At 34.7% G+C, this 115,343-nt stretch carries 98 protein-coding genes and 1 pseudogene (1 of these 99 running past the window's edge); 39 read left to right on the top strand and 60 right to left on the bottom strand.

All coding sequences use genetic code 11. The annotated features are described in order from the left end of the window. From ABEG63_RS10210 to ABEG63_RS10195, 4 genes are all read right to left on the bottom strand, one after another. On the bottom strand, nucleotides 1-260 hold the 5' portion of the coding sequence (locus tag ABEG63_RS10210; RefSeq protein WP_346584503.1) for an HNH endonuclease. 427 nt of this gene lie to the left of the window's left edge; only the first 260 of its 687 coding nucleotides appear in the window; it begins with the start codon at nucleotides 258-260; its stop codon lies beyond the left edge, outside the window. 119 nt (nucleotides 261-379) lie between these two features. Beyond that, nucleotides 380-3,559, bottom strand: coding sequence for a carbamoyl-phosphate synthase large subunit (carB, locus tag ABEG63_RS10205; protein ID WP_346584501.1), 3,180 nt, complete (start codon nucleotides 3,557-3,559; stop codon nucleotides 380-382). A gap of 276 nt (nucleotides 3,560-3,835) precedes the next feature. Next, entirely contained in the window at nucleotides 3,836-4,909 is a 1,074-nt protein-coding gene (locus ABEG63_RS10200) for a carbamoyl phosphate synthase small subunit (protein ID WP_346584499.1), read from the bottom strand. A gap of 164 nt (nucleotides 4,910-5,073) precedes the next feature. Then, nucleotides 5,074-5,964: an aspartate carbamoyltransferase catalytic subunit gene (locus ABEG63_RS10195; RefSeq protein ID WP_267405334.1), complete on the bottom strand. Its 891-nt coding sequence runs from the start codon at nucleotides 5,962-5,964 to the stop codon at nucleotides 5,074-5,076. 243 nt (nucleotides 5,965-6,207) lie between these two features. Here ABEG63_RS10195 and ABEG63_RS10190 point away from each other — a divergent pair, with 243 nt between their 5' ends. Then, nucleotides 6,208-6,669 (top strand): Lrp/AsnC family transcriptional regulator, encoded by a 462-nt coding sequence (locus ABEG63_RS10190; protein WP_267405335.1) that lies wholly within the window; start codon nucleotides 6,208-6,210, stop codon nucleotides 6,667-6,669. A 169-nt stretch (nucleotides 6,670-6,838) separates the two neighbouring features. On the opposite strand, the gene argH is transcribed toward ABEG63_RS10190, so the two are convergent. The 8 genes from argH to ABEG63_RS10150 form a co-directional block, all read right to left on the bottom strand. After that, the gene (gene argH / locus ABEG63_RS10185; protein WP_346584497.1) at nucleotides 6,839-8,143 is read right to left on the bottom strand and encodes an argininosuccinate lyase; all 1,305 of its coding nucleotides are present in this window, start codon (nucleotides 8,141-8,143) and stop codon (nucleotides 6,839-6,841) included. Nucleotides 8,144-8,788: 645 nt separating this feature from the next. Continuing rightward, nucleotides 8,789-9,871 carry a M20 family metallo-hydrolase gene (locus ABEG63_RS10180; protein WP_346584495.1) on the bottom strand — a complete coding sequence of 361 codons (1,083 nt, stop codon included), beginning with the start codon at nucleotides 9,869-9,871 and terminating at the stop codon, nucleotides 8,789-8,791. Further along, nucleotides 9,846-10,640 carry an acetylglutamate kinase gene (gene argB / locus ABEG63_RS10175; protein ID WP_346584493.1) on the bottom strand — a complete coding sequence of 265 codons (795 nt, stop codon included), beginning with the start codon at nucleotides 10,638-10,640 and terminating at the stop codon, nucleotides 9,846-9,848. The genes ABEG63_RS10180 and argB overlap by 26 nt, the downstream gene beginning before the upstream one ends. A gap of 69 nt (nucleotides 10,641-10,709) precedes the next feature. After that, nucleotides 10,710-11,669, bottom strand: a complete 960-nt coding sequence (locus ABEG63_RS10170) for an acetylornithine carbamoyltransferase (RefSeq protein ID WP_346584491.1) — start codon at nucleotides 11,667-11,669, stop codon at nucleotides 10,710-10,712. A gap of 12 nt (nucleotides 11,670-11,681) precedes the next feature. After that, nucleotides 11,682-12,821, bottom strand: coding sequence for an aspartate aminotransferase family protein (locus ABEG63_RS10165; RefSeq protein WP_346584490.1), 1,140 nt, complete (start codon nucleotides 12,819-12,821; stop codon nucleotides 11,682-11,684). Nucleotides 12,822-13,091: 270 nt separating this feature from the next. Then, nucleotides 13,092-14,081 (bottom strand): N-acetyl-gamma-glutamyl-phosphate reductase, encoded by a 990-nt coding sequence (gene argC, locus ABEG63_RS10160; protein ID WP_346584488.1) that lies wholly within the window; start codon nucleotides 14,079-14,081, stop codon nucleotides 13,092-13,094. Between the two features lie 45 nt (nucleotides 14,082-14,126). Continuing rightward, nucleotides 14,127-15,320 carry an argininosuccinate synthase gene (argG, locus tag ABEG63_RS10155; protein ID WP_346584486.1) on the bottom strand — a complete coding sequence of 398 codons (1,194 nt, stop codon included), beginning with the start codon at nucleotides 15,318-15,320 and terminating at the stop codon, nucleotides 14,127-14,129. Further along, nucleotides 15,292-15,891 (bottom strand): GNAT family N-acetyltransferase, encoded by a 600-nt coding sequence (locus ABEG63_RS10150; RefSeq protein ID WP_346584484.1) that lies wholly within the window; start codon nucleotides 15,889-15,891, stop codon nucleotides 15,292-15,294. The genes argG and ABEG63_RS10150 overlap by 29 nt, the downstream gene beginning before the upstream one ends. Nucleotides 15,892-16,051: 160 nt before the next feature. On the opposite strand from ABEG63_RS10150, the gene ABEG63_RS10145 reads away from it, so the two are divergent. From ABEG63_RS10145 to nhaA, 13 genes are all read left to right on the top strand, one after another. Next, on the top strand, nucleotides 16,052-16,468 hold the full coding sequence (locus tag ABEG63_RS10145; RefSeq protein ID WP_346584483.1) for a hypothetical protein: 417 nt from the start codon (nucleotides 16,052-16,054) through the stop codon (nucleotides 16,466-16,468). Between the two features lie 179 nt (nucleotides 16,469-16,647). Further along, on the top strand, nucleotides 16,648-18,027 hold the full coding sequence (locus tag ABEG63_RS10140) for a porin (RefSeq protein ID WP_346584481.1): 1,380 nt from the start codon (nucleotides 16,648-16,650) through the stop codon (nucleotides 18,025-18,027). Between the two features lie 223 nt (nucleotides 18,028-18,250). Then, nucleotides 18,251-19,831 (top strand): MFS transporter, encoded by a 1,581-nt coding sequence (locus tag ABEG63_RS10135; protein ID WP_346584479.1) that lies wholly within the window; start codon nucleotides 18,251-18,253, stop codon nucleotides 19,829-19,831. A gap of 43 nt (nucleotides 19,832-19,874) precedes the next feature. Beyond that, on the top strand, nucleotides 19,875-20,102 hold the full coding sequence (locus ABEG63_RS10130) for a DUF6814 family protein (RefSeq protein ID WP_100375138.1): 228 nt from the start codon (nucleotides 19,875-19,877) through the stop codon (nucleotides 20,100-20,102). 74 nt (nucleotides 20,103-20,176) lie between these two features. Then, on the top strand, nucleotides 20,177-20,371 hold the full coding sequence (locus ABEG63_RS10125) for a hypothetical protein (RefSeq protein ID WP_346584476.1): 195 nt from the start codon (nucleotides 20,177-20,179) through the stop codon (nucleotides 20,369-20,371). Next, a complete protein-coding gene (locus tag ABEG63_RS10120) occupies nucleotides 20,364-23,081 on the top strand; it encodes an ATP-binding protein (RefSeq protein WP_346584766.1) in 2,718 nt (905 codons plus the stop codon). The genes ABEG63_RS10125 and ABEG63_RS10120 overlap by 8 nt, the downstream gene beginning before the upstream one ends. 73 nt (nucleotides 23,082-23,154) lie before the next feature. Then, nucleotides 23,155-23,592 carry an IS200/IS605 family transposase gene (gene tnpA / locus ABEG63_RS10115; RefSeq protein ID WP_346584474.1) on the top strand — a complete coding sequence of 146 codons (438 nt, stop codon included), beginning with the start codon at nucleotides 23,155-23,157 and terminating at the stop codon, nucleotides 23,590-23,592. Nucleotides 23,593-23,750: 158 nt separating this feature from the next. After that, nucleotides 23,751-24,113, top strand: a complete 363-nt coding sequence (locus ABEG63_RS10110; protein WP_346584472.1) for a response regulator — start codon at nucleotides 23,751-23,753, stop codon at nucleotides 24,111-24,113. A gap of 127 nt (nucleotides 24,114-24,240) precedes the next feature. Further along, nucleotides 24,241-26,127 (top strand): AMP-binding protein, encoded by a 1,887-nt coding sequence (locus ABEG63_RS10105; protein WP_346584470.1) that lies wholly within the window; start codon nucleotides 24,241-24,243, stop codon nucleotides 26,125-26,127. A 59-nt stretch (nucleotides 26,128-26,186) separates the two neighbouring features. Further along, a complete protein-coding gene (gene acs, locus ABEG63_RS10100) occupies nucleotides 26,187-28,097 on the top strand; it encodes an acetate--CoA ligase (protein ID WP_346584468.1) in 1,911 nt (636 codons plus the stop codon). Between the two features lie 217 nt (nucleotides 28,098-28,314). Next, nucleotides 28,315-28,680, top strand: coding sequence for a hypothetical protein (locus ABEG63_RS10095; protein ID WP_346584467.1), 366 nt, complete (start codon nucleotides 28,315-28,317; stop codon nucleotides 28,678-28,680). A gap of 112 nt (nucleotides 28,681-28,792) precedes the next feature. Then, entirely contained in the window at nucleotides 28,793-31,003 is a 2,211-nt protein-coding gene (locus tag ABEG63_RS10090) for a RelA/SpoT family protein (RefSeq protein ID WP_267405355.1), read from the top strand. 8 nt (nucleotides 31,004-31,011) lie between these two features. Then, on the top strand, nucleotides 31,012-32,187 hold the full coding sequence (gene nhaA / locus ABEG63_RS10085) for a Na+/H+ antiporter NhaA (RefSeq protein WP_346584465.1): 1,176 nt from the start codon (nucleotides 31,012-31,014) through the stop codon (nucleotides 32,185-32,187). Here the strand turns inward: nhaA and ABEG63_RS10080 are convergent. From ABEG63_RS10080 to ABEG63_RS10070, 3 genes are read right to left on the bottom strand one after another with little or no spacing between them, the layout of a single operon-like run. Continuing rightward, a complete protein-coding gene (locus tag ABEG63_RS10080) occupies nucleotides 32,184-32,558 on the bottom strand; it encodes a hypothetical protein (RefSeq protein ID WP_267405357.1) in 375 nt (124 codons plus the stop codon). The genes nhaA and ABEG63_RS10080 overlap by 4 nt on opposite strands. A gap of 23 nt (nucleotides 32,559-32,581) precedes the next feature. Beyond that, nucleotides 32,582-33,544 (bottom strand): YihY/virulence factor BrkB family protein, encoded by a 963-nt coding sequence (locus ABEG63_RS10075; RefSeq protein ID WP_346584463.1) that lies wholly within the window; start codon nucleotides 33,542-33,544, stop codon nucleotides 32,582-32,584. A 10-nt stretch (nucleotides 33,545-33,554) separates the two neighbouring features. After that, nucleotides 33,555-34,592 carry a DUF4421 family protein gene (locus tag ABEG63_RS10070; protein ID WP_346584461.1) on the bottom strand — a complete coding sequence of 346 codons (1,038 nt, stop codon included), beginning with the start codon at nucleotides 34,590-34,592 and terminating at the stop codon, nucleotides 33,555-33,557. Between the two features lie 125 nt (nucleotides 34,593-34,717). Between ABEG63_RS10070 and ABEG63_RS10065 the strand changes: the two genes are divergently transcribed. Further along, nucleotides 34,718-35,191: a 23S rRNA (pseudouridine(1915)-N(3))-methyltransferase RlmH gene (locus tag ABEG63_RS10065; protein WP_312389058.1), complete on the top strand. Its 474-nt coding sequence runs from the start codon at nucleotides 34,718-34,720 to the stop codon at nucleotides 35,189-35,191. A gap of 7 nt (nucleotides 35,192-35,198) precedes the next feature. Here the strand turns inward: ABEG63_RS10065 and ABEG63_RS10060 are convergent, their stop codons facing one another. The 4 genes from ABEG63_RS10060 to ABEG63_RS10045 are packed head-to-tail and all read right to left on the bottom strand — an operon-like array spanning nucleotide 35,199 to nucleotide 37,429. Beyond that, on the bottom strand, nucleotides 35,199-35,654 hold the full coding sequence (locus ABEG63_RS10060; protein WP_312389056.1) for a tRNA (cytidine(34)-2'-O)-methyltransferase: 456 nt from the start codon (nucleotides 35,652-35,654) through the stop codon (nucleotides 35,199-35,201). 50 nt (nucleotides 35,655-35,704) lie between these two features. Then, entirely contained in the window at nucleotides 35,705-36,526 is an 822-nt protein-coding gene (locus ABEG63_RS10055; protein ID WP_346584458.1) for a tetratricopeptide repeat protein, read from the bottom strand. Continuing rightward, on the bottom strand, nucleotides 36,523-37,089 hold the full coding sequence (locus tag ABEG63_RS10050) for a phosphatase PAP2 family protein (RefSeq protein ID WP_346584457.1): 567 nt from the start codon (nucleotides 37,087-37,089) through the stop codon (nucleotides 36,523-36,525). The genes ABEG63_RS10055 and ABEG63_RS10050 overlap by 4 nt, the downstream gene beginning before the upstream one ends. Nucleotide 37,090: 1 nt before the next feature. Further along, complete coding sequence (locus tag ABEG63_RS10045; protein WP_267405364.1) at nucleotides 37,091-37,429, bottom strand: twin-arginine translocase TatA/TatE family subunit; 339 nt, start codon at nucleotides 37,427-37,429, stop codon at nucleotides 37,091-37,093. Nucleotides 37,430-37,839: 410 nt separating this feature from the next. Between ABEG63_RS10045 and ABEG63_RS10040 the strand changes: the two genes are divergently transcribed. Continuing rightward, complete coding sequence (locus ABEG63_RS10040; RefSeq protein ID WP_346584455.1) at nucleotides 37,840-38,793, top strand: hypothetical protein; 954 nt, start codon at nucleotides 37,840-37,842, stop codon at nucleotides 38,791-38,793. Nucleotides 38,794-39,011: 218 nt separating this feature from the next. On the opposite strand, the pseudogene ABEG63_RS10035 reads toward ABEG63_RS10040, so the two are convergent. Together ABEG63_RS10035 and secD are read right to left on the bottom strand one after the other, a co-directional pair. Next, nucleotides 39,012-40,247 (bottom strand): annotated as a pseudogene (locus tag ABEG63_RS10035) (TCR/Tet family MFS transporter); the annotation flags it as partial. A 412-nt stretch (nucleotides 40,248-40,659) separates the two neighbouring features. Continuing rightward, nucleotides 40,660-43,569, bottom strand: coding sequence for a protein translocase subunit SecD (gene secD, locus ABEG63_RS10030; protein WP_346584453.1), 2,910 nt, complete (start codon nucleotides 43,567-43,569; stop codon nucleotides 40,660-40,662). Nucleotides 43,570-43,785: 216 nt separating this feature from the next. On the opposite strand from secD, the gene ABEG63_RS10025 reads away from it, so the two are divergent. Beyond that, complete coding sequence (locus ABEG63_RS10025; protein ID WP_346584451.1) at nucleotides 43,786-45,153, top strand: PQQ-dependent sugar dehydrogenase; 1,368 nt, start codon at nucleotides 43,786-43,788, stop codon at nucleotides 45,151-45,153. A gap of 597 nt (nucleotides 45,154-45,750) precedes the next feature. On the opposite strand, the gene hemN is transcribed toward ABEG63_RS10025, so the two are convergent. The 4 genes from hemN to ABEG63_RS10005 all read right to left on the bottom strand — a co-directional run bounded on the left by hemN (nucleotide 45,751) and on the right by ABEG63_RS10005 (nucleotide 50,886). Further along, nucleotides 45,751-47,109: an oxygen-independent coproporphyrinogen III oxidase gene (gene hemN, locus ABEG63_RS10020; RefSeq protein WP_346584450.1), complete on the bottom strand. Its 1,359-nt coding sequence runs from the start codon at nucleotides 47,107-47,109 to the stop codon at nucleotides 45,751-45,753. A gap of 108 nt (nucleotides 47,110-47,217) precedes the next feature. Further along, nucleotides 47,218-48,114: a sialate O-acetylesterase gene (locus ABEG63_RS10015; protein ID WP_346584448.1), complete on the bottom strand. Its 897-nt coding sequence runs from the start codon at nucleotides 48,112-48,114 to the stop codon at nucleotides 47,218-47,220. Between the two features lie 205 nt (nucleotides 48,115-48,319). Beyond that, nucleotides 48,320-49,327 carry a glycosyl hydrolase gene (locus ABEG63_RS10010; protein WP_346584446.1) on the bottom strand — a complete coding sequence of 336 codons (1,008 nt, stop codon included), beginning with the start codon at nucleotides 49,325-49,327 and terminating at the stop codon, nucleotides 48,320-48,322. Nucleotides 49,328-49,368: 41 nt separating this feature from the next. Continuing rightward, nucleotides 49,369-50,886, bottom strand: a complete 1,518-nt coding sequence (locus ABEG63_RS10005; protein ID WP_346584445.1) for an amino acid permease — start codon at nucleotides 50,884-50,886, stop codon at nucleotides 49,369-49,371. 165 nt (nucleotides 50,887-51,051) lie between these two features. On the opposite strand from ABEG63_RS10005, the gene pnuC reads away from it, so the two are divergent. The 5 genes from pnuC to ABEG63_RS09980 all read left to right on the top strand — a co-directional run bounded on the left by pnuC (nucleotide 51,052) and on the right by ABEG63_RS09980 (nucleotide 57,060). Next, nucleotides 51,052-51,723, top strand: a complete 672-nt coding sequence (gene pnuC, locus ABEG63_RS10000; protein WP_346584444.1) for a nicotinamide riboside transporter PnuC — start codon at nucleotides 51,052-51,054, stop codon at nucleotides 51,721-51,723. Between the two features lie 4 nt (nucleotides 51,724-51,727). Further along, on the top strand, nucleotides 51,728-52,399 hold the full coding sequence (locus tag ABEG63_RS09995; protein WP_346584442.1) for a hypothetical protein: 672 nt from the start codon (nucleotides 51,728-51,730) through the stop codon (nucleotides 52,397-52,399). A gap of 106 nt (nucleotides 52,400-52,505) precedes the next feature. Continuing rightward, nucleotides 52,506-53,273 (top strand): diaminopimelate epimerase, encoded by a 768-nt coding sequence (gene dapF / locus ABEG63_RS09990; protein ID WP_346584440.1) that lies wholly within the window; start codon nucleotides 52,506-52,508, stop codon nucleotides 53,271-53,273. Between the two features lie 28 nt (nucleotides 53,274-53,301). Further along, a complete protein-coding gene (mltG, locus tag ABEG63_RS09985; protein ID WP_346584438.1) occupies nucleotides 53,302-54,327 on the top strand; it encodes an endolytic transglycosylase MltG in 1,026 nt (341 codons plus the stop codon). Nucleotides 54,328-54,495: 168 nt separating this feature from the next. Next, nucleotides 54,496-57,060, top strand: a complete 2,565-nt coding sequence (locus ABEG63_RS09980) for a TonB-dependent receptor (protein ID WP_346584437.1) — start codon at nucleotides 54,496-54,498, stop codon at nucleotides 57,058-57,060. Between the two features lie 59 nt (nucleotides 57,061-57,119). Here ABEG63_RS09980 and ABEG63_RS09975 read toward each other — a convergent pair whose 3' ends face one another. The 5 genes from ABEG63_RS09975 to ABEG63_RS09955 form a co-directional block, all read right to left on the bottom strand. Next, the gene (locus tag ABEG63_RS09975) at nucleotides 57,120-57,572 is read right to left on the bottom strand and encodes an adenylyltransferase/cytidyltransferase family protein (protein ID WP_346584435.1); all 453 of its coding nucleotides are present in this window, start codon (nucleotides 57,570-57,572) and stop codon (nucleotides 57,120-57,122) included. 10 nt (nucleotides 57,573-57,582) lie between these two features. Next, the gene (locus ABEG63_RS09970) at nucleotides 57,583-58,353 is read right to left on the bottom strand and encodes a methyltransferase domain-containing protein (protein WP_346584433.1); all 771 of its coding nucleotides are present in this window, start codon (nucleotides 58,351-58,353) and stop codon (nucleotides 57,583-57,585) included. 9 nt (nucleotides 58,354-58,362) lie between these two features. Beyond that, entirely contained in the window at nucleotides 58,363-59,385 is a 1,023-nt protein-coding gene (gene galE / locus ABEG63_RS09965; RefSeq protein WP_267405379.1) for a UDP-glucose 4-epimerase GalE, read from the bottom strand. 23 nt (nucleotides 59,386-59,408) lie between these two features. Then, nucleotides 59,409-59,996 (bottom strand): hypothetical protein, encoded by a 588-nt coding sequence (locus ABEG63_RS09960; protein WP_346584431.1) that lies wholly within the window; start codon nucleotides 59,994-59,996, stop codon nucleotides 59,409-59,411. Between the two features lie 74 nt (nucleotides 59,997-60,070). Beyond that, nucleotides 60,071-61,195 carry a DegT/DnrJ/EryC1/StrS family aminotransferase gene (locus ABEG63_RS09955; RefSeq protein ID WP_267405381.1) on the bottom strand — a complete coding sequence of 375 codons (1,125 nt, stop codon included), beginning with the start codon at nucleotides 61,193-61,195 and terminating at the stop codon, nucleotides 60,071-60,073. 86 nt (nucleotides 61,196-61,281) lie between these two features. Here ABEG63_RS09955 and ABEG63_RS09950 point away from each other — a divergent pair, with 86 nt between their 5' ends. After that, complete coding sequence (locus ABEG63_RS09950; RefSeq protein WP_346584429.1) at nucleotides 61,282-62,886, top strand: S8 family peptidase; 1,605 nt, start codon at nucleotides 61,282-61,284, stop codon at nucleotides 62,884-62,886. Nucleotides 62,887-62,934: 48 nt separating this feature from the next. Here the strand turns inward: ABEG63_RS09950 and ABEG63_RS09945 are convergent, their stop codons facing one another. Then, nucleotides 62,935-63,684, bottom strand: a complete 750-nt coding sequence (locus ABEG63_RS09945) for a hypothetical protein (RefSeq protein ID WP_346584427.1) — start codon at nucleotides 63,682-63,684, stop codon at nucleotides 62,935-62,937. A 9-nt stretch (nucleotides 63,685-63,693) separates the two neighbouring features. Next, entirely contained in the window at nucleotides 63,694-66,228 is a 2,535-nt protein-coding gene (locus ABEG63_RS09940; protein ID WP_346584426.1) for a phosphoenolpyruvate carboxylase, read from the bottom strand. A 183-nt stretch (nucleotides 66,229-66,411) separates the two neighbouring features. On the opposite strand from ABEG63_RS09940, the gene ABEG63_RS09935 reads away from it, so the two are divergent. The 11 genes from ABEG63_RS09935 (at nucleotide 66,412) to ABEG63_RS09885 (ending at nucleotide 74,940) form a co-directional block, all read left to right on the top strand. Continuing rightward, on the top strand, nucleotides 66,412-67,728 hold the full coding sequence (locus ABEG63_RS09935) for a hypothetical protein (protein WP_346584424.1): 1,317 nt from the start codon (nucleotides 66,412-66,414) through the stop codon (nucleotides 67,726-67,728). 4 nt (nucleotides 67,729-67,732) lie between these two features. Then, the gene (locus ABEG63_RS09930; protein ID WP_346584423.1) at nucleotides 67,733-68,137 is read left to right on the top strand and encodes a hypothetical protein; all 405 of its coding nucleotides are present in this window, start codon (nucleotides 67,733-67,735) and stop codon (nucleotides 68,135-68,137) included. Nucleotides 68,138-68,171: 34 nt separating this feature from the next. Beyond that, nucleotides 68,172-68,783, top strand: coding sequence for a hypothetical protein (locus tag ABEG63_RS09925; protein ID WP_346584421.1), 612 nt, complete (start codon nucleotides 68,172-68,174; stop codon nucleotides 68,781-68,783). A 114-nt stretch (nucleotides 68,784-68,897) separates the two neighbouring features. Continuing rightward, complete coding sequence (locus ABEG63_RS09920; protein ID WP_346584419.1) at nucleotides 68,898-69,437, top strand: helix-turn-helix domain-containing protein; 540 nt, start codon at nucleotides 68,898-68,900, stop codon at nucleotides 69,435-69,437. 87 nt (nucleotides 69,438-69,524) lie between these two features. Next, nucleotides 69,525-70,454, top strand: coding sequence for a hypothetical protein (locus ABEG63_RS09915; protein ID WP_346584417.1), 930 nt, complete (start codon nucleotides 69,525-69,527; stop codon nucleotides 70,452-70,454). Nucleotides 70,455-70,554: 100 nt separating this feature from the next. Further along, on the top strand, nucleotides 70,555-70,803 hold the full coding sequence (locus ABEG63_RS09910) for a hypothetical protein (RefSeq protein WP_326983020.1): 249 nt from the start codon (nucleotides 70,555-70,557) through the stop codon (nucleotides 70,801-70,803). A gap of 22 nt (nucleotides 70,804-70,825) precedes the next feature. Further along, on the top strand, nucleotides 70,826-71,626 hold the full coding sequence (locus ABEG63_RS09905; RefSeq protein ID WP_346584414.1) for a DUF3667 domain-containing protein: 801 nt from the start codon (nucleotides 70,826-70,828) through the stop codon (nucleotides 71,624-71,626). A 175-nt stretch (nucleotides 71,627-71,801) separates the two neighbouring features. Next, on the top strand, nucleotides 71,802-72,965 hold the full coding sequence (locus ABEG63_RS09900; RefSeq protein WP_346584412.1) for an iron-containing alcohol dehydrogenase: 1,164 nt from the start codon (nucleotides 71,802-71,804) through the stop codon (nucleotides 72,963-72,965). 205 nt (nucleotides 72,966-73,170) lie between these two features. Beyond that, on the top strand, nucleotides 73,171-73,644 hold the full coding sequence (locus tag ABEG63_RS09895; protein ID WP_346584410.1) for a lipocalin family protein: 474 nt from the start codon (nucleotides 73,171-73,173) through the stop codon (nucleotides 73,642-73,644). Between the two features lie 70 nt (nucleotides 73,645-73,714). Next, complete coding sequence (locus tag ABEG63_RS09890; protein ID WP_267405393.1) at nucleotides 73,715-74,371, top strand: GDSL-type esterase/lipase family protein; 657 nt, start codon at nucleotides 73,715-73,717, stop codon at nucleotides 74,369-74,371. 137 nt (nucleotides 74,372-74,508) lie between these two features. Next, nucleotides 74,509-74,940, top strand: a complete 432-nt coding sequence (locus ABEG63_RS09885) for a lipocalin family protein (RefSeq protein WP_346584408.1) — start codon at nucleotides 74,509-74,511, stop codon at nucleotides 74,938-74,940. Between the two features lie 47 nt (nucleotides 74,941-74,987). Here the strand turns inward: ABEG63_RS09885 and ABEG63_RS09880 are convergent, their stop codons facing one another. The 3 genes from ABEG63_RS09880 to ABEG63_RS09870 all read right to left on the bottom strand — a co-directional run bounded on the left by ABEG63_RS09880 (nucleotide 74,988) and on the right by ABEG63_RS09870 (nucleotide 78,736). Further along, the gene (locus ABEG63_RS09880) at nucleotides 74,988-76,340 is read right to left on the bottom strand and encodes a DEAD/DEAH box helicase (protein ID WP_346584406.1); all 1,353 of its coding nucleotides are present in this window, start codon (nucleotides 76,338-76,340) and stop codon (nucleotides 74,988-74,990) included. 217 nt (nucleotides 76,341-76,557) lie between these two features. After that, nucleotides 76,558-77,067 (bottom strand): VCBS repeat-containing protein, encoded by a 510-nt coding sequence (locus tag ABEG63_RS09875; protein ID WP_346584404.1) that lies wholly within the window; start codon nucleotides 77,065-77,067, stop codon nucleotides 76,558-76,560. Nucleotides 77,068-77,083: 16 nt separating this feature from the next. Beyond that, a complete protein-coding gene (locus tag ABEG63_RS09870) occupies nucleotides 77,084-78,736 on the bottom strand; it encodes an AarF/UbiB family protein (protein WP_346584402.1) in 1,653 nt (550 codons plus the stop codon). Between the two features lie 280 nt (nucleotides 78,737-79,016). Here ABEG63_RS09870 and ABEG63_RS09865 point away from each other — a divergent pair, with 280 nt between their 5' ends. Next, nucleotides 79,017-79,373, top strand: coding sequence for a hypothetical protein (locus ABEG63_RS09865; protein ID WP_346584401.1), 357 nt, complete (start codon nucleotides 79,017-79,019; stop codon nucleotides 79,371-79,373). A 512-nt stretch (nucleotides 79,374-79,885) separates the two neighbouring features. Here the strand turns inward: ABEG63_RS09865 and ABEG63_RS09860 are convergent. Further along, on the bottom strand, nucleotides 79,886-81,388 hold the full coding sequence (locus ABEG63_RS09860) for a bifunctional GNAT family N-acetyltransferase/carbon-nitrogen hydrolase family protein (protein WP_346584400.1): 1,503 nt from the start codon (nucleotides 81,386-81,388) through the stop codon (nucleotides 79,886-79,888). A gap of 48 nt (nucleotides 81,389-81,436) precedes the next feature. On the opposite strand from ABEG63_RS09860, the gene ABEG63_RS09855 reads away from it, so the two are divergent. Then, on the top strand, nucleotides 81,437-81,739 hold the full coding sequence (locus ABEG63_RS09855) for a hypothetical protein (RefSeq protein ID WP_267405401.1): 303 nt from the start codon (nucleotides 81,437-81,439) through the stop codon (nucleotides 81,737-81,739). A 19-nt stretch (nucleotides 81,740-81,758) separates the two neighbouring features. Next, nucleotides 81,759-82,235, top strand: a complete 477-nt coding sequence (locus ABEG63_RS09850; protein WP_267405402.1) for a hypothetical protein — start codon at nucleotides 81,759-81,761, stop codon at nucleotides 82,233-82,235. A 289-nt stretch (nucleotides 82,236-82,524) separates the two neighbouring features. Here the strand turns inward: ABEG63_RS09850 and guaA are convergent, their stop codons facing one another. From guaA to ABEG63_RS09735, 23 genes are all read right to left on the bottom strand, one after another. Next, on the bottom strand, nucleotides 82,525-84,054 hold the full coding sequence (gene guaA, locus ABEG63_RS09845; RefSeq protein WP_346584398.1) for a glutamine-hydrolyzing GMP synthase: 1,530 nt from the start codon (nucleotides 84,052-84,054) through the stop codon (nucleotides 82,525-82,527). A gap of 187 nt (nucleotides 84,055-84,241) precedes the next feature. Then, nucleotides 84,242-84,382 carry a hypothetical protein gene (locus tag ABEG63_RS09840; RefSeq protein ID WP_346584397.1) on the bottom strand — a complete coding sequence of 47 codons (141 nt, stop codon included), beginning with the start codon at nucleotides 84,380-84,382 and terminating at the stop codon, nucleotides 84,242-84,244. A 9-nt stretch (nucleotides 84,383-84,391) separates the two neighbouring features. Next, nucleotides 84,392-85,630 (bottom strand): phosphoribosylamine--glycine ligase, encoded by a 1,239-nt coding sequence (purD, locus tag ABEG63_RS09835; protein WP_346584395.1) that lies wholly within the window; start codon nucleotides 85,628-85,630, stop codon nucleotides 84,392-84,394. 91 nt (nucleotides 85,631-85,721) lie between these two features. Further along, the gene (gene purH, locus ABEG63_RS09830; protein ID WP_267405405.1) at nucleotides 85,722-87,239 is read right to left on the bottom strand and encodes a bifunctional phosphoribosylaminoimidazolecarboxamide formyltransferase/IMP cyclohydrolase; all 1,518 of its coding nucleotides are present in this window, start codon (nucleotides 87,237-87,239) and stop codon (nucleotides 85,722-85,724) included. 555 nt (nucleotides 87,240-87,794) lie between these two features. After that, nucleotides 87,795-88,361 (bottom strand): phosphoribosylglycinamide formyltransferase, encoded by a 567-nt coding sequence (gene purN, locus ABEG63_RS09825; protein ID WP_346584393.1) that lies wholly within the window; start codon nucleotides 88,359-88,361, stop codon nucleotides 87,795-87,797. A 152-nt stretch (nucleotides 88,362-88,513) separates the two neighbouring features. After that, on the bottom strand, nucleotides 88,514-89,506 hold the full coding sequence (gene purM, locus ABEG63_RS09820; protein ID WP_346584391.1) for a phosphoribosylformylglycinamidine cyclo-ligase: 993 nt from the start codon (nucleotides 89,504-89,506) through the stop codon (nucleotides 88,514-88,516). A 268-nt stretch (nucleotides 89,507-89,774) separates the two neighbouring features. Continuing rightward, nucleotides 89,775-90,326 (bottom strand): NAD(P)H-dependent oxidoreductase, encoded by a 552-nt coding sequence (locus tag ABEG63_RS09815; RefSeq protein ID WP_346584389.1) that lies wholly within the window; start codon nucleotides 90,324-90,326, stop codon nucleotides 89,775-89,777. A gap of 185 nt (nucleotides 90,327-90,511) precedes the next feature. Next, entirely contained in the window at nucleotides 90,512-91,240 is a 729-nt protein-coding gene (locus tag ABEG63_RS09810) for a pirin family protein (RefSeq protein ID WP_346584387.1), read from the bottom strand. 222 nt (nucleotides 91,241-91,462) lie between these two features. Beyond that, nucleotides 91,463-91,963, bottom strand: coding sequence for a YfbM family protein (locus ABEG63_RS09805; RefSeq protein WP_346584386.1), 501 nt, complete (start codon nucleotides 91,961-91,963; stop codon nucleotides 91,463-91,465). A 94-nt stretch (nucleotides 91,964-92,057) separates the two neighbouring features. Further along, complete coding sequence (locus ABEG63_RS09800; protein WP_346584384.1) at nucleotides 92,058-93,440, bottom strand: MFS transporter; 1,383 nt, start codon at nucleotides 93,438-93,440, stop codon at nucleotides 92,058-92,060. A gap of 4 nt (nucleotides 93,441-93,444) precedes the next feature. Beyond that, on the bottom strand, nucleotides 93,445-93,960 hold the full coding sequence (locus ABEG63_RS09795; RefSeq protein WP_346584382.1) for a nuclear transport factor 2 family protein: 516 nt from the start codon (nucleotides 93,958-93,960) through the stop codon (nucleotides 93,445-93,447). 286 nt (nucleotides 93,961-94,246) lie between these two features. Next, nucleotides 94,247-96,103: a glycoside hydrolase family 13 protein gene (locus ABEG63_RS09790; RefSeq protein ID WP_346584380.1), complete on the bottom strand. Its 1,857-nt coding sequence runs from the start codon at nucleotides 96,101-96,103 to the stop codon at nucleotides 94,247-94,249. A 255-nt stretch (nucleotides 96,104-96,358) separates the two neighbouring features. Next, nucleotides 96,359-97,408, bottom strand: coding sequence for a M14 family metallopeptidase (locus ABEG63_RS09785; protein WP_346584378.1), 1,050 nt, complete (start codon nucleotides 97,406-97,408; stop codon nucleotides 96,359-96,361). A 34-nt stretch (nucleotides 97,409-97,442) separates the two neighbouring features. Beyond that, a complete protein-coding gene (locus tag ABEG63_RS09780; RefSeq protein ID WP_346584376.1) occupies nucleotides 97,443-98,432 on the bottom strand; it encodes a bile acid:sodium symporter family protein in 990 nt (329 codons plus the stop codon). Between the two features lie 91 nt (nucleotides 98,433-98,523). Continuing rightward, on the bottom strand, nucleotides 98,524-99,678 hold the full coding sequence (locus ABEG63_RS09775; protein WP_346584374.1) for a hypothetical protein: 1,155 nt from the start codon (nucleotides 99,676-99,678) through the stop codon (nucleotides 98,524-98,526). Between the two features lie 14 nt (nucleotides 99,679-99,692). After that, entirely contained in the window at nucleotides 99,693-100,568 is an 876-nt protein-coding gene (locus ABEG63_RS09770; RefSeq protein ID WP_346584372.1) for a hypothetical protein, read from the bottom strand. A 3-nt stretch (nucleotides 100,569-100,571) separates the two neighbouring features. Then, nucleotides 100,572-101,402 carry a hypothetical protein gene (locus ABEG63_RS09765; RefSeq protein ID WP_346584371.1) on the bottom strand — a complete coding sequence of 277 codons (831 nt, stop codon included), beginning with the start codon at nucleotides 101,400-101,402 and terminating at the stop codon, nucleotides 100,572-100,574. Continuing rightward, nucleotides 101,399-102,640: a radical SAM protein gene (locus ABEG63_RS09760; RefSeq protein WP_346584764.1), complete on the bottom strand. Its 1,242-nt coding sequence runs from the start codon at nucleotides 102,638-102,640 to the stop codon at nucleotides 101,399-101,401. Before ABEG63_RS09760 ends, ABEG63_RS09765 begins: the two co-directional genes overlap by 4 nt. A 71-nt stretch (nucleotides 102,641-102,711) precedes the next feature. Further along, on the bottom strand, nucleotides 102,712-102,948 hold the full coding sequence (locus ABEG63_RS09755) for a hypothetical protein (protein ID WP_267405419.1): 237 nt from the start codon (nucleotides 102,946-102,948) through the stop codon (nucleotides 102,712-102,714). 87 nt (nucleotides 102,949-103,035) lie between these two features. After that, nucleotides 103,036-105,195 (bottom strand): glycoside hydrolase family 97 protein, encoded by a 2,160-nt coding sequence (locus ABEG63_RS09750; RefSeq protein WP_267405420.1) that lies wholly within the window; start codon nucleotides 105,193-105,195, stop codon nucleotides 103,036-103,038. Nucleotides 105,196-105,297: 102 nt separating this feature from the next. After that, nucleotides 105,298-106,377 carry a SusE domain-containing protein gene (locus tag ABEG63_RS09745; protein ID WP_346584368.1) on the bottom strand — a complete coding sequence of 360 codons (1,080 nt, stop codon included), beginning with the start codon at nucleotides 106,375-106,377 and terminating at the stop codon, nucleotides 105,298-105,300. Nucleotides 106,378-106,396: 19 nt separating this feature from the next. After that, nucleotides 106,397-107,989, bottom strand: coding sequence for a RagB/SusD family nutrient uptake outer membrane protein (locus ABEG63_RS09740; RefSeq protein ID WP_346584366.1), 1,593 nt, complete (start codon nucleotides 107,987-107,989; stop codon nucleotides 106,397-106,399). Nucleotides 107,990-108,003: 14 nt separating this feature from the next. Further along, a complete protein-coding gene (locus ABEG63_RS09735) occupies nucleotides 108,004-110,847 on the bottom strand; it encodes a SusC/RagA family TonB-linked outer membrane protein (protein ID WP_346584364.1) in 2,844 nt (947 codons plus the stop codon). Nucleotides 110,848-111,180: 333 nt separating this feature from the next. On the opposite strand from ABEG63_RS09735, the gene metG reads away from it, so the two are divergent. Together metG and ABEG63_RS09725 are read left to right on the top strand one after the other, a co-directional pair. Beyond that, nucleotides 111,181-113,217 (top strand): methionine--tRNA ligase, encoded by a 2,037-nt coding sequence (gene metG / locus ABEG63_RS09730; RefSeq protein ID WP_346584362.1) that lies wholly within the window; start codon nucleotides 111,181-111,183, stop codon nucleotides 113,215-113,217. Nucleotides 113,218-113,276: 59 nt separating this feature from the next. Beyond that, complete coding sequence (locus ABEG63_RS09725; protein WP_346584361.1) at nucleotides 113,277-113,933, top strand: hypothetical protein; 657 nt, start codon at nucleotides 113,277-113,279, stop codon at nucleotides 113,931-113,933. 193 nt (nucleotides 113,934-114,126) lie between these two features. Here ABEG63_RS09725 and ABEG63_RS09720 read toward each other — a convergent pair whose 3' ends face one another. Further along, nucleotides 114,127-114,831 carry a class I SAM-dependent methyltransferase gene (locus ABEG63_RS09720; protein ID WP_346584359.1) on the bottom strand — a complete coding sequence of 235 codons (705 nt, stop codon included), beginning with the start codon at nucleotides 114,829-114,831 and terminating at the stop codon, nucleotides 114,127-114,129. Nucleotides 114,832-115,343: the final 512 nt, after the last annotated feature.

The raw sequence follows: 115,343 nt of genomic DNA, 5'->3' as shown, positions 1-115,343 counted from the left end.
ATATCTTGCAGTATGTTATATTCTGATGCTAAAAATCTTTTGTAAGTAGCTAAAGCCGTTTTTAAGCTACTTTTATCTTTATATACAAGTTTCTTAATTTTTAAAATATTAAAAAGATTATCAGCATTTATTGTATCTGAATTAATGTCTATGCCATTCTTTAATAAAAAACTTAACCTACTTCTATAACTTGAACTTGAGCCTTTACCCAATCCGATATCTGTTAAATAATATCTTAATTCTGATTCGTTTATAATCATGGTCTTTTATAATTTTTTTCAAATACTAATTTATAGAATTCTTTAAGTCCACAAAACTCTTTTAAACAAAAAACCTCGCAAGAAAACTTACGAGGTTTAAAAATATCTTAATCCGAAAACTACATCGTTTCCATTTTGAAACTCATGCTTTCAAGAACTTTCAATATTGCTTCAACCGTATCCATTGATGTTAAACAAGGAACACCGTTTTCCACGCTCATTCTTCTGATCTGGAAACCGTCTCTTTCGGCTTGTTTCCCTTTGGTAGTCGTGTTTACAACGTACTGAACTTTGCCTTTCTGGATCAAATCGATAAGATTTACATTATCTTCATCTATTTTATATCCGATTTTGCAAGGAATTCCTTTTTCTTCGAAGAATTTTGCCGTTCCTTCCGTTGCCCAGATTCTGAAACCAACTTCATGGAATCTTGCCGCCAAATCTGCCGCTTCCTGCTTGTGCTTATCTGCCACTGTAAACAAGATCGAACCGTGAGTCGGAAGTTTCATTCCTGCAGCAACCAAACCTTTGTAAAGTGCCTTTTCTAAGGTTGTATCTTTCCCCATTACTTCTCCGGTAGACTTCATCTCTGGGCCTAAAGAGATATCAACTTTCGTTAATTTCGAGAAAGAGAACACAGGAACTTTTACAAAAACACCTTCTTTGTTCGGAACCAATCCGCTTTCGTAACCTAAATCTTTCAGTTTCTGACCTAAAATAGCTTTTGTAGCTAGGTTTGCCATCGGAACATCTGTAATTTTAGATAAGAATGGAACCGTTCTCGATGAACGTGGGTTTACCTCGATCACATACACATTTCCATCAAAAAGAACGTACTGGATGTTCATTAATCCAATTACTTTTAGTCCTTTTGCTAATCTTTTAGTATAATCTACCAAAGTATCAACCTCACTTTGTGAAATATTTTGTGGCGGATACACGGCAATCGAGTCTCCGGAGTGAACTCCCGCTCTTTCGATGTGCTCCATAATTCCAGGAATTACCACTGTTTCACCGTCGCAAATGGCATCTACTTCGATTTCTTTTCCAACCATGTATCGGTCGACCAAAACAGGGTGTTCCGGGCTTGCGTCTACCGCAAACTCCATATAATGAGCCAATTCTGCTTCGGTATACACAATTTCCATCGCTCTACCTCCCAAAACGTAGCTCGGACGAACCAACACCGGATAACCGATTTCGTTGGCAATTTTTATCGCTTCTTCTTTCGATGTTGATGTTTTTCCTAAAGGTTGTGGAATTCCCATTTCCTGAAGAGCTTTTTCGAACTTATCTCTGTTTTCAGCTCTGTCTAAATCTTCCAGAGAAGTTCCTAAAATCTGAACTCCATGAGAAGCCAGTTTATCTGCTAAGTTAATCGCCGTTTGTCCACCAAACTGAACCACAACTCCTTTTGGTTTTTCAAGATCGATGATGTTCATTACATCTTCTTCCGTTAAAGGCTCGAAGTATAATTTATCTGAAATCGAGAAGTCTGTAGAAACCGTTTCAGGGTTATTGTTGATGATGATCGCTTCGTAACCCATCTCTTTGATTGCCCAAACTGAGTGAACTGTCGCGTAATCAAACTCAACACCTTGTCCGATTCTGATTGGTCCAGAGCCTAGAACAATGATTTTTTCTTTGTTTGAAACTACAGATTCGTTTTCCTCTTCATACGTTCCATAGAAATATGGAGTTTCAGATTCGAATTCAGCAGCGCAGGTATCTACCATTTTGTAAACCGGCATTACTCCGTTTTCTTTTCTGAAATTGAAAACTTCACGCTCTTTTACATCCCAAAGAACAGCGATATTTATATCTGCGAAACCTAATTTTTTAGCTTCTAATACAATTTCTTTGTTGAATTTATTTTCAGCGATAACTTTTTCGAAATCAATTAATTTTTTGATTTTCCAGATGAAGAATTTATCGATTTTACTCCATTCTACGATTTGTTCCCAGTCATAACCTCTTCTTAAGGCATCACCGATGATGAACAATCTCTCGTCATCACAAACTCTGATTCTTCTTTCGATTTCTTCAGCCGTTAAAGCTGCTGCTTGCTTAGTTTTTAAACCAATATGTCTAATTCCGGTTTCCAAAGAACGGATGGCTTTCTGTAAAGATTCTTCGAAATTTCTTCCGATGGCCATTACTTCACCCGTTGCTTTCATTTGGGTTGATAATCTTCTGTCCGCCGTTTCGAATTTATCGAACGGGAATCTTGGGAATTTAGTTACCACATAATCCAAAGCTGGTTCGAAACATGCGTAAGTCTTTCCTGTAACCGGATTCATGATTTCATCTAAAGTTAATCCTACAGCGATTTTAGCAGCGATTTTAGCAATCGGATAACCTGTTGCTTTTGATGCTAACGCTGATGAACGGGAAACTCTCGGGTTTACTTCGATGATATAATAATCAAATGAATGCGGGTCTAACGCCAACTGTACGTTACATCCCCCTTCAATTCCTAATGCTCTGATGATTTTTAGTGAAGCATTTCTCAACAACTGATATTCTCTGTCTGAGAGCGTCTGAGAAGGCGCCACAACGATTGAATCTCCTGTGTGAACCCCAACCGGATCGATATTTTCCATGTTACAAACCACAATCGCGTTGTCGTTTGCATCACGCATTACTTCGTATTCAATTTCTTTGAAACCTGCGATTGATTTTTCAATCAAACACTGCGTTACCGGACTGTGTTTTAATCCTAATTCAGCAATTTCTTTTAATTCAACCTCGTTGGAAGCGATACCTCCTCCTGTTCCACCCATTGTAAAGGCTGGACGAACAATGACAGGATAACCGATATTGTCCGCGAAATTCAAAGCTCCTTCTACCGTGTTTACGATGTCAGATTCCGGAACTGGTTCGTTTAATTCTCTCATCAGTTCACGGAACAAATCTCTATCTTCCGCTCTGTTGATGGCTGATAGTTTAGTTCCCAACACTTCAACTTTGCATTCTTCAAGAATCCCTGATTTTTCTAACTCTACCGCCATGTTCAGACCAGTTTGTCCACCCAAAGTAGGTAAAAGCGCGTCTGGACGCTCTTTTCTGATGATATGACTTACAAACTGAAGTGAAATCGGCTCGATGTAAACTTTATCTGCGATTTCAACATCCGTCATAATCGTTGCAGGGTTTGAGTTAATCAAAATTACCTTGTAGCCTTCTTCCTTCAAAGACAGACAAGCCTGCGTTCCTGCGTAATCAAATTCCGCCGCTTGACCGATGATGATTGGACCTGAACCGATTACTAAAATTGTTTTTATGTCGTTTCTTTTCATTTTAAATTTATCCTTTTTGTTAATGTTGAACCCTTTCGGGTTCTGATGATGGTTATTTCACCGTTTTCCATAGGTTGCACCTACGGCTATTCATATTGAATCCTTCGGATTCTTTTAATTTCAGCGGCGAATTGCACGCAGCCCGACTTGAGCGGAAATCCTTTTTTGCCATCCTGATTTTTCTATTTTAGCTGAAAAGTTCTGCAAAAAGATTGGCAGCCCTTCGACTTCGCTCAGGATAAACTACAGGCGGATTAAGCTGCCCAAATTTATATTCTACTTTTTAAAATCTTCCATTAACTGGATAAACTCATCAAATAAATAGTTCGCATCTTCTGGACCTGGACTTGCCTCTGGGTGATACTGAACGGAGAAACAAGGGTGAATTTTGTGTTTCAGACCTTCGTTTGTTCTGTCGTTCAATGCGATATGTGTTTCAATTAAGTCTGTATTTTTCAAACTTTCCTGATCCACTGCATAACCGTGGTTTTGAGAAGTGATCGCTACCGTATTTTTCTCTAAATCCAAAACCGGGTGATTTCCTCCTCTATGTCCGAATTTTAATTTGAAAGTTTTTGCTCCACAAGCCAAGCCGATCAATTGGTGTCCTAAGCAGATTCCAAAAATTGGAACTTTTCCTAGAATCCCGTTAATCATTTCAAGAGCCTGTTGGTTATCTTCAGGATCCCCAGGACCGTTTGACAACATTACTCCGTCTGGATTCATCAGTAAAATTTCTTCTGCTGTTACATCTTGAGAAACTACCGTAATGTCGCAATTCCTTTGAGATAACTCTCTGATAATTCCTAATTTAGAACCAAAATCTACCAACACCACTTTCAAGCCTCTTCCTGGGTTTGCGTAAGATGTTTTTGTAGAAACCTGCTCCACCTGATTGGTTGGGAAATTTGTTGATTTTAATTCTGAAACGACTGTGCTTTCGTCTGCATCAGCGTTTACGATTTTTCCTTTCACCACTCCGTAGTTACGAAGAATTCTTGTCAGCCTTCTGGTGTCGATGCCTGAAATTCCTGAAAGTTTTTTCTTTTTAAATAATTCATCTAAAGTAATCTGAGTACGGAAATTCGACGGCAAATCACAAAGCTCTTTTACGATAAGCCCTTTGATAGCCGGCTCTATACTCTCATAATCATCTCTATTAATCCCATAGTTTCCGATTAATGGATAGGTCATACACACAATCTGACCGCAATAAGACGGGTCAGAGATCAGTTCCTGATACCCTGTCATTCCGGTATTGAAAACTACTTCTCCTGCAGTTTCCAATTCTGCTCCGAAACCTTCTCCATGAAACACTTCACCGGACTCCAGTATTAACTTTTTCTTCATTTTAAACTTTTATCTCTTATTATTTATTTATTATCTTAATTAATAGATCGCTCCTACGGAGCTCTTTCTATCTTTATTCTTTACCACGGGTTTCACCCGTATCTATTAACAGGTCGCCCTTTCAGGGCTCGCCAACTTTTTACTTTTATCTTTTTACTTGGCTCTTACTTAAAAGTAAACCCTTGTTGCTCCAAAGCTTCTTTTAAAATGGCCATTCTTGCGAAAACGCCGTTCTGCATTTGTTTGAAAACTCTTGAACGTTCGCATTCTACCAAATCTGTATCAATTTCTACTCCTCTGTTGATTGGAGCCGGATGCATGATGATGGCTTCCTTTTTCATCGCTTTTTCTCTTTCTTTCGTCAAACCATATTTTCTGTGGTAATCTGAAGCTGAGAAACTCATTTGTGAATCGTGCCTTTCATGTTGGATTCTTAATAACATTAAAACATCAACCTCAGCAATTAATTCATCCACATTTAAATACGTTCCGTTGATTAAAGCACCTTCGTCAAACCACTGTTCTGGCCCTGAAAAATATACTTTAGCTCCTAATCTTCTTAATGCCTCAGCATTTGAATTGGCAACGCGGCTATGTTTTACATCTCCAACGATTCCTATTTTCAAGCCTTCAAATTTTCCAAATTCCTGATAAATTGTCATTAAATCCAGCATACATTGAGATGGGTGGTTTCCCGTTCCGTCACCTCCATTGATGACAGGAATTTTTATGTTTTTTAATTCTTCAAAATATCTGTCTTTTTTATCTCTGATCACGACAAGATTTACCCCGACACTTTCAATGGTTTTTACCGTATCATATAAACTTTCGCCTTTATTTACCGAACTGTGAGAGGCATCAAAGGGAACCACCTGTAAGCCTAATTTTCTTTCGGCAATATCAAAACTTGTTTTCGTTCTCGTACTGTCTTCAAAGAAAAGATTTGAACAAAAAACTTCGCCTTCTATTTTAGCTGTTTTTCCGTTCGCAAAAGCCAGCGCTTCTGTTACTATACTGTTGATTCTCTCGGTGCTTAGTTCTGTAATTGTAAACATAATATCTTAAATTTTTTACAAAAAAAAAGCGAAGAAAATATCTTCGCTTAATATAAATAAATATCGTAAAGGGCGTCTGCGCCCGGTAATTCTAATGATATAAATACTGTGTTATTCATTAGGTGCAAAGATACAAAAATTTTACAAACCGACAAAATCTAATTTAGATTTAGATTAAAAAATCTTAATCTCTCGTTATTTTCATTTATATATATTATTTTTGTTACAACTCAACCTTATTATATGGATTTAAAAGACAGAATGATTCTCAGCATAATTCAGGAAGACTCTACTTTATCAGTGAAAGAAATCTCCGAAAAGATTGGTCTTACCTTTACTCCAACCTATGAAAGAATCAAACAACTGGAGAAAAACGGAATTATAGAGAAATATGTGGGTCTTTTGAATCGTGAAAAACTGGGCTTGAATATCGTGGTGTATTGTAATGTTCGTCTGAAAGAGCAATCTCAGAAAGTTTTGGAAACATTCGAAAAAAACATTGGCAAACACGATGAAGTTCAGGAAATCATTAGCCTGTCCGGCGAATATGATTATATGCTGAAAATTATTGCAAAAGACATTAATTCTTACAATGAATTTGCCGTCAACATCATTTCAAATATTCCAAACATCGGACAATACCACAGCTCAATCGTACTTCACGAGGTTAAAAAATCTACTAAGTTTAAAATTGATTTGGATTAAAATTTTATTTAAACCTAATCTTTTTCTTAATAAATTAAAGATGCTTCGACTTCGCTCAGCATGACATCTCTAATACTAACGTTTTTTATTAGCGATTCATTTGTAGCGTTGTCATGCTGAGCTTGTCGAAGCATCTCATCATCAATCTTAAACATTCTTTTGTTTAAAATCAACCCAATAATTTATTTTTCAGTTTATTAAACTGATATTCTATTTTATCCAGACAAAGATTTCCTATACTTCCCTGATGGGTGTGATTAAGATTTCCGATTTCAAAATCAAACTCATTATTTTCAATCTCCTGTCCTACTTTTACATACGCATCGCGAAATGAACTCCCGTTTTTCACTTCTTCATTTATTTTCTCAACGCTGAAAAGATATTTATACTTTTCGTCTTCAAGAATTCCGTCTTTTACCTGAATGTTTGGTAAGGTATAGTTTAAAATTTCCAGACATTTCTTTAATGAATCGATTGCCGGGAAAAGAATTTCCTTCGTCAACTGCATATCTCTATGATAACCTGAAGGAAGATTATTTGTCAACAAAATAAACTCATTCGGCAACGACTGAATTCTGTTGCAACGTGCACGAACCAACTCGAAAATATCCGGATTCTTCTTGTGAGGCATAATGCTGCTTCCCGTTGTAAACTCTTTAGGAAAGCTTATAAAATCAAAATTCTGACTTAAATAAAGGCAAACATCGTAAGAAAACTTGCCTAAAGTTCCCGCCAAAGTTGCCATTGCCATCGACAACATTTTTTCAGATTTTCCACGCGTCATTTGAGCGTAAACTGAATTATAGTTCATCGACTGAAAGCCTAAATTATACGTCGTACTCTCACGATCAATCGGGAAAGACGAGCCATAACCCGCCGCCGAACCTAATGGATTTTTATTGATGATATTTTTTACCGAAAAAAGCATTTCAACATCATCCAACAACGCTTCTGCATACGCTCCGAACCATAATCCAAACGATGAAGGCATCGCAATCTGCAAATGCGTATATCCCGGAAGCAACACGTTTTTATGTTGGTCTGCCAATTTGATTAATATTTGAAAGAATTCGTCCGTTAAAGCAGTAATTTCACGAATTTCATCAACTAAATACAATTTAATATCTAATAAAACCTGGTCGTTTCTTGAACGCGCCGTGTGAATTTTCTTTCCGGTATCACCTAGTTTTTCAATTAAAATAGATTCGACCTGAGAGTGAATATCTTCTGCGTTTTTATCTATTTCAAAAGTTCCGTTTTCGATATCTTCTAAAATTTCTGCCAAAACAGACAACATCTGCTTCGATTCTTCGTTGGAAATAATTCCAACTTCTGCCAACATTTTACAGTGCGCCATAGAACCTTTAACATCGTATTTTGCCAAACGCTCATCAAAGTCAAGATCCTTCCCGACTGTAAATTTATTAACTAATATATTGGTGGCAAGGTCATCCTTCTGCCATATCTTTTTCATATTTTTTTCTTTAAAAATTTAATCTGTTTTGAAAACTCAGCAGGACGCCCTTATTATTTTGTACAAGCAATAAACATTTCCACATGGTAAAGCCTTTCATTTTTAATTTTAATTTTTGCATAAATCTTTATTAAAAATATTCAAACTTCATCGCCTGCTGAGTAAGGTCAAAACATATTTGAGTTAGAAGATGGGAGCCTGATGCTGGAAGTTGACTACCAACCGCTTTATCTTCATTCTTTATTTTATTCATCTTCTCATTCCGACGAACGAGAAATCCATTTAATATTATCAAAAAAGATTCTTCAATCCACTTGAATGAAAAAACTTTTTTTTATTATATTTTTCTTTTGTCTTGAAATTGAAGATTCGACGTAGTCAAACAAAAGAAACAAAAATTGCCTCCGTAAAGTCGGCGAATGTTATTTCAAGATTTGGAAACTTCCGCTAAAAAATATTTTTATTCTCTAAAAATCCCAAAACTCGTGCGAATTGAAGATTGGTTCTTTGATCCACTATTTGTGTCGCACTCAAACAATGGGATTTTCTTAACGTTCATAAAATTATTTTTCTTACACTATATTTTCTTAGGTCGATATTTTTTACGCTTCATAAACTTCCATCATCCATCTTCCCGCTTCCAGCCTATAAAACCTTCTCTAAAATCTTGATATAAATCTCAATTCCTTCTGCAATTTCTTCAATGAAAATAAATTCATCCGCCGTATGAGAGCGCCTACTGTCGCCAGGCCCAAGCTTTACAGAAGTACAAGGAATAATCGCCTGATCGGATGAAGTTGGTGAACCGTAAGTTGTCCTTCCGATTTCTAGACCGGCTTGAACAAACGGGTGATCCATTTCAATTTTTGAAGAATTTAATCTGAAGGATCTTGCCGTTAAAGTTGATTTCATCTGTGATTGGATGATTTCAAATGCTTCTTTATTAGAATATTCATCTGTAACCCTCACATCTAAAGTAAAAGCACAAGATTCCGGAACGACGTTATGCTGAACTCCAGCGTGAATCCCTGATAACGTTACCTTTACCTCACCCAAATAATCCGAAACTTTTGGAAATTTGAAGCTCAGAATTTGTTGCAAATCTTCCATACATTTCACAATCGAGTTATCGTTATTCGGATGAGCGGCGTGAGAAGGAGTACCTTTCATTTCCCCATCAATAACCAAAAGTCCTTTTTCCGCAATCGCCAGATTCATCTGCGTTGGCTCTCCTACAATGGCGAGCTCCACATTCGGAAGCTGCGGAAATAAAGCTTCGATCCCATCAAACCCTGAAATCTCCTCCTCAGCCGTCAAAGCAATAACTAAATTATATTTTAAATCTTCTTTATCAAAAAAATGCAAAAAAACCTGCGCCATCGAAACCAAAGAGGCGCCTGCATCGTTACTTCCCAATCCAAATAATTTTCCGTCTTTTTCGATTGGCAAAAACGGATCTAAAGTGTATGCTTTATTCGGTTTTACGGTATCATGATGCGTATTCAGCAAAATTGACGGCTTGAAAACATCAAAATTTTTATTCACCGCCCAGATGTTATTTTTAAAACGTTTTGTCGGAATCTGATGCTTTTTGAAAAAATTTTCAATCTCAACAGACGTATTAAATTCATCTTTGCTGAATGACGGAATCTCAATCAGTTTTTTCAACAATTCTACTGCATTATTCAGTAATTCTTCTTTACTATAAACAGATTTCAGTTCCTGCATGTTGATGTTCTATATGGTTTTTTAGTTCGGTTTCTTTAATTAAGAATACCTTATTTACATTATTTTTCACTGCTCCCAAAGCATTTTCTAACTTTGGAAGAATTCCTTTGTGAAGTTTCCCTTCCTCTTTTAAGGTTGAAAATTCTTCTTCAGAAATATTTTTTATAACGGATTCAGGATTGTTTACATCTTCCAAAACGCCTTCTTTATCGAAACAATACAACAATTCAACATCATATTTTACCGATAATGACTGAGCAATAACCGAAGCAATCGTGTCTGCGTTTGTATTAAAAAGATGTCCTTTTTTATCATGAGTAATTGCTGAAAATACAGGAACCAATTCCAGTTTAAGCAATTTTGAAATTAATTTTTTATTGATACTTTTCTCCGTAATATCGCCAACAAATCCGAAATCTATTTCGTCGTTTTCTCTTTTTTTTGCTTTAATCAGATTCGCATCTGCTCCTGAAAATCCAATGGCTTTGCATTTTTTATGCTGAAGTTTTGCGACAATATTTTTATTGATCCTTCCCGCATACACCATCGCCACAATATCCAAAGTATCTTTATCTGTGATTCTTCGCCCGTTCACCAACTTCTGCTCAATGCCTAATTTATCTGCTAAAGTCGTTGCTAATTTTCCGCCTCCATGAACAAGGATTTTCTTTTCTTGAATTTCAGAAAACTGTTGAAGAAATTGTTCTAATAATTCCTCATCATCAATTAAAGCACCTCCTATTTTTATGATGTATAATTTTTCTTTCATTTTTTATACATTTTTAGATAGGATTACATCCTATCCTGATTTAAATCGTCCTTTCAGGACTCCAATAATTTATTTAGAATTTAACTCATGCAAGATTTCAGAGAAAACTGCCTGAGCCGAGAAAATTCGGTTTTTTGCCTGCTGATAAATGATAGAATTTTCACCATCCATCACCTCATCGCTCAATTCTACATTTCGACGAACCGGAAGACAGTGCATTACTTTTGCCTGGTTGGTATTTTCCAGTTTTTCGTTCGTCAACATCCAACTTTCTTTTACTTCTGGCATTGCCGCATAGTCATCAAAAGACGACCAGTTTTTAACATAGATAAAATCTGCATCTTTTAATGCTTCGTACTGGTTGTGAATCACTTTCACATCTTTGGTGAAGTTTTTATCCAAATCATAACCTTCAGGATTGGCGATTACCAACTCAACATCCATTTCCTGCATCCATTCTGCGAAAGAGTTTCCTACGGCATGAGCAATCGGTTTGATATGAGGCGCCCAAGTTAAAACGACTTTCGGTTTACACTCTTCTTTCCAGTTTTCAGTGATAGTAATGCAATCTGCCAAACTTTGTAAAGGGTGACGAGTAGCGGATTCCAATGAAATAACCGGAACTTTTGCGTGTTGCTCGAACTGACTTAAAATACTTTCGTTCACATCATCTTCCTTGATTTTCATTCCTGCAAAACAACGAACTGCAATGATGTCACAATATTGATTTAATACTTCAATCGCATCTTTAATATGCTCAACGGTGTCGCCGTTCATCACCGCACCATCAGCAAATTCTAAATTCCATGCTTCCTGAGCAGCATTTAATGTTAAAACATTTAAACCTAAATTCTGCGCCGCAATCTGACTGCTTAAACGGGTTCTCAAACTTGAATTTAAAAAGACAAGTCCGATGGTTTTTCCTTTTCCTTTCTCGGTTTCCGAAAGAGGATTTTCTTTAATTTGTAAAGCTTTTTTTATAATATCCTGTAAGTTTTCAACATCACTTACAGAGGTGAATTTTTTCATTTTGAATTGATTTTAAAGATTTTCTAAAACAGTTTTTAAAGCACTGATGAACAAATCAGTTTCTTCTTTTTTAATGTTAAGCGCCGGAAGGATCCTCAACACAGCCTTATCATTAGAATTTCCCGTGAAAATATGATGATTGTACAACAGGCTGTTCCTCACTTCTGAGCAATCCCTGTCGAGTTCAATCCCAATCATCAACCCTTTCCTTCGGATCGTTTTAATATGTGGAAAATCTTTAATTTCGTTTTCAATATAAGCGCCCATTTCCTGAGCATTTTCGATGAGATTCTCATCTTTCATTACGTCCAGAACGGCAATCGCCGCAACACAAGCCAAGTGATTTCCTCCGAAAGTTGTTCCCAGCAAACCGTTGCTTGCCTGAAATTTTGGATGAATTAAAACGCCACCAATCGGGAAACCATTACCCATTCCTTTTGCCGTTGTGATAATATCGGCTTCAATTCCGAATTCCTGATGTGCAAAGAAATAGCCGCTTCTTCCGTATCCTGACTGAACTTCATCCAAAATCAAAACAGCATCATGTTTTTCGCATAATTCTTTGATTTTAGTTAAAAATTCAATCGTTGGAATCATAATTCCGCCAACGCCCTGAATCCCTTCAATAATAACGGATGATATTTCACTTCCTTGTTTTTCGAAAACCTCTTCAAGTTGTTCGATATTATTCCATTCAGATTTTATAAATCTTTCATCATAATTTACCGGAGCAACAATTTTGGGATTATCCGTCACCGAAACCGCTGCCGAAGTTCTTCCGTGGAATGAACGTGAAAAATACAGCACTTTGCTTTTTCCGTTATGAAAAGATGCCAGTTTTAAAGCATTTTCATTCGCTTCAGCTCCTGAATTACACAGAAATAAATTATAATCTTCCAAACCTGAAAGTTTTCCTAATTTTTCAGCCAATTCAGTCTGTAATTCGTTCTGAACTGAGTTTGAATAGAAAGATATTTTATCTAACTGGTTTTTTAATTGTGCTTGATAATGCGGATGGTTGTGCCCGATAGAAATCACAGCGTGACCTCCGTAAAAATCAAGATATTTTTCTCCTTTATCGTCCCAAAGAAATGATCCTTGAGCTTTTATTGGATTTATGTTGAATAATGGATATACGTTGAATAAATTCATTTTTTTGTTTTTTTATTAATTTCTTTTGCCTTGAAGCAAAAGAAACAAAAGTTCAAGACTGGAAACTTCCGCTAAAAAATATTTTTGTTCTCTAAAAATTCTAAAACTTGCGCGAAATTTACATTTGTTCTTCGGTTCGACATTTGTGTCGCGCTTCGAACAGTAGAATTTTCTTAACGTTCACAAAACTATTTTTCTTAACGCTACATTTTCCTGAGTCGGTTTTAATTGAGCTTTAAAAATTCACAATTGATATATTGACAATTGACATTAAAAAGCAACAGGCTTCAAGTTCAATCCTGAATTTTCTTCCCAACCCATTGCAATATTCATATTTTGAACTGCTTGCCCAGAAGCTCCTTTCAACAAATTGTCAATCGCTGAGTGAATGACTGCAACATTTCCACTCTTTTCTATATGAATCACACAGCGATTCGTGTTGACAACCTGCTTCATATCAATTGCTTTGTCGCTTACCTTTACAAAAGACTTATTTGCATAAAAATCCTTAAACAATTGCTCAATATCTGAAAGTTCTAAATCTGTTTTCACCGTGGAACTTGTAAAAATTCCTCTCGCAAAATCTCCTCTCCATGGAACAAAATTCAGACTTATTTCATTATTATTAAAAGAAATTAACTGCTGTAAAATCTCATCAACATGTTGATGTGTCAAAGTTTTATAAGCTGAAATATTATCATTCCTCCAGGTAAAATGTGTCGTCGCCTGTAAAGACTGTCCAGCACCTGTTGATCCCGTAATTCCCGTTGTATATACTTCATTCAACAAACCTTTTTGAGCCAAAGGAAGCAAAGCCAGCTGAATCGCCGTTGCAAAACATCCCGGATTGGCAATGCTTTTCGCTCCGGAAAGTTGTTTTTTGTTGATTTCAGGTAGTCCGTAGATAAAATTTCTGTTTCCGAAATTACCGTCTAAGCGAAAATCATTTCCTAAATCGATAACTAATGTTTCATCTTTTACAACATTTTGAGCAAGCCAATTCTGACTTTCTTTGTGAGGAAGACATAAAAATAAAATATCTACTTCTTCAGGCTGATCGGTTAAAACCATCTCACAAACTGTCGCTAAATCCGGGTACAAATCTGAAATTTTTGCACCCGAATTCGAACGACTATATAAAAAACTCAAAGACACATGAGGATGATAAGCCAGCAGACGAACCAGTTCGCTTCCCGTGTAACCGTTGGCTCCGATGATTCCTGCTGTTTTGTTAATTTCAATCATTTTTATTTTTACCATAGGTTTTACCTACGGCTATTATTGTTGAACCCTTCGGGTTCTGGGTTAAAATCCAGAATTAATCTGATGGTATATATTTAAAGAATTGCTTACAATTTTTGTGTAACCTTTCACATCTTCACCCGTCCAAGCTCTGTTTGCTTCTCCATAACTTCCGAATTTATCGGACATTAAATCATGTTGAGACTCAATTCCATTCAAAATAAATCGATAAGGATGAAGGGTTACAAAAACTTTTCCACTGACTGTTTTTTGAGAATCAACCAAAAAAGACTCGATATTTCTCATGACAGGATCCAAGAAAAGTGCTTCGTGAAGCCAGTTTCCGTACCAGTCTGATAATTGAGACTTCATCATCTGCTGATATTTGGAAAGTGTATGTTTTTCCAACAAATGATGCGCTTTGATAATTACTGAAGCCGCTGCCGCCTCGAAACCCACTCTTCCTTTGATTCCAACAATTGTATCTCCAACGTGAATATCACGACCAATTCCGTAAGCCGAAGCCAACTCTTCAATTTTTTGAATGGCATATACCGAATGTTCAAAATTTTCACCATTTACCGCTACAACTTCACCATTTTTAAACTCAATTTCCAATTCTGCAGGCTGAGTTTCTTTAATTTGAGAAGGAAAAGCTTCTTCGGGAAGGTAATTTCTTGATGTCAAAGTTTCTTTTCCACCAACTGAAGTTCCCCAAAGTCCTTTATTTACAGAATATTGTGCTTTATGGAATTCCATTTCGTAACCGTGAATTTTCAAAAACTCGATTTCTTCTTCACGAGATAAAGCCATATCACGAATCGGCGTAATGATTTCTACATTCGGACACATTACTTGGAAGATCAAATCAAAGCGAACCTGATCGTTTCCAGCTCCTGTACTTCCGTGAGCAATGGCATCAGCTCCAACTTCAATCGCAAATTTTGCAATTTCCTGCGCCTGAATCGTACGTTCTGCGCTCACAGACAAAGGATAAGTGTTGTTTTTCAACACATTACCAAAAATCAAATATTTCACGCAAGAATTATAATAATCTTCCTGAGCATCTACGCACCTGTACTCTTTTACCCCAAGATTTAAGGCTTTTTTCTCCAGTTCTTTTTCCTCTTCTTTTGAAAAACCTCCGGTATTTACAGTAACTGCATACACATCATACCCTAGTGTTTCACTAAGATATTTAGCACAGTAAGAGGTATCTAAACCTCCGCTAAACGCTAAGATGACTTTCTTGTTCATTGCTATATTTAATTTCCTGCTGCGTATGGGCAGCTCCATTTTTTGTTATATTCTCAGGAACGAAAAGCATGGCCGTACAAAGGCAGTTTTTTCGTTCTTTTTTCATTAAAATATCATAATTCACACAGCTTTTACAGCCATTCCAGAATTCATCATCCTGAGTTAGTTCAGAATAAATCACTGGTTTGTAGCCCAAATCGCTGTTGATTTTCATCACGGCAAGCCCCGTTGTTAATCCAAAAACTTTCGCATTCGGATATTTATCTCTAGATAATTGGAAAACTTTATTCTTGATTAAAGTCGCAGCACCCCTTTCCCTAAATTTCGGTGAAACAATCAATCCGGAGTTAGCCACAAACTGACCATGCGACCAAGTTTCTATATAGCAGAAACCTACCCACTCCCCATTTTCAGTAGCTACCACAGCATTGCCATCTGAAATCTTCTTACTTAAATATTCTATGGAACGCTTTGCAATACCCGTCCCTCTTCGCTGTGCAGAATCGTACATTTCCTGCTGTATTTCACTCACATACATCAGATGTATGGATGAGGAAATTTCTATTTCCATTTATTTATCTAAATTTTTTGGCAAATTTAAAACATAATAACTTTAAAAACCAAATAAAAAAGATAATATTTTTGTTTAAAATAAATATACAGGTAAAATTATCTTTAAACTAAATTAACATTTTGCTAAATTATTATATATTTGCTAAAAAGATATAGGTATGGAAAATCAATGTCCCAAATGCAATGGCAGCAAAGTTGTAAAAAGCGGAATCATTAATGAAAAACAACGTTTCCTGTGCAAAGACTGCAACTATTATTTCACTGTAAAAAAACTGGGAAAGCAAATCGATGATTACTACGTAACAAAGGCTTTACAGCTATATCTTGAAGGTTTAAGCTTCCGTGAAATAGAAAGAATTATTGGCGTTTCCCACGTTACGATTAGTTCATGGATTAAGAAATACAATATTACAAGACCACCCCATTCAGAATTCCATCCGGTGTATAAAATTTTAAAACAAAATGAACTCGTTGAATACATGAGCAAAGAAGAGAATCTTAAAAATTCAGGTTTAATTATTACGCAATTTGCCGATAAATATATGCTAATCAAATGGGAAAGATTTAAAAAGTAATATTACAAAATAATTGTAAATAAATGAATTATGAATTTTAACCACAACCACAATACGACAAACCTTAAACTAAAAGAAGATTATATATATTGTTACCACTAATATATATTAAATTTTAATAACTAAATTATTAATTACAATTTGGCTTTCATAAAAAAAACGCCAAAAATTGATAATTTATGAAGAAATTACTCACTTTTATTGGATTGGCTTTAATCAGCAATTCTTTATATGCTCAAGGTTCTCCTGATTATGGTAGCGGATTAAAAATTAATCTCAACCAAGAAGGCGATAAATATGTCAGATTTATTTTATGGGATCAGTTTTGGTTAAGAAACACCCAAATGAACCCCGGAAGTATGGTTGGCGGAGAAGCTACTGATAATTCCTGGAGCCTAGGAAACCGCAGATTACGCTTATTAGCCTACGCCCAAATCACCAAAAGATATATGATTTTGGGGCATTTTGGAATTAATAATCAAACCTTTATCAACGGCGGCGCACCTGGAACCACCGGAACAGGAGGAAACGGAAACGGCAAAAAACCTCAGCTTTTTTTCCATGATGCCTGGAATGAATATGCCGTAATCATGCCCGGAGAAGCGGGTAAATTCAGTTTAACTTTAGGAGGTGGATTACACTACTACATGGGACTTTCCCGTATGACGATGGCTTCTACCTTAAATTTCCTGACAGTTGACTCCCCTATTTTCTCCTGGCCTTTAATTGACAATTCAGATCAGTTTGCAAGACAATTAGGAATGTTTGCGAAAGGGAAATATGGAAAGCTTGAATATCGTTTTAGCTTAAACAAACCCTTTGCAACTGATTTAACGCCAGCAAACGTGACCGATCCATCGAAAGCCGTGGCAGTTGACAACAACGGAAATCCGAATTTTTCCAAAGCTGGTTATGTTGAATATCAATTTTTGGATGAAGAATCTAATCTACTGCCTTTCAAAGTGGGTTCTTATTTGGGAACAAAAAAGGTTTTCAATGTAGGTGCAGGTTTTTACCATCAAAAAGACGGCACACGAACTTCTGTGAATTCAAACATTGAAAAACACGACATTACCCTCGTTGCCGTCGATGCTTTTGCAGATATTCCTTTAGGAAATGCTAAAAATAAAATGGCGTTTTCGGCCTATGCAAGCTATTACAACTATCAATTTGGTCCCAATTACATCAGAAATTTAGGAATCATGAATATCGCTTCTGCGGATCCAAATTTTATTGGCGATAAAGCGATTGCAGGACCGGGAAATCTACAACCCACGATTGGAACAGGTAATATTATCTACGCACAGGCTGGTTTGCTTTTGCCAAGTCAGGCAGAAAAGCCGAAAATCAGAATCCAGCCTTTTGCAGCTTATACACATAAGAGTTTTGAGGCTTTTGATAAATCGTCATCACAGTTTGATGTCGGCGCCAACTGGTTTATTGACGGTCATCACGCGAAAATTACAACGCAATATTCTACAAGACCAACTTACACAAGTCCGACGGAAAGCCCAAAATCTAAAGGAGAATTTATTGTACAATTCCATATTTACTTATAAAACCGATAGATTTTAAACATTAAGATCATTTAAGTGGTTAAGATTAATTAAGGAAACACCAACGATGTTTTTTAAGCCTAATACTTATCATTTGATATAGTCAAATTTCTTAATTCTCTTTTTTTTAAGCAAAAATCACTTAACTTCTTAATGTTCAAAATAATTAAAAATAAATTATCAAAAAAACTCAATATCAATTTAAACTAACATTAAATCCAACAATATGAGCGAAAATCATCACGATGCCTACGAAAATATGACCGACAAGCAGAAAAACCGCACGATTTGGAGCGTTATCACTGCCTCATCACTCGGCACATTGATAGAATGGTACGACTTCTATATTTTCGGAAGTTTAGCCATCGTTTTAGCAACGAAATTTTTCCCAGCAGATAACCCAACTGCAGCATTTTTATCTACACTTGCTACTTTTGCCGCAGGCTTTGTTGTAAGACCTTTCGGAGCGTTGTTCTTCGGAAGATTAGGTGATATTATCGGAAGAAAATACACTTTCTTGGTGACTTTATTAATCATGGGATTCTCAACATTCCTTATCGGCTGTATTCCAAGCTATGAAACCATTGGATTTATGGCGCCTGTTTTAGTCTTAATTTTAAGATTATTACAAGGACTGGCTTTGGGAGGTGAATACGGAGGTGCCGCGACTTACGTTGCCGAATATGCACAACCGCACCGACGAGGTTACTGGACTTCATGGATTCAAACAACAGCAACGGCAGGGCTTTTCATTTCATTAATTGTGATTTTAATTACAAAAAACACCCTTTCTGCAGAAGAATTTGACGGTTGGGGATGGAGAGTTCCATTTTGGATTTCTATTTTAATGGTCGGTGTTTCTTATGTGATCAGAAAAAACATGAAAGAATCTCCTCTTTTCGCAAAGGCTAAAAGCGAAGGAAAAACATCAAAAAATCCTTTAAAAGAAAGTTTCGGAAATAAATTCAATTTCAAATTTGTCTTACTGGCGTTATTCGGAGCCGCGATGGGACAAGGAGTAATCTGGTATACAGGACAGTTCTATGCCATGAGCTTCCTTCAAAAGGTAATGAATGTAGAATCTGCACAGGTGGATTCATTAATGGCAACGGCTTTACTTTTAGGAACACCATTCTTCGTGTTTTTCGGATGGCTATCTGATAAAATCGGACGAAAAGCCATCATGATGACCGGAATGCTGGTTGCTATTTTAGCTTACAGACCTATTTATGACGCAATGTTTAAAAGTGTGAATATTGAAACAAAAACACTAGTCGCCAACGGAATTACAGAAAAAAGAACTGCCAAAATCCATAAAGATATTGCAACCGACAGCTTGGTGACTTTTCATAAAGAAACCCTTTTCACAGACGGAACTTTAATTAAAAAAGACAGCGTTGTGCATTGGTCGCCAAACGGAGCCGTTATAAAAGACGGAAAAGCAGAAGAAGCAAAAGTTTCACAAACCGTGAAATTAGCAGACAATACAAAATGGTATTTGGTATTTTTAGTATTCATTCAGGTGATTTTTGTGACGATGGTTTATGGCCCGATTGCAGCATTTTTAGTAGAAATGTTCCCTGTGAGAATCCGTTACACCTCAATGTCTCTGCCTTATCACATTGGAAACGGGGTATTTGGGGGATTGCTTCCCGCAGTTGCAACGTATTTGGTAACGACAGGAAAAGAAGCAGGTCATGCAACTTGGTATTTAGAAGGACTTTGGTACCCGATAGGAGTGGCCGCCGTATGTTTATTGATCGGATTATTTTATCTTAAAAATAAGAACAATAATATTCACGATTAAGCACTGAATCACTCAAATTTTTATTAATTTTAAATCAACTAAAATGAACGGACTAAAAAAAATATTAGGCATACTCTGGATAGCCATCGCGCTGGTGGTGGGATATTTCGGAATTACGGTTTTGGGAATTCCAAAAATCACATCAGGAAAACAAGAAGACTTGGTTTTCGGAATCATTATTCTATTTGTTTTAATGCCAATCATCTCAGGTGGAATGGCTATTTTCGGCTACTATTCGCTGACAGGAGAATATTCTGACGATAAAGTTTAATTTATAACCGATGAATGATAATTGATGAATGATCTCGCATCTGTTCATCAATTATCTTTTATCAATTATCATTTATGAAAAAGAGACACGAACAAAAGCTAATCATTCTAAGCCTTGGACTTCTGATCGCATTCAGTATTCCTCTATCATTGTTATTCAACAGTGACAGGGAAGTTTTTGGTTATCCGATGATGCTGATTTACATTTTCGCTGTCTGGATGGTTTCCATCATTATTTCTTTTGTAATCGTAAAAAAATATGATGAGTAGTTTCGCGTTATTTACCGTGGTTTTGTTTTATCTGGCGCTTTTGTTCTTAGTCGCTCATTTGGCGGAGAAGAAAAAAAGCAAGATTTGGATCAACAACCCTTATATCTACGCGCTTTCTCTGGCGGTGTACTGCACTGCATGGACGTATTACGGAAGCATAGGAGTTGCAGCAACAAGCGGACTCAATTATCTTCCGATTTACATTGGTCCCATCATGGTAATTCCTGCATGGATTTACATTAATACCCGAATTGTACGAATCTCAAGAGTGAATAAAATCAGTAGTTTGGCAGATTTTATTTCGTTGAGATACGGTAACAGCAGAAGTTTCAGCGCGATTATTACGATCGTTTGTCTTTTAGCAATTGTCCCTTACATCGGTTTACAAATCAAGGCTATTTCTGAAACTTTTCATTTGGTAACAGAAACTCCGATGTCAAATGATATTTTGACGGATAACGCAACTTTCGTTGTAGTTTTAATTGCTTTATTTTCATCTTATTATGGAACAAAATACGTTGATGCTTCGGAAAAACGTTTGGGAATTATTTCTGCGATCGCTTTAGAAAGCTTTCTTAAGCTTTTCTTTATCATCATTTTAGGATTATTTGTTATCTATTTTGTTTTTGATGGGTTTTCCGATATTTATCAAAAAGCCAGTCAATTTGATGACTTTAAAGAAAAAAACACTTTCAACGGCGTTGAAGGTGCGATGAACTGGATGGTTTTGTGCATGATTTCCGGAACGGCAATCTGTATACTTCCGAGACAGTTTCACACGGCTATCGTCGAAAACAGACAGGAAAAACATATTAAAACAGCGATCTGGTTCTTCCCACTTTACTTATTGATTTTCACAGTATTTATCTTTCCAATTGCGTGGGGTGGAAGACTGATCTTTGATGGACAAAAAGTAAATCCGGAGTTCTACTCTATTTTGATTCCGCAACATTTTGGTAATACCTTAATTACCGTTTTGGTATTTCTCGGAGGATTAAGTTCTTGCATTTCTATGATTATCATTTCGGCAATTACTTTATCCATCATGCTTTCTAATAATTTAATTATTCCTTATGGTTTATTAGGAAAATTAAAATCTGAGAATGAAGCACAAAATACAAAACTCATTACCAACATTAGAAAGTTCAGCATTTTTGCTCTGATAATCATGGCCTTTGCGTTTTACAAGTATTTTATTTTAAAAACTTCGCTGGATTCGGTTGGTTTGATTTCATTTGTTGTGATTGCACAATTAGCACCTGCTTTTTTCGGCGCTATTTTTTGGAGAAGAGGAAGTTACAAAGGCGCCGTGATCGGATTGTTGGCAGGCTTGATAATCTGTTATTTTGGACTCATCATTCCTCAGTATTATTTCTCTTACAACCAAGAATTAAAAGGTATTTTGAGAGAAATGTACGACGCTTTTGATTTCTTTAAAATATCTTTTTTAGGTAGAATTCCGCAGATTTTCTTTTGGTCAATTTTAGTGAATACTGGTTTGTTTGCCATTCTTTCCGTGAGCAGCAAGGGTAATTATCGCGAAAGAAATTTTGCTGAATTGTATGTTGATATCGATAAATATATCCAAAACCACGAAAACGCTTTCATTTGGCGCGGAACTGCCTATGTTTCAGATATTAAAAATATTCTGGAACGATTTTTAGGCAAAAATAAAACCGAACAGGCATTAAGAATTTTCAATTTGAAATATAATATTGATTCTCAAACGGAAACTGCAGATTCAAGATTTATTAAATTCTCGGAAAACCTTTTAGCAGGAAGAATTGGGACTGCTTCTGCGAAAATTTTAATCGAAGGCGTAACCAAAGAAGATAAAATATCTTTAAAGGAAGTTTTAAACATTTTAGAAGAATCTAAAGAAAATATTACACTTAATAAAAAACTGACTGAACAATCGGAAGAACTTCAAAAATTATCCGATGATTTACGAAAAGCCAATGAAAGTTTAATCATTAAAGACCATCAGAAAGACGATTTCCTTGATTCTGTTGCCCATGAATTGAGAACTCCGATTACCGCAATTCGTTCGGCAGGAGAAATTTTAGCAGATGACGACGATATTCCATTAGATATCAAAAGAGAATTTTTAAATAATATCATCTCCGAATCCGACCGATTAAGTGAAATTATTAATGATATTCTTTATTTAGACAAACTTCAACATGGCGAAATTGTTTTGAATATTCAGGAAAATAATATTATTGAAACGTATAAAAAAGCATTAAATCCGCTTCTGCATTTGATTCAGCAGAAAAATATTCATTTAAGTGAAGTCAATCTTTTAAATCAATTTTTGTTTGAATATGACGAAGCACGAATGATTCAATTATTTCAGAATATTTTAGGAAATGCTTTAAAATTTACAGATGAACAGGGAACAATTCAGGCTAAATTATCTGAAAGAGAAAATCATTTAATCATTAAAATTTTTAACACCGGAAAACATATTCCCGAAGAAGATTTAGAAATGATTTTTGATAAGTTTTATCAGTCAAAAAATCAAAATATTTTAAAACCAACAGGAAGCGGACTCGGATTGGCAATTTCAAAGAAAATTGTACAAGCTCAAGGCGGAACGATAAAGGCAGAAAATAGCGGTTTGGGCGTGACTTTTACGGTTACTTTACCTAGAGGAAATGGAATTCAGGACAGAGAACCCGAAGGGTTCAATAACAATAGCCGTAGGTGAAACCTATGGAAACGGATAAATAAAACACAATCCAGAACCCGACAGGGTTCAATAATAAAAACACAAATGAAAAATGGGAACATATCGACAAATATTTTATCATATCGTTTTCGGAACAAAACACCGAGAACCAACAATTAATGAAAATAATGAATCAGAGCTATACAAGTATATTTGGGGTATTTTAAAGAATAAAAAATGTAAATTATATAGAATTAATGGAATACCCGATCACATTCATATTTTTTGTGACCTGCATCCAAATATAAATCTCAGTAATTTGGTAAAAGATATAAAGGTTGCAACCAATTTATGGATGAAAGAATCGACATTGTTTCCTGAATTTACTGGATGGCAAGAAGGATACGGAGCATTTACCTGCTCAATGAGAGATAAAGAAAGAATTATAAATTATATAAAAAATCAAAAGGAACATCATAAAACGGAAACTTTTGAAGATGAATTTAAAAAGCTTTTAGCAGAACATGAAATCGAACAGGAATTAAATTAATAAAATTCAATCCTTGCGGGTTGGTTTAATGCGAATTATGATACGTGTTCCATATTCATTCCATAGGTTTCACCTACGGCTACTGTTATTGAACCCTTCGGGTTCTCTATTAAAAAAAATATAAAAACAATGCAGTTGAATCATAAAGAAAATACACAATGAAAAAAATAATTATTGCGGATGACGAACATAAAATATTAATGTCGTTAGAATACAGTTTCAAGAAAAACGGCTACGATGTTTTCATTGCCAGAGATGGAACTGAGGTTTTGGAATTTTTAAAAACCATGATTCCGGACGTGATTCTATTGGATATCATGATGCCGAATCTTGACGGTTACAGCACATTAGAAATCATTAACCAAGATGAAAAATTAAAAGATACAAAAGTCATTTTTCTGAGTGCAAAAAACAACCCGAGAGATATTGAAAAAGGCTTAGAAATGGGAGCTGATGCGTATGTTACAAAACCTTATTCTATTAAGAAATTAATGCAGCAAATTGAGGAAATGTTTTTATAGACTTTGAGATAATAGAGAAAAGGCAATAGACTTTTACGCACCGTCATTGTGAACGAAGTGAAACAATCTCGAAAAAGATTGCTTCTTCGCTTCGCTCCTCGTAATGACACAAAACACAAAAATCAATATGAATACAGACGATTTATTTAAACAAAGCATAGAAAACAAAGAGAATTTCTGGAAGGAACAGGCTCAGAAAATTGACTGGTTTGAATTTCCTACTACAATTCTCTCAAAAGACGAAAAAAATTACACCCAATGGTTTTCCAATGGAAAGCTGAACATGTGTTATTTATGTATCGACAAACATATTGAAGACGGTTTTGGAGAACAGATTGCGATTGTTTACGACTCTCCGGTTACGAATCAGAAGAAAACTTATACTTTCAATCAGGCGAAGGAAGAGATTTCAAAATTGGCGGGAGGTTTAGCATCCTTAGGTTTGAAAAAAGGTGATACGGCCGTTATTTATATGCCGATGATTCCGCAGACATTGTTTGCGATGTTAGCTTGTGCGAGAATTGGAGTGATTCACAATGTGGTTTTTGGAGGTTTTGCCCCTAATGAATTGGTCGTGAGAATCGACGATTGTAAACCAAAAGCATTAATTACAGCAACTGCAGGAATCGAAATTACTAAGAGAATTCCATACTTACCTTTGGTTGAAAAAGCGATTGAATTAGCACAGGATAAAGTTGAAAATATTATCGTTTTCAACAGAAAATTGGCTGATAATCAACATGAAATGTTTGATAAGTTGATTGATTATGAAGAATTAGTCCAAAAATCAGTACCGGCAGATTGCGTTTCCGTTGAATCCACTCACCCACTCTATTTATTATATACTTCAGGAACAACAGGAAAACCGAAAGGAATTACTCGTGACACAGGAGGTTACGCAACAGCCTTGAAATTTTCCATGAAATATATTTACGGCGTTGAGCAAGGAGAAACGTATTGGGCGGCTTCCGATTTTGGTTGGGCAGTTGGTCATAGTTTCTCGGTTTACGGACCATTAATCAACAGAAATACAACGATTATTTTCGAAGGAAAACCCATTATGACACCCGATGCAGGAACGTTTTGGAGAATTATTTCAGAATATAAAGTTTCGATAATGTTTACTGCTCCGACTGCTATTCGTGCGATCAAAAAAGAAGATCCGAATGGAGAATTGGTCAAAAAATATGATTTAAGCCATTTCAAAAAGCAGTTTTTGGCTGGTGAAAGATGCGATGTTGCGACGTTGGACTGGTTTGCAAAACACATCGGAGTTCCTGCAATCGACCATTGGTGGCAGACAGAATCTGGTTGGCCGATGTTGGGTTTAATGACTTTTGACGAAAATTATAAAATTAAAAGAGCTTCTGCCGGAAAGCCAATTCCGGGTTATGATATTAAAATTTTCGATGAAAATGGATATGAATTAGATGCGCATCAGGAAGGCTATTTAATTATCAAACTTCCGCTTCCTCCAGGAGCTTTGCTGGGAATTTGGAATGATAATGATCGTTTTCAAGACAGTTATTTGTCGCAGTACAATGGTTATTATTTTTCAGGAGACGGCGCGATAAAAGATGAGGACAGATATATTTTTATTACAGGAAGGGTTGATGATGTTATTAATGTTGCAGGACACCGACTTTCGACTTCGGAAATGGAGGAAATTGTTTCGTCGCATCCCGATGTTGCAGAATGTGCCGTTGTCGGAATTGATGATGAGCTTAAAGGTCAAATTCCTTTTGCATCGGTTGTTTTAAAAAATGGTTCAACAATTTCAGAAGAAGACGTTGAAAAAGATATTGTAAAAACAGTTCGTGAAAAAATCGGAGCAGTTGCCTGTCTTAAAAATGTAATGATTGTGAAACGTTTACCAAAAACACGATCAGGAAAAATTTTAAGAAAATTGATAAGAACTTTATTAGACGGGAAAGAATTTCAGATTCCATCGACAATTGATGATGAAAAAATCATTGAAGAAATTCAACAAAAAATCGTGGAATATAGGGCTTAAACAAGAAATTAAGTATAAATTTAAATAACAAAAATTCAAATTTCAAAAACGAAAGGGATATGAGAAATTACCAAATAGAAGATTTACCACATTATTTTGAGGAGTATAAAAAGTCTATCAAAAATCCTAAAAAATTCTGGGATAAGATTGCTGATCAGAACTTTGTGTGGTATCAAAGATGGAGCAAGGTCGTGAAATATGATATGAATGAGGCGAAAATCACTTGGTTTAAAAATGCAAAATTAAATATCACTAAAAACTGCTTAGACAGACACCTTTCCGTAAGAGGCGATAAAACGGCAATCATTTGGGAACCAAACGATCCGAAAGAAGAAGCACAGCATATTTCTTATAACGAATTATACACAAGAGTTAATAAAACAGCCAATGTTTTGAAAGACATGGGCATCGAAAAAGGCGACAGAGTTTGCATTTATCTTCCGATGATTCCCGAATTGGCAGTTACGATGTTGGCTTGTGCGAAATTAGGGGCGGTTCACTCTGTTATTTTTGCAGGATTTTCTGCTTCTGCCGTTTCTTCAAGAGTAAACGACTGCGGGGCAAAAATGGTGATTACATCCGATGGAAGTTACCGTGGAAGCAAAGTTTTAGATTTAAAAAGCATCGTCGATGAAGCGCTTGAAAAAACACCTTCTGTTGAAAAAGTTTTGGTGGTAAAAAGAACCAAAAACGAGGTGAAAATGAAAGAAGGCAGAGATCATTGGATGGCTGATTTGTATGAAAAAGCATCTTCCGATTTCGTGACTATTATTATGGATGCAGAAGATCCTTTGTTCATTTTGTACACTTCCGGTTCTACTGGAAAACCGAAAGGAATGCTCCACACTTCCGCCGGTTATATGGTTTACACGGCTTACACTTTCAAAAATGTATTCAATTATAAAGAGAACGATATTTATTGGTGTACTGCCGATATTGGCTGGATTACAGGGCATTCTTACATTTTGTATGGACCACTTTTAAATGGAGCAACAACTGTTATTTTTGAAGGCGTTCCAACTTATCCTGAACCGGATAGATTCTGGGAAGTTATTGAAAAGCATAAAGTTACCCAATTCTACACCGCACCAACTGCAATTCGTTCATTGGCTAAAGAAAGTACGGAATGGGTTGATAAACATGATTTAAGTTCATTAAAAGTGATCGGTTCAGTAGGTGAACCTATCAATGATGAAGCTTGGCATTGGTTTAACGATCATGTTGGAAAGAAAAAATGCCCGATTGTTGATACTTGGTGGCAAACTGAAACGGGAGGAATTATGATTTCACCGCTTCCATTTGTTACGCCGACAAAACCAACCTATGCTACTCTACCGCTGCCGGGAATTCAACCTGTCTTGATGGATGACAAGCGCAACGAAATTTCAGGAAATCAGGTGACGGGAAATCTTTGCATCCGTTTTCCGTGGCCGGGAATTGCGAGAACAATTTGGGGCGATCATCAACGTTATAAAGAAACGTATTTTTCAGCTTTTCCAGGGAAATATTTCACAGGTGACGGTGCTTTGAGAGACGAAGTTGGTTATTACAGAATTACAGGTCGTGTGGATGATGTTGTTATTGTTTCCGGACATAATTTAGGAACCGCTCCGATTGAAGACAGCATCAACGAACACCCTGCTGTAGCGGAATCTGCTATTGTTGGATTCCCTCACGATATTAAAGGAAGTGCTTTGTACGGATTTGTTATTTTAAAAGATTCCGGAGCCGACAGAAAGCAGGAAAACCTGGTAAAAGAGATCAATCAGCTGATTTCAGACCAGATCGGACCGATTGCAAAACTGGACAAAATTCAATTTGTTTCCGGACTTCCGAAAACACGTTCAGGAAAAATCATGCGTAGAATTTTAAGAAAAATTGCGGAAGGTGATTTTAATAATTTCGGAGACATTACCACATTGTTGAATCCAGAAATTGTTGAAGAAATTAAAAACGAACGAATTAACTAAGCTATATGATCTGAGAAATCAGGCAAGCGAACCTCTTTGAGGTTCGTTTTTTTATTTTTAATAATTGAATAATTAAACAATTGTTCAATAGACATTTCCATCAATTTAAACATTATGTTATAGATAAAATAATTAATATCAAATTTAACTAAATAATTATCAATTTATTTCAAATTATTTTATTATCTTTAAACTACAATTTTAAAACATATTGCTTATGTCAAATATATTAGCTGGATTATTTGAACATCACAGCGATTATAAAAAACTTGAAGCCGATTTGGAAAACGTGGGCTTCGAAAGTTCAGATTACATCGTATATCTTGATGAGAGTCATATCAACGCTCAATATCTTGCGAGCGTCTCGGTAAAAAATAATGAACAGATCGATGGAGCAAAAAATATTTTTTCACAAAATGCCGTTGTTAAAACCTTTTTATTTGAAAATATGAGCTTAGAACAGGCTCATTATCAAAAACTGAAAAGCTATATCGACGCACGATCAAAAGCAGAAATACACAACAGTCCATATGTAAGAATCAAAGCTTCCAGCAATGGAATGGATTCTGAAGTCAAATTTTAATATTATATAAAAAAGCTGATAACCGGAAATCCGTAGAGCGTTCTACGGATTTTTTGTGTTTGAAAACCGGAAAAAATTTCGTATTTTCGTTAAATATAGGCTTTCTACACAAATGAGTTACGACTTAGAACAAGAAAATAAGGAGATCCTTGCTAGATATAAGGATCTGATTTCGAACACCTACAGAACTTTGGATGAGGAAAATAATAAACTTATCCGAAAGGCATTCGATATAGCGCTGGATGCCCACAAAGACCAGAGAAGAAAAACGGGCGAACCCTACATCTACCATCCTATTGCCGTTGCAAAAATTGTAGCGACAGAAATTGGGCTGGGTGCAACTTCTATTGCCTGTGCGCTTTTGCATGACGTAATTGAAGATTCTGATTATACTTATGAAGACTTAAAAAAGATCTTCGGGGAAAAAATCGCCAATATTGTTAATGGTTTGACGAAGATTTCCATCATGAATCATCAGAATATTTCGGTACAATCTGAAAACTACAGAAAACTGTTACTTACTCTTTCTGAGGATTTTAGGGTAATTTTAATTAAAATAGCCGACCGCCTTCACAATATGCGTACGCTGGAAAGTATGGCTCCGGATAAGCAAAAGAAAATTGCTTCTGAAACGGTTTATATTTACGCTCCGCTTGCGCACCGTTTAGGTTTATATAATATTAAATCTGAACTTGAAGATCTATCTTTAAAGTATAATAATCCTGAAATTTATACGGAAATTACCGAAAAACTAGAGCTCGAAAAGGAAAGCAGAGAACGGTATATTGAAGAGTTCAAGAATGAAGTTTCGGAGAGAATCAAAGAAGAAGGATTAAATTTCACAATAAAAGGGCGCGCAAAAGCCATTTCTTCCATCTACCGAAAAATGCTAAAACAAGGTGTTTCTTTCGAGGAAGTATTTGATAACTATGCGATTAGAATCATTTATAAGTCTGATGCTAAGAATGAAAAATTCCTTGCTTGGAAGATTTATTCTATTGTAACGGATGTTTACCACAGTAATCCATCAAGAATGCGTGACTGGATCACTCAACCACGTTCTACAGGTTACGAAAGTTTACATTTAACCGTTTTGGGGCCGGATAGAAAATGGATTGAAGTGCAAATTCGTTCTGAAAGAATGGACGAAATTGCCGAAAAAGGTGTTGCTGCTCATTATAAATATAAAGAAGGTTACAAACAAAGTTCTGACGACCGAAATTTCGAAAGATGGGTTACGGAAATTCGCGAGGTTTTGGAGCAACAACAAAATCTTTCCACTTCTGAACTTTTGGATAATATTAAGTTAAATCTTTATTCAAAAGAAGTTTTTGTATTTACGCCTAAAGGAGAGATTAAAATTTTACCAACAAATGCGACGGCGCTAGATTTTGCTTTTTCCGTTCACTCCGATTTGGGAATGAAATGTTTGGGAGCAAAAATCAATGGAAAATTGGTCCCAATTTCCTATGTTCTTCAAAATGGAGATCAAATTGATATTTTATCTTCACAAAATCAGAAACCAAAATCGGATTGGCTGGAATTCGTTGTTACTTCAAAGGCTAAGTCTAAGATTAAAAGTTATTTAAACTCGCAAAAAAATCAGATCGTTGAAGAAGGAAAAGAAATCTTGCAGAGAAAACTTCGTCATGCTAAAATTGCATTTAGCGAAGATGAAGTTAATAAACTTCAAAAATTCTTTAATTTAAAAACTTCGCAGGAATTATTTTTAAAATTCCAAACTAACGAACTCGATGCGAGTAGTTTAAGAAAATATATTGAAAGTAAAAATGTATTTAACAATTTGCTTTCAAGATTCCGAAAATCTCCTTCAAAAAATAGTACGGGAGTTTTTGATGAACCAAAGCATCAGAATTTAGACATGATCATCTTCGGGAAAGATGAGGAAAAACTGAATTATACTTTTGCTAAATGCTGTAACGTGATTCCGGGGGATAAAATTTTTGGTTTCATCACAATTTCTGAAGGAATTAAAGTACATAGCGACAATTGTCCGAATGCCATTAACTTGAGAGCTCAATATGATTATCGAGTAATTCCTGCAAAATGGGTAAATGCTGAAAGCTTCAAAAACCGTGTGAAAATCGAGATTGAAGGGCTTGATAGGATGGGAATGATCAATGATATCACAACGGTCATCAGTGGCGCTATGGGAATGGATATGAAGAGTATGTCGATTGAATCTAACAATGGAGTTTTTACAGGAAATATCAATTTAGAGGTAAAAAATAAAAGCCAACTCGAGCAAACGTTTAAAAAATTAAAGGAAATCAACGGAGTTTCCAGAGTTCGACGTGTATAAAATATCTAATGAATTTATCGATTTACTTTAAAAAATTTTTCGGCAACAGTCAGTCATCAGGAATTATTCTAATTTTTTGTGTATTGATTTCGCTTTTGATTGCGAATTCGGCTGCTGCTGATGGTTTTCAAAATATTTTAGATAAAGAAATTGGAACTCACTTTTTTCATCTTAATTATTCCGTAAGCACTTGGATTAATGATGGTTTAATGGCTATTTTCTTCCTTTTGGTTGGTCTTGAGATCAAACGAGAAATGGTAGAAGGCGAACTTTCATCATTCAAAAATGCTTCATTGCCTATTCTTGCTGCCGTTGGCGGAATGCTCGTTCCTGCTGTTATTTTTACTATTTTCAATTCGGGAACTGAATATAGCAATGGCTGGGGAATTCCGATGGCTACAGATATTGCTTTTTCATTGGCTATTATTTCAATGTTGGGAAGTAAAATCCCGAATTCTATTAAAATTTTTCTTGCTGCATTGGCTATCGTAGATGATCTTGGAGCTATTTTGGTGATTGCTATTTTTTATACAGATCAAATTCATTGGATGTATCTTCTTCTTTCTTTGGGAGTTACAGTTCTTTTATTTTTATTGAATTTCTTAAAAGTTACTAAACTTATCTTTTATATCATTCCTGGATTATTTTTATGGAATTTCCTTCATCATTCAGGAATTCATGCAACAATTGCGGGTGTTTTATTGGCTTTTTCTATTCCTACCAATGTTTCTAATGTAAAAATTTCACCATTAGAAAAATTGGAACATCAACTACATTTGCCTGTAAGCTTTTTCATCATGCCAATTTTTGCTTTAGCCAATACCAATATAACTTTCAACAGTTCTATGGTTGAAGGCTTAACAAGTACGCTTGGATTGGGAATTATTTTAGGCTTGATATTAGGCAAATTAGTTGGAATCAACCTATTTTCATTTATCGCCATTAAACTAAAAATAAGCTCATTACCACAAAATAGTTCGTGGTTTCAAATGCTCGGTGTAGGATTGTTAGCAGGAATTGGCTTCACAATGTCAATTTTTATTGCACTATTATCATTTAAAGATCAAATTGAAATTCAGGACGAAGCGAAATTTGCGATTTTAATCGCTTCTTTCTTAGCCGCAATTTTAGGATATATTATTTTGAATATCAGTTCTAAAAAGCAAATTGAAATTTCAGATTAATTTTTTACGACCGTCCATTTTCCTTGTAAAGCTCCCATTTTCCAGGTTCCGGATTTGGTTTCTAAACTTCCATATAAAAGAAATCCAGATGGCGACGGGCTCATGGTAGATATTGCACCGCTCCCTCCACCTTGCATTGAGGTATAAAAAGTTTCTTCAAACTCCATAGATTTTCTTACGCCTTCAATCCCGCCTTTTTCACCTACATTTAAGACAAGCGTTCCACTTTGATCGCCTGTATAAGTTCCTACCCATTTTCCTTTGTAAGGAGTTACATAATTATCTTCTTGTCTATTGCGTTCGATCTCATCACAAGAAAATAAAAAATTTAAAGTAAGCAGAATTGTCAATATCTTAATTGTTTTCATCATGGTTTAGTTAATTTTTCATTGGATTATTTTTCAAAATCAGGCTTTAAATCTTCATTAGATTCTTCTCTTTTAATTTCATCAGACAGTAATTTTTCGATTCTCAGTTTTCTGATCGCCATATTCAATTCGTTTCCGAAAAGAAGAAGATAAACATTTACATTTACCCAAACCATCAACAAAATCATACTTCCAATTGACCCGTACAACACATTATATCTTGCAATATTCTTAACATAAATCGCAAAACCATAAGTGGTTACCACAAACAAAACGGTCGTAAGAACAGCTCCCGGAACCGCCTGTCTGAATCTCGCAATCTTTACCGTCCCAAGCCAGTAAAAAAGTGCCAAAAGTATAAAATAAAACAATGGAAAGGAAACGAACCCGATAATTTTTGAGAGATTATCTACCAGCCAGGAAATGTCATAATTCGGCGTAAAAAGCTTTAAAACAACCTCTGAATAATAAACACCAAAAAGCGCTAAAAATACAATAGTTATAAACCCGATGGTAATAAAAAAAGAAAGAATAAATTCCTTTACATCACTTAGTTTTTCTTCAGAATTTTCATTAAAACCGTTGATTAAAGAAAAAGTACCGTTGGTTGCAAAAACTAAAGCAATAATGATGGTTAAATTGCTTATTCCCTTCATATTAGGGATAATATTGTTCTGAATATACCCTCTCACTTCCGTTTCCATATTGGCCGGAAAAACATTATGAATTAAAACCTCAAAAATATAGAATTGCAACTTATCATAATGCGGCATATAAGGTAAAACTGACAATAAAAACAGCAAAAAGGGAAATAAACTTAATGTAAAACTCCACGAAATACTTCCCGCTTTTCGCCCTATTTTGCCTTTGAAAATTCCTGTAATATAGATCTGGAACATTTGCCAAAGCGATATCCCCAATACCGGAATATGAATATCATCAAAGAATTTCTGAACTTTTATGACAAAACCAGGAATTTTTATACGCATACTTTTTCAATTAAAAATTTAAAGCTTTATCTATCTTATCAAAATTTTTATTCATCAATTTCGGAGCAGTAAATCTAAAACCAATCCCAATTCTGAACAACCATTGTGTGCTGGAATAAAAATTTTCATTAGAACTATTCACCCAATTCAGCTGAGCTCCGCCACCGAAAAACCAGTTTCCGTTGTCATACCCAACCCGCGCATTGGAGTAAAATCCGATATTAAACTCGTGAAGATCATCTTCATCTATCAATTTCGAATAATAGGCTTCAGGATAGGCTTCTGCAATCACATACCAATTACCCTTTATCGTTTTTTGCACTCCACCACCCGTTCGCAAGGCAATTCTAAAGTCTTTACTTTTCGAATTATCTACATCATCGTCGTTAAAATTTGCGCCTTGATAAATAGCACGGTTGGTATCACTTAAAGTATTATATTGATAAAACAAACCTGTACTCACCACAAAAACATCTTTTAAAGGTTTGTAAGTCATATTGGTAAAACTACGATAATCAACCTTATTTCCAAACCACAAATAGCTCGTTTCACCTCTGTAAGAACGATATTTCGCATCCGGAAACTGCAAATAGCCTTCCTCATTATAATCTGATCCGTAGAGAAGTCTCATAAAATCTTTGGTATCCTGAAAGTACAATCCTTTCACTTCACTATAATAAAGAAATTGTCTGATTTTAGGTGCTACAAAAAAAGAAAATCCTAAATTAAAATATTGGGTTTTCCCTTTTTCGGCATCATCTCTGTTGATTTTGGTAAGTTTGGGTGCAAAGGAAAAAGTGACATCAATCCATCGATAGCGCAGGAAAAATTCAGTATAAAAAGCATCATTTGGCCTTAAACGAAAGACTTTATCTTCATAAAGAAGTCCGAAAGAATCATCAATATAGCTCAATCCGGCAATTAATGAAATTTTATTTTTATCATCTTCCACATATTTTTTTATTTTAACAGAATCTTCATTAACATCCTTACTGTAAGACATTAATGAAAAAACTAAAAATATGATGGAGAGTAATTTTGTTTTCATCCGATTGGTGCAGATTACAAAAGTACTGAAATTTTTAAAATTCGAACATTCTTAAAACTCTACAGATTATGAAATTCTTCAATTAATGAATACCTTTGCCGCCTAATTTATTTTAAAGCGTAAACATGCAGATCAACTTGCTTTGTATTGGTAAAACAGATGATAAAGAAATTACTTCTTTAATTAATTATTATTTAAAACGTCTTCCCAAACACTGGAATTTCGAAATTATTGAAATCCCAGATGTAAAAAATGCGAAAAATCTTACGCCCGATCTTTTAAAGAAAGAAGAAACAAAATTATTTTCAAACCATATCGATAAGAATGATCTGGTTGTTATTCTAGATGAAAAAGGAAAACAGTTTACCAGCCGCGAGTTTTCGCAAAAAATACATAACTGGATGAATTCTTCAGTGAAAAAAATTCACATCCTGATTGGTGGCGCTTACGGTTTTTCAGAGGAAATGTACAACAGAGCCAACGAAAAAATGTCATTATCTAAAATGACATTTACGCACCAGATGATCCGGTTGTTTATCGTTGAACAGTTGTATCGCGCCGACCAGATTTTACAGGGAAAACCTTATCACAACGACTAAAGTTAGTTTATTTCTTTAAACCAATCTGTCTTTTCGCTTCTCCCACCACAAAAGCCACGGAATTCGCAATATTAAAACTTCGGATTAATTTTGACATCGGAATGGTTAAATGATTTTCGAATCGTGCTAAAACCTCATTGCTTAATCCTACGCTTTCTTTGCCGAACACCAGCCAATCGCCGTCCTGAAATTCTGTTTCCAGATAAGATTTTTCGGCATGAGAACTCATTAAGAAAACACGGGAAAGATCAGGAATTTGCTGAATCCATTCATCAACATTGGCATATTCGGTTACGTTCAAATGTACCCAATAATCCAGTCCGGAACGTTTTAAATTTTTATCATTAATCACAAATCCAAAAGGATGAACGAGATGCAATTTGCTTTCTGTGCCAACACATAATCTTCCGATATTTCCGGTATTATTAGGGATTTCGGGCTCTACAAGAACGATATTTAACATGATATTTTTAATAGCTTCCCCTTAAAGAGAAACCGTTGAAATGATTAATTTTATTTAACTGTTGAAGTGGGGCATTTTGTATAATATTCCGCTAAAACCACTTTTTCATATCCCAAAGAAACAGCTTTATCAAGATTTACACAAGCTTCTTTAGGTTTAGCTGTATCAAACAAAATCAAAGCTTTTGTCACATACGATTGCGGAAATTTTGCATCAATAGAAATGGCTTTATTAATATCAGCCAACGCTTCTTTAGATTTTTTCATTTTCAGATAAACATCTGCTCTTCCGTTGTATAAAAGAGATTCAGGCTTTTCAGAAATCAATTGATTATAATCTTTCAAAGCACCTTCCAAATCTCCGTTATTCTTTTTTAAAGTCGCTAAACCTGTTTTTGCAAAAATATTATCCGGTGCAAAACTTAGAATCTGATTTAAATCTTTTATCGCCAGCTCCTTTTTACCTTGCCCGTCATAAATTTTAGACCGAGTAAGATATAAGTCTACATTTTCAGGATCTACCTGAAGTCCTTTTTCGACATATTCAAGTGCTTTTACTTTATTTCCTTTTTGGCTGTGTAATGAAGCCAAATTAGCATAAACCGGAGCCGATAAAGGATTGGCAATTAAAGCAGATTCATAAGATTTCAATGCCAAAGCAGATTTTCCCAATCTTCGCTGCGAAGTTCCAAGATAATTCAAATATTCAGATTGAAATTTCTGAATTTGCTCTTTCTCGGCTAATTTAGAATATTGCTCTTCAGCACATTTATAATCTGCCTTTTTGAAGCATTCTTCAGCCTTTGCTTTATCCTGAGCGTAAAAATTTAATGAGAAAAGCCCGAAAGCTAAGAGTAGTAAATGTTTTTTCATGGGTTTATATTTTGTTTGTTGATGACTTTTTTTGCGAGTGCACCAAATATCACCCCCAATAAAGTTCCAACAAACGCCCCCACCAAAATATCTACCGGGAAATGCACTCCTAAATATATACGGCTGTATGACACAATTGCCGCCCACGCAAATATAGTATAAGGAAACCATCTAAGCTTCTTTCTCAGCAAAATTGTTAGATAAGTCGCCAATAAAAAAGTATTAGAAGCATGTGCAGAATAAAAACCATACTGCCCGCCGCATTTTACGATTCTCATGTGGTGTTCTAAGGTAGGATCGTGACAAGGTCTTAACCTCGCAACGCCAAATTTGAAAACACTTGCCAACTGATCAGAAACAGTAACAGCAATCCCAACGAAAATTAATATGAAAACTAATGATCTTAGTTTATAATTTTTAAATAAAAAATAACAGAAAATAATGTAAAGCGGAACCCAGATCCACGTACTGGAAATCATCATCCAAAACTGGTCAAACGAATTATCTCCCAAATTATTGAGAAACAAAAAGACCTTTTTATCTTCCTGAATAATTTCCTCCATCTTATCTGCTTACAGGCCCTTCATACGAATCGTCGTCTGCAGGTTTTGGTTTTGGAGGTTCGTTAGAAGCCTGTTGCGGTTCTGTAAGAATATCTTTTTGGATATCTTTCATCGGGTTGAAATCTTTCGCCGCATCTTTTACCTTCTCGATTTCGCGCTTTATTTCAGAGACAGGATTATCTGTTTCTTTCATAATTTCCGTTTTAATATCTTCTACGGCACCACGCATTTTTCTTACACCTGCGCCTAAGTCACGTGCAATTTGTGGAAGTTTATCCGGGCCGAATAATACAACGATTGCCACAGCAATCAGTGCCATTTCTCCAATACTTAATTCCATGCTGTAAAATTACGAAACATTATACACATACAATACGATTGTTTTATATTTTAAACAAATTTTAAGATATGTGAAGGGAGACGTCAGTTTATGGTTAGTGGTTGATAGTTGTTGGTTTATGGATTTTAGTTATTCGTAATTTTAATCATTAGTGATATGCTGTTTTAATTTTTGAAGCTATTTCCTGCTTTCACTCATACTCCTCACCCCAAACTTTCCATCGCTCGCCACTCCTAAATCCCTCCCACTCCCAAACTCTCCAACCCAGTTGCGGGGTAACCGTTCAATCTGGGCTAGGCGGCGGTTTGTTATTCATTATTTGTCAATATTACAAAATATTAATTCACAATATTTAGATTTATAAAACAATTTTATTATCTTTAAGACACCAACACTTAAAAAATTTAACTATGAAAAAATGGCTAACCTCAGGTAAGGTTTTTGCTTTTGCAATGGCATTACTGCTTACCAGCTGTCAAAACGAAGACAGCGAAATTCAAAATCAGGAAAATACAGCTCAAAAAGTCTCCATTACTGATTTGAAAAAAGAAACAACAGCTTCCAATTCGGCTTTACCGGAAATTGTTCAAACTCAGATCAACGATTCCAAAGCTAATCTCGAAAAGTATTTGAAAAATGATCTTCAAATCACAGGAATTTCCGCTTTAGGAAAAATTTCAACACAAAAAGGATTAGAAATTTCACAGGAGCTTATTTCAGAAAAAAGCACTTTTATTGCTTCCGGAAATATTTTAGAACCTGAAAAATTAAAAATTGGAACCATTGGAACCATTGGAACTTTAAGTTCAGGAGACGAACTGACAACCACTCAAACTGAACTTAAAAATTTAGTAGGAAAAGAAATCACTCTAAATTCTGATGTTCTTGAAATTTCATGGAATTACAAAGGAAATACTTTCACCACACTTTGTTTCTACAACGAATCCGGAATTATCTGGGACAATGTTTTAGGCGGATTGGTGATGATCGATACAAGAGGAAACGAAGAAAAATCAAATAGCAGTCAGGCAAAAGTTTCATCGACTTGGTATAAACAATGGTGGACGGCAAATTGGCTTTGGGGCTCTAAACGTGGGGAAATCGGATATAAAATTACGATTTATTACACCGGCTCATCGGTATCTAATGTTGATGTAAGCGATTGGGGAAGCATCAGCCTCGGAAAAGCAAAAAGTGAAAGCAAAGTAACGAAAAAAACTGGCGCCTACGGGCAATGCAGATATGCTTTGGGACTTTGTACTCCAACAGGTTCATTAAGCTTTAATTCAAGCAATTTTTCGGTATCCTTCTCAGGATTGGGAAGCAACATCGTAAGCAACGGAACGAAATCACTTTATCCATAATAACTCTTTCTTTCAATGCAATGCAAACGGCGAATCAAAATTTGATTCGCCGTTTTTTATTATTTTATTTGAAATTGAATTCCATTTATAGATTTTTTACTTTTAGCGCAAAGCATACAAAGATTTTCTAAATACTAACTGTTTTTAAGTTACACAAAGTCGTTTCACTTATAAAAGCTCACAAAAAACCTTCAAAATCATTTCAAATGATATACAATCTATTTAATCTTCTTTTTCTGAAAAGCCATATAGGTAATCACCACACTTACCGCCATTAAGATAAACGCTAGGAAAAATGGTGCTCCTGAAAATTTGAACGGTGCATCATCATGCGTGAAAAAGTAAAATAAATTCGTCATCATCGGAGGTCCGATAATTGAAGTGGCACTCATTAAACTCGTTAATGCTCCTTGTAATTCTCCTTGCTCGTTGGAAGGAACACTTTTCGTGATCACCGATTGAAGTGCAGGACCACAAATTCCGCCTAAACAATAAGGGATAAGGAAGGCAAACATCATCCAGCCCTGAGTTGCAAATGCGAATAATAACATCCCGATGGCATATAAAGTTAATCCGTAATAAATACTTTTTTGTTCCCCGAATTTTGGCGTCGTCCAACGAATTAATCCACCTTGAACCAAACCTACTAATAAACCGACAACTCCCAGAGAAATCCCTACCATTCTTTCATCCCATTTGAATTCATACATCGTGAAGAAACTCCAGTTGCTTTGAACAGCGTGCCCCGCGATGTAGATTAATATTAATGAAACAATTAAACCTGAAATTTCAGGGTGTTTTCCTAAAAATTTAAATGATCCAATGGGGTTTGCTCTTTTCCAGTTGAATTCTCTTCTTTTATCTTTATCTAAACTTTCAGGAAGGATGAAATACCCGTAAAGGAAATTTAACAAACATAAAACTGCCGCCGCATAAAAAGGAACTCGTGCTCCATAATGTCCTAAAACTCCACCCAAAACAGGCCCGATTATGAAACCTAAACCGAAGGCAGCGCCAATCAATCCGAAGTTCTTTGCGCGGTCTTCATCTGTGGAAATATCGGCAATGTAAGCACTGGCTGTGGTGACACTTGCTCCTGTAATTCCAGCAATGACTCTTCCAAGAAACAGCCACAGAATGGTTGGTGCCAAAGCGAGTAAAATATAATCGATTGCGAAACCGAACAATGAGATCAGAATAATTGGTCTTCGTCCGTATTTATCACTCAGATTTCCGACAACCGGAGAGAAGATAAACTGTGTGAATGCATAGGCAAAACCCAGCCAGCCGCCATATTTTGCAGCTTCACTTATGTCCGCATGAATCAGTTCCTCGATCAATTTCGGAACCACCGGAATGATGATTCCCCATCCCGTAATGTCAATCAATAACGTAATAAAAATGAAGCTCATCGCAGCTTTCTTCTTCGAATTTTCCATAATGCTGCAAAAATAATCAAATTGTGAAAAATAATGATTCTAAATTGGTTTTTGTTTTTGGTTGGTCGTTTTTAGTTGATGGTTGATGGTTTTTTAATTATGGTTTTTATTTTGGGGAATCTTCATTCTGAGCGCGAAGTAGTCGAAGGATTTTTATTTGGATTGAAAGTATTGATTTTTCAATAAATTTTTTAAATGATTGACGACTTCCCTAGCCCTGATTGCAGCATTTGTTTGAGCTCATTTCTTTTAAGGATTCGGCTCGGCGGCGAAGCCGCCGAGCCGAATCCTTAAAAGAAATAGCGAGTGCGGAAAGCAGGAAAAAGCTTCTAAAAAATATTTCATTAATAGTAAACAATTATAAACTTTTGAGCACGAAAAAAGCCTTTCAAATTGAAAGGCTTTTTCTTATTTATTGTAGTATAAATTATTTTGAAGCAAGTACTTCTTTGTTGGAAGTCGTTTTACCGTGAACTTCGTCTTCTTTTCCGGTCTTCAGGAAGTCATAGGCAATTGCCGATGCAATGAAGATGGATGAATATGTACCGAAACCGATACCTACTAATAGAGCAAACATAAATCCTCTTAGGTTATCTCCACCGAAAATGAAGATCGCCAAGATTACTAAAATAGTAGTAAATGAAGTGTTGAATGTTCTACCTAATGTACTTGAAATAGAGTCATCGAATAAACCAGCTAGTGTTAATGATTTTTTCTCTCTCAAATATTCTCTAATTCTGTCGAAGATAATTACCGTATCGTTTATTGAATATCCTAATACCGTAAGGATTGCAGCGATAAAATCCTGGTTGATCTCCATGTTGAATGGCATGTACTTGTGAAGCAATGAATACGCTCCCAAAATGATCACCGCATCGTGGAACAATGCCGCAACCGCACCAAGAGAGAACTGCCATTTTCTAAATCTTACTAAAATATAGATGAATATACCTGCCAAAGCAGCAACTACAGCTAAAGTACCGTGTAATTTGATATCATCAGCAACGGTAGGACCTACTTTTTCAGAAGAGATAATTCCTGCGTGATCTTTGTCTGCAGATTTGAAATCCTGAATTGTGATCCCAGCTGGCAGCTGAGTTTTTAATCCTTCAAATAATTTTTGCTCAACAGTTTGATCCGCTTTTAATGATTCGTCATCAATAAGGTAATCTGTGGAGATTTTCAATTGTCTGTCGTTTCCGAAAGTTTTAGCTTCAACAGAAGAGTTTTTACCGTCTTCAGTCTGGAACATTTTAATCAAATTAGCTTCAACATCTTCAGCGTTTACATCTTTATCAAATCTTACCACATAGTTTCTACCACCGGTAAAATCGATACCGTATTTGAAACCGTGAGTGAAGATTGAACCGATACAAACTAACGTAAGAACCGCAGAAATAATGTATGCATATTTTCTTTTTCCAATGAAATCGATCCAAGTATTTCTGAATAAGTTTTTCGTTGGAGCCGTCCAAACAGAAAGTCCTTTTCCTTTTTCTAGTCTGTGGAAGATCATTACTCTCGAAAGAAGGATTGACGTGAATAGAGTCATTACCGCTCCGATCAATAACGTCAATGCGAAACCTTTGATAGGTCCTGTTCCGAAGAAGAATAATACAACCGCCGTTAAGATCATTGTTAAGTGACCATCGATGATCGCGTTCAATGCATGTTTGAAACCATCTTTGTATGCTTCAAGAATGCTTTTACCCGCAAATAATTCTTCTTTTGTTCTTTCGTAAATGATAACGTTCGTATCCACCGCCATGGCCATAGAAAGTACGATACCTGCGATACCCGGAAGCGTAAGAGTAAAGTCTCCAGAATCCATGATACCGAAAATATAGAATAAGTTTATGATCATTGCAATTACAGCGTATACTCCCGCACCACCGTAATAGAAAATGATATAAACAATAATGATTAAGAATGCAATCCCGAATGAAAGTACACCCGCATCAATAGATTCCTGCCCTAATGACGGACCTACCTGAGTAGCCTGAACAACTTTTGCACCTGCAGGTAATTTACCCGCTCCTAAAACGTCTACCAATTCTTTAGCTTCCTCCTGAGAGAAGTTACCAGAGATCTGAGTTCTACCGTTAGGAATAGCACCTACAACGTTCGGCGCTGTGTATACTCTGTTATCAAGTGTTACAGCAACTGGTTTTCCCACGTTTTTCTCCGTTAAAGTTTTCCAGTCTTTGGCACCTTTAGAATCCATCTGCATGTCTACCACCACTCTGCTCAACTCGTCATAGCTGATGTTTGCAGTTTCTACAGCACCATCCACAGGAGCCTTCTGGTTGATGTTACCTCTGATAGCATACAATACTAAGCTTTCGCTGTCTGTAGCCTCAGGCTTGTAACCCCACATAAACTGAGTATATTTAATGTTTGCAGGACGCAAAGACTGAGCAATTTTGCTGTTCAAGATTTTGTTAACAGCAGCTGTATCAGATAATTTTACGTTTGCAACACCATTAGTTCTTAATTTGTCTAGGTTAAGAAGATTCATGAAGTTTGTATTCTTCGCAACTCCCATAGAATCACCTTTTGCAGAAACCATTGTAGTTAATGACTGGAAATAAGGAGCGATTTCAGGAACCTGCTGTACTTCCCAGAACTGAAGTTTTGCAGAAGTCTGAAGCATTTTCTTCACCTTATCGATATCTTTCATACCAGGCATTTCTACAGAAATTCTAGCCGTACCAGGTACTCTCTGAACATTTGGCTGCACAGCACCCATTTTATCGATTCTCGTTCTGATAACCTCGAAAGCTGTACCTACAGAAAGATCAATTCTTCTTTTTACGATGCTTTTTACCTGCTCGTCTGAAGTATTGTATTTAATTTCTGAAAGATTCGTATTTCCGAAAAGCTCAGGATCAGCAAGTTTCAGGTTGGTACCTTTCGCTTTGTTGATCGCATCGAATTGATCAAAGAAATTATCGATGTAAGATTTTGTAGAATTTTTCTGAACTTCATCGGTCTTTTTCAAAGCTTCGATCAAGATAGGGTTGGTAGAATAATTGGTTAAATCATTCACCAAGTCTCTCTGGTTGATCTCCAAAAGAACGTTGATTCCCCCTTTCAAGTCCAAACCAAGTTTCATTTCCTTGTCTTTGGCTTTAGAGTAATAAAGTTTAGTAAATCCTAAATTCAAAGTATCCTTAGAAAGCTTTAAAATTTCTTTCTGGTACTTCTCCGGATTGTCTCCTGCAATAGCAGTCGCCTGCTTTTCAATTTTGCTGGCGTACCATGTTGGTAATAGCTCATTTAAGCAAATTAACCCTAGTACAATAGCAACAATTGTAATAAGTCCTTTTCCTTGCATTTTGTTATAACTACGTTAAATTAAGTCGGCAAATATAATCATTTTATTGAATTTTATGAATTATTAACAACAGAAATCGTTTATTTTCAGATATATCGGCGATCTCATTTACATTAAACATTTATTAATGATTGTTATGAATTTTAATTAATAATTCAATAGCGATTGGTATAAAATTTTCATTTATAAATTCAACACACTAAATATCAAAATATTATGAAAAAACTACTTTTTTGCGTAAGTATTTTTTCTTCTTTTATCGTTAATGCACAAAGTATTAATTTGGAAGAATTTGCTACCGGGCTTACCGCACCCGTTGAAATCACAAACGCCAACGACAGCCGATTGTTTGTCGTACAACAGAATGGAATGATCAAAATTATTCAGCCCAACGGAACGATAAATGCTACCAATTTTTTAAATATAAGCTCAAAAGTTCTTTATGGCGGCGAAAGAGGACTTTTAGGATTGGCGTTTCATCCGCAATACTCTACCAATGGGTATTTTTTTGTGTATTATAACAATACTGCAGGAAATATTATTGTGGCAAGATACACGGTAAGCGGAACCGATACTAATATTGCTGATCCCAATTCTGAAAAGATTTTATTGAATATTCCGAAACCCTTTGATAACCATAACGGAGGAAGCATTCATTTTGCTCCAGATGGCAATCTTTGGATTGTTACAGGTGATGGCGGAAGCGGCGGAGATCCGAATAACAATGCTCAAAACAAAAATTCTCTGCTCGGAAAAATGTTGAGAATTGATGTGAATACAGAAACAGCACCTTACAATATTCCGACAAGCAATCCTTTTGTAGGAACCGATGGCGCGGATGAAGTTTGGGCATACGGACTTCGAAATGCCTGGAAATGGTCGTTTGACCTAACAACAGGAAATGCTATGATTGCCGATGTTGGACAAGGGCAAATTGAAGAAATCAACAGAATGCCGCTTACCCAAGCAGGAATTAATTACGGATGGCGATGCTACGAAGGAAACAGCGATTATAATACATCGGGTTGCGCGACTCAATCTACAATGACTTTCCCTGTGGCAGTTTACGATCATTCCGGAGGAAAATGTTCCATTACGGGAGGTTATGTTTATAGAGGAATGCAAAATCCGGATTTAGTCGGGAAATATTTCTTTGCCGATTATTGTTCTACTCAAATAGGAATTATGAATACAGACAATTCTGTTGTCTGGACGCCTGCTTATTCCGGAAATAATTTTTCCACCTTTGGACAAGATTTCCAGAAAGAATTATATGTTGCCGCAGTGAATAACGGAAAAATTTACAAAATCACAACCAGTACGTTGGGAACTCAGGAAGTTAATAATTTGGATAACATCAGAATTTATCCGAATCCTGCATCTGAGGAAATTTTTATTGATGGAATTCCAAATAAAAAGATTACCGCAGAAATTTATACTACGGAAGGTAGAAAAGTTTGGGAAAATAACAAGGTAAAAGACGGACAGAGTTTAGATATTACAGATGTTCCTGCAGGAGTTTATTATATTAATTTAAAATCCGGGGAAATAAATTCTTATAGCCAGAAGTTGATTGTTAAGTAGCATTAAGTTTTACGCTTTGATACTTCTGTAAATTTAAAGTTAATTTATATTTTTTAACGCCAAGTTTAATGTAATCATCTTTAATTTTAAGTGAGCAAAGCAGGAATCAGCAAGTTGATTTTATGAAGCTCTAAGTTAAATGAATCTTAATACGATGATAAATAATTTATTTATTATCTAAAACTCGTTGTGCATTTTGATTTTGATTTGTTTTCGTCACTTCGAGTAGATTTTTGAAAAAAATCGTATCGAGAAGTTTGTAATTTTAAAGATGAATCTGTTCTCAATACATTTTTTCTCCACTTTGCTACGAAAAATACTCGAACTGACGCATCTAATACCAAACTTTTGCAAAATGCCCAACGGGTTACCTAACATAAAAAATTGGCTGATAAGCTAGCCCCGATCGCAGCATTTTTTTGAGCTCATTTATTTTAGTGATTCGGCTCGGCGGCGAAGCCGCCGAGCCGAATCACTAAAATAAATAGCGAGTGCGGAGAGCGGGAAATTGCTCCTAAAAAAATAGAACTTTTTAATCCGCCTAAATTCATTCATCTTAAAAATAAAAAAGCGATTCATTATTGAATCGCTTTTTATTTATATCGTCATGGAGAAAATCCTTGTTTCAGGTTTGTTTCTCATCATCCTTAAATCAAAAACCATGGCTACGTTTCTTGTAAACGCTCTTCCTTTTTCTGTAATTTTAATCTGATGACCGTTGATCTCCACCAATTCATCTTTTTCCATTTCCTGAAGCATTTCAAATGCATTTTCAAGCTCTGGGAAAGAATTTTCTATCTCAAAAGTGGTTTCAAGCTGACACATTAAATTTAAAATATGTCTTCGCACCGTTAAATCTTCATGATTCAGAATATGACCTTTCACCACCGGAATTTCACCTTCTTCTACCATTTTCTGATATTCCTCTACCGTTTTTACATTCTGAGCAAAAGCATACCATGAATCTGAAATCGCAGACATCCCCAAACCAACCATCAGTTGAGTGTTGCTGGAAGTATAACCCATGAAATTTCTGTGCAGTTTTTTCTGAATTAAAGATTGATACAAATCATCATGTTCCAAAGAAAAATGATCCATTCCAACCTCAATATACCCCAGATCTTCCAATAGTTTTTTACCATCTTCATACAAACGGCGCTTTTCTTCACCACTCGGAAGATCATTTTCATCAAAACCTCTTTGTCCGACTCCTTTTACCCACGGAACGTGAGCGTAAGAATAAAATGCCAGACGATCCGGTTTCAATTCCATTGTTTTGCGAATGGTATATTCCATCGCTTCCCAAGTCTGATGCGGAAGTCCGAAAACAAGGTCGTGGCTGATTCCTCTGTAACCAATCTCTTTTGCCCATTCTGTCACTCTTTGCACATTTTCAAAAGGCTGAATTCTGTTGATTGCCTTCTGAACTTTTGGATCATAATCCTGTACACCAAAGCTCACTCTTCTGAAACCAAGATCGTACAAAGTCTGAAGATGCTCTTTTGTTGTATTGTTTGGGTGACCTTCAAAAGAAAATTCCGGATGTTCGGCAATCTCAACCGTTTCAAAAATACCTGTCAGCATTTTTTTAAGGTTTTCAGGAGAGAAAAACGTAGGGGTTCCACCTCCCAAATGCAGTTCTTTCAATTTTGGTTTTTCATCAAAAAGCTGAAGGTACAATTGCCATTCTTTCAAAACACTCTCCAGATAAGGTGTTTCTACGCTATGCTGTTTTGTAATACGCTTGTGGCAGGCGCAAAATGTACACAACGCTTCACAGAAAGGTAAGTGAATATAAATAGAAATTCCTTCTTCTGCATTACTTTCATTAAAAGACCTGATCACGCTTTCTTTCCATCTTTCAGGAGAAAAACTACTTTCGTCCCAATAAGGAACGGTAGGATAAGACGTGTAACGAGGTCCCGGAATATTATATTTATCGATTAAAGAATTCATTAAAATTTTAAATTTTCTGGGAAATCCTAAAGTGAATTTCACAATGCAAAATTAACTATAACTTACCAATTTTAAATCATGAAATATATTAGGCTTTATCTATCATGTTTATTTTATAATCAATCTAAATACCTCTTCCGCAAAATTTTTGCCCAAATCGATATATCCGGCGCTATCATAATGCCAGGGATCGTTTCCGTAATTGTATTTCTTTGTAGAACGGACGATTGCCGCCTTTTTATCATTTTTAACAAATTTTTCCTGTGCGTATTGCACCAACTCTCCCATCGGCCATACTTTTCCGGCTTCACTTTTCCCTGAATCTGAAATTTTTCCGATCACCACAGGCAAATCATCGGTAAGCAAAGTAGCCCTCATCTGATTCATCAACACTTTTACATGATTGTAATAACGATTTGCAATTTCTTCATTATAGCTTGCATCGCCTTCTCCCTGCATCCAAAGAATTCCGGACGGAATAATCTCATCTTTTTGGCCATTTCCATCAATATCTGTTTCAGCTAAGGCATTTTTTACGGTTTTTAAAAAGTTATCATATTGATTGATTCCATTCTTTCCATTAAAATCAGCATCCCAGCAACCAAAACTTGCGGCTGCCAAACTATCAATGGAAGTGCCTTCTCGGGCATATTTTATCAAGGCAATTTTATCATTGGGAAAAAGCTCTTTCATTCTTTTGGCAAAAGATAATTCTAACCCAAATCTATCGGAAAGCGTGTTTATTTTTCCATCCGATTTAAAACCCGTTCCGTTTCCAGGTTTTAAAACGTCCCATTTTCCGACTCCGCCATTCGTTTCTCCGTCAGGCACTGAGTTTCCCTGAAAAATATAAACATCTTTAAAAGTTTTTAAATCATTCGGAAGGTCTTTATTATAGCCGAAACCATTCATATTGGATTGTCCAGCCAAAATAAAAACCCGAACTTTTTGAGTATAAAATAAAGTAGGAAGTAATAAAAGGAAGAATATTTTTAAGTTTTTCATGGAGAAAATTTAGTGAAAATTAATTTAAGGAGAATCTTTATTTCTTGAATATTAAACGAACATTCCGTCAGACCGAGTAGTGCAGCGTATCGAGAACTTTATAGTGAAAGAATTTTTATTTAATCATAAGGTTCTCTATACATTTTTATTCGCTACGCTGCACTACTCGAACTGACGGAACGTGTATTTAAATTCAGACAAAAATTTAAAACTTCAATTTCAAAACAACAATTCTATCTTTTCCTGCAACAACAACTGTGTTTTCATCAACCCATTCGCATGTAAAAAGACTCTTTTCTTCGGATATTTTTGTCCAAGTCTTTCCGTAGTCGTTGGAAAATTCAATATTTTTCGATCCAACCGCAATTATATCCTTTCCTTTACTATTAGGTCTTATTTTTACGCAAGATTTATAACCTCCATTCTTACCGGAAGCCTGGATTTCCCAATTCTCACCTCCATTATTAGTGGTAGCAATATTGTTTTCGTTATCTTCAGGATTCATATAATTTCCGCCTACTGCAACACCAAAATTTTCATCTAAAAAATCAATTGAAAAAATCCCGGTAGAATAGCCGGTTTCCAATCCAGTATAAAACTGCTCAATAATATTGTCTTTTATATTTAATCTTAAGATTTTCCATGAGGTAGCAACCCAAATCCAATTGTCAAAAGCACTAATATTGGTATTGCTTCCCGCAAAAGCACCTTCTCCTTTTCTCAGTAAAAGTTTATCATATAATTCAGAATTAAAGTGCTTTTTGTTGTAATCGAATTTAATAAATTTAAGTTTAAGATTATTATCAGGATCACTATAGGTATAGAATTTTTGTTTATGAGAGATTAATGCATCATAAAAAGCAGTTTTTGCTGTATCTTTAAATATAACTTCGCATTTTAAGCTCTTTTTATCAATCTTAAAAAATTCTGCAGGACTCTCTACATTAATGGTGTAAAAGTTTTTTTTATCCTGAGCCAACGTTCGGAATTGAAGTTTTTTTTGTGAAAGTTCAATCTGTTTTTGATTACTAGGATTTTTTAAATCCACAAAACCAAATTTGGAATCTGTTCCGCTGTACCAAACCTTATTGTCATATAATTCAATAGCACGAATGCTTATTTTATCATTAAAAATAGTGGTAAAACTTTCTATTTTCTGGGAAAAGGCAAGCGTTCCCGTACAAGCCAATAAAACTAAAAGTAATTTTTTCATAGATAGCAAAAATAAAAAACCCGCCGAAGCGGGTTGATATATTAATCATTATTCTGATATTTTTCAGGATTGTTTAGCTTACTGTGTGATTTTCCATACATAAAATACACCAGTCCTCCAAGGAATAACCAGCACGCAGAAAGCTCTAATGCGTGAGCGCTTAGGTTAAAAATTAAATATACATTAATGATTACACCCAATGCCACTACGATTTTGTAAGCAGGCACTTTGAATGGTCTAGCAAGATCCGGCTGTCTTTTTCTCATTACCCAAACCGCGATACAAACCAATGTAAAGGCAAATAAAGTTCCGAAACTCGTCATATCCGCCAATGTAGAAATTGGTGTAAATGCTGCTATAAATGCCACCACAACTCCTAATAAAATAATTCCTTTGTAAGGTGTTCTTGTTGTTGGGTGAAGTTCTCCAAAGAATTTAGGAATCAAACCGTCTTTTGCCATTCCGATGAAAATTCTTGATTGCCCCATCATCATGACCATTACTACAGAAATCAAACCTACTGTTGCAGCAATCGTTACGATATTACTAGCCCAGTGTTTTCCTGCAATTTCAAAAGCATACGCCACAGGTGCTTTAATCGCATCTGGGAATTTACCTTCAGGATTAAAGTCTGTATAATGCATCATTCCTGTTAAAACAAGAGATACACAAATATATAAAGCTGTACAGATCAACAATGATGTGATGATCGCAAAAGGAACATCTTTCTTAGGATTAATCGCTTCGCCTGCCTGTGTAGAAACGGCATCAAAACCAATATAAGCAAAGAAAATTGCCGCAGCTCCTGAAATAATTCCTTTAATTCCATACGCAGAAACCATCTCTCCTTCGGAGTTTTTAATTAAAGTTTCATCAGGAATAAATGGCTTCCAGTTTTTTACACCTTCTGCCGCAGTGTACATTTCAGGACTTGAAAATATGATATAACCACCAGCAATCACAACAAATACAACTGCCGTAGTTTTTAGCAATACAATTAAATTATTAGCTCCTGCAGCTTCTTTAGTTCCTTTTACCAATAATGCAGTAATTAAAAGAACAAGAATGAAAGCTGGTAAATTCATTGAAAATCCGTCTCCTGTATAACTTGCCGGATCGGAAGTAAGATACGACGGGAGATGAACCCCGAAAATCTTGAGAAATTTGTTAAAATATCCCGACCAGCTCACGGAAACCGCCATACTGGCCATGGCATACTCTAAGATGAGACACCAACCCATTGCCCATGCAAAAATTTCTCCTACTGTTCCGTAAGCGTATGCGTAAGCAGAACCTTCTACCGGAATGATAGAAGCAAACTCCGCATAACATAACGCAGCAAAAACACAGGCAATACCTGCCACAATAAAAGAGATCGCCAATGCCGGCCCTGCGTGATAATAAGCTCCGGTACCTGTAAGTACAAAAATTCCTCCACCAATAATCGCTCCTACTCCAATTGCCGTTAAGCTCCATTTACCAAGGACTTTTTTCAGCTCGCTCTTTTTCATATCTGCCTCATAGGCACTTAGCGGCTTTTTAACCCAAATTTTAGACATGTTTTTTTATTTATTAAAGATTTACGAAAATATAAAAATTTTAGAAATCATATTGTTTATTGACAAACTTTCGTCATTTAATTTAAATACAAACGGTTAAAAAGCTGACTTACACATTATTTAAATCATTTTAAAATATGCGATTTTTTGCGTATTTTTGAACCCATGAATTTATACGATCTTTTCGTAAAACCCTACGAAGACTACAATTCTCTGGAGATTTTCCTAGAAGCATCTGCTGCTTTTTTCGGAATTCTGAGCGTATATTATTCAATTAAAAAAAATATCTGGGTTTACCCTACCGGGATCATTTCTACTCTACTTTATGTTTACATTCTTTTCAATTTTGGATTGTTTGGCGATTGTATGATTAATGTCTATTATACCATCATCAGCATCTATGGCTGGATCTTGTGGTCTAAAAATTCTGAGGATAATATTCATGTAGATGTAAAATGGGCAGAAAAAAAAGAATGGGTATATGGGATTTTACTTTTCATCATAAGTTTAATCTTAGTAACTGTAGTATATTATTTTAAACCATATATTGACAATCAATTTTCAATGAATGAGGTAAATCTTGGTCTTTATCATTTAGATCGGGCCAACTGGCTGGATGTGATCACCACTTCTACCTTTTTACTCGGCATGTGGCTAATGGCGAAAAGACGCATTGATAGTTGGATTTTCTGGATCATCGGAGATATTATCTGTATTCCGATGATGATTTATAAAGGTCTCGGGATCACTTCGGTTCAATATTTGGTATTTACTATAATGGCGATCTCAGGATACGCTAATTGGGAAAAAAGTTTTAAAGCAAAAAAAGTACAATAAAGTCATGAAAAATTTATTAAAAATAGCATTAAGTATATTCACTATCGCTAGTTTATCATCTTGTATCGCGTATTCTGACGGATATGCAAACACTGGCGGATATGGTGATCCTTATTATAACGACGGATATTATTATGCACCATCCGGATATTACGGAAACGGTGGATATTGGGGTAACGATGGATATTATTACAGAAACGACGTAAATTATTATTACGACAACGGTGTACCTTATTATTACTACAATTATAATAATTCAAGAAGAAAAGTATATGTAGAAAGAAGATCTACAGGGCAGGGACAGAATACGTACCAAGGAAGTTTCGGAAATTCAAATAACAATAATAACGGAAGAAATAATTCTGGAGGATTTAGAAATTCTAACTCTCAGGGAAATAACAACAGCGGCGGTTTCAGAAACTCAAATTCAAACTCGAATAATAGCGGATTTAGAAACCAACAGCAAAATAACAACCAGAGACAAAACAACAGCGGATTCAGAAATCAGCAGCAAAATACTCCGCAACCACAACAAAATAACAATAGTGGTTTCAGAAATACGAGTCCGCAGCCGCAGCAGAATAATTCTAACTCAGGAGGTTTTAGAAACAGTTCGCCAACAACACAGCAGAACAGCTCTTCTTCCTCATCAGGAACAGGTGGTTTCAGAAGATAATATAATCATTCTAAATAAGAAAACGAGCAGCTAACACTGTTCGTTTTTGTTTTTATTTAGTAATTTTGTAAGTTAATTTTTTAGTCAAATTAGAGAAAAAAAATATATGGAATTTTATAAATATCAAGGTACAGGAAACGATTTTGTAATGATAGATAATCGTTCCGGAGAATGGAATGACCTATCCATCGAAAATATTCAAAAACTTTGCGACCGACGTTTCGGAATTGGCGCAGACGGGCTTATTAAAATCAATCATGCAGAAGGTTATGATTTCGAGGTGGATTATTATAATTCTGACGGTTCTAAAAGTTTTTGCGGAAACGGTGCGCGTTGTTCAGTAGCTTTCGCTTTTTTCTTAGATATTTTTGAAGGTAAATGTAAATTTATCGCCATCGACGGAGAACATGATGCAGAAATACACAACGGAATCATTAAACTTAAAATGGGCGATGTAAATGCTATTTTAAATGATGGTGAAGATAAGGTGATGGATACAGGCTCGCCACACTACGTGAAATATGTTGAAGATATCGTAAACTACAACGTTTTTGCACACGGAAATGGCATCAGAAATTCTGAAAATTATAAAGAAAAAGGCATCAACGTGAATTTTGTTGAAAAAATTTCTGATGAAGAGATTTTCGTAAGAACCTATGAACGAGGCGTTGAAGACGAAACATACAGCTGCGGAACAGGAGTTACAGCTTCGGCTTTAACTTTTCTGCAAAATAACAATCTAATCTCTGTAAAAGTTAAAACGCTGGGCGGAAACTTAAAAGTGTATGCCGAAAAAAATGGAGAAAACTTCCAGAATATTTGGCTTGAAGGTCCGGCGAAGCAAGTTTTTAGAGGAAAGGTAGACCTTTTATAAAAATTTAGTAAACTTTTAATCAACATTTATGAAAAAAGCAATTCTCATCATCATTTTACTCGTTTTTGTAGTAGGAGGATTTTTTGGTTTGAGATTTTATAATAAATATTACGGCAACAACGTAGAAAATGACGGCTATGTTTTGATTCCGCATCAAGCGAATTTTAAACAAATTTTAGACTCTGTCGGAAAATATGTGAAAGATAAAGAATCTTTCGAAACGGTTGCTAAAATGAAAGATCTTGAACAGAATTTCAAACCGGGGCGTTATCATTTTCAAAAAGGATTGGGAAATACCAATTTGGTGAATATGATTAAAGCCGGAAACCAAAGCGAGAATAGCTTTAGAATTGGTGATTTTGGAGACATTTATCAGATGGTTGGTAAAGTCACTAAAAAAACAGAGCTGGATTCTTTAAAATTCGTGGATAATCTGAACAGTATTGCTGCCGAAAAAGGATATAAAAGTGCTGAAGATCTAAAAAAATATTTCTTCATCGATACCTATAACTTTTTCTGGACGGTAACGCCGAAAGAGTTTTTCAAGAAATTCGAAGATCAATATAATGATTTTTGGAATAGCGAAAGGAAAGCAAAAGAGCAACAATCGGGATTAACGAGAGATCAAATCTACGCGTTAGCTTCTATTGTTTACAAAGAATCTGGAGGGAAAAAAGATGAAATGAGAACCATTGCAGGATTGTATCTAAACCGTTACAGAAAAGGAATGAAACTTCAATCTGACCCGACGGTAATTTATGCCATCAATCAGCAAACCAACTTTAAAGAATCTATAAAAAGGGTTTTTTATAAACATTTGTCTACTCCATCGCCTTACAATACGTATGCAAACAAAGGAATTCCTCCGGGACCGATTTGTATCGTTGATAAAAACTCTGTAGATGCTGTGTTGAACGCGGAAAGCAATAATTACATCTTTATGTGTGCTGATCCTGCAAGATTCGGTTATCACAAATTTACGGCAAGTGCTGAGCAACATGCAATTAATGCAAAAGCGTATCAGGACTGGCTGAATTCAAAGAATATCAAATAGAAGAAAAATTTAACTTTAATTTAACAATATAACAATTAACATTTAGTCTTAAAAGACGACATATACATTACAAATACATAAACTATCGTAATATTTTGAAATTTAAACCTTTATTAAATTCACAATATTAGGAATAATACTTTCACGATTTTACACAAAAACAAATCTATGAATCAGACGGAAATTATTAACCTTTTCACAAAGAAAACTCTAGGGCTTACCTTTGTACTATCGGCGGCGGCATTTGCTTTTGGTCAGGAGAAAGTAGGCGTATCGGGATCGGTTGTCAATAAGAGCAATCAGCCTGTGCCTTACGCATCTGTGACGTTCAGTAATAAGGAAAACAAACTCTTCAGCGACGCAACGCTTACTGACGAAAAGGGACAATATAAACTAGATCTTGCACCGGGCAATTATGACATTACAGTAGAGGCTATTGATTACAAGAAAAGCCTTACCAACAAGCAAATTACGGCTGCAGGAAACATCGGAGCTCTATCTATTGAGCCTGAAGCAAGCGCTACCAATGTAAAAACTCAGGATATCCAGGGAGTTACCATTACAGTTCAGGCAACAAAGCCTTATAAAGTAGAGCTTGATAAAAAAACATACGATCCGTCTCAAGATATTGTAAGTAAAGGAGGAAATCTTCAGGATGTTTTAACGAACGTTCCATCGGTTTCTGTGGACACAGATGGTACTGTTTCCATGAGAGGAAGTAGCAATGTAAGATTCTTAATCAACGGAAAACCTTCCGCTTTACTGGGAATTGATGATGGTGCGAATGCTTTACAAAGTATTCCGGCTGATCAGATTGAAAGAATTGAAGTAATTACAAACCCTTCTTCAAAATTTGAAGCTTCGGGAACTGCCGGTATTTTAAATATTATCTTAAAGAAAAGCAAGAAAACAGGCTTTAATGGTAGCGTTATCGGAACTTTAGGATATCTTCCTCAAACCAATTTAAATGCTAATCTGAACTGGAGAAAAGGGAATTTCACTTGGTTTTTAAACGGTGGCGGTGGCTACAGAGAGTCTAAAAACACCAACAGATCTGATGACTATTTCACTAGTGCAGTAAAAGACAATGATCTTCTGACAAGAAATCAGGATACTGAAACTAAAAGTAAAAATAACAACTACAATGCTTCTGCAGGAATTGTATACGATATTTCTCCAAAAACATCAGTAAACGCATCAGGAACCGTAAGAACTTTTGATAATGAAAGTTTTGGAAATATAGATTACAAATACTCTTATTTTAAAGATCCTAATGCAACATCAAACAGATCAACACTTGGAACTAATAATAATTTAGCTTTTCAGGGAGATTTTGGTTTAGATCACAAATTTGACGATAAAGGTCAAAACTTATCCGTTTCTTTAAGCTTACAAAGAAGCAGATCATACAACGACACTGATATTAACGAGACAAGAAACGGAGCTTTTTCACTTAGAAACCTTGTTAACCAAAACACGATAAATAAATCTGTTATTGGTAAAGTTGATTATGAATTACCAATAGGTGAATATTCTAAATTAGAAGCGGGATACAGAATAGATATCAATACGAACGATTATAGTAACGACGTTAGAGAAAGCACAGCTACAACAGCGTTAGATTTCTTAAAACCATATACTTATGATGCAACTTATAAAGAAACTTTCAATGCTTTCTATCTACAATTTAAAAGTAAAATAGGTAGATTAGGGTATCAAGTTGGTGTAAGAGATGAGCTTTCTAATATTGATATTAATTATCAAAGTCTTGATCCTTCGCAAAATAAAATTATACCATCGAAAAATTATAATAATTTATTCCCTAGTGTTTATTTAAGCTATGAGTTCGCAAAAGATAATCAACTATTGGTAAATTATACAAGAAGAATAGACCGTCCGAGATCGTTCTTTATGATTCCTAATCCGAATTATAGTGATAACCAAAATATTTTTGACGGAAATATTAACCTGAACCCTTCTTATGTTGATTCATACGAATTTGGTTACAGCATTGCTAAAAAGAAATTCACGATTAATCCAACATTATATTACAGACATCAAACTGATGACACAAAAATGTTGGTTTATAATAAATTAGCAACTAATGCTGATGGTACTTTAGTAAATCCTCAACGTATTGAGTCTCATACAAAGCCTATTAATTTAGGAACTGATGATCGTTTTGGTTTAGACTTAAACTTTAACTGGGATGCTACGAACTGGTTAAAATTTTTAGGAAATGTTGATTTATTCGGATACAATACAAAAGGAAGTACTTTGTATGACACATTTGACGAAGATGGAAATCCTACACAAGCAGTAGCTAACTTTAATGGTAAAGGTTTCTCAACAAGAGCCAGATTAACATCTACTTTCAAAGTTGATAAAACTTTCAGCTTCCAGATTCAAGGATTCTATAGAGGAGGCCAGAAAACAGCTTATCAAGATAGAAAAGATATGTATGCTATCAACTTTGGAGCATCTAAAACAATTTGGAAAGGAGACGGAACGATCGCTTTCAATGTTCAGGATATCTTCAATACCAGAGCAATGAGATCTACAACATACACAGCAAACAGTGTAAGAGATTCTTACATGCAATGGCAACCAAGACAGTTTTCATTATCACTTACTTACAGATTTAAGCAAGGAGAAAAGATTGATCAACCTAAAAGGAAAAAAGACATCAACTCCAATGCTGCAGGAGACGATCAGCAAGGAGGCCCAATGTAATAAAACAAAAAATCCCGAAACAGATGTTTCGGGATTTTTTATGTTTTAAAATAAAGAAATTATTTAATTGTTTCAGACTTAGTAATTTTTCTGCTTTCTGCTTCAAAAATTCTCCTTCTCAGGTCGCTTGAAGAAAACCTGTGATCTCTTTTATTGTAGTAGATCTCAATTCCTTTTTCTTCACAATATTTTTTACCTGTAAAATCTCTGTCAAGATAATCGTCTCCGATGATTCTTACATCAATCACAAAAGACTTCAAGATATCCTCTAAATCTTCTTCCGTGTAATATGGAATGATTTCATCTACCGCATTTACCGCTTTCAACTGAATATATCTTTCAACGATAGTCTGCGTCGGTTTATTTTTCGTAGGACGGTCATGAGAAGGATCAATCTGCAGACCTACAATTAGATAATCGCAAATTGTTTTTGCTTCTTCCAACATCTTAATATGCCCTGCGTGTAATAAATCGAACGAGGAAAACGTAATGCCTATTCTTTCTGTTTTCATATAAGTATTTTTAAAATTTCGCCGTCATGAATGTTCTTTTAAATGGATAAAAGACCGGCGATTCTGGGAAAATATTTTTTAATTCTTGTTTATAATCTTCTTTAAATTTCTCTTTCAGATTTTCATCTGATAAATTTTCAATATAAGGAATCATTGCAGTACCCGAAGCCCAATTATAGATAGCTTCCGCATCTTCCATCACATGAGGAAATACCTTTTCGAACACAACAATATCGTTTCCTTTATTTTCGTACAAAATCTTTGCATAATCTTCAATCTTTAAAACAGTATATTCTCGTGTCCAAGAATGATATGCTGTTTTATAAGGCTCAGTCTCTGCTACTTTTCTAAGCAACTGATGAACAATAAATTCATGATTAGAAGGTATCTGAACAGCTAATTGCCCGCCCTTATTAATCTTACTTATAATTCTTGGAAATAATTCTTTATGATTACTACACCATTGAATTGCTGCATTAGAAATAATTAAATCAAAGGTATCATTTAAATTTAATTGTTCCTCAATATTTCGTTGAATAAAGCTTAAACGATTAGTTTCAAAATGCTTGGCTTTTTTCAGCATTTCAGCAGAGGAATCAATACCTAAAACTTTAGAATCCCTTAAATGATCCAGTAATTTTGAAGTCAGTTCTCCCGTTCCGCAACCTAAATCGATAACAGACATATTGTCTTTTACATCATCAACAAGATTCAACAAATCAAAAAACGGAGCTGAACGCTCATCTTTAAATTGAGCATAAATTTCCGGATTCCAAGCCATAATTTTATTTTATGAATTTCTGGATTTTAAATATTTCTGCCATTCCCAAGTAGTTCTCAAAGCATCTTCCAAGCTCGTTTCAGATTTCCATCCAAGCTCTTTTTCGGCCTTGTCTGCATTCGCATAAGCTACCGTAATATCACCTTCCCTTCTCGGACAAATCTGATAAGGAACTTCAACATTATTCGCCACTTCAAACGCTTTTACAACCTCCAAAACAGAAGATCCCTTCCCTGTTCCCAAGTTGTAAATATCAACAGTCGTTTCGTTTGATTGATTTTCAATTAATTTTTTTAAAGCTGCAACGTGAGCTTTAGCTAAATCAACTACATAAATATAATCACGAACAGCCGTTCCGTCAACCGTTGGGTAATCATCTCCCCAAATGCTCAGCTTTTCTCTGATGCCCGCAGCCGTTTGGGTAACGTAAGGTACTAAATTATTTGGAATTCCAATCGGTAATTCGCCTAATTTTGCCGACGGATGCGCCCCAATAGGATTGAAATATCTTAATAACGAAATTTTACGTTGATATGCTTTCGCAAAATCAATTAAAATCTCTTCGCCCATCTGTTTGGTCTTTCCGTAAACACTTTCCGGCATTTTCAACGGTGTATTTTCGTCAATTGGCATTGTATCTGCCTGTCCGTAAACCGTACAAGATGAACTGAAAATAAAATTCGAAATTCCTCTTTCTTTAAATTCCTGAAGAATATTGATTAATGAAAATAAATTATTCTCATAATAATCAACAGGCTTCACTTGGCTTTCACCAACTGCTTTTGACGCTGCAAAATTAATACAGCCTTCAATTTCATAAGCATCAAAAACCTGAGTCAGTAAATCTCTTCTCTTTAAATCAAAAGGATAAAAAGCAGGCTTCTTACCTGCAACTTCCTCAATATTTTTTAAGATGAATTTTTCTGAATTTGATAAATCATCAACAATAACAACGTCAAAATTGTTATTCAAAAGTTCTACAACGGTGTGAGAACCAATATATCCAAGCCCTCCTGTGACTAATATTGCCATGTTTATGTTTTTTTAGGACTTTGTCAAAGCTTTAAGTCTTTGACAAAGTTTTCATTTATTTCTTTTTTGTGACATTCGATAAAATTTTCACAATCACTAAACAATTCTAATACTTCACCACGCTGAATGCTGGTTTCATGATTAGAAATCACTGCAAGATAAGAGGAAAATTTGTAATTCTGAAAGTTTTTAGGATTTTGATGAATGTATATGATTAAATTTCTAAGATATTCCTCAGAATCAATAAGTATCCTTTTAAAAGGAGATTCGAAAAGCGGACCACTACGATGATATACTTTATTAAAAGCCTGTGTATAGCTACTGATCAGCTTCGCAATTGCTTTACTGAAAAAACAATATTCAGAATGTAAACCCAATTTCTTAAAGTCTTGAGAAGATTCAGTTTCTGTTTTAGGCTTTACGATAAAATGAAAATGATTAGGCATCAAACAATATGCATATACATCAAAATAAGGAAGTAAAAACAATTTAACCTTTCCAAGAAAATAATTAAAATTTTCATGATTTAAAAAGACTAATTTTGAATTTACACCTCTGTTGAAAATATGGTAAAATCGATCAACTTCTAATTGAGTTTCTCTTATTTTCATCTGTTTTTTTTGTGTTTTTTACTTTGTTAAACTTTGTCAAAGATTTTCAACTTTGACAAAGTCCCCAATAGTAATTATCCCATAAACTCCAATACAGCATCCGTAATATACTTCAACTGCTCTTCATCAAGCTCAGTATGCATCGGAAGAGAAATTACCTCATCCAAAAGCTTATCTGTATTTACAAAATCGGCATCATTACTTTCCTGATAGTAAGCTTTTTGTTTTCTTAAAGCTACCGGATAATAAATCATTGCCGGAATATCTTTTTCAGCTAAAAATTTCTGCAGATCATTACGCTTTCCGTTCAAAATTCTCAAAGTATATTGGTGGAAAACGTGTGTTGAGTTTTCGTCTCTTTTCGGAGTTAAAATATCTTTATGATTTGCAAAAGCTTCATCATAAAAATCAGCAGCTTTTCCTCTTGATTCGTTATACGTATCCAAATGAGGAAGTTTCTTTCTTAAAACTGCCGCCTGAACGCTGTCTAAACGAGAATTCACCCCAACTTCATCATGGTAATATCTTTCATACATTCCGTGGTTTACAATTCCTCTCAAACGGTGAGCAAGTTCATCATTATTCGTAAAAATTGCACCACCATCACCATAGCAGCCTAAGTTTTTAGACGGAAAAAAAGAAGTGGTACCAACTGTAGACATGGTTCCTGATTTTTTTACTGTTCCGTCTGGGAAAGTATAATCTGCACCAATAGCCTGTGCATTATCTTCAATAACGAATAAATTATTTTCTTCGGCAATTTTTAAAATTTCCTCCATATTGGCACATTGTCCGAAAATATGAACAGGAATAATTGCTTTTGTTTTTGGAGTAATCGCTTTTTTAATCGCTTCAGTAGAAATCGTAAATGTATCATAATCAACATCCACCAAAACAGACTTAAGTTTCAATAAATGAATAACTTCAACTGTTGCAGCAAATGTAAAATCTGCAGTGATTACCTCATCACCTTCCTGCAGATCCAAAGCCATCAAAGCAATTTGAAGAGCATCGGTACCATTTGCGCAAGGAATAACGTGCTTTACGTCTAAATAAGACTCCAATTCATTCTGGAAGGACTTTACTTCAGGGCCGTTAATAAAAGCCGCCGAATCCATTACATTTAAAACTGCATTATCTACATCATTCTTTATTTTGTAATACTGACTTTGTAAGTCAACCATCTGAATTTTTTTCATAAATAAATATTTGTGTAAAAATAGGGAATTTAAAATCCTTTTAAAAATTTTATTGATTTTGTTTTATCTTTATGCAAAAGAAAAATATGAAAAAACTTTTACTCTTTTGTCTTTTAACGGGTTATTCCACTTCTTTTGCGCAAACACAGCTGGTTTTTGTTTATTTTAATGATAAACCAAACAAGGCTGCGTTCTATGCCAACCCGCTTTCTGAGCTGTCTCAAAAATCCCTCAACAGACGTTCAACATTAGGAATTTCATTGAATGATCAGGATGCTCCGATTGAACAATCATACATTCAAAATATTCAGAATCTAGGTTTTACCGTAACAGATTATTCAAAATGGCTAAATGGAGTCGCTGTGAATGCAACCACTGCTCAAATTACCACCCTTCAATCTCAGCCTTATGTTCAGAGTGTTGAAAGTTTTGCCAAAAATTCTAATGGAGGAACCAAAATTGCACATCAAAATAAATGGCAGGAAACCTCAACTACCAATAAAATCCAAACCCTTTTTGATTACGGAAATGGTTCTGCACAAATTGATCAGATTAATTTAAGACCGTTACATCTGGCAGGTTATACAGGAACTGGCGTTACTATTGCCGTGATTGATGCCGGATTCCCAACTGTAGATACAGGTTCGGCATTTTCAAGAATCAGAAATAACAATCAGATCAAAGGCGGTTATGATTTCGTAGCTAAATCTTCCAATATCTACAATCCCACATTGCTTGACCATGGAACCGTTGTTTTAGGAGCAATTGGCGGTTATCTTGAAAATTCATTTGTGGGATCTGCGCCCGATGCCGACTTTTATTTGTACCGAAGCGAAAATGCTACTGTTGAAGTTCCAGAAGAAGAACTGTATTGGATTGAAGCTGCGGAAGAAGCCGACCGAAAGGGAGTTGATTTAATAACAACTTCATTAGGCTACTCTACTTTTGATGATTCGAGGTATAACTATACCTATTCTGATATGAATGGTACAAAATCATTTATCGCAAGAGCGGCAGAAATTGCAGTTAACAAAGGAATTTTCGTGCTAATTGCCGCAGGAAATTCGGGTGCTCAGCCGTGGCATTATATAACAACTCCGGCAGATAATACAAAAGTTTTTTCCATCGGTTCTGTAGATTCCAGCGGAAATCCTTCAGATTTTTCTTCTTTCGGACCGAATTCTTTAGGCATAATTAAACCCAACGGAAGCGTTCGAGGAAGTGCTGCGGCTACGGTAAATAATAATTCTCAGGTGTCAGTAAGCGGAACTTCTATTGCTACACCTATTGCAGCCGGTGGCGTTGCCTGTCTTCTTCAGGCTTTTTCTTCTATGAACAGAGATCAGATGAGAGCCAGATTACAGCAAACCGCTTCACTTTACCCAAATCATACCGATCAGATGGGTTACGGAATTCTTAATTTTGGAAATTTTTATAATGGTGTTTTAAATACTTCAGAATTAGTTAAAAAAGAAAAATTAAGCATTTTTCCGAATCCTGTTAAAAATATTTTAAATATAGCTTCCGAAAATGATATTATTTCCCTTAAAATTTATGATAATCTTGGAAGGTTTATTCTGAAAAGTAAAGATGAAAAATCTGTTAAGGTAGATTACTTCCAAAATGGAGTTTATTATTTGAAAGTTCAGACTAAAGATAAAATGTATTATGAAAAATTCATCAAGGAATAAATTGAAAAACCTCTCAAAATTGAGAGGTTTTATATTATATAAATATTTTTAAAACTCTAAATTATCAAAATCTTTAATTTCTGATAACATAATGGGCTTTCGGACAGGAATTTTACTCCATTTTTCTTCAAAAACCTCTTCACCACTTTCAGCATTTGGATCTGTATTCACTTTATCCTGCTTTTTTCCCGTTAAAAAATTAATACTTGTTTCGTTATTTACCACAGGGCCGTTATCATTACTTGCGTCATAGCCTATCAACTGAAAATCGGAATCTTTTGATCTAAAAGTATACTTCCAATAACCATATCTTCCGTGCGCATAGTGAACAAATAAATTTCCTTTTTCAACATATACCATTAATTCTGGAGCATAGTAAGCACCGCCCTCTTCATTTTCCGATGAAAAGCATTTGTCATTTTCAGTAACCAACTGATAATCTCCATTTTTCGTTTTCAAAAGAACGATAATTCCTCTGCGGTTTCTATCTAATTTTCCACGATATTCATCTTGAATAATTTCGCTTTTTTCTGTTCCTTTGATGATTAAAATACAGTCTTCAAGTCCGTCATTATTGAGATCACCGTTCACTTTTTCAAAAAGAACAAAGCCTTTCGGAATAAAACTATTGGGCTCCTTATTTGTTTTTACTGTTTCAACATGATCTTCTATTACCTTCTCTAAAGACAAAGCTTCGTTTTTTGCCGAAGAAGGCAGTTTATTTTCCTTTGAATCTTTACAGGCAACTGATAAAAATAATCCAGCCGCCACAAATGGTAAATACAGTAAGTTTCTCATATATAACTATTAAGCCGAATTCCTGCTCGCATTAATATTCCCAAACAGCGATCGCGTTACTAATTTTCCATATGCTTCCAGATCGCCTTCTCCTTTCTGAATTTTCATTAAAGCATATTGCTGAATACTTAGCAGCGGCAACACAATTCTCTCACGGATTTTCACCGATTTTCTGGAAAGCGGATCTTCTTCCTGAAGCATTTTAAAGCCAGTCAGTTCCAGCATAATTTCCTTTGACAAGGTATATTCATCAAATAAAACATTCCAAAACGCACCAAATTTCGGATTGTTTTTAATATAATACGTCAACGGAAAGTACGTTTTATTCATACTCATCATAGAGTTCAGAACTAATGTTTTAAAGAAGTCCGAACCTTTATATAGTTCTCTCACTTCATCAAATCTTCCCTGCTCTTTCAACTGCTGCATGGCAAATCCGAAACCGAAGAATCCCGGAACGTTCTGCTTCAGTTGTGACCAAGATCCCACAAACGGAATTGCCCTTAAATCTTCAAACTTCAACTCGCTGTCGCCACCACGTTTCGAAGGTCGGCTCCCGATATTTGTTTTTCCGTAATATTCCAGCGTACTCATTTCCTGCAAATAAGGAACAAACATCGGATGCGCCTTTAAATCCGAATATTTTTTATAACTGATCTCTGCCAATTCAATGATTAGCGCTCTTTCTTTTTCTGTTAAATCTTTCTTTGCATTTTTGAAAACATCATTTTCCACTCCGGCGGTCAACAACTGCTCGAAGTTATATTTTGCCTGTTCTTTATTTCCGAAAATACTGGTGATCGTTTGCCCTTGAATGGTTAATTCAATTTTATTATTGGCAATTGTTTTACCCTGAGAAGCATAGAAATCGTGGGTTTTGCCACCGCCTCTAGCGGGAGGTCCGCCTCTACCGTCGAAGAATACGACTTTAATTCCGTTCTGTTCAGAAAGCTGTGTTAAAACTTCCTTCGCTTTATAAATTTCCCAGTTGGCTTTCAGGTAACCTCCGTCTTTTGTTCCGTCCGAGAAACCTAGCATAATCGTCTGCTGATTTCCTCTTTTTGCTAAATGCTTTTTATAAACTGGATTCTGATAAAGCTCATTCATCACATTTTCAGCATTGGCAAGACCTTCCATCGTTTCGAAAAGCGGAACAATATCCATATTAATTTCTTCATCTTGATAGCCGCAAACCTTGAAAAATGCATACACATTCATCACGTCTTTCACCGCATCAGAATTAGAAATTATATAACGGTTCATTCCTCTCAAGCCATTCAATTGCTGGATTTCGGTGATCTGAGAAACCATTAACAATGTATCTTTTACTATATCTTCAAAATCATCAGGATTCACCTTATCTGAAATCTGAATTAACTGATTGAATTTTTCCTCATAGGTGGCATCAGAAGTTCCGTTAATTTTAGCAAAAACAACGTCAATCACTTTCTGATGAATTCTGCTGTCCTGGCGAACATCCAGTGTTGCAAAGTGCGTTCCGAAAATCTTCACACGGTCTCTGAAGTTAACCAAGGAATCAATAAATAGAGAATTGTGCTCTTCCACCAAAATCTTTTCGGCTTCATCAATTCTTTTGATAATATCTTCAGCTGTGATCTTTTCATTTCTGAAAATGGCACCATACAGTTCATCGCTCAGCTTTTTTAGAACATCAGAAACCCCTCTGAAACTGAGCCTTCTTCTGACTGTTTTCAGGTTATTATAATAGGCTTTTAAAATCGCTGAATGCAGCTCTTCAGCTACTCTTTTCGTAACATCTGCCGTCACAAAAGGATTTCCATCGCGGTCACCTCCCGGCCAGAATCCCAGCTGAATCACATCTTCATGCAGATGAAAATGATCGCTTCCGAATGTTGTTTTTATTTTGGTAAACAATTCGCCAATTGTGTCGTAATATACATATCTCAAATAATAGATAATGCTTAACGCCTCATCGATCGGAGTTGGTTTTTCTTTGTTTACAAACGGTGTTTTTCCCAATTGCTGCAAGAGCATATCGATACTTGTGATGGAATCTGTCGTGATCGCATTTCTGAGATCATGAAGAATTCTTTGTACAGAATTTGGATAAAACTGCGTCGGGTGAGCGGTGAAGACAATTTTGATCGCAAAATCTTTTAGTTTTTCACGCACTTTCTCCAGTTTATGATCCTGATGTGAACGTTCGAAAAGATTGGTTACCGTTCCGTTATCACTTTCAGAGTGAAGATTCGGGAAAGCCGCGTCTTCAATACTATCAAACAAAACCACCTGTCTTTCAATATATTGTATGATTTTAAAAAGCAATTCGAGTTTCTGCTCTTCGGTCTGTAAATCGGTATGGTTTTTAAAGAATTCTTCTACAATTTCTTCGGGCGTTTTTCCGGCTTCGTAGCCGAGTTTACTTTCCTCACAAAGAAACGGGAGAAGCATCCCGATATTCGTCATTTTATCATAAGGCAGGCTCATAAATAATGAATTATAGATCTGGAACTTATTTTCCACAATCTGCCTGAATTTTTCTGCGCGTTGGTCGTGTATCATATAACAAATGTAGGAGATTTTGTTTTGAATTCAAATGAACTTTAGTTTAAAAATAATTAAAATTTGTAAGTTTTATCTTAAAACATTAACATTTTGATATTTGACATGTTGATATATAATTTTTTTCGCACTCTTTTTTATAGTTGAGTTTAAAATGTATCTTCGTTAAAATTTTTAATAACTATGATAAAGCAAAACATAAGTACTTTTTTGTTTTCTCTATTCGCGATTATTTGTCTGGGGATTGCTGCTTATTTTATTAACCATCAGCCTATTTTCACTATTATACTTGCAATAGGTTGCCTCATTTTTGTACTGTTTGCCATCTCAGAATATTTGTATAATAAGAACAAAAATGTTTTGATAAAGCTGAATTCCGGTTCCTCCGGAGTTACAATTCATCATTCTAAATTATCATTGACCAGAAATTTACTGGGATATTTTATATTAATAATAATGGGAGCTTATCTCATCAGCTTGGTGGGATTTGATTACAAAAAATATGAAAGAAGAGATTATCTATTTGTTGCAATAAGCTTATATCTGGCGATTTATTATCTCATTAAACTTTTAAAAACACTTGCAAAATTCAGTCATAAAGAAGTATTGATTATCAATGAAACCGGAATCACATTACATTCTGAAAAAATGATGTGGATTGAGATTAAAAATGAAAAAATAATTACAACAGAAGAATCTTCAGGGCATTCGCAATCTAAATATGTTGTAAAATATTTATCTTTTAATTATAAAAGAAAGACAATTAAATTTAAGATTGATGATTTAGACACTCCGGATTATTTCATTGTACAATATCTCAAATTGTATAGAAACAGGTTGAATAAAAATAATTTTGGAAATCATCTCAACCAAGAAATAAAATCTGATTTCTCAGTTTTTGAAAATATTTTGAAGTTTAGCGATTTATTTTCTTTGGAAGAAAAGCAACTTAGTAAAAACATTCAAAACATACAGTTTCTTGCCAAAAATAGTCCTGAAGAATTAATAAAATACTGTGAAAGCATCTCAGAAGTTGAAGAAAGTAATTTAGAATCTATTTATTACGCTTTGTCTGAAGACTCTGAAAATTGGATCGATTTTCTCTCCGATGAGTTTATCAGACTTTTTAAAATTGCTGAAAAAAATCCTGATTCTGATAAAATATTTGATATTCTTGACGAAATTTTCTGCGACGTTGAATATTCATCCAATTCAAAAAAAGTTGTTGATTTTTTATATCATAAACTTAGTCATTCAAACGATAAGATAAGGCTAAAAGCCCTTATATTTATTGATCTTTGGTTAAGCGAAAAAGATATTAACAGAAGTAACACCATCATTCAAAAAATGGTAAAAATGACCAAAGATGAAAACTGGAAAATCAGATCATGTGCCCACGATATTCTCTCTTCTTACAGACTATTTAATAATGATGAAATTGCTATTCCTTTTCAAGATAAAATAAAAGCCAAAGTAAATAATCAATATGAAATTAATTAATCTAATGAAAAAAATATTCCTCTTTTTCATCATCACTTTTCTTTTCACCTCTTGTGGTGAAGATTGCTACAATGCTCCATTTCCCATCATTTTTGAATTCGTGAATGCCAATGATGAAAACTTAATTACCAATGGGACGCTTACCACATTTTCCGCCATTGAAGAAAATCAATCGGGAATACAATTGACCAAAACATCTGATGATAAAGTTGTTTTAGAAAATGTAGGTGCTTATAACGGAACAAAAAACTATACTTTTCATTCTAACGTTAAAAATTTTAATTTCTCCATTCAATCTTCTGAATTTAAAGGCGGTTGTGACGGCTACCAGATCAATAAACTGACATTTACCGGCGTGGGCATTGACGTAACAGACGAAAAAGGATATTATAAAATCGTGTTGGAATAAATTTTGACATGGGTATATTTGCAAAAACAAAAGCATGAAATTATTTTTTCCGATCGCCTTGCTGTTATCAGGTTTTGTTTTCGGGCAGCAAACGATTCCTTCTGATTTCAAAAAAATTCCGGAAATCCTGGATAATGTAGATCTGCTCTACCCTTTCATTGTTCCGGATAAAAAATATGAATATTGGTCGGTTCTTCGTAATGACAGCGATCCGGATCCCGACAAATCAATTATTTATGAAAGCCAGATGCCTGTTTTGATGACGCTTAATGATCCCGCACCCGAAAAAGGTTTTTTTCAGGAATGCATCGGCAACAGATGTTTTTCTTACATTTTGGCCTGTGAAAACAGTCAATCTAAATATTTTTCCAGCGATCAGCAATTGAGAGATTTTATAGGAACCATCAATAATCTTCCCGAAGCACTTTTATTAGCAAAAACCTATGGCTATAGTTTCGATTCTACAGATAAAACAGGAGGTTCTTATAAAATAGATAATCAGAACATTACGCTATATTTATCTAAAGCCAAAAGTTGTCCTCAAACCAAAGAATCTTTTTTAGTTAAAATCAATAGAAAAACCGGAAAATTAGAAAGTAAAAGCAATGGAATTTATTTCAAAAGTTCAGCATGTGTAAATCCATAATTTATTAAAAGCTCTCGATACAATTTTTCTTCACTTTTTTACGAAAAATCACTCGAGCTGACGTTTGATAAAAAGAACCATAAGTTTAAAAATTAAAAACTAATTATTTTCACCATGAAAAACCAGGTTCAATTTTTGAGAGAAAGTAAAAACTTAACTCAGACTGAGCTTGCAGAAAAAGCAGGAATTTCCTTAAGAACCGTCCAACGAATTGAATCAGGAAATATCCCCAAAGGCTTTACCTTAAAATCTCTGGCAAAAGCTTTAGAAACAACTACCGAAAACATTTTTATAAAAGAAGAAATTATTGATGTTTCCAGAGCAAAATTGATTAATCTTTCTGCGTTGGCTGGAATAATCATTCCGTTTGGCGGCATTATTTTCCCGATGATTTTAACATATAAAACGACGGAACCCAGGAATAGAGAATTAGGCAAAAACATTGTCGCTGTTCAGATTATTCTGGCAATTGTAATGTCAGTTATAATGATCATCAGTCCGTTTATCCAAAAATTATTTTCGTTAAAAATTCCTGTTTTTATGATTCCTTTACTTCTGTTTTTATGTTTGAAAGTCGCGATTGTGATGATAAATGGAATAAGCCTGAACAAGAAAAACGACTTACATATTAAACTAAAAATCAACTTTTTATAATCAAAGTCACAGAACTGTCATATGATTGTCATATCCTTTTTGCTGCAAAACCTATTCAGAAAAGCGAATCTTGCATAAAAAAGCGAAATGAAAACTTTCAAAAAAATTACTCTTACTGTATTCATTATTTTTAGTCTGCTGTTCATTGGCGGATATATTTATTTTAATCAAAAATTTACGCCGCCGATCAACACACTTACCGTTTCAGGAAATTCAGGAAATATTCCTATAAAATGGATTAAGGATGGTGAGAATAATTACTCTGCTTTGCTGCTTCCTGTTAATTTAAAAAACATTGATAATACATTTTATATGCAGCTCGATACGGGAACGCCGACGACTGTTTTTTATCAGAAACCATTAGAATCTATTCAGAAAATATTTTTTCTGAATAAAAAATTTAACGAAATATTTTCAGATTTTAATTTAAACAAAATGAAGATTACGTCTTCTGATTTTTCAGTGATAAATTATGGAAATGAAATCAATTGTAAAGACTCCGAAGCAGTGAATATTATAGGAACCATCGGCAGTGATCTGCTGGAAAAAAGAATTATTATTTTAGATTTCAAGAATACAGTTTGTTCATTTACAGAAACCATCAATGAAGAAGGATTTTCTGATTTTGAATTTAAAAAACGAAAAATTTTACTTCCTGCAAAAATTGGAAATAAAACACTAAAACTCATGTATGATTCCGGAACAAGCGGCTATGAGCTCATCACCAATTTAGAAGGCTGGAATCAATACAAAATTCCAAACAGCACTGAAAAACATGAAAGAGGAAATGCCTGGGGAAATACGTTAACAATAAAAACATCGGCTGCAAACCAAAAACTTGAAATCGCCAATTCTGTTTTACAGCTTTCAGAAATTACATATATCGAAGGTACCTCCAAAATTCAGAAATTCCTGATGAAAAGTTCCGGAATGGAAGGAATGTTGGGAAATAAAATCTTTATCAATTCAACCTTAATTTTAGATTGTAACAATAAAAAATTTACAGTAAAAAGGTAAATTGAATTATAATTTATGGTTATATATTCAATAGTTGGATGATTTAAGTTTATATTTTAAGTATTTTTTTGTAGTTTCGTTTCCATAACCTTCGAAAACTATGAAAACTAAAAAATTAAACGAACTGAGTTTAGATGAACTTAAAGCGAAAGAGAAAAACAGTCAAATAATTGTTATTGTTTTGGGAAGTTTTATGGTTCTTACCTGCTGCATTCTTCTGTATGTTTCCATTACCTCTAAAAAACCTGCATTGGCGGCTATTTCCGTTGCATGTTTCGGATCTTTACTCCCAAGTCTTGCTGTTTTAAAGCAAATAAAAGACGAAATAAAAAGCAGAGATTCAAAATAAATTCACAAAAAAACAAATAACGATGGAAAATATTTGTCTCAACTGTAATGAAATGATTACAGCTAATTTCTGTGGCAATTGCGGGCAGAAAAAGTACAAAAGAATCAACAGAAAATATGTGTTAGATGAAGTTCAGTATACTTTTCTTCACACCAATAAAGGATTTCTGTACTCGGTAAAAAATATTCTTAAAAATCCGGGAAAAACAGCAAAAGATTTTATTGACGGAAACCGTGTTAATCATTACAAACCGATACTTCTCGCTTTTGTTCTCAGTGGTATTTCTGCATTTATTTCATACAAGATTATTCATTTTGAAAAAGTGCTTAAAGCATTTTACGAAGAATACACACCGAATTCTACCATAATGACAGATTTTATGGCAACTCTAAACAGTTATAATTCCATTTTTATGCTATTGCTGGTTCCGTTTTTTGCCCTTTTATCCAAAACGGTATTTATGAAATGGGGGCAGAATTATTATGAACATGTCGTGATGAACGCCTTTGTACTTTCATATTACAATATTTGCAACATCATTTTTGTGTATCCTATTCTGTTTTTTATACGAGATGATATTCACTTGTTTGCCATTTTTACCAGCTTCATCTTATTTGCCGGAAGTTTTTTCATGCTGATTTGGTTTTACAAAGGTTTTTATAACGAACGTTCGTTGAAAACCATCATTTTACGTGTTCTTGGAATTTTTGGATTAATCATCGTTACCTATTTTATTGCTATTATCGTGTGTGGCATCGGATTTAGCATTTACGCTTATATTAAAGGTCCCGAAGCAGTTCAATATTTACTTCCGAAAAAATAAAGATTATCTTTTATAAATTAATAACCACAAGAGTAATTTCTAACACTTTTGTGGTTATTTTTCATGCTAAAAAGCTAATAGTTTATATAAAAAATAATGATATTAATTTTAAAACTTTCTTAACTTAAATTTCGTGATGCTTTCCGTAAATTTGGCTTACAAAAATTTAAGAACAATGCTTAATTTCGAATTTAAAAATCCAACAAAAATACTTTTCGGGAAAGGTGAAATTGCTAAAATTTCAAAAGAAATTCCTACAGATGCTAAAATTTTAATGATCTATGGTGGCGGAAGTATCAAGAACAATGGCGTTTACGATCAAGTAAAAGCAGCTTTGAAAGATCACGATTTATATGAATTTGGCGGCGTTCCTGCCAATCCGGAATATGAAGTGCTAATTAATGCTTTAAACTTCATTAAAGAAAATAATATCACCTATCTTCTGGCTGTAGGTGGCGGTTCTGTGATCGACGGAACGAAATTCCTTTCTGCTGCAGCCAATTATGAAGGTGAGCCTTGGGAAATCCTGACAAAACCTGTACGAACTTTTGAAGGTGAAGGAATGCCTTTCGGAAGTATTTTAACATTACCTGCAACAGGTTCTGAAATGAATTCCGGATATGTGATTTCTAGAAGAGAAACCAACGAAAAATTATCTTCGGGCGGTCCCGGACTTTTCCCTGAATTTTCAGTTTTAGACCCTGAAGTGGTAAGAACTATTCCTAAAAACCAAATCGTGAATGGCCTTACAGATGCTTACACTCACGTTTTGGAACAGTATATGACGGCACCTTCTTCTGCAGATTTGCAAGAAAGAATTGCTGAAAGTATTTTGATCAGCTTACAGGAAACGGCACCAAAAGTATTGGCAGATGATTTTAATTATGACGCGGCCGGAAACTTCATGTGGTGCTGTACCATGGCTTTGAACGGACTGATTCAGAAAGGAGTTATTACGGATTGGGCAGTTCATGCAATGGGGCACGAATTAACGGCTTATTTCGGAATCGATCACGCAAGAACACTGGCAATCATCGCGCCTTCTCATTACCGTTATAATTTTGAAGCTAAAAAAGGGAAATTAGCTCAATACGCAGAAAGAGTTTGGGGTGTGAAAGAAGGATCTGTTGAAGAAAAAGCAGAATTAGGAATTAAAAAATTAGAAGAATTCTTCCACAGCCTGCATATTCAGACTAAACTTTCAGAATACACAGAAGATTTCAACGGAACAGCGGAAAGAGTGGAAAAAGCCTTTACAGAAAGAAACTGGTTAGGTCTTGGAGAACATAAAAATCTTACACCACAAGATGCTTATAAAATTGTGGAAATGAGTTATTAATATAGAAGGATGCAGGAAGTTGGATGCGGGAAGTTTTAATCATTGAGATTATTTACATCAAGGAATCCGCAAGGCTTCCAGCTCCCCCCTTCCATCCTCAAATCCTCAAATTATATTTTTTACAAACATTCGTTTAAAAAACCTGAATTTCATTAGAGATATTTCAAATTTATTTATATTTTAGCATATTCTTAAATTTGTAAAAATGAAAAAACAATTACTTTTATTTGCCTTTTCCGCGCTAGCACTTACTTCTTGCGAAGATGATAATATTAAAGCTTATGAATTAGACATCATGAAGGGCGATTGGAAGGTAAGCAAAATAGAGTATGTTTCAGGAAAAGACAATAAAACAGTAATTACTACAGATACAATTACAGGATGTGAAGCTAAGAGTTTTATTACTTTCAGAACAGATCTTTATGCTAAATATACTGCCTATACAGGAACAGGAGGAGCAGATTGTCAGGTAAGTGCAACGAGTGAGGGTACCTACACTTACAATGAAGAAACAAAGGATCTTACTTTGAAATTCAAAAATGAAGATGATGATAAGTACAGAGTTACAGTTCTTACAAGCAAAGAATTGAGAATGATGGAATTACAAGATAAAGATGACATGCAGGATTATGATGGAGATGGAAAGCTTGATTATATCTATATAAATTATGTAAGATAAAAAACCTAAAACTCCCGAAGGCTTCGGGAGTTTTTTAGTGAGAATAATATTAATTTTTAAATTATTAACAATGAAGAAGATCCTTTCAGCATTTTTATTGCTGACTTTTGCCCTTTTCTTTTCACAAGAAAAAAAACCGATGTATTGGCAAGACATTCAAAATTTTAAAAAACTTGATAAAGAGACAGCACCTCCTAAAGATGCTATTCTTTTAATTGGTAGCTCATCTTTCACAAAATGGACAGATGTTGCCAGTTATTTCCCTACTAAAACCATCATCAACAGAGGTTTTGGAGGATCAAGATTAATAGATTTGAATACTTATTCTGAGGATCTTTTAAGCCCTTATCAGCCAAAGCAAATCATCATTTACTGTGGTGAAAATGATTTTGCTGACGATGATAAATTAAAGGTGAAAGAAGTAACCAACAGATACGTTGCTTTTTACAAAAAAGTTCGTGAGAAATTTCCTAATATCGAAGTAGATTATATTTCTATCAAATATTCTCCGAGCCGCGAAAAACTTTGGCCTCAAATGAAAGAAGCCAACCAGATTATCAAAGCTTTTATGGAAAAACAACCTAACTCAAAATTCATCGACATTACAAAAGCAATGGAAGATGCGAATGGAAAAGTTAGAAAAGATCTTTTCGTAGGAGATATGCTTCACATGACACCAGAAGGTTATAAAATCTGGACGAATGTGATGAATCCTTACATGAAATAATTATTTATTTTAAAAATAAATTCTAAAACTCTCAAATTGAGAGTTTTTTTGTTTTTTTAGACTTCATGGCAAAAATTTATTTGTCATTATTCAGATTTTTTTATTTCTTTGCGCCACTTAAAAACTAAATTTAAACCATGAAGAAATTATTATTTCTGGCGCTTTCTGCCGGATTCGTTTTTAGCTCATGCAGCAATGACAACGATGACAATCCATCAATTATAGGCACTTGGAGACCTTCACAAACCATTACCGTATCTGGTAAAACAGGAAATGTAATAGATACAGAAAATGCTTCTACCTGTTATAAGAAAAGTACGTTCGATTTTAAATCAAACGGATCTATGGTAGCAACCATTTATGATGAAAACGGTGCTGGAGCATGCTCCAATTTAGGAACCCATACAGTGCAATATTCTTATAATTATGACAAGAAAAGAATAACCATCGACGGCGAAGAACAAGAAGTTATAAGTCACACCAACAATAAAATCCAAATCGTTACAGATTACGACGACGAGGATGGCGACGGTATTGATGACAAAATAATGATTGTCCTTACAAAATAAACTTTCTAGCATAAAACCAAAAAAGTCCCTCAAATTGAGGGACTTTTTTATTTCTTTCTTTTCGATTTCGAAATTGCTTTTTGTTGTGCTCTGTTAGCTCCAAATTTTTTCGGAGCTTTTCTTTTTGAAGGACCACCCCAGTTTTCTTTGGTGTTCTTTGCTTTCTTTTCGTGGAAAGCGCCTCCACCTTCATTCAACTTCACCTGTGCCGGATTTTTCATCACCACCTGATCTTCTTCCGAAGCAATCTTTTTAGGATTAATTTTCACTTCTTCAGGGAAATCTATGAATTTTAAATCTTTATCCATCAACACCTCAATATCAAGAATCAAAGGTTCTTCTTTTTTGGTAACGAAAGTAATTGCCTTTCCGTCTTTATCGGCTCTACCCGTTCTACCGATTCTGTGGATATATTGCTCAGGAATATCTGGAGTTTCAAAGTTAATTACGTGCGTAATATTAGAAATATCCAAACCTCTCGCCATTACGTCGGTTGTAATTAAACCTCTTAGTTCTTCATTTTCAAAGCTTTTCATTGCTTTTAATCTGTAGTTTTGAGATTTATTCGAGTGGATAACATCAAACTGTTCAGGGAAAAGCTCATCAATCTTTGTAAACAATAGATCAGCATGCTTTTTATTATTATTAAAGATCAACACTTTGGACATATCCGCATTGTTCTTCAATAAATTTTCAAGTAAATTAATTTTAGTATTAAAATTTTCTACTTTATAAGCAGTTTGTTCAATTTTTTCAAGCGGAGTTCCAGATTTTGCCAAAGAAATTTCAACCGGATTCGCAAAATATTCATCCAACATATCATCTACCGCTTCCGTCATGGTTGCAGAGAACAGAATATTCTGTCTCTTCTCCTTCATCATTTCGAAAATGTGCGTTAATTGCGGTCTGAAACCTAAGTTCAGCATTTCATCAAACTCATCAATAATCAGTTTCTGAACTTCTTTTAAAGAGATTGCATTATCAATCGCCAAATCCATCACCCTCCCTGGTGTTCCTACCAAAATATCACATCCATCGTTAAATAACAATTTCTGTGTATTGATATTTTTTCCACCATAAATTCCGATCACTCTTGCCGTGATATTTTCCGTTAATTTCTCAACAATTTCCGTTACCTGCACTACCAATTCTCTCGTAGGAACCAATACCAAAACCGTTGGATTCCCGGTTTTATTATATTTCCACGTCTTTAAAACAGGTAAAAGATAAGCTAATGTTTTTCCGGTTCCTGTTTGTGCAATTCCCATCACATCTCTTCCTGAAAGTATCGGTTTGATACTTTTTTCCTGAATTGGTGTTGGTTCAAACAAATTAAGATCCGCTAAAACATCAAGAATTTTAACCGGAAGGTCAAAATCTGCAAAAGTGAGTTTTTCCATTTTGCAAAGATAGGTAATTAATTTTTTAAACTTTAGCAGGAAGTTTGAAGATGGATGATGGAAGTTTTTATGTTTGAAAATAAAATGCCTCGATAACCTCCAGCAGAGTATATTTCATATTATTTATATATACAAACTAATGTAAATAATACAATATAAAATAGGGATTAGTACTAGCGTTGTCATGCTGAGCGCAGTCGCAGCATCTCAAATATTTTTAATTAATCTTCACGCTTTTGCTAATAATTTTAATATCATCATCTTTCCAGACACTTGAAGTTATAATCACGTATCCTTTTTTCTTAGGATCTTTTTTAATCGGGAATTTATCTTCTTCCCATTGAGAACAATGCGTGGAGATTGGTGAAACTAAAGGTTCCCATGCATTCTTTTTGTAAGTATACACATACAACGGATGCCAGCAGCTTGTACACCAGCCGGGATAAAAAGCAATTTCGTCTTTGCCGTCATTGTTTAAGTCGCCCACGGTGTATAGAGTTCCGCTGTTAGCGGGAGAAATTTTAAATGACGGAATACTTTTATCACTGAAATAAATGGTGGTCTCGCAAACTCCGTCGCAATCATCATTACAATCGCTCACTTTTACGTAGGCGAATTCTTTTTTTCCGTCACCATTGAAGTCTCCCGAGAGACCATCTGATTTTTCAGATTGAGCAGATAATAAGGAAGAACAAAATGTAAATATGTATAAAATAAGTATTCTCATAAGGTTATTTTTTAATCTATTTCCTAGTAATTCTTAGTAAAATAATAATCACAAGCAGAACTGAAAAAGCAAAACCAAGAACTGCCACAAGTGACATTTCTCCGATTCTAGGTCCCGATTCTGAAACAAAAACAATGGCTGTGGCAATAATATTAGCTCCTAAGATCATCGCTAAAATTAAATTGACAATACTTGATTTTATGAGTTGATTCGTTTTTTCAATATTCTTTATTTCGCTGGAAACGGTGAATTTATTTTCGTCTAATTTCTGCAAAACAGAACGGAGTTCTCTGGGAATTTCATCCACATTATCCGTAAAATTCATTACCCTGTCGACACCGGTTTTAAAAAGATTCTGCGGACTGATCTTTCGCGCAAAGATTTTTTTCGTGAACGGACTTAAACTTTTTACCACATCCAGATCCGGATTGATATTTCGTCCAACCCCTTCTATTAAAGTAATTCCTTTAAATAAAAGATAGAAATAATCAGGCATTTGAAGTCGGTTATCCGCCAAAACATCTTTCATTTTATTAATGATCTCCTGCGCATCGATTTCTTTTAATGAAGTACTGTGAACGAAATTCAGAATATCTTCCACATCATTTTCAAATCTCCTTTCATCCGGAATTTCATAGCTTAAGGACATTTTTTTCAAATACCGAACAATTTTATGCGGATTTTTAGCTACGAAGCTTACAATTAAATTTTCAAGATCTTCCTTATCTTTTGGCGGAATTTTTCCTACCGCACCAAAATCTATAAAAACCACTTTTCCGTCTTTTTTAACTAAAATATTTCCCGCGTGAGGGTCGGCATGAAAGAAGCCAAAATCCATAATTTGGGTTACAAAAAGTCGTAAACCAACTTCAGAAACTTTCACAGGATCAATATTATTGGCTAAAAGAACTGACTTATCTGTTACTTTTATTCCATCAATAAATTCCATACAAAGAACATTATTGTTAGAAAATTCTTCGTATAATTTGGGAACATACGTTTCTTTATTATTTTTAAAATTTCGTTTAAACTGAAGAATATTTTCCTTTTCATTAATTAATGAAACCTCTTCCAGCAAAGATCTTTCAAAAGTAGAAATAGCCTGTTTCAGATTCAGTTTTTCACCCATTTCAGAATAGGATGAAACCAGCTTTTCCAAATCCTTAATCAACAACAAATCATCTTCAATGACTGACTGAACATCAGGTTTTTTCAATTTCAGAATCACCTCGCTTCCATCAAGCAAAGTTCCTTTATAAACCTGAGCGATAGAAGCGGTTGCCAAAGGTTTTGCCTCAATTTCTGCAAAATGTTCTTTCACGGAGATATTCAATTCGTTTTCCAGAATTTCTTCTACATTCATATCAACGGTTTCTACCTTATCCTGAAGTTTTTGTAACTCCTGAATAAGCTCTGCAGGAAGCAAATCTTCCCTGTTGCTAAATGTCTGACCGAGCTTTACAAAAGTAGGTCCGAGTTCCTCCAAAACCAATCTGATACGTTCGTAAACCGTTCCTTTAGAAACAATTTCATCAGGATTTTCGGAAACCATTTGTTCCTGCTTATTTCCACCGTTCATTCTCGCCAGCATATCTTTAAAACCATATTTGCTCAATACGGAAATCAATCTGGCAGACCTTTTCAGCTTTCTCTGTTGCTTATCAAACATACTCTATAAATGTGAATGCAAATTACTCCAAAAATTATTCCTATACCATTCACTTTTTAAATTAAATTCATCTCCATAAATTAATATTAAACTTTATATTTATCCTAAAAAAGATGATCAAATTAATTCGTTTTTGGTTTCGCTTCATTCCATCCGAAAAAATTCCATCAACCATACAATTAGGTTGTGGAGTTACAGCTTATAGTTATGAGGATGCACTATTACTTTCTATAATATTTACATTTACGAAACTAAATAAATATGAAAATTTTCAATTAAAATGATAAAAAGTCTAAGATTAATATTTATCTCATTAGTTTTACTTTCATGTAATGAGCATAAACTATTTTATAAGAAAATTGAAACTGGAAGCTATAAAATTGAAGGCTATACTTATGATAATTATACTGATAGAATTTTCCCAAGCGAATTAATTATTATTCACAAACTTTCAAAAGATACTATATTTAAATGTGAAAATTGTTACCGCGATTTTCACATGATACTAGAAGATACATTATTGATTTACGGAGGAAAAAGACTTGATAGTACCATTGCTCATGGTATAATTTTGAAGAAAATTCCAGTACCACAAAACTATAAATATAATCCACGATTTTCTGATTCAGATGAATAATTTCAACATAAAAAGCTCATTTAACATAGCAAGCAGGGATCTCTATATTATCACTGGTAATTTTGTTGACCCTCAACTACAGTTGACAACATTAAAATACATATTAATAAACAATAAGAAAATATTAATTGATGAAATAAATGAGGTTATTATTAAGAATAAACTCTATTTTGCTCTTACATTAAAGAGAACCAGTCTGGAGGATTCTACCTTAAATATAATTAAGTCTTTTAAAGAAAATGAAAAACTCACAATTGTTGAATAAAAATATTATATTTACAATAATACAATAACTAAACCATGAAAAATTCAAACAAAAAAATCAAATTCAAGAGAAGATCTTAAAAAAATTACAGGAAGTGTAATCGTGCCTAACTGTTCTAACTTTTTTTGCCCTGATGATGGCAAACCAACCTGTCCGGGGATTTATTGCCGGGATGTTCTTTGTCCGCAAGTTTAATTCAAACTGACATAAAAAAAAGCCGGAATGCAAGTTGATTCCGGTTTTTGTTTTATCTGAGATAAGTTTCGTAAAGGTCTTTTCTTCGGTCTTTCATCACCTGAACCGAACCATTGTAATGAAGATCTTTCAATAAGTTCAAATCGACATCTACAATGAGTGTCATTTCTGTATTTGGAGTGGCCTCCCCTTTCACAGCATTGGATGGAAAAGCAAAATCTGATGGGGTGAAAACCGCAGCCTGACCAAACTGAATATCCATATTATTAACTCCCGGAAGATTTCCTACACAACCAGCAATCGCAACATAGCATTCGTTTTCAATAGCTCTCGCAGCGGCGCAATGGCGAACCCTCATGTAAGCATTTTGGGTATCCGTTAAATAAGGAACGAATAAAATTTTCATGCCCTGATCCGCTAAAATCCTTGGCAGTTCAGGGAATTCGACATCATAGCAGATCACCAATCCGATTTTTCCGCAATCGGTATCAAAAACTCTGATCTCGTTTCCGCCTTTCATTCCGTAGTATTTTCTTTCATTCGGAGTGATGTGAATTTTTCTATATTCATCAATTCTACCGTCACGATGAAGAAGATAACTCACATTATACAGTTCGTTATTTTCAAAAACAGGCATACTTCCGGAAATAATATTGACGTTATAACTAATCGCCAAACTTGAAATTTTATCTTTGATTTCTTCCGTTAATTTTGCCAGCTCGATCATACTGTCGCGCTCGGAAAGTTTGTTGAAAGGCGCTAATAATGGTGTATTGAATAATTCCGGGAACAGAACAAAATCAGACTTGTAATCTCCCATTACGTTCACGAAAAATTCTACCTGCTCATAAAAAGCGTGAATATCTTTAAAATGCCTCATCTGCCACTGCACCAATCCCAAACGGATAATGCTGTCCTGCATCGTGTTCGGCTTTTTGCTGTAATAGATGTTATTCCATTGAAGAAGCACGGCATTTTCTTTGGAAGACTCATCTTCAGGCAGATATTTTTTCATAACCCTTATCGGTAGAAAATTATTGGAAAGCTGAAAAGATAGCACCGGATCATAGATTTCTTTGTCTCTTACCTTTCTGATGTATTCTCTTGGAGACAATTCATCACTATGTTTATGATAATTGGGAATTCTTCCGCCTAAGACAATAGATTTTAAATTCAATAATTCACAAAGTTCTTTTCTCGCGTCATATAATCTTCTTCCCAGACGAAGCTCACGGTATTCCGGATCTACAAAAACTTCGATTCCGTACAGAACATCGCCTGTGGAAGAATGTGTATTGAAAGTATAATTCCCTGTAATATCACTATACGTATGATCGTCTCCAAACTCGTTATAATTCACAATAATGGAAAGTGCTACAGCCGCCAGTTTACCATCGACCGTGATACAAATTTGCCCTTTCGGGAACATTTTGGTGAGTTTTTCTATGCTCCTTTTTGACCATATCGACTCCGACATTTGAGGATAAGCGCGTTTCATTGTGATGACCAGTTCATCATAATCCTGAACGGAGAGCGGTCTTGTTTCTATTTGCATTTGATGTATTTTTACTTAAATTTAGGGAAAAAACTTATAACAGAATAAATGAAAGAATTAATTTATAGTAAAATTCAAGAGTACGATTCTGAAATGGAAATTTTTGATATTTCATTTACAAATCGTCCATTGCCTATAAATGAATTGATAAGTTTATATAAATTCCGAAATAATATAGCTAAAGATGAAAGTGTAAAGAAATTGACCAAACAAATTCTTGATGATTTTTATCTAATAGAAAAGCAATCCTACGAACATATTAAATTTGTAAAGGCAAGATATAACGGAATAAGCAGAATATTCTTTTTCAGTGAAGATTATTCTAAAGTTTTCTCTGATTTTATTTTTTAATAAAACGCTTTTAATTTTTATGAAAAAAATTATAGTTTCAGCTATCATCATTTTAATTATATTTCTTGCTTTACCATATATCTCCAGTTCTGTTGGATGGTATGGATACGGAAAATGGAAATATAGAGGGAGAACCTCAAGTATCAAAGATTCTAAAAGTAGAAAGGTTTTTGTAAAGGAATTAAATTATAAGATCATTGATTCAGCTAATTTTAAAAATTTCCAATTTAAACCCTATTTAGAAAGAGGTTTTTCTTATGGAAAACATTCGATGGAAGATACTCGAATTTGGAGTAATAGTAATTTTTCTTACAATATTAGCTATGAAAGAAATCTAAAAGATTCTATCGTTTTATATTTTACCGAAGAAAGTATTGAGAAATTAGATAGTTCGGATGTCGTTTGGGGATATTCCAAAACACCCTATTTAAAAGATACACTCACTTTGACAATTGAAGGAGCTAATAATCATTATGGATCGATAAAAATTTGGTAATTTCAAGCCGATGAAAAAAATATCAATAATTAATATCGCAATATCATTGATCTACTTATTAATATCAATGTATTTTCAAACAGATTTCTTTCTTGAATTCATTCCTGTGATTCTATTAATTTTGATTATTAATTTTTACATTATTCATCAACACAATCGAAAAATAATACTTTATCTTTTAAATGGTTTAATTTTTTTAATACCAGTTTATTTTCTAAGTATTGGTAAGATTGGTAACAAAAAAATCCCGCCAAAAGGCAGGATTTATATGTAAAATTCAAGTCAAAAATTATTCCCACTCGATAGTTGCAGGTGGTTTGCTTGAAATATCGTAAGCTACTCTGTTGATTCCTCTTACCTCGTTGATAATTCTACTTGAAACTGTATCTAAAAACTCGTAAGGAAGTCTGCTCCAAGTTGCAGTCATAAAGTCGATGGTATTTGCAGAACGAACCACAGCAGTGTATTCGTACGTTCTTTCATCACCCATTACTCCGACAGATTTTACAGGAAGAAGAACTACAAAAGCTTGAGAAACTTTCTCATACAAATCGTTTTTGTATAATTCCTCGATGAAAATATCATCAGCTTCCTGAAGAATTCTTACTTTCTCTTCATCAACAGCACCTAAGACTCTGATTCCCAAACCAGGACCAGGGAAAGGATGTCTGTGTACCAAATGATGAGGAATTCCCAATTCTTCACCTACTTTTCTTACTTCGTCTTTGAATAATTCTCTCAAAGGCTCAAGCAATTCAAACTCCATATCTTCCGGAAGTCCACCAACATTGTGGTGAGATTTGATCACTGCTGAAGGACCATTTACCGATTGACTTTCAATAACATCAGGATAAATTGTTCCTTGAGCTAAGAATTTTGCTCCTTCAATTTTATGAGATTCTTCATCAAAAACATGAATAAATTCGTTTCCGATGATTTTTCTTTTCGCCTCAGGATCATCAACTCCAGCAAGCTTTGAAAGGAATCTTTCTTTAGCATCTACCAACTTGATGTTCATGTGGAAATGTTCCCCGTAATTATCCATTACTTTTTTGCCTTCGTCTTTTCTCAATAATCCTGTATCAACGAAGATACAAGTCAATTGATCGCCGATTGCTTTATGGATCAAAACTGCCGCAACAGAAGAATCTACACCTCCTGAAAGTCCAAGGATCACTTTCTGATCTCCTACTCTTTCACGGATTTCTTCTACTGTTTTATCAATATAATTGGTCAGTTTCCAGTTTTTCTCTGCGTCACAGATTGCAAAAACGAAATTTTCTAACATTTTCCCACCTTCCTCAGTGTGAGAAACTTCCGGATGAAACTGTACACAGAAAATTTTCTTCTCTTCATTTGAAATCGAAGCAATAACTCCTGATTTTGCATTTAATTCAAAACCTGCAGGCAATTCTCCTACTTCATCAAAGTGGCTCATCCAAACCACAGAATTATTGGTAACTCCTTTTAATAAAGAAGATTCTTTTACGATTTCTAAATGTGCTTTTCCGTACTCACCTTTTACTCCTTTATGAACTTTCCCGCCTAAAAGGTGTGCCGTTAACTGCATTCCGTAGCAAATTCCCAACACAGGAATTCCCTGCTCATATAATTCTTTCTGAACTAAATGTGCATTTTCTGCGTTGACAGAACTTGGTCCACCTGAAAGGATAATCCCTCTCGGCTGTTTTTCTAAAATTGATTCTAAGGGTGTATTGAAAGGCAAAATTTCAGAATACACTCCCATCTCACGGATTCTTCTTCCGATAAGCTGGTTGTACTGTGATCCGAAATCTAATATGATAATACCGTTGTTCATTTTTATAATTGATAAATGATGATTGATAAATGATGAGTTTTTAATTGTTTTAAACCTTTAAAAAGAGTGTTTGTCATTCCTTAGGAATCTAAGCTATTTAAAATTTTTATCATTGCAGTAGAGATTCCTACGGAATGAAAAAAATTGGTTTTATTTTAAATTAAAATTTAACTCAAATATTTTTTAATTAATCTTTTAAGTTTTGGCTAAAGCCAATTCGATTTCTATTTTCATTAATCGGGCTAAAGCCCAATCCTATTGATGAAAATCTTTTCAATGATGAAATCTTTACAAAAAAAGACCTGGATTGCTCCAAATCTTTTTTCATGATTTTATTTTAAAACTTTCCGATGTCGTCTCTGTAGAAACCGTAATCGAAATGTACATGACTTGCGTCTTCATAAACTTTCTTGCGGGCATCGTCATAAGTAGCGCCAGTAGCTACGATGTTCAGAACTCTACCACCGTTTGAAACTACTTTGTCTGCCTTTCTAATTGCTCCTGCGTATAAAAGATTACTGTGCTGAACTTTATCTTCACCTGTAATCTCAAAGCCAGTCTCAATATTTCTTGGATAACCTCCAGAACACATTACCAGACAAACTGCTTTTTCGTCTTTAAACTTAAGCTCGATTTCCTTTCCATCCATACAGTCCTGAATAACGTCAAGAAGATTATTCTCCATTAAAGCCATCAATACCTGAGTTTCAGGATCACCGAATCTCATATTATATTCTAAAAGATAAGTCCCTTTTTTCGTCACCATCAATCCGAAGAAAATGATTCCTTTGAAACCGAAACCTTCAGCTTTAAGCCCTTTTAAAGTAGTTTCAAGAATATTTTTTTCAAAATCTGCATAGTGCTCAGCTGTAAATTCAGGGCTTGGTGCTACCGTACCCATACCTCCTGTGTTAGGGCCTGTATCTCCGTTTCCTGCTTTTTTATAATCTTTAGCCGCGATACAAGGATATAGTTTTTCACCGTTTGAGAACGCAATAATAGAAGCTTCAAAACCTTGTAAGTATTCTTCAATTACCACACGGATTCCGGCATCTCCAAAGATTCTTCTGATCATGAAATCATGGATCGTAGCATCAGCTTCTTCCAATGTTTCACAAATAACAACACCTTTTCCACCTGCTAAACCACTTGCTTTGATTACCAAAGGATATTCCTGAGTCTGAATGTATTCTTTCGCTTCATTGTATGAATCAAAAACTACTGCTTTCGCTGTTTTGATATCATAGGTCTGCATAAACTTTTTAGAGAAAGCCTTACTCCCTTCTAAGCTTGCCACTTTCTGGTTAGGACCAAAAACTTTCAGATCATGCTTCTTAAATTCATCCTTCAAACCTGCCACAAGCGGAGCTTCCGGACCTACGATCGTAAGATCTATTTTTTCTTTAATAGCAAAATCTCTAAGTTCTTTAATCTCTGATAAATGAACATTTTTCCCAATTACATCAGTAGTCGCATTTCCGTTAGCAAAGAACATTTTAGAAATTCTCGGGTCATTCTGTAGTTTTGATGCTAAAGCAGATTCTCTTCCACCTTCACCTATGATTAATATTCTCATACTTTATTTATTATCTAGTCTAATTTCTACAAATATATAATTTTGGATGGTATAAATACAATCTCAAAAATATTTTTTAATTCTATTTTAATTAATGTAAAAAATGTCTAATTCCAGTAAACATCATCGGGATTTTATGCTCGTTAGCCGCCTCGATGCTGTCCTGATCTTTTACACTTCCTCCCGGCTGGATGATCGCTGTGATACCCTCCTGAGCGCAGAAATCTACAACATCACGGAAAGGAAAAAACGCATCAGAAGCCAATACTAAATCTCCTGTGAATTTCTCTTTAGCTCTTTCAATCGCTTGTTGAGTTGCCCAGATTCTGTTTACCTGTCCACCTCCGATTCCGAAAGCCTGAATTCCGTTAGAAACTACAATTGCATTAGATTTTACATATTTTACTACTCTCTGAGAGAATAATAATGCTTTTTTCTGCTCTTCTGTAGGCTGAGTTTCAGTTACCACTTTAATATCATCTGAGAAGATGCTGTCGTTGTCCTGAACTAAAATTCCTCCATCAATTTTCACCCAAGTCTGTTTATCAGAAACAGGGTTTACAATTTTTATAATTCTTAAATTTTTCTTCTTTCTTAAAATTTCTAAAGCTTCCTCATCAAATTCAGGAGCCATAACGATTTCAAGGAATGTTTTGTTTAATTCTTCTGCTGTTGCTGCATCGATTTTGTAGTTCATTGCAACAATTCCGCCAAAGATAGAAACCGGATCACATTCGAAAGTTTTTGTATACGTTTCCAAAGCTGATGTTCCGATCGCAACTCCACAAGGTGTAGAGTGTTTTACTGCACAACAAGCCATTTCTTCTTTGAATTCCGTTACTACTTTCCAGCAAAGATCCATATCACGAAGATTGTTGAAAGACAATTCTTTACCTCCCAATTGTTCGAAATCTTTCATTGCACCGTTTTCGAAAGTAGAAACGTAGTAAGCTGCCGTTTGATGCGGGTTTTCACCGTATCTAAGGTCAGAAACTTTTTTGTAAGAAGCATTCAAATAAGTTGGATAATCTTCTTCCAAAAGCATTCTTGAGATGGCTCCGTCATAAGCAGAAGTAAGGTTGAATACTTTTCCTGCCAGTTTTTTACGAGTTTCGATGTACGTGTCACCGTTTTGCTCCATTTCGATTTTTACTGCTGCGTAATCTTCAACATCAGTAATTACCGTAACAGAATCAAAATTTTTCGCTGCAGAACGAAGCATTGAAGGACCTCCGATATCGATAAATTCTACCTTTTCGTGAAGAGAAATGTCTTTGTTTACATTTTCGAAGAAAGGATAAAGATTCACGATTACCATGTCAATCAGACCAATTTCGTGCTCCTGAACTGTTTTCATGTGTTCTTCGTTTGAACGAACCGCCAACAAACCACCGTGAACTTTCGGGTGTAATGTTTTCACTCTTCCGTCCAACATCTCAGGGAAATTGGTAACCTCATCAATCTGAATTGGATTTAAACCAGCGTCTTTCAAATGTTTGAACGTCCCTCCGGTAGAAATCAATTCATAATTTTGGGCTTCCAAAAACTGTGCGAATTCGATTAATCCGCTCTTGTCAGAAACACTGATTAAAACTCTCTTTTTGCTCATTTTACTTTCGATTTTTTGCTTTTTTTGACAGGATTTGTCATCCTATCCTGATTTAAATCGTCCCTTCGGGACTCTTTTAACCAAGAACTTTTACTTTCAATTTTTACTTTTTACAGCTATTTCAAACTGTAGACCGGTTCTTTCACCTCCGATCTTATTTATTTTTACTTAGATTCTGCGTTGTTTAATTTTTTTTAAACTAAATGTGTTTTTTGTTTTTAATTAGAGGGAAATGCTTTCCTTCGTCAAGCTCAGGATAAACTTTAAGCTCAGCATGACATCTCTAATACTAACTTTTTTACTTTCTGTTTATCATTCTGAAAGCATCTGCTTAGATTCCTACGGAATGACAAACTGTTGTTTTTAACGCAAAGAGCGCTAAGATTTTTATTTTTCTTGCTGAATATTTTTCGTTCGCAAAGGCGTTTCACTCAGCAAAGGGTGGATGTTTTTTTAATACTTTATCTTTATTAACCACCCCGTCAAAAATTCTTTCTGAATTTTTGCCACCCCTCCAAAGGAGGGGAATTTTTTGTATCGCTAATAATTAGTGTTTTAATTATTATTCAATACTTTGTTTATTGCGATTGGGAAAATTTCGTATTCTATGATATGAACTTTTTCCGAAACGGTTTCGGGAGTGTCATTTTCTGTGACTTCGAATGATTTTTGAAGAATGGCTTCTCCTTCATCGATTCCCGGAGTTACAAAATGTACGGTTGCTCCGCTTTCTTTTTCTTTTGCTTCAATTACCGCGTTGTGAACGTGATGTCCCCACATTCCTTTTCCTCCGAATTTCGGAAGCAACGCCGGATGAATATTGATTATTTTTCCGACCCAGTTTTCACAAAACTCAGGTTTTAGAATTGAAAGAAATCCTGCTAATACAATTAAATCTGTATTTTCCGGAATGATTTTACTCAATTCGCCGCTGAAGTTTTTTCCTCTCGGAATCAGAACGTTGTCTATGTTATGATTTTTTGCTCTTTCAAGTCCGTAACATTCTCTGTCGGCAACTACTAAAGATACTTTTGCATTCTGGATTTCTCCATTATCAATGGTATCGATGATTCTCTGAAGGTTTGTTCCTGAACCTGAAACGAGTATAACTAAGTTTTTCATTTTATTTTGTGAGCCTTGTCAAGGTTTCGAACCTTAATAAAGCTTTCTATGTTATTAACTAGCCCCGATTGCAGCGGCATCCTTTTTTGTTGCGGCTGGAGCGAAGCGGAAGCCGTAACGAAAAAGATATAGCGGAAAGCGGGATTAAGCTCCTAAAATTTTAAATCAATCTTTTCAGTTCCTTCCGTGATTTCTCCGATTTCATAAGCATCATCTAGAAGACTTAGTACTTTTTCAGCTTTTTCAGCATCTACAACTACGATCATTCCGACACCCATGTTGAATGTTCCGAACATCTCTTCACGAGCTACTCCACCTCTTTTTTCCAGCTCCAACATGATGCTTGGAATCTGGATTTTTGAAGCGTCGATTGTCGCGCAAAGTCCGTCACCGATAATTCTCGGAATGTTTTCGTACAAACCACCACCCGTGATGTGAGCAATACCAGCCACTTCAACATCAGCAATAACTTTATGAATATCTTTATAATATAATCTTGTTGGAACTAAAAGCGTTTCGTACAAAGGTTTTCCTTCGAATTCTTCGTTGAAATCCGGGAACACTTTTCTTACCAAAGAGAATCCGTTTGAGTGGAAACCTGAACTTGGTAACGCAATGATTTTATCACCTGTTTTGATTTTTGAACCGTCAATAATCTGGTCTTTTTCTACGATTCCTACGCAGAATCCGGCAACATCGTAATCTCCAGGTTGATACATTCCCGGCATTTCAGCAGTTTCTCCACCGATCAATGCGCAGTTGTTGTCTTTACAGGCTTCTACCATTCCTAAAACGATCTCAGCAGCTATTTCTGAATCCAGTTTTCCGCAAGCTAAATAATCTAGGAAAAATAGAGGTTTTGCACCGTGACAAAGGATGTCATTTGCACACATTGCGAAACAGTCTACCCCGATAGAATCGTATTTTTTTGAGTCTAAAGCCACTTTAAGTTTCGTCCCAACTCCATCTGTTCCTGACACCAAAACAGGATTTTTGTAGCCTCCGATTTCGTAGAAAGCTCCAAAACTTCCCAAATGATTCAATACATTGGAATTGTGAGTTTCGCCCACCGCTTTTTTGATCTTATCAACGGTTTTGTATCCCTCCTCTTTGTCTACTCCTGCAGATTTGTACGTGTTGCTCATAGTATTTAATGTAACAGTGTATCAGTTTAACAATCTAGCCATAATTTCAATGGCCAGGGTGCCCGATTGACACATTTTATTTTTACTTTTTATTCAAATTTAGAAAACAAAAAAGCCGACAATCTTAGTAGATTATCGGCCGTTATTTTATCTGAGAATTTCAGAGCCCACAATTTTCCCTTTCTCGGAAAAACATTCTTTATAGGAGGTCTGAATTTTCATTTCTTTTCTTTTTGCAAAGATATTAATTTTATATTAATTTTCAAATCTATTTTTCAAGGATAGATTCGATAGCCGAAATTTTCTGAATTTTCTCTTTTAACTCACTGTTTTTCTCTTCGTTAGATATTTTTTGAGTTTCTTTATCAAAGTTATCATTGAAGAAAGGAAGTGTGAAAGTATCAACAATATTTCCTCCGTGAAGCGGGAAACGCTTTTCAGCAGCTTCTAAAACACCTAAACCTCCTCTTCCTCCAGGAGCTGTTGCCATCAACAACATTGGAACCTGATTCCACACTGCTCTGTCTTTGATTCTTGAAGTCCAGTCGAACACATTTTTAAACGCCGTTGAATATGTTCCATTATGTTCTGAAAGTGAAATTAAAAGTAAATCTGCTCCGTCAACTTTTGCAGCAAAATCGTGAGCTTGTTGTGGAACTCCGCTTTCTGCTTCTCTTTGGTGTTTGTAAATTGGCATTTCAAAATCGTTCATGTCTACGATTTCAACTTCTGCATTTTCAATTAATGATGAAGCGTAAGAAACTAATAGTTTATTGATTGACGTCTCGGAATTACTTCCTGCTACTGCTAAAATTTTCATTGTTTTCTATCTATTTTAAAGTAAAGTTATTTATAACTGTCTTGAATTTTAACGCAAAGGTCGGGAAGATTTTTGTGAAAATCTAATATTTTATGTTTTTAACCACCCCGTCAAAAATTCTTCGAATTTTCGCCACCCCTTCAATGGAGGGAAATTTTTACTATGCGAAAATTATTTTGTTTTAATTATTTCAAATACGCCGGTAATTCCATTGGAACTTCCATTAAAAGGATTTCCGTGTCTTCTTCAGCTTCGATATTGAAACTTTGAGTATCCCAAATTCCTAAGCCATCTCTTTCATTTAAAATTCTGTCGCCCACTTTTGCGCTTCCTTTTAATACAAAAGCATAAACACCATTTCCTTTTTTATTAAGCATATAATTTTTGCCATTTCCTTTGGTGAAATTGGCTAAATTGAACCATGCATCTTGGTGAATCCAAACTCCGTCATCATTTTTATTAGGGGATAAAATCTGTTGGAATCCGTTGATTTTTTCACCTTCTTTGATGCTTTTCTGATCATATCTCGGTTCCACATCCATTTCTTTTGGGAAAACCCAAATTTGAAGAAATTTTACCGCTTCATCTTTATTTTTATTATATTCGCTGTGCATCACCCCCGTTCCGGCACTCATCACCTGAATTTCGCCTTTTTTAATAACAGCCGTTGTTCCCATAGAATCTTTATGTTCCAAATCACCTTCCAAAGGGATAGAAATGATTTCCATGTTTTTGTGAGGGTGTGTTCCGAAGCCCATTCCCTGAGAAACGGTATCGTCATTCAAAACCCTTAAAACACCAAAGTGTGTTCTGTCATGGTTCTGATAATTCGCAAAACTGAATGTATGATAAGAATCTAACCAACCATGATTGGCGTGACCTCTTGTATCTGCTTTATGATATACTGTTTTCATATTGTCTGATTTAATGATACAAATGTACGGTGGAGGAATCGGAAAAATGTTGATGTAAGGTAAGAAACGATATGGAAATATGATCAACAATTATTGAACATTAATCACTGAGATTTGAAGACAAAGTTCATTAAGTTTTTTGAAAATTGATTTTTTAAGTTTCACCAAGCCGTTCTACTTATATAAAGACACAGAGATCTATTAAAAAAATGAAAAATTCTCTTAATTTAAATACGTGATCATTCCTTCCCCATTCTTCGCGGCTTCCGCATACATTTTCTGAACGACTAAAAAATTATCCGCTAAATAATCAAAGGCATCATCTCCTTCTGCCCAAATTTCAGGATAAATTCCTAACTCGGTCATTTTCTCAGGATCAAATTTTAATTTAAGATCATCAACGGTAATTTCAGCAATCTGTTTATTCAAATCAACAACCTGTTCAGGCGTTAAATAATGAGCTGGGCCATATCCTAAATCCTGATTTTCATCAATCAACTGCCCGCTGAATAAAACTTTCGTAAGCGGATGATTTATTTCCGATATTCCATCACCTGTCAATAAAAACAGAATTCCGTCCCAAGCTTTGTCGATATCATCTGGATTTAGATAATCCAGCTCTTCGTTTTCACCGTAAAGCCAGTCTTTTAACATAGAACTGTCATTTAAATATTCTTCAAGTTCAGCTTTTGTTACCCGAAATAAATTTCCTATCATACTCATAAATAAAGTGTATTTTGATTATTTTGCTGTTTAACTTTTAAATAAAAATATAAAAACGAACCGAAGCCCGTTTTATAAGTATTGAAATTTTATTTTAAAAATGTACCTGTTGAATTTCTTCTTCAATTTCTTTTGGAGTATCATGTTCTGATTTAACGAAAAATAATGTTAAAACCGCTCCCAACAACATACAAACTCCACCAACAACTACATAATCAATGGCTTGTTTTCCGAAAACACCACTCACAATCGGACCTCCGAAAATACCGTTAATAATCTGCGGTATCACAATGAAAAAGTTGAAAATCCCCATATAAACGCCCATTTTCTTTTGCGGAATTGAATCGATCAACATCGCATAAGGCATCGCTAGAATACTTGCCCAAGCAAATCCCAATCCGACCATTGAGATCCAAAGATTATTGACATCTTTAATGAAATACATCGAAATTAAACCCAAACCACCACAAGCCAAAGCTAAAGCGTGAGTTTGTTTTTTTCCAATAAATTTTGCGATCGGTGTTAAAGCAAAAGCAAAGAAAATCGCATAGAAATTATAACTTCCGAACAAACTTCCCGTTAAATCTCCGGCTTTATTAAATTCTGCAGAATGTGTATCATCCGGTGAAAGCCCAAAATGATGAGTCGCCAAAGCACTCGTCGTAAAAACCCACATTGTAAACAGCGCAAACCATGAGAAAAACTGAACAATTCCCAGTTTTTTCATCTGAGATGGGATATTATTAAAATCTTTGAAGATATCTGAAAATTTAGATTGATGTTCCACAACTTCTTTACCATCATCGAATGCCGCAAATTCTTCAGGCGAATACTCTTTAGTCGTAATAATCGTATATAAAATGGATACAATTAAAACCGCCGCACCAATGTAAAAAGCATAAATCACATTATCTGCAACAAAACCTTTGGGAGCTGAATTTGAAACGCCCCATTTTGTCAACCAATTTGGTAAATCCGAACCAATAACCGCTCCAATTCCTATTAAAATCGTCTGAACAGAAAAGCCAATCGTTCCCTGATGTTTTGGCAGCATATCTCCGACCAAAGCTCTGAATGGTTCCATCGCCACGTTGATTGAAGCATCCATCATTGCTAAGAAAATCACCGCCAATAATAAAACATTTGCAGCCATCATTTGCGTTGCAGAAGCTGCATTTGGAAGCATCACCAAACCGATTGCACAAAGAATAGCTCCAATTAAAAAGTAAGGTTTTCTTCTTCCCAAAGGACTCCAGGTATTGTCTCCCATATGACCGATGATGGGTTGAACGATCAATCCCGTAATCGGTGCAACCAACCAAAACCATGATAATTCATGAACGTCTGCTCCGAAATTTGCTAAAATTCTACTCGCATTTCCGTTTTGCAAACCAAAAGCCATCTGAATTCCCAAAAATCCCATGCTCATGTTGATGATTTGAAGCATGGATAAATTTGGTTTAATTTTTTTCGTCATTGTGTTATTTTGATTTTAATTGTTGAATTAAAGCATCTTCAATCGGAGCTTTTTCTGCCACTATTTTATCTACAATATCGTTCGGAACCGTCACAGAAAGTACATATTGTTTCACTTTCCATTGTCCGTTGATTTTTTCAACAACGCCCGAACCGCGACAGATTTTCATTTGAGTATCCAGCAATTCATCAAACCAAGCCAGTTTTCCGTCTTTGCTGAAATAGATATTTCTTTTTAATGAAGTGAAATTCCAAGTTGTTTTTTTGTCGAAATAAGGTTTTGCCCACACCATAAATGCTTTTTTATCCCAAACTTCGGTAGCATCTGTTCCGATAAATGTGGATTCGTCGGCGAAATAATTGAAATAGGTTATGAAATCAGCTTTTGCTGCTGCGACATTGAAACCATCGAGCATTGTTCCGATTGCTGTTTTTTCTTTGTCGAATTTTGATTGAGCTGAAATGGTTGTAAAACTCAATACAAACAGGATGAATGTAAAGAATATTGTTGTTTTTTTCATGTTTAATTTTATTTTTTAACGCAAATAGCGCAAAGTTTCTTTTTTAACTACTAACTGTTTTTAAGTTCTCAAAGACGTTTCACTTAAACAAGATCATAAAGATTTGGTTGTGATATTTATGAAAACATTTATGCTATTCGTATTTAATTCTTTTTTTAACGCAAAGAGCGCAAAGTTTTCTTTTTTTAACTACTAAACATTTTTAAGTTAGCAAAGGCGTTTCACTTAAATAAGATCACGGAGACTTGGTTGTGATATTTGTGAAAACATTTGTGCTATTCGTGTTTTAATTCAATTCAATGACCATCGATGTTTTCGCTGGGATTGTTAAGCGGTTTTGCAATGAAAATTCTTTGTCGGAAATAATGTCTTTTCCTTTTGAAAATCCCTTTAAAGATTCTGCAAAATGTTTCAGATCCAATGTTTCTTCTTTTTCATTGTTATTTAAAACTACCATTACGCTTTCTTTTTCGTTATATCTAAAATACACAAAAACATTATTCTGAGGAACGAAATTTTTAGTTTTTCCGGTGTGAATCACTTCTTTTCCTTTTCTCCAGTTCAGTAATTTCTGTGTGAACTGGTAAAATTCCTTTTGATCAGGCGTTTGATTTGATGGATTAAAAGCGTTTATTTTATCCGATTTCCAGCCACCCGGAAAATCTCTTCTGATATCGGCATCCCCACCTTTATTTTTATCACCGCGCATTCCTACCTCAGAACCATAATAAATTTGAGGAATACCACGAACGGTTGAAATTAATGTCAGCCCCAATTTATATGCTTTCGGATCATCATTAAAAATTTCATTCCATCTTTCGGTATCGTGATTCTCGAAGAAAACCATTACATTATTGATATCGGGATAAAGGAAATCACTTGATAAACTATTATAAATACGATTCATCCCGCTATCCCAGCCTTCTTTTTCCTTCAATGCTTTCGGCATATCTCCATACAACATAAAATCCATGACAGATGGAAGATTGGAGTTGTAATTTGCTGCTTCTCCCGTTTTGGAATCCTTTTGCCAAGCCGAAATATGACCAGCAGTATTCAGCCAAGTTTCTCCAACAATATTAAATTTCGGATATTCATCCGTGATTGCTTTTGCCCATTTTGCCATCGCTTCTTTATCGTTGTAAGGATATGTATCTACCCGAAAGCCGCCCAATTCAGCGTATTCTATCCACCAAATTGCATTTTGTGTTAAATATTTTAAAACCAAAGGGTTTTTCTGATTAATATCCGGCATCGTGGTATCAAACCAACCATCCAACGCGACTTTTTTATCAATTTCAGAAGCATTGGTATCGAATTGTGTTGTGGTTTTGTAATTAGAACGTTTAAAACCATTTTCACCATCATTAAACCAGTGAATCCAATCTTTGGTCGGTAAATCTTTGATCATCCAATGCGAAATCCCCCAGTGATTGGTAACATAATCCATCACCAGCATCATCTTTCTTTTATTTAATTTTTGAGAAAGTTCTTTGTATTCTTCATTCGTACCATAACGACCGTCGATTTTGTATAAATCTGTCTGGGCATAGCCGTGATAAGAATACACTTTTTCATTATCTTCATTCACCGGAGTTAACCAAACAGCCGTTGCACCAAGATTTTGAATATAATCTAAATTATTGATGATTCCTCGCAAATCTCCGCCATGGCGTCCATTGGGAAGGATTCTGTTTGCTTTTTCGGTTAAGTTGGGTTGAGAATCATTTTTTTCATCGCCGTTGGCAAAACGATCCGGCATAATCAGATACATTACATCTTTTGAGGTAAATGATTCTCTGTTAGCAGAGTTAGGTTCTCGTTGTTTCAATTCATATGTATAAGAACCTATATTTTTTTTACCTTTTTTGATATTAATTTTAAACTTCGGAACGTTGATCTCATTGGTATTTACCGTTACAAAAACATAGTTCGAATTTTCAGTTTTCTGAATATCTTTCGCCTGAATACCATCCGAAAGTTCAATTTCATTATTGGCTATATCTTTTCCATAGACCATGATCTGGAGTTCGGGATTTTTCATTCCTTTCCACCAAAATGCGGGTTCTACTTTGTCTAAAGGTTTTTGTGAGAAAGCGATGACTGCTGTTGATAAAGCAATGATGGTATATATTTTTTTCATTTTTAATATTTTAAACTAATATTTTTAAACGCAAAGGACTCTAAGATTTTTTTTTCTACTAACTATTTTTAAGTTCACAAAGGCGTTTCACTTAACTAAGATCTCAAAGATTTTTGTCTTGAGTTAGTTTTTTAAACTTTACGCTTTTGTATTTTTTAACGCAAAGGGCGCTAAGTTTTTTTTGACTACTATTCTTTTTTAAGTTCGCAAGGGCGTTTCACTCAGCGAATGATAGCAGTGCTTTTGATATTTGTTTTAAATTTTATCTTTTTCGGTATAGCCGATGCAAAATAAGGTTTCACCTTTGTTGACGGGTGGAGTTCCTATTTTATAGAGGATAATTCCGTTTGTATTTGAAATAACGTCTTGTTTTTTATTTCCGAATTCATCCGTGATATAGCCTACTATTTGATTCTTTTTTACTTTGTCTCCGCTTTTCAAATCGCTGTAGAAAATTCCGTTTTCAGGAACTTTGATATAGTCTTGCTGATTGAGCAGAGTTGCTGTTTTTTTGTTGATGAACTTCGATTTTCTTCTTACATAATTTCCGGAATGTCCCAGCATATTGTACACCGCCGTTTTAATCAGGTCTACATTTTCTTTCTGAACAGTTCCTAATTTCCCAGCCTCAATACTTAACGCAGTAATTCCTTGTTGGGTTGCTTGTTTGAAAGCATATTTTGCCGGTTCGGTTTGGGTTAAATTATATGGATATGAAACTATATGATCAATTTGCGACTGAGCTGATAAATCATGAGCCAACTTAGTATTTTCGGGAGTATCTTTTCTATTGTAATAGCATACAAATGGCAGCAAATCTTCGTTGGCATCACCTCCGTGAATATCTAGAAATATCGTTGAATTTGAGATAATTTCTTTTGTGATCAAATTTGCAATTTGATCTGTCGGAGTTCCATTTGCAGAACCCGGAAAAGCGTTGTTTAAATTTTTTTGATCTAAAGGATTAATGAAAGGTGTTCTTTTCTGAAAAGATCCAACATTCGCAATAGGAACAATGATGATCGTTCCTTTGATCTGATCGGGATCTATTTCCTTCAATATTTCCTGAATGGCAACAATTGGTGGATATTCGTAACCGTGAATTCCTGCCACGATACTGAAAACGGGGTCTTTTTCCTTCCCTTTAATTATAGAAACAGGAAGATAAGTTTCTTTTGTCTCACTTTTAATACTAAAAACGGTATCTTTTCTAAATGAACCTTTTTGTTCAAGGATTTGACTTATTTTTTGTGCATTGACCCAGGAACCCATTATTGCTAATGATAACAATGTCGCTTTCTTCATAATTTTCATAGAATTAAAGATAATCAAATAATTTTTAAACGACTGATTTTCTTTGTGCTATTTTGCTTGCCAGCCAACTCACATAGAACAGCTGAAAACTATGATAAACCATCACGGGTAACAGAAATAAAACCTTCTGATCATCAGGAACTCCCAATACCAAAAGAAAGAGACTTCCGTGTACTAAAGATTTCTTTGAACCACAAAATGTTACTGTGATGACATCCTGCGCATTGAACCTCATCTTTTTTGCAATGAATTGCAAAATATTGTAAACCGCAAAAAATAAAAAAACCACACTGAATGCCAGAATTAAAAATACAATTGGAGGAACTGAACCGAAAATATTTTCAATAAATGCTGTGGAGAAACTTTCATAGACAATTAATAAAATAATCAGCCTGTCAAATTCTGCAATGATCTTTGAATATTTGGTAATCCATTTTTTGAATACTGGATTTAATAAAATTCCTAAAATGATAGGTAATAAAACTTTAATTAAAAGCTGCTGAACGACTTCGCCATGATTTTCGGAACCGGAAGTGGGTTCAAGGAAAAAGCTCATCAATAATGGCGTCATGACAATTCCGATTAATCCTGAGATAGACGCATTGAATATCGCAGAAGTCACATTCCCTTTAGCAATAGAAACCATGACCACAGATGATGAAACCGTTGATGGCAAACAGGCAAGAAAGAATATGGAAAGCCAGATGTTTTCAAATTCTGAGCTTTTCACCAATGGGTAAAACAGTAAAACCAGCAGCGGAAAAAAAATGAAAGTTCCGGACTGAATGAGTAAATGCAGCTTCCAGTTGGAAATATCTTTTACGACTTCTTTTAAATTAAGTTTCAGTCCGTACAAAAGGAAAATCCCGGCAATTCCCCAATCGATAAAAGCTGAAAGATTGAAAAATTCATTATAAGACTCCTTAAAAGGAATCAATTTTGCCATAAAGACCATTACGATTAACAGGAGAAGGAATATATTCTGCTTGTTAAAAATTTTAGCCATCAACGCCATTAGATAAATTAATTTTTTTTAGAATAAAAAATCCTTAAAGTTTTTGTCTTTAAGGATTATAAATTTATGGAATATTTATTTTATGATGTTATCATTTACTTTCAATATAATTATCATTAAATAATTTATTCGGTTTTAAATAAATAACATTTTGTTGAAAATCGAGAAATACATTAAACCTCTTTAATATCTCATTTCCTAAAATATGCATTCTTCTATTACTTACTAACCTACTTTCTGAGAGCAATTGAGCCGGAATACTTTTTAGTTTATATTTTCCTAAAGATAACGATTGAAGATCGGCTGTAACAACCGGAACTTCATTTCCCTGACCGCCTTTCATCATTACTTTTTTAATTATTTTCATTTGATCTGTTGGAAAACTTTGTTCTTTTAATAAAGGTTCATCCAGCATTGCTGTTCGTTGATATCCTGTATCAAAAAGAAACCAATCTTTATTCTTTTTTGTCCCTTCCTGTATGGTTGTTTCTACAAAAAATAATTGATCGTAATATTTTATATTTAACTTTTCATACGATTTATCTTTTTGTACAAAATTGGGAAGCTTGGAATGAACAACCATTATACCGAGATCGTAATTGAGTTCTACCACCATTCCATCGAATAAATCCCAGCCAAATCTTCCGTCTGTTCCATGCCCTGATAACTCTACCTGACGAATTCTGAATCCTTGATATTTTTTATTTCCGATAGAAAGAATATTGAGACCAGGTTTTAGAGGTTGTTTAATTTTATCCTTCAAAGCATCTTTTGTAAGAGAAAGGTTAATCGTTCCTGTATCAAAATTGAGTGTAAGAGAATCTGTCTTATTCAACGCTGTTTTCACAAACATCGTATTCTGCTCATTGATTCCTAAACGAATACTATCATGAAATGCTGGCGTTGCCTTGCTGAAATCTTTAGGCAGAGAACTTTCGATTCTTGTGTAGCATGAATCTTTTCCTTTTAAAAGAATCACAAAATCTTTCTTTTCCCCCTGCTTTATTAATATTTTAACTGAATCTACGTCAGTTTTTACTTTAACAATTTTAGATTCTTTTCCTATTTTTGAGACCGTATAAATATCTGGTTTTACAGATGGATCAATATTCCAATCTGTTTTTAAAGTGCCATCTTCAATAATAATTGCCTTAGACGAATTAGCTCTTAAAACAGGAAGTTTCTTTTGAGCAATGATATGAATAAGTGACAATATTGAAAAGACAAATACTAATGTATATTTCATATAATATATTATGATTAAATTAAAAACTTCCCCAGATATGTCATTACAATATCCAAAGATGAACTGCCAAAAGTTGAGCCGTCATGAAAACAATTATCTGTGGGAGCAATATAATAGTGATAAGGAGGCTGCTCTATTTTCAGCACAGGATAATCTGGAAATAATTTCATGAAATAGGATGTTATATTCTTATTATTCACTTCATTTTCATGTACATTCATTTTCGTTTTAATCATGTTGTAAACTTGAAGCATGGAAAGATTAATTAACAACAGATAACGTGATTCTTTGCCAATATTCAAAGAAATTCTATTGCCAAACTTATGAGCTGTATGTAAAGTCATAGTTTCGGAGCTATCTTTATGAATGCCAATAAATTTCAAGTCATTAATTGTAAAACCTATTGGAAATTTTCGTTTGTCTAATGATACAACTTCACTATTTGCATAATTAGTCGCTAAACTCATAAATCTGAAAGACCCCTGCGAAATATTTTCAAGAAATTCATTTAACAGCAAATTAATCTCACTTATTAAATTTTGATTTTCTCTGAATTTCCTAAATACCTCATCATCAGATTGAGCTTCTTTTAAATTCAAACCATCAAATAATAATTGAATATTTTGAGGAATTTCACCTATAAATACAGAATTGTAATCTTTTTTGTCTTTATTATTTCCTGCTATAATTTTATATTCTGAAAGATTTAATTTTCGCCAATCTCTTTTAGGTAAATAAGCCTCCGATTCATATTTTTGTGAAAATTTTTCATCTTTAAAAATTAATTCATTAGAATGTTGTTTTGAATGATGTATAAGTCCTGAATTAATCTGAACAATTTTAGAAAGTTCATCTGCATATATTTTAATTCCTGGTTTTAGTTTTTCCATATCTTAATATTTATCAAAAACTCCTACATAAACCATAGTTATATCAAACTCTTTATTGCCAAGTGTAGTACCATCATGAATAAAATTGTCTGTAGGCGCAATGTAGTATTGATAAGGTTTTATTTCGAGTTTTAAAACAGGATATTCCGGATATAAAATAAAAAATTGTTCCACAATATTTTCCGAGGTTATTTTTTCTGAATACTTTTTTTGAACCATCCCATAAATTTGTCTTAGTGTCAAATTAATAAAATACAGATAGCGTGATTCTATACTAATATTGATAGAAATTCTGTTATTCGATTTATAGGCAGTATGGGGAGTAAACAATTTACTTTTATCTATATGTAAACCCGTATACTTAAATTGATTTTGCCCTAAATGATGAAAAGTAGTACTCTGCATATCAGCAAGTGATCTTGCAATTCTGTGAAATTTATAATTATTTTCACTAGATTTTTCACTCAAAAATACATTCAGTGTATCATTTATTTTTTTTGTTAATTCTTCATCTTTTTCAAATTTCTTTGGAACATCAAAAAGAGATTCACATTCATGCAGGTTGAATTTTTTAAACAAATCTTGTAACGAATCTGGAATAAAACCGATTGCCAAAGTATTAAACATTTCGCCATCAGCAATATCTGTTAAAATTTGTTTATGCTCTAAATCAGTAAGTTTATGCCAATCTGTATTTGGTAAATAAGCATTACGAAAGTATTCAATCTCAGGATTTTTATTATCTACCAGAGAAACACCTGTATTAATCCAAATTTGATCTTTTATATTTTCAATATGACGATCATAAACTTTAATACCTTTCTTTAAAATCATACTAAACTGTAGGCTAATAATTTATCTTTAATATTTTCGTGAATTGTAAAAGAAGTTTTATTTTCCAACTCTTCTACAATTTCTAAATAGGAAACTTTTGAAAGTTGCATCTCTTTACAAACATCCGCAGGCAAACTATCAATAAGATCGTTTTGAATATGAGTAACTAACTTTATCATATCGTGACAATAAATTGTAGGATTATCAAAACCGTTTTCATTAGAATATCTATTTAATAAAAAACCTCCACCACATATTTCATATATTGGACAATTAAGACATTTCTCATTTACCATTTGGTGGGAGTTAATATATATATCAAACAGAGGGTCTTCTAATACAGCATCAATTTCATGGGTATGGATATTAATTTCATTTCTGGTAATTCCTTCGTAACAAGCTCTGATAGAATCTGCTACTTCAAGATTCCCATTCGTTTCCAATACTGCAACACCATTCTTTTTTAAACCAATCATTTGATCGCCCACTTCTTCACCCACAATAAGTTGAATTAAAGTTTTAAAAAACCTCATGTCCGGTCTTTTAGAATCACTTTTCCATATTTCGAACAATTCAATCAACCAATCCGCGTATGGAGTATAACCACTGGTATTCACTTTTTCTTTTATCGTATCATCAGGTAACTTATCAAAATGTCCGTCTGGCAGAAGAAGATTAAAGCTTGGTATATTTAGATTTTTGAACTCCTGATACAGCTCGATTGGAGTTATATTAAGATTAACAACAGATAAAACACCATGCATTCCTTTATTCAAACCTAGCTCTATGGCCTGCTGAACATCATCATAAGAGCCTTTACCATTATGAAAAACTCTATACTTATCATGATATTCTTTAGGCCCATCCATACTAATTCCAACGCGAATATTTAATTCATTAAAAAGATCATACCACTCTTCATCTAGGCCAACACCATTAGTTTGAATGACAAAATCAAAATAAGAATTGTTAAGTAGCTCTCTGAATATCTTTATACTTTCGCGATAAAATTCTTTTGGATATAATAGTGGTTCACCACCATGAAATACGATCTGAAAAGATTTTAAACTATTTTCAGTACCATAACGAGATAATTTTTGAGCAAAAATCCGAATGGTATCCATAGACATAAATTTAGGCTGCTTTAAGTAGGTTTTATCTCCTAAATTATACATGTAGCAATAAGAACAATTAAGGTTACACCTACTTGCAACCTTCAGAACAAAAGAAGTCACCATATCTATATCAATAAACAAAGTTCTCCGTTATTTTACTAACGAAGAACTTAAGTTTTAAAAATCAGTAATTTTTAAGCTCTTAAAAATTGATCAGGTGCTCTGTCATAAGCAGCTGAAGCTCCTGTTACTGCCAAAATTCCACAATTAGGATCTGTACCACCTCCAATTCCTGTTCCAGGATTAGTGATTCCGACACCTCCAAAAATAGCCTTATAAAGATCTACATTTTCTTTGTCTGAAGTTTGGATTGATTTTTTTAGAATTTCTTTTTGTTCAAGATTACTCGTGATCTTAAATTTCTTTTTCATAAAATGAATTTTGGTTATTAATTTACTTATCTCACCAAATATAGAAAATTAATTTCACAGTAAAAAACAATTTTAATTAAAAAATTATTAGTTTATTTTCTTAATAGATATCGCAAACCCTCCACTTCTTACCATTTTAAAGTTGATCTTAGATTTACTCGTGATCTGCTTTTTGTAGATATTATAGCTTTGAGGATTGTTGATGTAATCTGCATCTTTTCCATCTTCATAGATCGTTGCTTCATACTTCTGACCTTTATCCAGGAAAGAGAAATCTACACTGTAATCACGTTTGTTTTCATCGGTAATTCCTCCTACAAACCAATTATCGGTACCTTTTGCTTTTCTTGCAGTTACCACATAATCTCCCGGTTCTGCCGATAAAATCTTCGTATCATCCCAATCTGCTGCCACATCTTTGATAAATTGGAAAGCATCCATGTGCTTTTTGTAGTTTTCAGGAAGATCAGCTGCCATCTGAAGCGGCATATACATCGTTACATAAAGAGCCAACTGCTTTGCCAGCGTTGTTTTCACAAAACGAGTATCTCCAGGGAAATAATAATCTAGTTTTGTCTGGAAAATTCCCGGCGTGTAATCCATAGAACCTCCCATCCATCTTGTAAACGGAAGAATCGTCTGATGATCCGGATTGTTTCCTCCAAAAGCTTCATATTCCGTTCCACGAGCGGCTTCAGCAGAAATGTAGTTTGGATAAGTACGGCTTTCTCCTGTCGGACGAACCGATTCGTGAGAATTTACCATAATTTTATACTCATTCGCTTTCTCAGCAATTCTGTAGAAATGATTGATTGTCCATTGAGAATAATGGTGCTCTCCTCTTGGAATGATGTCTCCAACATAACCAGTTTTCACCGCATCATAACCATATTTGTTCATCAACTGGAATGCTTTATCAGACCATCTTTCATAATTCGTCGCCGAGCCTGAAGTTTCGTGATGCATGATTAGTTTAATTCCTTTTGAATGCGCATATTCATTCAACATTTTAATGTCGAAATCTGGATATGGCGTGATAAAATCGAATACATATTCTTTTGAGTGACCGAACCAGTCTTCCCAACCAACATTCCAGCCTTCAATCAATAATCCCTGGAAACCGTTTTCAGATGCAAAATCGATATATTCCTTAACTTTTGTATTGTTGGCAGCGTGTTTTCCGTTTGGCGTTAATTTAGAGAAATCGGTTACGCCAAGACGCACGTTAGATTCCGGCTGACCGTATGCCCACTGAGATTTTCCGATGATCATTTCCCACCAAACACCCATGTATTTTGTTGGGTGAATGTAAGAAGTATCTGTATATTTTGTAGGCTCGTTTAGGTTGAAGATCATTTTAGAATCCATTACATCTTCTGCTTTTGGCGAAACGATAATCGTTCTCCACGGCGTTACAGAAGGTGTTTGAATATATCCTTTTGCTCCCTGTCTGTCGGCTGTAAGGTGAGTTTTAAGCTTAAAATTCGTAGCATCTACTTCTAGGTGAGAGGCCGGATAATCTAAAACAGCCGCTTCCGCAACGTTGATGTATAAAGGTTCTTTACCTTCTTTTTTAAGCATTAAAGGAGACTGAACTGCATTTTTGATCAATGTCTGAGATGCATTGGCATCTGCCGCTTTTGGCCATCTTGCAGGAATTTCAGAAACTTTTGTTTCCTGATACTGGTATTCCTGAGAATCGTAATCTGCAACCATCCACCAAGATTTCATATCTGTAGGAAAATCGAATTCAGAATCCTCTTCTCTGATTACGAAATAGTTCAGATTTTTCTGTTGAGGAAATTCATATCTGAAACCTAAACCATCATTGAACAATCTGAATTTCACAACAATACTTCTTTCAGTAGTTGCCTGATTCAGCGTAACTGCCAATTCGTTGTAATTGTTGATATAGTTTTTCTTTTCACCTAAAACCGGTTGCCAGGTTTCATTTTTAGAATCTCTTTTTTCTTCTGTTTTTGTGAAACCGCTGTTCAGATCGAATTTAGCATCTTCAGGCTTCGCGATTTCTGAGGCAAATTTTATAGAAGTATCTTTAAATAATCTCAATCCCAATTTAGAATCCTCAACAACTGTTTTACCGTTGTATTTAAGGTTGTAGTAAGGAACGCCTGCTTTCAATTGGAAATCCATTTCGAATTTTCCGTCCGGCGATTTTAAAGACTGTGCATTAACACCCGCAAACATCATTGAGAGCAAAAAAGCTCCAACTGTAATTTTCTTCATAATGACTATTTATATAAACTTTAAAAATAAAGAAAGTGCTGTTGTAAAGCAGCACTTTGCTCTGTTGTTCAGATTAAATTAAGGTTAATTTTTTAAGGAGATTTAGAATAATGGAATAAAAGAAAACTCTCCTGTGATATCATTAAAATAGACATCATAATTGAATTGTGTGCTTACAGGAATGTTTCCTCCACCAATATCACCTACTCCAAAAAACTCCTGAGCCGTTCCCCAGTTAGTTCCCCAATCGTGGTTTGCTCTAAATTTAAACTCTCCAGCTTTAAGCTCTACATTTTTCTTCACCCAAATGTGCGCATCAAATGTGTTTTTTTGCAAATCAACATCTGTATTCCAATCGCCTGAAGCACTACCAATCATTGAAATTGAAGTATAAGTAGTTGTTGGAGGAGTTACTGACACAAATGTATAAGTAAGAGAGATAATATTAATTGTTAATTTATAATATCCTGCTGTAGCTACGCTAATATTTCCTGAACCTCCATCTGTACTTAAAACTCCTGCTGAAGATCCTAAACCATATTGTACATCCCAACTTCCCGGAGTTTTTATCATTTTAAATCCTCCAGCAGCAAAATAACCCGTATAAGAATATACACCCGTCGTTGCAGATTTTTGTAAAGGATATATTTTAGCATTTGTTGCTGTATTATCCCACGCCCCTGCTGTAGCGTCTCCAATTAAATACAAATCTGTATAATTGTATACAGGACCATTTATATATGGTGTAACCGTTAAGTTAATCACATTAGAGTACGTAGTAGAATAATTTTTAACTTGAGATTTTAAACGAACTTCAATATCAGTTGCAGTTGCTGAAGTGATTCCTAAAGATAAAACAATAGCATTCAATTCCTTAACAGTATATGAGTGTTTCACATCTGCTGCTGCTAATGTTGTAGATTTTGGAGCGGCAAAATCGGTTCCTTTTATTGCAAACTCTAATGTATTTTCTACAACAATTGTCGCATCATATTTGGTATTTGTCCAGTTAAATGTAACTGAGGTATCATCATCATTAGCACTTTCTAAAACCAATGAGGTTTTATCTGAACTTAATGAAGATGCAGTTACCTGACCAATTGTTATTTTATCATCATCTTCACAAGAAATTACTAAAAATCCAAGGAAAAAGACAAGTAATATTTTAAATATATTTTTCATAACTATTCAATAATAAATGTTAAAAACCAGGATTTTGAGTCAAATTTGGATTAGCTGACAATGCTGAATTCGGAATAGGAAACACATTGTAGTTAGGAGATATAGATGTTCCATTTTGTACACCTCCTTTCCAAGGCCATAAATATGTTCCTCCTGTAAATTTATCAAATCTAATTAAGTCCGTTCTTCTTTGTCCTTCCAAATTAAATTCTCTTCCTCTTTCCGCTAAAATAAAATCTAAAGTGATATTTCCTGCCGTTACTTGCGATGTAGTTCTTTTTGATCTTAAATCATTAATATAAGTAAGTGCTTGAGAAACATTAGCTGTTGAAGCTCCTCGCACAGCACATTCTGCATAGGTAAGGTAAGCTTCTGCCAATCTAAAAACTGGAAAATCGGAGCCCGAAAAGTCTGTAGCTTCTGAAGAGCCTGTTGTATTTAGATTTCTAAATTTAACAGACGGGTAACCATCAGTCCATGTTTTATAATCAGTCATTTCATAATTATGATTGGTCTGCCAGAATAATTTTCCTCTTTGATCCGAAGTTGCAGCTAATAAGCTTGCACTGCCACTATTAAAGTCTGTTAAACTATTACCAAATAGGCCATACCAAGCTTTTGTAGCTCTGTGACCACCCCAACCGTCTCCTTTCATACCGAAAAGTGCAGGGCTTACTGTAGATGGGCTTCCTCCCGTATTACCGTTGATAATATATGTTGAATTACCATAACTTTGAGTTCCAATAGGATCTGCAATTAATGGGAAGATAATTTCAGGCGACATATTGTTATCTGCCGAAAACATTCTTACAAAATTGGTATCAATAGAATATCCTCCCTCATCAATCACTTTCTTTGCATACGTTGCCGCATCATTCCATCTCGCTGTGCCCGTATAAACCTGTGCATTAAGATATAACCTTGATAATAGCATTTGTACGGTAGCCTTATTTACATGGCCATATTCAGTAGATTTAGCAATAGTAGGCTCAATGGCTAATAATTCGCTTTCAACATAATCAAATAATTCTTTTCTTGATGCTTGCTCCTTTGGAACAGTACTTCCGAGATCTTTTTCAGTAATGATTACACCTTTACCGAAGCAATCAATCATATAAAAATAAGAGAAAGCTCTGATAAAACGCAATTCACTAATATACTGCTCTTTGTTAGCAATATCTGCTTTACCAAAAGCCTCAATTAATGCATTTGCCTGAGGAACTGTGTAGTAAACTCTATCAAAAAGATATCTGAAAAATTTGTTATCAGCAGTCCAGTTCGTAGTTGTCGTCAGCTGGTCTAAACCATTGTCTCCCCATCTGTTCTTCATTCCGTCTGCCGTAAAGTCTTCAAGATTTATAATACCTCTTAAGAAAACTGTTTCACCTTTGTCGTCTCCAGTAATATCTGCCTCACCCGGACCTTTCGCACTAGACATAGATAAAGAAGCATATACTTTTGCCAGCAAACCATTTGCTGCATTGGGCTGTGATTCTAGCAATTGATCCAAAGTTAAAAGATACTCAGGCTCTGTATTTAATTCATTCAAACAAGAAGTTGTAGCAACTAAAGCGAATGATAAAAATATTATTTTGAATTTATTAAGTTTCATTGTATGTCAAATTTTTAAAAGTCAAGATTTACTCCAAATGTATATACTCTTGGTCTTGGATAGAAGTTAGCATCTATGGAATTGAAGTTTTCAGGATCCTGCCCTACATAATTATTAGTAATAATAAATGCGTTATTTACAGATCCGTACACTCTTAAAGTAGTTCCTTTAAATAATTTATCAAACTTATATCCTAATGTTATATTTTCACAACGTAAAAAAGTTGCATCATGTAAATTATAGTCAGACAAACCTTCTACATCTGTTTTGCTTGCAAATCTAGGATCAGCCGCTCCATCATAAAAGTTAAGAACATTGTATAAGCTATTACTATTTACAGGATTTGAAGCTTCCGTATATCCTCTGTTTACTCTAGCTGCATAATAAACCTTTCCTCCAATCTGCCCTCTAAAACTAGCTGATAAATCAAAGTTTTTATAATTAAATAATGTTCCAAAACCGAATGTCCAATTAGGTCTCAAAGGAGCAAAATATTTATCTTCATCGTTTATTTGGCCATCTCCGTTTCTATCTACAAAAACTCCAGGTAAAACCCTTCCATCGTTATCATAAACCTGTTGGTAAACCCAAGCAGAATAAGGCTGCTGCCCTACTGCGTGCTGCGCAAGAAGAACTCCTGTTCCTGCAAATGATAATGAAGATTCTGATGCAGCAACTTTTTCTCTACCTTTTAAATCATCCACATTTCCAATATTATAAGCAATATTTCCGTTTAATTCCCAGTTAATATTGCTTGTTTTTATCGGAACTAAATTTAATGAAGCTTCAAAACCTTTATTTGTAAGGCTTCCTACATTATCTACAAATTCATTAGAAAGCATTTGCCCCGAAGGAAAAGGAACTCTGGCTAATAAATCCGTTGTTTTTCTATGATAATATTCTAATGAACCTGATAATCTTCTGTTTTTTGTACTAAAATCAAGCCCGGCATTATAAGTAGTCGTTTTTTCCCATGTTAAATTTTGATTATATGGTAATGCTGTAAACAATTCCGGAATAATGCTTCCGTCTGGCAAAACAGTTCTTGGGAAATAGAAATATCTAATGTCCCCAATTTCATATAAAGGACTATAAGGATAAAAGCCTGCAGCTCCTGTAATATCTTGTTGCCCTGTCTTACCCCAGCCCAATCTCAACTTCAACTCCGAAAATCCCGAATTTTGCATCCATTTTTCATCATTTACTTTCCATGCAAAAGCAGCTGCAGGGAAATGTCCCCATCTATTGTTTGTCGGGAATAATGAAGATCCGTCTGCCCTGTAACTTAAAGTGAATAGATACTTATTTTCAATATCAATGTTTGCTCTACCAAAGAAAGACTGAATATTTAATACATTTCTGTAATTATTTGCGTATTTACTATATGGAGACTCCTGACGAACACCTGTTGGAGAATCTGTATTAAATAGCTGCTTTGTTCCTTTATTATCAAAATTCTGATAAGAATAACCTCCTTGAATATCAAATTTTGAAATAAACTTATCGCCATAGTTTTTACTGTAAACTAAATAAGCATCCAACAATCTGTTAAAAATATTTTGATCCTCACCATAATTTAGCCCTGGATTATAAATGCCACCCACTGGAACACTATTCTCATAAACAGTTCTATAAGATTGCAAAGCATTATTAGCATACAGTTCTCGAATTTCGGCATGCGAAGATTCAGCTCCTAAATTTAATACCGCTCTTAAATCAGGCAAAAAGTGCATCTTATAATCCAATTCTACATTTCCTAAGAACTTTTGTACTTTTTCAGGTCTTGTTCTTTGTGTAAGTACTGCAAGAGGATTGGTTGCACCCGTCATTAAATAACCATTAAATGTCTGATAATAGCTTCCATCTTCATTGTATACTGGTTTTGTAGGGTCTGCTGTGATAGCACCACCAATAGCGCCGCCCTCATCAATTGTATTCTTTTTTGAAATGATATTTTTCACATTAATATCAACTTTCAAATGATTGTCCAGAAATGTTGGCGTTAATTTAAAGGAAGCAGTATATCTATCATAATCATTAGTTTTTACAAGTCCCTGAGTATTATTATACCCTAATGAGAATCTTGCTGGCATCGATTTAAATAAATTAGATCTGATACTTAAATTATGATCGGTTGAAACTGAAGTTCTGAAAATTTCATCCTGCCAATTGGTATTATACATTTTTTGTTGGCCATTTTCAGTAACACCCAACATACTTGAAAATGTAGGATTATATTCGTTAATGAATTTCTCAAAAGTAGGGCCATCCATCACATCCAAGGTTTTGGTAACCTTACCTATTGATATATTACCACTATAGTTGATTCGCATTTTCCCCGAAGTTCCTTTTTTAGTTGTAATAATGATTACACCATTTGAAGCTCGAGAACCATAGATTGCAGTTGCAGAAGCATCTTTTAAAATTGAAAAAGATTCAATGTCATTAGGATTTACAAGCGATAAAGGATTTGATACCCCTGCTGGGTTTGACGAATCTAACGGAATTCCATCAATCACAATTAATGGATTATTATTTGCCGTTAAAGAAGCACCACCACGAATTCTAATATTCGGAGCAGAATCGGGAGCCCCTCCAGAACTAGTAATTCTAACCCCAGGTGCTTTTCCTGCAATCAACTGATCAGCGGAAACGATTGCGCCTTTATTGAAGTCTTTTTCAGAAACAGCCGTTACCGATCCTGTAAGATCCGACTTTTTCTTCGCTCCATACCCAATCAAAACAACCTCCTCGATTTTTTTCTCCTTGGTTGTGGAGTCCTTAGTTTGCGCATGCATCATTGAACTTGCCAATAGAAATGCGGGCGCTATTTTTAATACCGTTGTAAAATTTCTCACAATATTATTTTTATATAGTTTCGTTTTTTAAGAATAAAGACTGTAAGTCAGTCTTGCAATTTAAAAAAAAATTAGAATTATGTTAATTTTATTAAAAATTTGGTTAAAATTGTGTAGATTAAACGAGTGTTTTAAGTTAAAAAACTGTTTTCCATTTATTTACATTAAAATATGCAAGACATAATATTAATTTAATTTTAACAAAAAGTTAAACATGCGTTTAACTAAATATAACATTTGAGCATCCCTTATCTTGACAAAAGCTTTTAAAAACAGTAATTCAAACAATTTTCAGGGAGAATCCGTATCTTTGCAGTCAAAATTTAACTATAAATGTCAAACAGAAAGATGATTACGGCAGCTTTGCCTTATGCAAACGGACCGGTTCATATAGGACATTTGGCAGGTGTGTATATTCCTGCGGATGTTTACGCAAGATTTCAGCGAAGATTAGGAAAAGATGTAGCGTTTATCTGTGGTTCAGATGAGCATGGGATTCCTATTACCATCAGAGCAAAAAAAGAAGGAGTAACCCCTCAGGATATCGTTGACAAATACCATGAGATCATTAAAAAATCTTTTTCAGATTTAGGGATTTCTTTTGACGAATATTCGAGAACAACTTCTAAAAACCATTACGAAACCAGCCAAGATTTCTTTAAGGTTTTGTATGAAAAAGGGAAATTCACGGAAGAAATGTCTGAGCAGTACTTCGACGAGCAAGCCGGAGAATTCTTAGCTGATAGATACATCGTTGGAACTTGCCCAAATTGTGGAAACGAAAATGCTTACGGAGATCAGTGTGAAAAATGTGGTTCTACCCTTTCTCCATCTGAGTTGATTAATCCAAAATCAATGTTAAGTGGAAACGTTCCTATTTTAAAAGAAACAAAAAACTGGTATCTTCCATTAAACGAATACGAAGATTTCCTAAACGAATGGATTATTGAAGGTCATAAAGATGACTGGAAGCCGAACGTTTACGGACAGGTTAAATCTTGGTTAAACGACGGTTTGAAACCTCGTGCTATGACCAGAGATTTAAACTGGGGAGTTCCTGTTCCACTTCCGGGTGCAGAAGGAAAAGTGCTTTATGTATGGTTTGATGCGCCGATCGGATATATTTCTTTCACCAAAGAATGGGCAGAGAAAAATGGAAAAGATTGGAAAGATTACTGGCAAAGCGAAGAGTCTGATTTAGTTCACTTTATCGGAAAGGATAATATTGTGTTCCATTGTATTATTTTCCCTTCGATGATGAAGGCTCACGGCGATTATATTATGCCGAAAAACGTTCCTGCTTTTGAATTCCTTAATCTTGAAAACGATAAAATTTCAACTTCAAGAAACTGGGCAGTTTGGGCACACGAATATGTTGAAGATTTCCCTGGACAGGAAGATGTATTGAGATATGCTCTTCTTTCTTCAGCTCCGGAAACTAAGGATAATAATTTTACCTGGAAGGATTTTCAGACTAAAAATAATTCTGAATTAGTTGGAATTTTCGGAAACTTTATTAATAGAGTTGCTGTTTTAATTCATAAATATTATGATGGAATTGTTCCTCAAGGGGATGTAAATACTCCTGAATTAAAAGAAATAAACAAAGCCGCAAGTGAAATTTCAGGATTCTTAGAAAACTATGAATTTAGAAATTCTTTAACAGCTTTGATGAATTTAGCACGTTTCGGAAATCAATATCTTCAAACGGAAGAGCCTTGGAAAACGATTAAAGATAACCCTGAAAAAGCTGCACATTCATTATTTGTTGGAGCTCAGATTGCTGTTGCTTTGGCTCAGTTATGTGAACCATTCATGCCTTTCAGTTCTGAGAAATTATTGAATATGTTTAATGTTCAAAAATCGGATTGGAATGATGTTCAAACAAAATCTGTTTTAATTGAAACAGGTCATAAAATCAATGAATCATCTCTTCTTTTCTCAAAAATCGAAGATAATGTAATCGAAGCTCAAATCCAAAAGCTGGAAGACACGAAACAAAACAATAAAAAAACAAACCCTAACGCAAATCCTATGAAAGACGAAATCACTTTTGATGATTTTACGAAAATCGACTTAAGAACAGCGACAATTACAGAAGCTGAAAAAGTTGAAAAAGCAGATAAATTATTAAAACTGACCGTAGACACTGGTGTTGACGTAAGAACTGTAGTTTCAGGAATTGCAGAAAGCTTCACTCCGGAAGAAGTTATTGGCAAACAAGTAATGATTTTATTAAATCTTGCACCAAGAAAAATCAGAGGAATTGAATCTCAGGGAATGTTATTATTAACCACAAAACCAGACGGAAAATTATCTTTCGTAACACCAGACGACAGCAATGTTGAGAATGGTATTGAGATTGGATAATTTTTAGAGGTAATAACAATATGAAAAGAGCATTTTTCAATGCTCTTTTTTTCTGAATTATGGTTAATAAAAGCGTTTTAGATAAACTTTCCGACAAGGAATTACAAAAGTATATACAAAAAGACAGTCGATTTACTCCGAAAGCCATTCAAATAGCTTTCGAAATTCTTCAGGAGAGAGGAACTATTTTTTCCCAACAGGAAAAGAATGATATTTTGGACGTTATTCAAAACAGAAAGAACGCCGAACAAACAAAATTACAGGAAGAAAAGGAACTTTGGCAGGAACACTTAACAGATGATCCGGCTGCTGTTGCTCTTTATTCGAGAAGTACAATTTTAGTGATTAGTTTTTTATTTGGTACAATTCCCGGAAGTATATTGCTTTTTTTAAATTTTATCAAAATAAAAAAATATATTCCGGCTATTCTTACTTTAGCCTTTGGTATTTTATATTTTTTCATACAAAACTATGTAATATCCGCCCTTGATCTTCCTCACGATCGTTCGAGATATGATCCTAGAATTTTTATAATTGGCTTGGGAAGCATCAGTCTGATGATTATTTCTGTAGCCGTTTTACCAAAAAAATTCATTTACAGATCAACATCACTAATCTTTCCTATCATTTTGGCCATGATTACGCTTGCTATAATGTATTTTGATGGACAAAAGCTTTTTTCAAATTATCTGATTCCAAGGGTTTTTAACTTATAGTAAACAAATGAAATACTATTTTTTCATTATGAAACAAAAAAAATTCAAATGCGGTTCATGTGAATTTTTATTTTTAATGCATTGAGAACCTCAGCATGACATTGCGAATACTATTCGCTTAAAAAGAAAAGCTATTGTGAACAGTTAGTATTAGAAATGTCATGCAGAGCTTGTCGAAGCATCTATAATTTAATTATTTCTTTGTCAATCTCGCTAAATAAGAATCTTCATCCTGCAAAACTTTCTCAATATTAAAACCATTATTTTCTGAAGCATTTTTCAATGTATAAAAGTCAAGATACAGCCATTTGATCGGCTCTTCTGATTCGCCTTTGTAATGAACGATATAATCTAATTCACCATAATATCCGCCTGCAGGAATATACACTCCACCATCATAATCTTTATCGAACATATACAGAATATCCGTGCTGTCAATCAGGATTTGTCCGTTTTCATTTAATAAAGAATGAAGCTTTTTAAGGTAGATATCAATTTTCTCTAGACTTCCAAAAATACCTGTTCCGTTCATCAATAATAAGATGGTATCGAAAGTTTGACCTTCAAAATCCAGCATATTTTGAGAAACAGCTTTTTTGATTCCACGTAGTTGACAAACTTCAATTGATTTTGGCGAAATATCCAATGCAGTAAGATCCAGATTCTTTTCATTTTGGAGATATAAAGAATGTGAACCCGCTCCCGCTCCGATATCCAATGTTTTTCCTTGAGATAATTCCAACGCTTTTTGTTCAATATCATTCATATCTTCAAAATCACGGAAAAGATAATCCACCGGAAGTTCATCCAGCTCAGAAATTGAAGTTTCAGTTTGCAGATCTTCAGGATTTTCATCATGATAGAAATCCCAAATCGCTTTGCCCATTAAATCTTTCATATCTTATTTTAAAGCCGCAAAGATAAGGTTTTGAATATTGAAAATAAACGGGCTAGCTTATTTTTTGACTTCCTGTAATTATTTTTTAGGAGCTATTTGGTTACATCGAAAAGCAATATTAGTTTTATTTGAAGCTTTTTGACTTCGTCGAATTGTTGTTTTATTTTTTTTTTGGAGCAATTTCCCGCTTTCGCTACTCGCTTTTTCTAGGTTCGGCTCGGCGGCTTCGCCGCCGAGCCGAACCTAGAAAAGAGCTCAAACATACCGCTCAATGGTAAGTTTGCCTTGCGAAAAATAAAGGAGTATTTTAGTTAAAAAAATTAACTTAAGATAAAAAGCAGCAGGATAAAGACAGAAGCTCAATTGATACTTAAGATATCGCCCCCGATTTTATTCCCCTGCTGCTGTTTTCTTCCAAATCCGGATAGAACGTTGTTTGGTCATCACTTTTACCATGGTGGATCAGAAGAAAACCTCTTAATAAAAAGAATTTTATATGTCAAAAATATCAA

Source organism: Chryseobacterium sp. C39-AII1 (assembly GCF_039672645.1).
Taxonomy (GTDB): Bacteria; Bacteroidota; Bacteroidia; order Flavobacteriales; family Weeksellaceae; genus Chryseobacterium.
This window is presented reverse-complemented; position numbering and strand designations above follow the sequence as displayed.

What these genes read in the sequence shown, in the direction of transcription:
- ABEG63_RS10140 (WP_346584481.1), top strand. Translation starts at nt 16,648, where the DNA reads ATGAAGAAATTACTCACTTTTATTGGATTGGCTTTAATCAGCAATTCT.
- ABEG63_RS09895 (WP_346584410.1), top strand. Translation starts at nt 73,171, where the DNA reads ATGAAAAAACAATTACTTTTATTTGCCTTTTCCGCGCTAGCACTTACT.
- ABEG63_RS09905 (WP_346584414.1), top strand. Translation starts at nt 70,826, where the DNA reads ATGGAAAATATTTGTCTCAACTGTAATGAAATGATTACAGCTAATTTC.
- ABEG63_RS10050 (WP_346584457.1), bottom strand. Translation starts at nt 37,089, where the DNA reads ATGGAGGAAATTATTCAGGAAGATAAAAAGGTCTTTTTGTTTCTCAAT.
- ABEG63_RS10180 (WP_346584495.1), bottom strand. Translation starts at nt 9,871, where the DNA reads ATGCAGGAACTGAAATCTGTTTATAGTAAAGAAGAATTACTGAATAAT.
- ABEG63_RS10120 (WP_346584766.1), top strand. Translation starts at nt 20,364, where the DNA reads ATGAGTAGTTTCGCGTTATTTACCGTGGTTTTGTTTTATCTGGCGCTT.
- ABEG63_RS09740 (WP_346584366.1), bottom strand. Translation starts at nt 107,989, where the DNA reads ATGAAACTTAATAAATTCAAAATAATATTTTTATCATTCGCTTTAGTT.
- acs (WP_346584468.1), top strand. Translation starts at nt 26,187, where the DNA reads ATGAGAAATTACCAAATAGAAGATTTACCACATTATTTTGAGGAGTAT.
- argH (WP_346584497.1), bottom strand. Translation starts at nt 8,143, where the DNA reads ATGAAAAAGATATGGCAGAAGGATGACCTTGCCACCAATATATTAGTT.
- mltG (WP_346584438.1), top strand. Translation starts at nt 53,302, where the DNA reads ATGAAAAAAGCAATTCTCATCATCATTTTACTCGTTTTTGTAGTAGGA.
- metG (WP_346584362.1), top strand. Translation starts at nt 111,181, where the DNA reads ATGTCAAACAGAAAGATGATTACGGCAGCTTTGCCTTATGCAAACGGA.
- ABEG63_RS10150 (WP_346584484.1), bottom strand. Translation starts at nt 15,891, where the DNA reads ATGGAAATAGAAATTTCCTCATCCATACATCTGATGTATGTGAGTGAA.
- purH (WP_267405405.1), bottom strand. Translation starts at nt 87,239, where the DNA reads ATGAGCAAAAAGAGAGTTTTAATCAGTGTTTCTGACAAGAGCGGATTA.
- argC (WP_346584488.1), bottom strand. Translation starts at nt 14,081, where the DNA reads ATGGTAAAAATAAAAATGATTGAAATTAACAAAACAGCAGGAATCATC.
- ABEG63_RS10055 (WP_346584458.1), bottom strand. Translation starts at nt 36,526, where the DNA reads ATGAAAAAACATTTACTACTCTTAGCTTTCGGGCTTTTCTCATTAAAT.
- nhaA (WP_346584465.1), top strand. Translation starts at nt 31,012, where the DNA reads ATGAATTTATCGATTTACTTTAAAAAATTTTTCGGCAACAGTCAGTCA.
- ABEG63_RS10125 (WP_346584476.1), top strand. Translation starts at nt 20,177, where the DNA reads ATGAAAAAGAGACACGAACAAAAGCTAATCATTCTAAGCCTTGGACTT.
- purD (WP_346584395.1), bottom strand. Translation starts at nt 85,630, where the DNA reads ATGAGAATATTAATCATAGGTGAAGGTGGAAGAGAATCTGCTTTAGCA.
- ABEG63_RS09950 (WP_346584429.1), top strand. Translation starts at nt 61,282, where the DNA reads ATGAAAAAACTTTTACTCTTTTGTCTTTTAACGGGTTATTCCACTTCT.
- ABEG63_RS10200 (WP_346584499.1), bottom strand. Translation starts at nt 4,909, where the DNA reads ATGAAGAAAAAGTTAATACTGGAGTCCGGTGAAGTGTTTCATGGAGAA.
- ABEG63_RS09855 (WP_267405401.1), top strand. Translation starts at nt 81,437, where the DNA reads ATGAAAGAATTAATTTATAGTAAAATTCAAGAGTACGATTCTGAAATG.
- ABEG63_RS10075 (WP_346584463.1), bottom strand. Translation starts at nt 33,544, where the DNA reads ATGCGTATAAAAATTCCTGGTTTTGTCATAAAAGTTCAGAAATTCTTT.
- ABEG63_RS09810 (WP_346584387.1), bottom strand. Translation starts at nt 91,240, where the DNA reads ATGAAAACAGTATATCATAAAGCAGATACAAGAGGTCACGCCAATCAT.
- ABEG63_RS09815 (WP_346584389.1), bottom strand. Translation starts at nt 90,326, where the DNA reads ATGAAAATTTTAGCAGTAGCAGGAAGTAATTCCGAGACGTCAATCAAT.
- pnuC (WP_346584444.1), top strand. Translation starts at nt 51,052, where the DNA reads ATGAATTTATACGATCTTTTCGTAAAACCCTACGAAGACTACAATTCT.
- ABEG63_RS10060 (WP_312389056.1), bottom strand. Translation starts at nt 35,654, where the DNA reads ATGTTAAATATCGTTCTTGTAGAGCCCGAAATCCCTAATAATACCGGA.
- argB (WP_346584493.1), bottom strand. Translation starts at nt 10,640, where the DNA reads ATGAAAGAAAAATTATACATCATAAAAATAGGAGGTGCTTTAATTGAT.
- ABEG63_RS10105 (WP_346584470.1), top strand. Translation starts at nt 24,241, where the DNA reads ATGAATACAGACGATTTATTTAAACAAAGCATAGAAAACAAAGAGAAT.
- ABEG63_RS09745 (WP_346584368.1), bottom strand. Translation starts at nt 106,377, where the DNA reads ATGAAAAATATATTTAAAATATTACTTGTCTTTTTCCTTGGATTTTTA.
- ABEG63_RS09940 (WP_346584426.1), bottom strand. Translation starts at nt 66,228, where the DNA reads ATGATACACGACCAACGCGCAGAAAAATTCAGGCAGATTGTGGAAAAT.
- ABEG63_RS09760 (WP_346584764.1), bottom strand. Translation starts at nt 102,640, where the DNA reads ATGGTGACTTCTTTTGTTCTGAAGGTTGCAAGTAGGTGTAACCTTAAT.
- secD (WP_346584453.1), bottom strand. Translation starts at nt 43,569, where the DNA reads ATGCAAGGAAAAGGACTTATTACAATTGTTGCTATTGTACTAGGGTTA.
- ABEG63_RS09945 (WP_346584427.1), bottom strand. Translation starts at nt 63,684, where the DNA reads ATGAGAAACTTACTGTATTTACCATTTGTGGCGGCTGGATTATTTTTA.
- ABEG63_RS09840 (WP_346584397.1), bottom strand. Translation starts at nt 84,382, where the DNA reads ATGAAAAAAGATTTGGAGCAATCCAGGTCTTTTTTTGTAAAGATTTCA.
- ABEG63_RS10135 (WP_346584479.1), top strand. Translation starts at nt 18,251, where the DNA reads ATGAGCGAAAATCATCACGATGCCTACGAAAATATGACCGACAAGCAG.
- ABEG63_RS10065 (WP_312389058.1), top strand. Translation starts at nt 34,718, where the DNA reads ATGCAGATCAACTTGCTTTGTATTGGTAAAACAGATGATAAAGAAATT.
- ABEG63_RS09960 (WP_346584431.1), bottom strand. Translation starts at nt 59,996, where the DNA reads ATGAAAATAAGAGAAACTCAATTAGAAGTTGATCGATTTTACCATATT.
- ABEG63_RS09725 (WP_346584361.1), top strand. Translation starts at nt 113,277, where the DNA reads ATGGTTAATAAAAGCGTTTTAGATAAACTTTCCGACAAGGAATTACAA.
- ABEG63_RS09870 (WP_346584402.1), bottom strand. Translation starts at nt 78,736, where the DNA reads ATGTTTGATAAGCAACAGAGAAAGCTGAAAAGGTCTGCCAGATTGATT.
- ABEG63_RS10145 (WP_346584483.1), top strand. Translation starts at nt 16,052, where the DNA reads ATGGAAAATCAATGTCCCAAATGCAATGGCAGCAAAGTTGTAAAAAGC.
- ABEG63_RS10015 (WP_346584448.1), bottom strand. Translation starts at nt 48,114, where the DNA reads ATGAAAAACTTAAAAATATTCTTCCTTTTATTACTTCCTACTTTATTT.
- ABEG63_RS09775 (WP_346584374.1), bottom strand. Translation starts at nt 99,678, where the DNA reads ATGAAATATACATTAGTATTTGTCTTTTCAATATTGTCACTTATTCAT.
- argG (WP_346584486.1), bottom strand. Translation starts at nt 15,320, where the DNA reads ATGAACAAGAAAGTCATCTTAGCGTTTAGCGGAGGTTTAGATACCTCT.
- ABEG63_RS10170 (WP_346584491.1), bottom strand. Translation starts at nt 11,669, where the DNA reads ATGAAAAAATTCACCTCTGTAAGTGATGTTGAAAACTTACAGGATATT.
- ABEG63_RS10010 (WP_346584446.1), bottom strand. Translation starts at nt 49,327, where the DNA reads ATGAAAAAATTACTTTTAGTTTTATTGGCTTGTACGGGAACGCTTGCC.
- dapF (WP_346584440.1), top strand. Translation starts at nt 52,506, where the DNA reads ATGGAATTTTATAAATATCAAGGTACAGGAAACGATTTTGTAATGATA.
- ABEG63_RS10040 (WP_346584455.1), top strand. Translation starts at nt 37,840, where the DNA reads ATGAAAAAATGGCTAACCTCAGGTAAGGTTTTTGCTTTTGCAATGGCA.
- ABEG63_RS10045 (WP_267405364.1), bottom strand. Translation starts at nt 37,429, where the DNA reads ATGGAATTAAGTATTGGAGAAATGGCACTGATTGCTGTGGCAATCGTT.
- carB (WP_346584501.1), bottom strand. Translation starts at nt 3,559, where the DNA reads ATGAAAAGAAACGACATAAAAACAATTTTAGTAATCGGTTCAGGTCCA.
- ABEG63_RS10005 (WP_346584445.1), bottom strand. Translation starts at nt 50,886, where the DNA reads ATGTCTAAAATTTGGGTTAAAAAGCCGCTAAGTGCCTATGAGGCAGAT.
- ABEG63_RS09955 (WP_267405381.1), bottom strand. Translation starts at nt 61,195, where the DNA reads ATGAAAAAAATTCAGATGGTTGACTTACAAAGTCAGTATTACAAAATA.
- ABEG63_RS09785 (WP_346584378.1), bottom strand. Translation starts at nt 97,408, where the DNA reads ATGAAGAAAGCGACATTGTTATCATTAGCAATAATGGGTTCCTGGGTC.
- ABEG63_RS09780 (WP_346584376.1), bottom strand. Translation starts at nt 98,432, where the DNA reads ATGGCGTTGATGGCTAAAATTTTTAACAAGCAGAATATATTCCTTCTC.
- ABEG63_RS09890 (WP_267405393.1), top strand. Translation starts at nt 73,715, where the DNA reads ATGAAGAAGATCCTTTCAGCATTTTTATTGCTGACTTTTGCCCTTTTC.
- ABEG63_RS09755 (WP_267405419.1), bottom strand. Translation starts at nt 102,948, where the DNA reads ATGAAAAAGAAATTTAAGATCACGAGTAATCTTGAACAAAAAGAAATT.
- ABEG63_RS09910 (WP_326983020.1), top strand. Translation starts at nt 70,555, where the DNA reads ATGAAAACTAAAAAATTAAACGAACTGAGTTTAGATGAACTTAAAGCG.
- ABEG63_RS09995 (WP_346584442.1), top strand. Translation starts at nt 51,728, where the DNA reads ATGAAAAATTTATTAAAAATAGCATTAAGTATATTCACTATCGCTAGT.
- ABEG63_RS09795 (WP_346584382.1), bottom strand. Translation starts at nt 93,960, where the DNA reads ATGAAAAAAACAACAATATTCTTTACATTCATCCTGTTTGTATTGAGT.
- ABEG63_RS10080 (WP_267405357.1), bottom strand. Translation starts at nt 32,558, where the DNA reads ATGATGAAAACAATTAAGATATTGACAATTCTGCTTACTTTAAATTTT.
- ABEG63_RS09925 (WP_346584421.1), top strand. Translation starts at nt 68,172, where the DNA reads ATGAAATTATTTTTTCCGATCGCCTTGCTGTTATCAGGTTTTGTTTTC.
- ABEG63_RS09860 (WP_346584400.1), bottom strand. Translation starts at nt 81,388, where the DNA reads ATGCAAATAGAAACAAGACCGCTCTCCGTTCAGGATTATGATGAACTG.
- ABEG63_RS09720 (WP_346584359.1), bottom strand. Translation starts at nt 114,831, where the DNA reads ATGAAAGATTTAATGGGCAAAGCGATTTGGGATTTCTATCATGATGAA.
- ABEG63_RS09875 (WP_346584404.1), bottom strand. Translation starts at nt 77,067, where the DNA reads ATGAGAATACTTATTTTATACATATTTACATTTTGTTCTTCCTTATTA.
- ABEG63_RS10165 (WP_346584490.1), bottom strand. Translation starts at nt 12,821, where the DNA reads ATGAATTTATTCAACGTATATCCATTATTCAACATAAATCCAATAAAA.
- ABEG63_RS09770 (WP_346584372.1), bottom strand. Translation starts at nt 100,568, where the DNA reads ATGGAAAAACTAAAACCAGGAATTAAAATATATGCAGATGAACTTTCT.
- ABEG63_RS09865 (WP_346584401.1), top strand. Translation starts at nt 79,017, where the DNA reads ATGATAAAAAGTCTAAGATTAATATTTATCTCATTAGTTTTACTTTCA.
- ABEG63_RS09920 (WP_346584419.1), top strand. Translation starts at nt 68,898, where the DNA reads ATGAAAAACCAGGTTCAATTTTTGAGAGAAAGTAAAAACTTAACTCAG.
- ABEG63_RS09800 (WP_346584384.1), bottom strand. Translation starts at nt 93,440, where the DNA reads ATGACGAAAAAAATTAAACCAAATTTATCCATGCTTCAAATCATCAAC.
- ABEG63_RS09975 (WP_346584435.1), bottom strand. Translation starts at nt 57,572, where the DNA reads ATGAAAACAGAAAGAATAGGCATTACGTTTTCCTCGTTCGATTTATTA.
- ABEG63_RS09915 (WP_346584417.1), top strand. Translation starts at nt 69,525, where the DNA reads ATGAAAACTTTCAAAAAAATTACTCTTACTGTATTCATTATTTTTAGT.
- ABEG63_RS10110 (WP_346584472.1), top strand. Translation starts at nt 23,751, where the DNA reads ATGAAAAAAATAATTATTGCGGATGACGAACATAAAATATTAATGTCG.
- ABEG63_RS10095 (WP_346584467.1), top strand. Translation starts at nt 28,315, where the DNA reads ATGTCAAATATATTAGCTGGATTATTTGAACATCACAGCGATTATAAA.
- ABEG63_RS10195 (WP_267405334.1), bottom strand. Translation starts at nt 5,964, where the DNA reads ATGTTTACAATTACAGAACTAAGCACCGAGAGAATCAACAGTATAGTA.
- ABEG63_RS10070 (WP_346584461.1), bottom strand. Translation starts at nt 34,592, where the DNA reads ATGAAAACAAAATTACTCTCCATCATATTTTTAGTTTTTTCATTAATG.
- tnpA (WP_346584474.1), top strand. Translation starts at nt 23,155, where the DNA reads ATGGGAACATATCGACAAATATTTTATCATATCGTTTTCGGAACAAAA.
- ABEG63_RS09850 (WP_267405402.1), top strand. Translation starts at nt 81,759, where the DNA reads ATGAAAAAAATTATAGTTTCAGCTATCATCATTTTAATTATATTTCTT.
- hemN (WP_346584450.1), bottom strand. Translation starts at nt 47,109, where the DNA reads ATGAATTCTTTAATCGATAAATATAATATTCCGGGACCTCGTTACACG.
- ABEG63_RS09805 (WP_346584386.1), bottom strand. Translation starts at nt 91,963, where the DNA reads ATGAGTATGATAGGAAATTTATTTCGGGTAACAAAAGCTGAACTTGAA.
- ABEG63_RS10190 (WP_267405335.1), top strand. Translation starts at nt 6,208, where the DNA reads ATGGATTTAAAAGACAGAATGATTCTCAGCATAATTCAGGAAGACTCT.
- ABEG63_RS09980 (WP_346584437.1), top strand. Translation starts at nt 54,496, where the DNA reads ATGAATCAGACGGAAATTATTAACCTTTTCACAAAGAAAACTCTAGGG.
- purN (WP_346584393.1), bottom strand. Translation starts at nt 88,361, where the DNA reads ATGAAAAACTTAGTTATACTCGTTTCAGGTTCAGGAACAAACCTTCAG.
- ABEG63_RS09970 (WP_346584433.1), bottom strand. Translation starts at nt 58,353, where the DNA reads ATGGCTTGGAATCCGGAAATTTATGCTCAATTTAAAGATGAGCGTTCA.
- ABEG63_RS09930 (WP_346584423.1), top strand. Translation starts at nt 67,733, where the DNA reads ATGAAAAAAATATTCCTCTTTTTCATCATCACTTTTCTTTTCACCTCT.
- purM (WP_346584391.1), bottom strand. Translation starts at nt 89,506, where the DNA reads ATGAGCAACACGTACAAATCTGCAGGAGTAGACAAAGAGGAGGGATAC.
- ABEG63_RS09885 (WP_346584408.1), top strand. Translation starts at nt 74,509, where the DNA reads ATGAAGAAATTATTATTTCTGGCGCTTTCTGCCGGATTCGTTTTTAGC.
- ABEG63_RS10130 (WP_100375138.1), top strand. Translation starts at nt 19,875, where the DNA reads ATGAACGGACTAAAAAAAATATTAGGCATACTCTGGATAGCCATCGCG.
- ABEG63_RS10025 (WP_346584451.1), top strand. Translation starts at nt 43,786, where the DNA reads ATGAAAAAACTACTTTTTTGCGTAAGTATTTTTTCTTCTTTTATCGTT.
- ABEG63_RS10090 (WP_267405355.1), top strand. Translation starts at nt 28,793, where the DNA reads ATGAGTTACGACTTAGAACAAGAAAATAAGGAGATCCTTGCTAGATAT.
- galE (WP_267405379.1), bottom strand. Translation starts at nt 59,385, where the DNA reads ATGGCAATATTAGTCACAGGAGGGCTTGGATATATTGGTTCTCACACC.
- ABEG63_RS09880 (WP_346584406.1), bottom strand. Translation starts at nt 76,340, where the DNA reads ATGGAAAAACTCACTTTTGCAGATTTTGACCTTCCGGTTAAAATTCTT.
- ABEG63_RS09790 (WP_346584380.1), bottom strand. Translation starts at nt 96,103, where the DNA reads ATGAAAAAAATATATACCATCATTGCTTTATCAACAGCAGTCATCGCT.
- ABEG63_RS09900 (WP_346584412.1), top strand. Translation starts at nt 71,802, where the DNA reads ATGCTTAATTTCGAATTTAAAAATCCAACAAAAATACTTTTCGGGAAA.
- guaA (WP_346584398.1), bottom strand. Translation starts at nt 84,054, where the DNA reads ATGAACAACGGTATTATCATATTAGATTTCGGATCACAGTACAACCAG.
- ABEG63_RS09935 (WP_346584424.1), top strand. Translation starts at nt 66,412, where the DNA reads ATGATAAAGCAAAACATAAGTACTTTTTTGTTTTCTCTATTCGCGATT.
- ABEG63_RS09750 (WP_267405420.1), bottom strand. Translation starts at nt 105,195, where the DNA reads ATGAAGAAAATTACAGTTGGAGCTTTTTTGCTCTCAATGATGTTTGCG.
- ABEG63_RS09765 (WP_346584371.1), bottom strand. Translation starts at nt 101,402, where the DNA reads ATGATTTTAAAGAAAGGTATTAAAGTTTATGATCGTCATATTGAAAAT.